We start from the raw sequence: 115,011 nt of genomic DNA, 5'->3' as shown, positions 1-115,011 counted from the left end.
GGAGGTATTCCCGGGTCTCCTCCTCCTGGGCCGGTCCCGAGACACCGAAGACGATCGCCTCGGGGTTGCGGCTGATGATCTCTTCGGGGTTGATCTCGGCCGCGAAGAACTCCGCGAACTCGGGTGCCTCCGGGTCGAAGACGTTGTCGCCGCCGGCCCGCTTGATGATGTCCGCTTCCACGCCGGCGCCGATCGCCGAGAGCGACTCGCCCTCGACATAGACCTGGGCGACGCTCGGGCGCTGCGAGCCCTCGATCGCATCGTCGACGGCCGACAGCCGGTCCTCGGCCTCTGCCGACAGCTCCTCGGCCTCCTCCGGGACGCGCATGATCGCGCCGAGGCCGGTGATGTCGGTCAGGACGTCGGTGACCTCCGCGGTGTTGCGGCGGTCGGCGCAGCCGCCGGTCGCCACATAGGCCTGGGCGCCGTTCTCCTTGAGCTGGTCGATGCTCGCGAAGCCCTGCTCCGCGGTGAACTCGTACTCCGTCGGCGAAACCACGAGGTCGGGGGCGGTGGCGAGGAGGTCTTCGCGCGCCGGCGGTGCGTCCGTGCTGAGGACGGGGACGTCCGCGGCCTTTTCAGCGATGTCCTCGGGCAGTGTTGAGACATCGGTCTGTGCCTGGCCGGCGAGGGAGTCCTGGAGACCGAGTCGGATGAGCATCTCGGTCTGGGACGGCATCATTCCCACGACGTTCTCCGGAGTGGTGTCGAAGGTGAGCTTCCGTCCGCAGTTCGTGACTTCCACGGTCTCCTCCGGCCCCTGGGGGTTCGAGGGATCGGAGGTGACACCGGTTCCACAAGCTGTCAAGGCGAGGGGGATCGCGCTCAGCGCGGCGAGAGTGGAGGGGAGCGTGCGGGTACGCGTCGTGGCGCGCGGACGCGTTCGGGCGGGACGGCGGTTCATGGGGTGGAGCTTCCTTCCTCGGTGGGGATCGGACGGTCCGTGTCTGGACCGGGTTCGGGGGTCCGGGCGTCGAAGATGAAGTGCCGCCGGCCGGAGCGCGGATGGGCCACGGAGGTGGACTCGACGCCGAACGCCGAGCGGATCAGGTCGGTGTCGAGGACGCGTTCGGGCGGCCCGAGGGAGCGCAGGCGCCCGCCGTCGAGCACTCCGACGGTGTCGCAGTAGCGTGCGGCCAGGTTGAGGTCGTGCAGGGCGACCAGAACCGTGCGGTCGGCACTCCTGACCAGGTCGACGAGCTCGACCTGGTGGGCGATGTCGAGGTGGTTGGTGGGCTCGTCGAGCACGAGGACGGGGGTGTCCTGGGTGAGCGCACGGGCGAACAGCACGCGCTGGCGCTCTCCGCCGGAGAGGGCGGAGAAGGAGCGGGTGGCCAGGTGCGCGGCCCCGACCCGGTCGAGGGCCTGCTCCGCGATGGCGATGTCGTGGTCGGAGTCGCGGCCGAAGCCCTTGCCGTGCGGGATGCGCCCGAGGAGGACGAGGTCGAGTACGGGGATCTCGAACTCCTCGCTGTGCTCCTGCGCCATGACCGCTACGCGCCGGGCGATCTCCCTGCGGCTCAGAAAGGAGATGTCGGCGCCGTCGAAACGCACCCGCCCCGATGACGGGGACGCGATTCCCGACACGGCCCGGAGCAGGGTCGATTTGCCGCTCCCGTTGGGCCCGAGCAGGCCCAGAACGGTGCCGGGCGGCACCGGGATGCTCACCCCGGACACGACGGGTCGGCCGCCCCGGTGCACGTCGAGGTCTTCGATGTCGACTCTCATCGGCCGACCCCCACGCTGTCGGAGCGGTCGCGCCGCAGCAGCCAAAGGAAGAACGGTGCCCCGACCAGTGCGGTCAGAACGCCGAGCGGGATCTCCGTCGGGGCCGCGAGAGTCCGCGCCAGAAGGTCGGACGCGGCGAGGAACACGGCGCCGCCGAGGACCGCTACCGGCAGCATTCTGCGGTGGTCCGCCCCGACGACGATCCGCGCGATGTGCGGGACGATCAGCCCGACGAAGCCGATGCCGCCGGAGACCGCCACGACGGATCCGGTCAGCAGGGCGGCGGTCACCAGGATGCTGCTGCGCAGCCGGTTGACGTTGATTCCGAGGGTCGCGGCCGCGTCGTCGCCGACGAGAAGCGCGTTGAGTGCCCGGGCGTTGAACGCCGTGAAGATTCCGGCCGCCAGCAGCGCGGCGGCGGGCAGGGCCAGATGCCCGGTTGTGGCGGCGGAGACGGATCCGAGCAGGAAGAACATGATGCTGAAGACGTTCTGCGCGTCCGTGGTGATGGTGAGGTAGCTGGTCACGGCGCTGAACAGCGCTCCGAGGGCGACACCGGCCAGGATGAGCCGCTGCGGAGCGATGTGCCCGTTCTTGCGGGCGAGGAGGTAGACGGCGGCCGTGGCCGTCAGCGCACCGAGGAACGCGGCGGCCCCGATGCCCAGGGAGCTCGCTCCGATGCCGAGCACGATGAAGGACACCGCGCCGACCCCCGCACCGGCCGAGACGCCGAGGATGTAGGGCTCCGCGAGGGAGTTGTGGACCACCGCTTGCATCAGCGCGCCCGCGAGGGCGAGGCCGGCGCCTGCCATCGCGGCGAGCAGGGCGCGCGGCAGCCGGAACTGCCAGACCGCGTTGTCCTGCACCGTGGTCAGGGAACCGTCCGACATCCACGGCATTCCCGGTAGGAGGTGGCCGAGAACGATCCGCAGAGCGTCGGCCATGGGCACCGGGATGGTTCCGGTGCTCGCGGAGAGCAGCAGGACGATCAGCAGCGCGGCCGCGAGTACCGGCACGAGCACGCGGGCCGCGAGCGCTCCTGCGCGCCGGCGCGGAGTCCTGGGGGCGTTCTCCGGCGCCGGAACCGGTCTCGGGGGTGTCCGGGTCGCCGTGGCCGGGCGCCCGTTCGGAGGGGCGGGGGTTTTCTCGTCGTGTGTCGTCATGCTCGCTTCGTCTCGTCCGGGCAGCGGGTTCCGGGGGGCGCTGCGGGCGTGGGGCGGGGGGCTGCTGATCCGGTGGCCTGTTCGGCGAAGCCGAGGACGGTCGCTCCTAATCGGTGCAGGCTGTCCAGGTGGTTGCCGCCGTGGCCGGTGCGGGGTGCCCGCCACAGGTCGGCGGTGCCGCCTATGCGGCGGAGCGCGGTGACCAGTCGGTCGGTGTCGTCGGCGGCGACCCGGGAGTCCTCGTCGAGGGCGATGCCGAGGAACGCGGGCGGTCCGATGCCGGGGGCGAGGTTCTCCGCTCGGCTCAGAGGCGAGACCGCTTCGAGCCGGGCACGCCCCTCGGCGGTGCCGGGATCGCCGAACTCGCCGATCCACCTGCGGCCCAAGGGATGCGCGTCGAGGTTGAGCAGGTCGAGCGGGGCCGCGGTACTGACGACGCCCGCGCACAGCCCGGGCTCGGCCAGGGCACAGGCGGTGACGATCACTCCCCCGTGTGAGGCGCCCGCGAGGACGAGCAGGTCGGCGCGGGTGAGACCGGCGTCGACGAGGCCGCGCGCGGCGGCGGCGAGGTCGGCGACGCCGCGCCGCTTGTTGGGTCCGCGGCCCGCCCGGCGCCAGGCGGTCCCGTGTTCTCCTCCCCCGCGGATCTGCGCGATCGCGTAGCGACCGCCGTGTTCGATCCAGGCGGGCACGGTCGGTTCGAACTCCGGCAGGCTCGGTACGCCGAAGCCGCCGTAGCAGGTGAGGATGAGCGGTGCCGGGCCCTCGGCGTCCTTCGGCGAGGTGAGGACGACGGTGACCTCCGCGCCGTCGTCGGCGGGGACGGTGAAGCGGGCCGTTCGCGCCGGGTCCGTGCGCCGTGGCGCGGCTGCGCGGCCGGTGAGGAGCTCCTCGGCGGCGACCAGCCGCGGAGGCAGGGTCGGTCCCTCCACCAGGGCGTGGAACGCTCCCGCCTCGTAGGCCACGCCGCTCGCGACCGCCGGTCCGCCGCCGCAGCGGACCGGTCGGTGCTCGACCACTCGGCCTTCGACCAGCCGGAGGAGGACGCTGCGGCCCTCGCGCACGCCGGCGACCAGCACGTCGTCGCCGTGCGCGGCGAGCGACGTGATGCGGATATCGGGGTCCGCCCAGCGCCAGCGCACGGTTGCGCTGTCCACGTGGAGGGTCTGCAGGCCTGTGCCGTCTTGGACGAGGACCGCATCGCCGCACGGCAGGACGCGCACGATGCCGGGGAAGGTCCCGAGTGTGCGCAGCGTGGCGCGGTCGATGAGTTCGGTGGGCCGACCGGGCCGGCTCTGTGCGGCGGTTCCTCGTCGTCCGCCGCGGAAGAGCCGCACGCGGGTCCCCGGGGGGAGGCCGGATTCCCGGCGTTCTCCGCTCACCGGATCGAGGTCGAGGAGCCGCCCCGAGCCGGAGGCGGCGACCTCCAGGCGCGAGGAGTCCGCCTGCCAGAGCACCTCGTCGTAGCGGCAGCGGATGTCGGGATAGCGGCGCAGCTCGCCGGTGGCGGTGTCGAGGAGCCCTAGGACGGCGTCCTCGTCGGCGGCCTCGGCGAGCTGAACGGCGATGCGAGCTCCGTCCGGGGAAGGGGCCATCCTCAGGATGTGCTCGTCGGGTTCGAGGACCGGGGTCTGGTCGGGGAAGCGGTAGATCCCGTACCGGGTGCGTCCGGCGAGCCGACTGAGGCTGTACCCGGCGTTGGGGAGCCCGGGCCGCGCATGCCGCTCCCACCGTGCGAGCGCAGCGTCCAGGGCCGGTGAGGTCTGATAGGGCGGGCCGCCGGTCATCAGCGCCCGATGGGATCGGTGCCGGCGCCGGGCGACGGGGGCCACCAGAGCAGGTGGCCGCCTTCGTCGAGCGGACTCGGGAGTGCGATGGTCTCGGTCGCGTCCTCCCGGACGATGTGGACCACGCCGTCCCCGCCTGCGGTTACGGCGACGTCCGTCCCCGCCGGGTCGACGGCCACGGCGCGCCGCTGGGCGGGTGCGTCGCCGACCGGTTCCCAGGGCAGCCGGCCCGGTGCGGGCGGATTCGACATCGCCGGGAGCGCGGTCCGCCACACCGTCCGCAGCTGCGGGCCGCCCCGGTCGAGGAGGCTCAGCCGGTCTCCGTCGGGGTGCACGGTCGCCACCGCGGCCCGCCCGCCCCCGGCCGCGAAGCGGAACGCGAGTCCGGGAGGCAGCTCCGCGTGGCGGGTCCGCCCGGAGGCCAGCTCGACCTCCACCAGGGCGTTGGTCCACGAGGTCCACGCCTCCGGCTCCCCCGGGCCGCCGCGGACGACACCGAGGGCGCATCCGGTGGCCGGGTCGAACCGCAGGTAGTACGCGCGCCCGTCGACCGGCCACGGAACGATGCCCACCGGGCGCGGCATGCCGTCCTCGACGACGAAGCGTTCGAGACCGCGCCGTGTCGCGGTCGCGACGACACCGGTGCGCTGGTCGACGACGTCGCCGTGCCCGTCCTCGGCGACGTCTCCGGTGAGGTCGCCGCGGAGTTCGGGAACGTGCGGGCCGACCGCCGCGGCGCGGGCGAGCGCGAGCGCCTCGATCGCCCCGGGTTCGCGGTGGCGGAGCACGAGGACGGGGTCGCCGCTGCGCTGGTCAGGGGTGATCATCACGCCGGGCTCGCCGGTCCGCACCCGGAACCGGCGGGGCGCCTGCGCCTCCAGGTCGACGAGTGTCACCACGTCGCTCCACGGCGCGGTGTTGGCCCCGGCGCCGGTCGTGACGGCGACGTAGCGGCCGGCGGAGTCGCAGGCGAGGTGTTCGGCCGGTATGGCGATCGGATGGCGGCGCTCGCCGTCCGGCCCCGCCACCACCAGGCAGCCCGCACGGTCGTCGGCGAACGCCCACCGCGCGTGGGAGCCGTCGCGATGCGGCAGCGTCAGGAACCCCGCGTGCTCGGCGAGGACGCCGCCGCCGAGTTCGCGCAGGGAGCCGTCGACGACCGCGTAGGTGCGTGCGGCGCGATAGTCGGCGATGACGAGCTGTTCATCAGGCACACGAAAAAAGTACTGGAAATGAAAACCGTTATCAAGTACGGTTTGCGGCGTTCGCTCCCCCGCGAACCCGCGTCTACGCGGTCATCTGAGGAGAAGGGAGTCCCCCGATGGACAACCAGGAGCTCGCCGTGAACGAGGAGATCGTCGCCGAGATCGAGGAGACCGAGCAGCTGGCGCACCTGTCGGCCTCGCACTCCAACGCTCTCGTCGAGAACCCCTTCGACTGACCGAGCCGCCTGTCGATTGACGACGGTTCACCAGGCCCGGTCGGGGGCTCGCACCCCCGACCGGGCCGTCCGCCCGACCCGTCTGGAAGGGGCCACCATGACAGGGACCTCCCGCCTCGCCCGCCTTCCCGGCACCGGCACGGACGTGCTCGTCGACGGCGACGGCACCGGGGCCGTCCGCACCCCGGCGGGGCGCTTCCTGCGCCTGCGGTTCCCGCCCCCCGGACTCCTCGACGCCCTCGCCGGGACCGCCGGCGGGGAGGAGGCGTCGTCCGCCTACGCCGACCGGCTCACCGAGGCGATGGCCGCTCGCGAACGCGACGATGCGGAACGCCGGTGGCCCGCCCGGCGGCGCGACGTCGTCCTCCTCGGCGGCGGTCCGGTCCTGGACGCGCTCGCCGAGGCCCTCGGCGAGCTCGGCGCCGACATCACGCGGCACCGGGGCGGGACGGCGGACGAGCCCGCGCCTTCGGCCGTGGCGCCCGACTCCGGGATCGCCCCCGAGGCGGGACCGGGATGCCGGCGGCTCGTGGTCGCGTTCGCCGAGACACCCGCCGAGCGGGCCGGCTGGGCGGCGTTCGACTCCCTCCCGGAGCAGGGGACCGCCTGGCTCGGCGGGTACCGCGAGGGCGACAACTGCTTCGTCGACCCGATCCGCCTTTCGGCCGACGATCCCACCGCCGACCAGGTGCAGAAGCGGCGCCTGGCGGCCAGTCCGGTGGCGCGCGAGCTCGCCGCCTGGCAGCGGTCGGCGAGCCACGCCCCGCCGGCGCTGCCCGCCGCCGCCCGGACCCTCCTCATCGGCCGGATGCTCACGGTCGCCCTCGCCTGGGCACAGGAGACCGATGAGCTGGCGAGGTTCCGGACCAGCTTGTGGAAGTACGTCTCCGCGTCGGCGACCGCCACCGAGCACACCGTCCTGGGATATCCCGAGCCCTTCGCCCCCGGTTGCGAGGCGGGCGCATGAGCGCGGCCGCCGACGGCCCGGTCGAGCACGCATGCCCGACGCGGGACGGCATGGTGCTGCGCGGGCTGCTGTGGCGCTGCGCCTCCCCCACCGGGCTCGTCCTCGTCCGGACCCCCTACGACGCGGGCCTGCATGCGCCGATCGCGCGTTCATGGACCGAACGCGGCTACCACTGCCTGGTGCAGGACGTCCGCGGGCGGTACCGCTCCGGCGGAGACTGGTCGCCCTACGCGCACGAGGGCACCGACGGCCGCGACATTCTCGACCGCCTCCTGCGGGAGTTCCCGAACCTGCCGCTGCTGCTGTTCGGAGCCTCCTACGCCGGCCACTGCGCGCTGGAGGCCGCGCGGGAGGCGGTCGGAGACGGGACGGACGCGGCGCCGCGCTCCCCCTCCGCGGACGCGATCGCCGGGATCGTCGTCCTGGTCCCGGCGCTCGGCCTCGCCGAGACCGCCTGGGACGCCGACGGACGCCCGCAGCTGCGGCACCGCATCGGCTGGTGGCACCAGCACGGGCGCGGCCGGTGCGCACAGCCCGCCCTCTCCGGCGCCGAGCTCGACCGGCGAACGGCCCGAGCGCGCGAGCGCGGACCGATCGCCGCGGCCGCCGACTGGGGATGGCCCCCTGAGGCGCTGACCGGCTGGCAGAGGCTGTGGTCCGCGCAGCGGATCGATCCGCGCGCCCGATACGGCCCGGTCGAGTACCCCCTGCTCGCGGTCGGCGGGGACGACGACTTCTTCCGGGAGGACACCGCACGCCTCGCGCGGGACTGGCCCGGGCCGAGCCACCTGGTCAGCGGGCCGTGGGGACACGGCCTCGTCAGCGGGATCCCCGACGACGACCTGCGCGCCCGCGTCCGAAGCGCCGGCGGAGTCGGCGGAATCATCGACGCCTGGCTCGGGATCCACACGGCCCGGGGCTCGCCTCCGCCCTGGACCGCGGCCCTCCCGCCGACCCCCGGATCACGTTCCCGCTCGGTCTTCGATCCCGCAGCGGCCACCTGGCACCATGAACGGAGCGCCCCCATGACGGCCCCCACCAGCGCCCCACGCCCACCCCATGCCGGCGACGCCGCCCCGGAGCAGGACGCCCCCGCCGATCCCCTCCCGGCCGAAGCGCTCGTCGACCCCGAGTGCGGGATCATCCGCTCCGTCCGCCCCGTACCGCGCCCCGAAGGGGCCCCGCCGTCCTACCTCGCGCTCACCGCCGCCGTCGCGGACGCGCGCCGGCTCGGCGAATGGCCCGCCGACCGCGTCTCGCTGGGCACGTCCTTCGCCGACGCCGACCAAGCGCGGATCGCCGCCATCGCCGAAGGCGTCGAACGGTACTGCGGGAACTGGCTCCCGGCGGAACTCCCCCCGGAGGAGTTCCGCGTGGCCACCGCCGGGGAGCTGCGCGAGGAAAGCGAGCCCGTGCTCGACACCGCCCGGCTGCCGCGCTTCGCACCGTGGCAGTACACCAGGCAGGGGTTCCCCTACACGCCCCTCACCGACGACACCCCGACGCTGTGGACCCGGTGCGCCGACCTCGACGGACACCCGGCCTGGCTTCCCGACGCGCTCGTCCACCTCAACTGGCGGCAGTCGCGCTTCCGGCACCTTGCCCGCACCCACCACCTGAACTACGCGGGCATCGCAACGGGGCAGGGGGCCGACGACGCCCGCGATCGCGGGGTCCTGGAAGTCGTCGAGCGCGACGCCCTCGAACTGTGGTGGCACCTCGACGGCCCCACGTTCGGCATCGACCCCGCGAGCGTCCCCGGCCTCGAAGACGACCTGCAGGGCGGTGCCCTGAGCGCCTTCCTGGTCGCCATGCCCTCGGAGCTCGCCCCGGCCGTCGCGGCACTCGTCCACGACCGGGAGCGCGGGCTCTACGCCGCGGGGTTCTCCGCCGCGCTCGACCCGGTCCGGGCGGCACGCAAGGCGGTACTTGAGGCGGTCCACACCTGGGTCTACACCCAGGGGTGCACCACCGCCGACGGTTGGGTCTTCCGTGCCGTCGAACAGGGCCTGATGGCCCGCGGCCTCTACCTCGATTTCCGGGAGGACGGGTCCTACCTCGACTCCGCCGGCGAGCACTGCCGGAACATCGTCGACCTCGGCGCCCACGTCCAACTGTGGCTCGATCCGCGGCTGCACGCGCAGGCCCGGCGGTTCACCGAACCCGCGCTCGGCCTCCGGCCGATCACCCGGATCCCCGCCGTCTCCATGGAGGAGGTCTACCGGCGGCTCGCCCGCCGCGGCCACCGCGTCCTGACCCGCGACCTCACGACAGCGGACGTCGGCCGCACGCCCCTGCGCGTGGTGCGCACCTTCATCACCGGCCTCGTGCCGAACGCCCCCGCCGCGTTCGCCTACCTCGGGATGGCGCGTTTCGAGGAGGCCGCCCGCGCACGCGGGTGGCGCGCGTCCTGGACGGGGAACCCGGAGGACTTCACCCTCGTCCCGCCACCCCACATGTGAGCCGGAGCCGACCATGCCCCGCACCGATCCGCCTCCCGGCATCGCGGACGAGCACCGCGGTTCCGCCCGCCCCCGCACGGACCCGTGGCGCGCCGCCTCCCACCACACCGTGTTCCACTCCTCCTGCGGGGGTCCCACGGATCTTCCCGCCGACCTGGCACAGGCCTTCACCCCCGACTCGCCGGGCGAACCGCGACCGCCCGGCCCGCGCGCCAATCCGTGGCGGGCGGCCGGTGCCGAACCGGTCGCCGTCCCCGCACGGGAACGCGCACTCCTCGACGCGCTCTGGCGCTCCGGCGGTCGCCACCGCCGGCCCGACGGAACCCCGAGCGGCATCCACAGGCGGCCCGTGCCCTCGGCCGGCGCCGCCTATCCGGTGCGGACCCACCTCGTCGTCGGCCCCGGCGCCGACGGCCTCGCGCCTGGCCGGTACGCCTACGACATGGAGCAGGACACGCTCGTGAAGCGCGACGACGCGGCCGACCGCGCGGCCGGCTGGCCCGGCGCGGCCGATCGCCCCGCCGACGGCACCCACCTGGTCCTGACGGTGCAGCCGGGACGAAGCTTCGGCCGGTACCGGCACCGGGCGTGGCCGCTGTGGATCGCCGACACCGCATACGCCCTCGCCGCCGTGGAGTTCCTCTACGCACCGGAGCGGCTCGCCGTGCGGCTCGGTCCCGGCGCCGCTCTGCGCGCCCTGCTGCGCGTGCCGCCCGCCGCCGAACCGCGGCGGTGGCTCGCCCGCCGACTCGCGCCGGAGATCCCGCTGGCGGCGGTCGCGCTCCCGCAGTCGCGCACGATCGGCCCCCGGCACCGCGACGCGCTCGCCGCGCGACGATCACCCGACATCACCCGGTTCCTCGAAACGGGGGCCAGGGGCGCCGCCGCCGACCGCACCGCCGCAGCCTCCGCACAAGCCTGGGTCCGCGGCGCGACCCGCCTGCACACATGGGCGATCCCCAGCGGCGCCGCCACGGCCGAGTTGGCCGCGGCGGTCTGGGACGCTCACCGCGCAGCAGCAGCCATCTGCTACGCGGATGCCGCCACCGGCGACTGGCGGAGCCGACCGGTCTCGGGGTTCGCCGCTGAGGACGGCCACTGGACCATCCACGCCCTGGCGGCACTGCCCGGCAGGCGACGCGTCGCGACGGAGACCGGCCCATGATGATCGTCGGCCCCTTGTGGCGCGAGGCAGCACGGTTCCCCGCCGCGCTGCTGTCGAGCGTCGCGCTGCTGCTGCTTGCGTTCTCCACCCACCTCGCCCAGGCCGCGGCGATCGCCTGGTCGATGTCGGCGGTGCTGGGCGGGCGGCCGCAGGACGTCCTCTTCGCGCTCCTGCTGATCTTCGGGATCGCGGTGCTGAGGCTGCTGGCGTCCCTGGCGCAGACGGCGGCCGCCAGCGGGCTGGGAGGCCGGGTCAGGGAGGCCGTGCGCCGCCGCGCGATGGAATCCGCGCTGGTCCCGGAGCGTCTGCACGACACCGCCGTCCGGGACGGCACGGTGCGGGCGAGCCTGGGCGACGGCGTCGACGGCACGGACGCCTACGTCTCGAAATACGTCCCCGCCGTCGTACAGGTGGCCGTGGCATGCCCGCTCGTGGTCGCCCTCCTCGCGCTCCTGGCGCCGTGGGCCGCGGCGGGCGTCGCCACGGCGGTCCTGCTGGCCGTGTTCGGACCGATGGCGTGGAAGCGCATGATCGCCCGGCGCGGGCTCGACCACTGGGACAGCTACGAGGCGCTCAGCGCCGACGTCCTCGAATCCCTGCGGGGAATGGCGACGCTGCGGACCCTCGGCGATGTGTCGGGGACCCGCGACCGCCTGCACGCCCGCTCGGAGGCGCTGCGCCGGGCGACCGAACGGGTCATGCGCTCGGGCTTGGCCGAGACCGCGGTCACGGATCTCGCCGTCCAGGGCGGCATCGTCGCAGCCGCCGGCGTGGCCGTCTGGGGCGCGGTATCGGGGCAGCCGCCCGCGGTGGAGGTCTATCTCGTCCTGCTGCTCGGCTCGGAGGCGTTCCGGCCGGTCCGGGAGCTCTCACGCCATTGGCATGCAGGCTTCCTGGGACTCACCGCGATCCCCGGGCTGCAGGAGATCGGCGCGTTCGGCCCGGTGCGCCGCGAGGAGGCGGCGGGCCCCGCTCCGGAGGCCGCGGACGGGCACGGCGCCGACGCGCCCGCCCCCTCCGCCGCGGTACTGCGGGCGTCGGATCTGAGTTTCCGGTACCCGGGCACGAGGTCCGACGTGATCAGCGGCCTGGACCTGACGGCCCGCCGCGGCGAATTGAGCGCGATCATCGGGCCGTCGGGGTCGGGGAAGTCGACCCTCTTCGACCTCCTGCTGGGGTTCCTCTCCCCGGCCACCGGCCGGATCGAGTTGGACGGCCGACCGCTGCGCACCGGGGACATCGCCGTCGTCTCGCAGCGTCCCGTGCTCTTCGCCGGGACGATCCGGGAGAACCTCGACGTCACCGGCACCGCAGCCGGAGAAGCGGACCTGGTCTGGGCGTGCCGCGCAGCCGGGGTGCTGGAGGAGATGCGCGCGCTCGCGCACGGCTTCGACACCCAGGTCGCCGAGGCCGGCTCCAGCCTGTCCGGCGGGCAGCGCCAGCGCCTCGCCCTGGCCAGGGCGCTGCTCGCGCACCGCCCTGTCCTTCTGGTCGACGAGCCGACCAGCGCGCTCGACACCGACCGCGCCGCGGACGTCGTCGAGACGCTGCACGGGGTGGCGCGCGACCGCATCGTCATCATGATCACCCACCGCCCCGAGGCCCTCGTCGACGTGCCGGCCGTGCTGCGGCTGGATTCGGGCCGTCTGGACAGGAGCGTTCCGTGAGTACCCGTGCAGCGCTGCGCGCCTTCGGCCGGCTCCTGCCCGCGCTGCGCCCCGAATGGCGCGGCATGCTCGCCGGCTATCTCGTCGCGACCGCGAGCGCCCTGGGCCTCGCCGGTCTGGCGGTGCTGACGGCCTGGGCGGTCGGCCACGCGATCGTCGAGCGGACACCGCCCGGACCGCTCTGGTGGGCTGCCGCCGTCGGGCTCGTACTACTGCGGACCCTGTTGACCTGGCGGGAGATGGACGTGTCCCACGCCCTGGCCTACCGTGTGCTGGCCCGCCTGCGGATGGCGCTCTTCGACGCCTATGCACGCAGCGTTCCCGCACGCCGCCGCGAGCATTCCGGGCGCGCGGCGGCCGTCGCGATGGGCGACATCGAGAAGCTCGAGTTCTTCTACGCCCACACCGTGGCCCAGGTGGGCGCCTCGCTGACCGTCTTCCTCGCCTCCTTCGCCGCCGCCCTGCTCCTGCTGCCCGAGGCTGCGCTGGTGATGTCGCTCGGCAGCGCTCTGGTGGCGGGGACCGCGCTGTGCTGGGCCGGGGCCGCCAGGCGGACCGGCGAGCGGGAGCAGCAGGACCGCGAGGAGCTCTCGGCACGGACCGTCGACGCGCTCGGCGCCCTGCGCGAGGTGCTCGGCTACGGCCTCGCGCCGCGGATCGTCTCCGAGACCGCCGCGGCCACCGCGCGGGCGGCCGCGGTCACCCGACGGCGGGAACTGCTCTCCCAGCTGACCGCCGGGGTGCGCGAGCTGATCGTCACCGCCGTGGTGATCGGGGTCATCGCCGTCAGCGCCGCCGCCGCGGGCGTCCTCTCCGGCCCCGCCGACGCGCGCCTGTCCCCGGCGGTCCTCCCCGCGCTCGTGGCCCTCGCCCTCGCGGGCGTCACGGCCGTCACCGAGGCCACCGCGGTGCTGACCCAGCTCCATCCCCTCACCGCGAGCGCGCGGCGCGTCGGTTCCGGTATCACCCGCCCGCCGGTCGTATCCGCGCCCGACCGGCCGCAAGAGGTCCCCAGCGGTCCTCTCGGCCTCCGGTTCCGTGGGGTCTCGTTCGCCTACGACGACCGGCGGCCGACGCTGGAGGGGTGGTCGGCCGACGTGGCACCCGGTGAGCACGTCGGCCTCGCCGGGCCCTCCGGGGCGGGCAAGAGCACGATCATCGCGCTCGCGGCCCGCCTGTGGGACCCGTCGGCGGGGACCGTCGAGATCGTCGCCGCCGACGGCACCACCGTCCCGGTCACCGGACTCGACGACGAGGCGTTCCGCGACGCCGTGGCCCTGGTCGAGCAGGACGCCCGGCTGTTCCACGGCACCGTCCGCGCCAACCTCCTGCGCGGGACCCGGCCGCGCCCCGACACGGAACTGTCCGCCGTGCTCGAACACGTCGGCGCCAAGGGCTGGGCCGATCTCGACGAGGAGTTGGGAGAAGGCGGCCTCCGCCTCTCCGGCGGGCAGCAGGCACGCCTGTGCCTGGCCCGTGCGCTCATCCGGCGACCGCGCGTGCTGCTGGTGGACGAAATCACCGCGAGCCTCGACCCGGAGACCGAGCGCATCGTCTCCGACGTCATCGCCGAGTTCGACGGCACCGTACTCGCCGCCTCGCATCGCACCGAGACGCTCGCCCGTTTCGAACGCGTCGTACACGTCCACGGCTCCCCCCGCAGCGCCCGGGCAGCGGCGGGGCCCGCCCCTCGGCCCGTGGAGAACCGAGTCTGACTCCTCTTCTCAGCGGAGGCGGTGTGGTCGATGCCACGCGGCTGCCCGCTCGACTGCGGCTACTGCGTTCGCCACTTCTGGGGCAACTTCGAGCAGAAGACCCCGCAGCTCCGGGTCACCACCCCAGAGGCCGTCGCGATGCTGACCGGCCACGCAGCGTTCCGCCCTCACACCACCCCGGTGCAACTGTTCAACAAGGCCACCGACCCGATGCTGCCCGGCGTCAAACCCCACACCTTCGCCGTCCTCGAGGAACTCGACCGCCGCGGCATGACCAATCTCGTCCTGATCATCACCCGCTTCCACGTCACCACTGAGGACATGGCCGCCCTCGAAGCGCTGCAGCACGTTCGGGTCAGCCTGCTGTTCACCTATTCCGGAATCGCCGACGCCCGCGTCGAGCCGATCGCCAAAAACCGCACCACCATACGGTCGATCGAGACAGCCACCGCCCGTAATGACCGCACCAAGGTGATCCTGTACTGGCGTCCCATCGTGCCGGGCTGGAACGACGACCCGGAGACCATGGCCGGGGTCCTGGAGGTCGCCGACTCCGCCGGCGTGGACGCACTGGTGTTCACCGGCTACTACCACCAGGAAGAAAACGCCGAGTTCCTGCGCGCCTCGGGCGTCGCGGTGCCCTACGCAGACAACTACCAGCGCCGCAAGATGCTGCCCGCCGAGCTCGACGCCAAGGTCGTCCGGGCGTGGCAAGTTTCGGGAATCTCCGTCCCGCTGTTCCGCAAGACCTCGTGCGGCGTCACCTACGCCCATGAGATTCCCGATTACAACGGCCACTGGGGCGTGCCCGAACTCTGCGACATCTGCCCCGCCGCGCAGCGCCGACGCTGCGCCGCCGACCGCCGCTCGCCCACCGAAGCCGAATTCCGCCAGGCCCCGGCCGACCTCGACTACGGCTCCGATACCCCATTCCTCATCGAAGACGGCCATGTCCTCACCCATGCGCTCGGGGAGCAGCGCCGCTACGCCCTCCAGCACCGGCTGCGCCACCAGATCCGGGAGGTCGATCATCCGCATCTGCACGCCGCGCATGGACGCGCTCTGGAAGGCTACGAACCGCGCGAAGCCCAACGGCGCCGACTCAGCGAGGCGCGCGAGCGGCTGTCCGTCCACGCCCGCTACGACGACGACTGATCACCACGCCGGGAGCCCACCATGACCGAGCAGCCCTGGACTCAGGCGCCCCTGGTCGCCCTGGACCTGGAAGGGACCGGAGCCCAGGACCGCGAGAACGAGGCCATCCTCGAAATCGCCGCGGTCCCTCTTGCGTGGAGCCGGAAGGCGACGCCGCATACATCGGCTGACGCAAGGTGGAAAAGGTTCCAGGTGAACCAGGGGTGGTCAGCGCTGGGACGGGCTGTCGGCGACCGGTAGGTGGGCGGGGCCCTCGGCCCTGGTGTAGCGCTCCACAGTCACGCGAAGCAGCCCTTGGGAAAGCGTCACCGCGATGTCCCCTTCGCGGACGCCTTCGGGCAGGGTGACGTTGCGGCGGAACCGGCCCCAGCTGAGCTCCTTGGTGTGGTAATCCCCCTGATGGGGGGCGCCGTCCCGGAGGCGGCGCTCACCGGCGATCGAGAGCGTGGGGGCGGTGTAGGTGACCTCCACATCCTCCGCGTCCACGCCCGCCAAGTCCGCGTGGATGATCAGCTGGTCACCGCTGGCGGCGATGTCCAGCAATGGTGTCCACGCGTTGACGTGGGAGCGGGCCTCGGTCTGGTCGTGCCCCCGACTGTGCATTTCGTCCGACATGCGGTTCAGGTCGCTTACGAAATCGACGAGCCCGGAGAACGGGTTGCTTGTGGATTTCCTCTGTGTGGCCATGGCTCTTCCTTATGGATCCGGGCGCTTCTCGCGAACTCCACTACGCAGCGGGCAGACTCAACGATCGGGTTCGCGTGGTTTGGGTCCGGACGCGCTGTCATGCGGTGATGGTGCGACCGTGAGGTGCTCGTTCCGGCTGGGGCAAGTGCCGAAGCACCGGTTCGATGTCCAGCCGTTCATGGCGGCGCACCCGAGCGTGCGCTGACCTGTTCACGGAGCGTCTTTCGCGCCGCGAAGCCCCCACAATGGGCACCCTGACTGCCAGCTAGGGTGTTGTGCTCCTAAGATCGGCGGCGGGCTCTCCGCGATACGGAGATCCTCGGAGGTTCGCTGGTGGACGAACAGCGGTGCCGGATGCGGTGACGCCCAACGACCGTGCTGCCCCGCCCCGCGGGAGTAGCACGGCCAGCGGGGTGGAGGCACGAGGACCGGCAGTCGCCGCAGCATCGGCCCGGCTGCAGCACCTTCTCGCCGAGCCGGTGGGCGAAGCGCTCCGGCTTCCCCGCGGACTCCTTCAGTCATCTCATGGGTCGTGCACCCTGCGCGGCACAGACACGCTGCGGCACGCGCTATGTCGCCGTACAATGGACGGGCGCTACTTGGATGACTCCTCCAAGCGGAGTGCGACGCCCAATGCGAAGAACGTCGGCGCCCATTCCCCGATGAACATCCCCCACCGGTCGGCACGGTCGGTGTCGGCGTTTTCCTTCGCTTTCGACGCCGACCAGGCCACGACACTCAGGCCGATGGAGAGAAACCCCGCGGCGTAAGCCATGTCAGAGGTGACGCCAGCATGGGACAGTTTCTCGATCATAGTGGTCACCATCTCTCGCTGTGCGTATGTTTCACCAGGGCAAGCTGCCCCACCAGGCGTCAATGCAACCCGAGTAGAAACCAAAAGCGGCTTGAACAACGGGACATGGCAAGTGTCCGAGTCCAGGCGCTCGGCCCTCAACGGGCCACCCTTCCGAGGCGCTTACCCGCGAACGTGGAGCGCTGTTCGGCGTCGCCATTGCCGTTGACGCCTCGCTTCCGTTGGGAAGCCGTCGCATGTGGGGCGGCCGTGCGATCGGACGCACGGTGGCCGAGTCGCTGTGGGCTCGCCGGCCCGGACGGATTCGTACGCCGGCGCGATTACCGAACGTATCCGAGGGAAGCGGGTCCCCACGGCTGCCAGTCCTGTGCGGCCCCACAGTCGAGAAGCGAGGGGATAACCATGACGTCCGCACGCTCCAACCGGATGTCCGCAGGGTTCACACGGCATCCGGTCCGTATGTTCTCCGCTGTCGTCGGGCTGGTGTTCCTCATCGTCGGTGTTCTGGGGTTCATTCCCGGAGTCACCACCGACTACGGACAGCTGGGGCTGATGGGCCACGAGTCCGAGGCCTACTTGCTCGGCGTTTTCCAGGTGTCGGTCCTGCACAACATCGTCCACCTGCTCTTCGGGATAGCCGGCCTCGCCATGGCGCGCGCAAGTCGGGCGGCGGTGGCCTTCCTCGTCGGCGGCGGAGCGGTATACCTCGTGCTCTGGCTGTACGGACTGTTCGTAGGTAGCGAGAGCGCCGCCAATTTCGTTCCGCTCAACAGCGCCGACAACTGGCTGCACCTCGGGCTCGGAATCGGAATGATCGCCCTCGGCGTCATCGGTCCCCGGCTGGCGAAGAGAGAGGCATAACCCGAATCACGGTTATCGGAGTCGTCCTGAGCGCGGGTGGACTGGCTGGAGTCCTCCCGCGGGCGCTGTTCAACCTTGCCGACCTGGAGGAAGGCGGGACCTTCGCCCGAACGGGGCACCCGGAGGGGCTTACGTCCCTGTCCTGTCCGGCGCTGTGCATGGGAGGACCCGCCTGCTCGCCGCCCCGGCTCGGGGCGGGCGTGAAGGTGGGACTGCCCCGCACCGGCAATCAGCAAATGGACCTTGGGGCCACCGGGGCCTGCCAACGCTGGTCGGGACGCTTCAGCGCACGCTCCACCGTCGGTAGCGCAACTTCGTCCGCCTCGAAGCCCTGTTGATCGACCGGTACCGACTTCGCAAATCCGGACCGCGAAGAGCGCCGCGCCCGCGCAGCAGGAAGTCGGCGACTCACCGCTCGCGAAATAGCCACCGCGCGGATGGCGTTGTGGCCTGCACTATGGACGAAGCAGCGGATCCCCCTGAGCATCCCGGAACGGACCACCGCGCGGCAGAGGAGCGGATTCGGCAGGCCAGAGCCGAAGCGGCGGGACTGGCTGACTCCCTGATGCGCCAGTGGGACGGCGTCGTCGAGGCGGCCGCATTGACGGCGAACGACGACGAGCACGATCCCGAGGGCCCCACTATCGCCTACGAACGCGAACGGCTCCAGGCCATGCGTGAACACGTGCGCGGCGAACTCACCGATCTCGACCGAGCCGCCCAGCGGCTACGCGACGGCGTGTACTGGACGTGCGAGGGCTGCGGAGGTCCGATCGCCGCGGCGCGCCTCAGCGCACGCCCCACGGCCCGAACGTGCATCGGCTGCGCGTCCCCGAGCACCGCGCAGACCCGCTATCGGAGGTGAGCGCAGCACTCCCCGCCGGCTGAGAGCTTCGTCCCAGGCCGGGCGCCGGAACCGGGCGCGGAAGTTGCCGCGGCGCAGCCGCCCGCCCCGGGCCCCGGTGAAGACCGCCCCGCCCGACTCCGCCTCCTCCACCGGCTTCAGCCGACCGGCGGCCTCCTGCAGCGGGGTGCGTGCCGGGGTCCGTGTAGCCGGTGTCGAGGCCGAGTTCCTCACGCAGCTCGCCGGTCAGACGGCGGAAGCCGCTTCGGTGAGCAGCGCCGCCCGGTTGGCCAGCACGAACTCTTTCAGCGGAGCCGGCTTGAGGTCGACCCCGGCTAGCGCATCGCCACGCAGCGCGACCCGGTCGAGTTCGTAGCCGCCGCGTGCCGGATCGCTGAATTCCGCCCCGGTGCGGGTGGATGCGTCCAAGGCCGACAACCGGGCAGCGAAGAAGTGGTGCACCACGTCCCCGTCTTCGCCGGCGTAGCTGAACAGGAACACCTGGGAGGAAACGACCGCTGTCGCGCCCAACTCCTCGGCGAGTTCGCGATGCAAGGCTGCCTCGACCGATTCGTCTGACTCCTCGACACCGCCGCCCGGGCTCGTCCAATACGGAGGCTCGTCGGGCTTCGTCCGCTTGAGCAGCAGCAGACATCCTTGATCATCGATCAGGATGGCCCGCGCCGCACGCCGCTGCACGCTCCCGCTCGTCTGCTCAGTCATAGCCGGAGAGGCTACTGCTGCCCTCGTCCCTGCCGCCGACCAGATGCCCGGTTGCAGCCCGTCGCGGGCAGCCCGCGAGAAGGCACGCCCCGGTCAGGACTCCGGCTCCGGCGGCCGGACGGCCCGATCGACCCGGCGGGCGATCAACGCGTAGATCCGGCGGGCCTTGGCCGCGTCGCTCATGTCGTAGGCGTGGTCGGCCGCGGCCACCTCGTGGTTCTCCACCAGCGCCCCGACTTCGCCGAGCCGCCGGGCGTACCGCTCGCCCTCGGCGCGGAGCCGGTCGTACTCGCACGTCAGGACCAAGGCCGGGGCGATGCCGGTGAGGTCGGCGGTATCGCCCTGATGGGCGGGCGAGACCAGGCGGTCGCAGCGCGCGGCCCGGTCGGGGACGTAGGCGCTGTCGAAGACCTCGCCCATCCACGGCCGCAGCATCGGCCGATCGATCGCCGCGGGCTTCTCCCGTGTCGGCGTCACCAGATCCAGCGGCGCATAGTGCAGGACCTGCAGGGCGATCCGCGGCCCGCCCTGCTCCAGCGCCTGGCGCGCCACCGCCGCCGCGAGTCCGCCGCCCGCGCTCTGGCCGCCCACCGTCAGCCGGGCGCCGTCCCAGCCCTGCCGGACGCCGTGGTCGGCGACCCACCGGACCGCCTCGAAGGCCTGGCGGGCGGGGTCGGGGAACCGGTGCTGCGGCGCTACGGCGTAGTCGACGTTGACGACAACCACGCCGGCCTCGGCGGCCACGTACCGGCACAGCGGGTCGTCCAGGCCGATCCCGCGCATCACGTAGCCGCCGCCGTGGAAGTTGACGTGCACCGGAGGAGCCGGGTCCCGGCCGCTGGGGCGGTAGACGATCGCGCGTGCCGGAGCGATCGACGTCGGGACCGTGATCTCCTGCGTGGTCCCCCCGAACTCGGGCGAGACCGGCCCCCTGCGCCGGGCGGCCGCGCCGAAGGCGGCCGCCGCCAGAACCTGCATCGTCCGCGCCGCGGCCGCCGCGACCCACGGGGTGGCCAGAACCGACATGACCGACCTCCTTCGACGCCGTCACCGCAGCCGGACCGCTCGGACACCCCGGGCCGGCACCGGGCCGCGTCCGCAGGTAGGCGAAGGAGTCGGTGCCGCACGCGTGCCGAAGCCCGGTCAGCCCGACCGGCCCGCTCTCCTCCGGGTGGTCCCATCCCCGCCTCACGGCCGGATCGGTGAACACCGCGACCATATCGTGGGCCGAGTCCCCCGATCCGCTGCGGGTTGAGGACGCCTCACCCGGGTCGGGGGCCTCGTTCTGCGTTCCCGGTCTCCTCCGGCGCGGACCTCGACCGGCAGTGCTCGGCGCCGTGCGGACTGCGCTGCCTGCCGGTGCTCAGCGGCTTGCCGGATCCCCTCCGGCCCCGTGCCCGCGGGGCACCTGGGGATTCAGCGGCCCGGGCGCGGTCAGCCTCGCCGAGGACGAGCCGGAGACGCTCCCCTGGCTGATCAGCTTCGAGGAGTTCCAGGAGGGGCGGGACTGCCAGGGCCGCACCGAGACCACGCTGCGCCCGGCCACCGCCACTCCCCGCACCGGCGCGGTCAGTCCGCGGGCAGCACGAGGGTGAAAGCGGTGCCGCGGCCGCGTTCGGAGGCGACGGTGAGCAGGCCGTCGCAAAGGCCGCGCTCATCGCGCACCTCGCCCACCCCACTCTCCACGCGCCGGCCTGGCCGCCGGCGACCACGGGGGACCGGGACTCCTGCCGGCCCATGGTTCCCGGCTGCACCGGATCGAGTGGGAGTCCGCCGCATTGCGCTACGCGCTCAAGCGCGAAAGCGCTCAACGGTGCCGATCACCGCAGCCGCGCGGAGCGCAACGCGGCGATCATGCCCGTGTGCGCGAGCGCAACTTCGGCGATCGTCTCCGTGGAGACGGTGTTCGGTGATCCGACCATGGTCGTCGACGTCAAGTCAGCTCCTTCGTCTCAGGTACGCTCCTTGGCGAGGTAGCGCCCGGTCAGGCTGTCCTGCTCGGTGGCCAACTCCTCCGGCCGGCCGGTGAAGACGACGCTCCCACCGTCGTGGCCCGCCCCTGGGCCGAGATCGATCACCCAATCGGCGAGCTGCACCACGTCGAGGTCGTGCTCGATCACGATCACCGTGTTGCCGGCCTCGATGATCCGGTTGAACAGGGCGACCAGATTCCGTACGTCGGCCATGTGCAGCCCGGAGGTCGGCTCGTCGAAAACGAAGATCTGCCCGTGGTCGGTGAGACGGCTCGCGAGCTTGACACGCTGTCGCTCGCCGCCGGAGAGTTCGGACAATGACCGACCGAGGGTGAGGTACCCCAACCCGACGTCCATGAAGGCGTTCAGCCGGGCTGCGACCGTTCCGTCGAACTGATCGACGGCCTCCTCGATGGTCGTCTCGAGCAGCTCGGTGATCGTGCGGCAGTACAACCGGTACTTCAGCACGTCGGGGTGATAGCGGCCTCCCGCACACGTCTCGCATGTGACCGTCACAGGATCGAGATAGGCCATGTCGCTGGTGATGGTCCCGCGCCCTTTGCAGGTCGGGCAGGCGCCTTCAGCGTTGAAGCTGAACAGTCCGGGCTTGACCTGGTGCGCCCGCGCGAACTCCTGGCGGATGTGGTCCCAGATCTTGGCGTAGGTGGCAGGAGTCGACCGGGGGTTGATGCCGACTGCGCTCTGGTCGATGACGACCACGCCGGGCTGCTGCTGGGGCAGCACCCGAGTGGTGAGCGAACTCTTTCCCGACCCGGCGACCCCGGTGACGACCGTGAGTACGCCGAGGGGGAAGTCGACGTCGATGTCGCGCAGGTTGTGCAGGCTGGCCGAGCGGACCGGAAGGTGGTCGTCGAAGCTGCGCGCATGGGGCTCCGGGAGCGGTTCGCGCAGTCCCTTGCCGGTGGCGGTGTCGCTGTTGGCGAGCGCGGTCGGCGTGCCCTCGAACGTGACCGATCCGCCGTGGGCGCCCGCGCCGGGACCGATGTCGATCACGTGGTCGGCGGCCTCGATCACTGTGCGGTTGTGCTCGACGACGAGGACGATGTTGCCCTTGTCCCGCAGCTGGTGCAGCAGCGCGATCAGCCGCTCGACGTCACGCGGATGCAGGCCGACACTCGGCTCGTCGAACACGTAGATCATGCCGGTCAGGCTCGACCCGAGGTGTCGTACGGTCTTCAGCCGCTGTCCTTCGCCACCGCTGAGGGTGAGCGAGGACCGGTCGAGCGAGAGGTAGCCGAGGCCGACCGTGTCCATGCGACGCAACGCCGCGATCGGGGGCGCCAGGACCGAGGCGTCGCCGATGGTGGCCTCCATCCCGGCGAGTGTGTCCAGCAGCTCGGTCACCTGCATCGCCGACATGTCCGCGATGTTGTATCCGTCGATGCGCGAGTCGAGAACCGCCTTGGCGAACCGCGTTCCGCCGCAGGCGTCGCATGCTTTCATGTCGGCCACCCGCTCGACGTGCTTGCGGTCCTGGGGTTTCAGCGAGTCGAGGCCGGGCTTGATGAACCGCCGCGTGAACCGATCCACCACTCCCTCGTAATCGTTCACCGCGACATTGCCGAGGTCGTCGAGCCGGTCGGTCTGGAAACCGCCGCCGTACAGCAGGAGCTCCAGCTTGTCCTCGGGGTAGTCCTCAAGAGGCAGGTCGGCGTCGAAGAGCGGCTCGCCGAGGCTGGTGCTGGGCTGCTCGACATGGAAATGGACCGTCGCGTAGCGCTTCCAGTAGTTCGTACCGACAGCGAAGCCGGGATGCTGGATCGCACCCTCGTTGAGCGACTTCGACCGGTCCAGCAACCGGTCGAGGTCCAGGCTCAGCACCTCGCCCAGCCCTTCGCACTCCGGGCACATGCCCTCCGGTGCGTTGAACGAGTACGCGGTCGACTCTCCCGCGCTCGGACTCCCGTGCCGGGAGAACAACACGCGCAGCATCGGCTGGATCTCGGTGAGGGTTCCGACTGTGGAGCGCGCGTTGCGGCCCAGACTGCGCTGGTCGACAACGATGGCCGGCGCGAGGTTTTCGATGTACTCGAAATCGGGGCGCTCGAACTTCGGCAGCCGGTTCCGAATGAACAGCGGGAAAACCTCGTTGAGCTGCCGCTGGGATTCCTTGGCGATCGTCTCGAAGACCAGCGAAGACTTTCCCGAACCGGATACTCCGGTCACCACGGTGAGCGTCGGCGATGGAATACTCACGGTGATACCGGTCAGGTTGTTCGTACTAGCTCCGTGGATGACTAGCGGTGGTCTCGTGCTGGTCACAGCAATTCCTTCCGGGTTCAGCAAGGTCGGTAGCACGGGAGGTCACGTGCCGTCGTCACGGCCGATGCGTCCCCCCGCGCGTCAAGAGCTCGGCCGCGAAGCGGCTCAGCGCGAGGTCGAGCGCTTCGGTGGGGAAGATCATGCCGAAGCCCGCAGCCTCTCGGTCCCGTTCCCACACGACGGGGTTTGCCACACCGCACTGCTTGAGCAGAAGAGCGGTGAGGAGGGGCCCGCCGGTCCCCGCCGATGACCGCGGTTCTCACTGCCGCTCCTCGGCTTTCCCACCCACTATGGGCGAGACCTGGTCGGCCACGGTTCCCACCGACGACATGCTCTCGATCTCGCGCTGGACCGCCACCGCGGCTTTGCGCTGGAGAACTTGAGCGGCGACCCCTACTCGATCCGCACCCACGGCGGCAGCGGCAGCGGGTCGGGATGCGGTTCAGGACCGCTCCACCGGAGCGGATGACCGCTTCGCACTCCGTTCCGTCCAACGCCTCGATGTACCGCATGCTCAGTCGGGAGCTGGAATTCCGTGCCCCACTCGACGACGCCTGCCCCAAGAATCGTTGATCTTGTACCTACCGTGAGGGATAGCGATTTCCCGTGACGGTAGGAACAAGATCAACCGGATGGGTGCCTGCGGCCGCACCGACCCGGACCTCTGCTGTCGCGCTCTGGGCACGCGGCCGGCGGGCGGGATATCCTCCGCTGCAATCGCCGTCCTGATGCGCACCGGCGGGCTGCCTACTCGACCGGCGATCGCGCGGCCCTCCGCCCGGCCCTTGTAGACACCGGACCCGCGGTCCAGACACCGACGACCCTAAGGACCCGAGCATGACCAGCGACGTCCCCGTCCCCCCGCCGCATCCCCCGCAGACACCCACGGTGGCACGGGTCTATGACGCGGTGCTCGGCGGCAAGGACAACTACGCCGTCGACCGCGACATCGCCGACACGATCATGGCCTCCGTCCCCCAAGCCCGGGCGGTCGCCCGCGACAACCGCGACTTCCTCATCCGCGCGGTGAGCCACATGGCCCGCTGCGGCATCACCCAGTTCCTGGACCTGGGGGCGGGGCTGCCCACCATGGACAACACCCACCAGGCCGCCCAGCGCATCACCCCCGGCGCCCGCGTCGTCTACGTGGACAACGACCCCGTCGTACTCGTCCACGGCCACGCACTGCTGGAGGACAACGACTCCACCCACGTGGTCGTGGCCGACCTGCGCGACGTCGAGGGGGTTTTCGCCGCCCCCGAGACCCGCCGCCTGCTGGACCTGTCCCAGCCGGTCGGACTGCTGATGATCAGCATCGTGCACCACCTCGACGACGCCGACGACCCGAACGCGCTGGTGCGCTCCTACCTGCAGCGCCTGGCCCCGGGGTCGATGCTGGCTCTGAGCCACTTCTACGACGGCAGCGACCTGACCGGCCCCGTCGGGGATCGGGTGCGGGCCAAGGCCCGATCCAGTGAGGAGATCGTGCTCACGAGCCTGGGCAGCGGCCGGTTCCGCAGCCGCGCCGAGATCACCTCCTTCTTCGACGGCCTGGAGATCGACGAGTTCGGCGTCTGCCACCTCCCCGAATGGCGCCCCGAGGGGCCCGTAGGCGTACGCGAGGACCAGCGCGTGTTCCTGTGCGGCGTCGGCCGCCTGCCCGAGACCACCGCGCCCGCCGATCGGTGAGTCCCGCGCCTCCGGCGTGGTGCCCTGGACTCGCCGGCCTCCCGGCGATCGGTTCGCGATGCGGCCGCATCGCCGGGAAGCGCGGAGCCGTGCCTGCACCGCCGGAATTCGCGGATCCCGCACGATCGCGGCCCGGTCGCCCCCATGCCCGAAGCGGTCGCGTCGGCCGCGCTGAACGGGTCGGCGCACGCTCTCCGCGCTCGCCCTCGCGCTTCCCTCACCAGGTCACGTGGACGGCCGTGGGGCCGACGTCAGCGTGGCCGCGTGCCCAGGCGATATCGTGGACCGAACCCTGGAGTCGCAGGTCAGGCAGGTGCTGGGCGAGCTCCCGGAGGACGGCCCCGACCTCCAAGCGCGCCAGCGCGGCACCGAGGCAGTGGTGGGGGCCGCGGCCGAACGCCAGATGCGGACCGGCGGATCTGCCGGGCAGGAACCGGTCGGGCTCGGCGAAGTGCTTCGGATCGCGGTTGGCCGCTCCAAGGCGGACGAGGACCAGGTCGCCCGCGCTGATCGGGACGCCGGCCAGCTCGACGTCCTCATGCGCCCAGCGTGGAAAGACGTCGCCGATCAGGCCGATCTCCAGGCGCACGATCTCCTCCACCGCGGCCTCCGTACGGTCGGGGTCGGCGGCGAGGGCGGGCAGGCGCCCTTCGGTGATGAGCAGGATCGCGCCGACGGAGACGGCGTTGCACGCGGTCAGGTAGCCCGAGGCGAGGATCGTGAGGGCCAGGGTGACGAGCTCGTAGTCGTCGAGCCGCCCGTCGTCGGTGTCATGCACAGTGATCAGGTCGCTGATCAGGTCGTCGCCGAGATCGCGGCGTTTGGCGGCGACCAGTTCGGCGACATGGCCGCCGAACTCGCCCCAAACCCTCTCCACCGTCTCCGGGGCCTCGTCCGGGGAGAGGAAATCCGCGGCGCTCGCGGCGTCGGCCAGTTCGCGGAAGCGTTCGCGCTCCTCGATCGCCACACCCAGCAGCTCGCTGATCACCGTGATCGACAGCGGGGCGGCGAGTCCTGTGACGAGGTCGGCGGGTGGGCCGCTGGAGGCGAGGTCCGCTACGCGGTCGGCAGCCATCCGCTCGACCCGCGGACGCAGCGCTTCGACGCGGCGGGGGGTGAACGCCTTCCCGATCAGGCGGCGCAGTCGAGCGTGGGCCTCGCCGTCCTGCAGCAGCGTGCCGTTGTCCGCCGACGCATCGGCGGGCCGGGTCACCCCGAACCGCGAATCGGACAGTACGTCCGCAACGGCGTCATAGGAGGTGACCAGCCAGGCCGGCCGCCCGTCAGAGGTGGTCACCGGGGCGACGGGCTCGGTCTCACGCAGTTCGGCGTAGCCGGGAGGCGGTTGCATGGGGTGCGGCTGCTCGAACGGGAGCCTCCGTGTCGTGATCGTCATGGCGGTCGCCTTCCTGGTGGTCGCGTTGCGGATACCGCACCTTTCACATTGCAGTTGAAATGTAAACGCGGCCGACCCTGGTGTCAATGCAGATGCAATGTGAAAAAATGGCCGGATGCCGAAGAGAGTCGATCCCCACGCACGGCGCACTCTGATCGCAGACGCGCTGATGCGGGTCGCGGCCGACCGCGGGCTCGAAGCGGTCAGCCTCCGACACGTCGCAGCGGAGGCCGGGGTGACATCCGGCATGGTGCAGCACTACTTCCGCACCAAGGAGGAGATGATGGCCTTCGCCCTAGAGGTGGTCAGCGAGAAGGTCCAGGCCCGGCTCGACGCCGAGGCCGCCGAGTCCGGTCCTCCATCGACGCCCAAGGCACGGGTCCGGGCGCTGCTGCTCCAGCTCCTCCCGCTCGACGAGCCGCGACGCGTCGAGGGCCGCGTGGCCATCGCCTTCCTCGCCTATACGGCGGTGAAGCCGAGCGTCGCCGCGGCACTGCGCGAGAACACCGCGCAGATGCGTGCCTACATTGCCGACCAGGTCCGGACCGCGCAGGCGGCCGGCGAGGCGCCCGCGGAGACCGACCCGGCCCACGCGGCGACCGCGCTCCTCGCCCTCGCCGACGGGCTCGGTATGCACGCCCTCGGCGAGCACTACTCCGCTGAGACCGCCCTGACCGTGTTGGACGCCCACCTGGACACCCTCTTCCGCCATTCCCGCAGGTAGCTGCACGCCCCAGCATCCCCGACCTTGCTCCAGAGCGGTTCCGCACCGCCCCACCGGGGGCGCCGTGGCCCGATGGCGGGCCGCGCCAACCGGTCCCCGCCGAACGGCTCGCCGTTCCATGCAGCCACGTCCGCGTGAACCTCCACGAAGGAGAACAGAACCTATGACCGGCCGCATCCTCGTGCTCGGCGCCACCGGCTACACCGGCGGCCTCGTCCTCGACGCTCTGCTGCGCCGCGGGGTGCGACCGACCCTTGCCGGACGCAACGCCGCCAAGCTGACCGCCCTCGCCGAACGGGCGGGCGGACTCGACCACGTGGTCGTCGATGCCACCGACCCGGACGGCCTGCGCGAGCGATTGCGGCACGGCGACGTCCTCATCACCACCGTCGGGCCCTTCGGTCGCTACGGGCACGCCGTCGCCCGGGCCGCCGCCGACATCGGCGCCCACTACATCGACTCCACCGGTGAAGTCGGCTTCGTCCGCACCGTGCACGAGCGATGCCACCGACGTGCCCGCGAAACCGGCTCGGTGATGCTCCCCGCCTTCGGTTACGACTACGTCCCCGGCATCCTCGCCGGAACCCTCGCCGCCCTCCACGCAGGCGACGCCGTCCGAGCGCTCGACATCGGCTACTTCGCCACCGGCCGGCGCCGGGGCGGGGTCAGCCAAGGCACGCGCGCCACCATGCGCGACGGCCTGGCTCTTCCATCGGAGCGGCGGCATCGGCACCGGCTGGTCGAGGAACGCACGGCCTCCCATGTCCGCCGATTCACCGTCGGCGGGCGCCGCAGGGCCGCCTTCTCGGTCTCCGGCACCGAAGTGCTGTTCCTGCCCGAAACCGTTCCCGCACTCGGCGACATCACCGTCTACAACGGCTGGTTCCCCGCCCTCAGCCGCCCGATCTCCCTGCTGTCAGCCGCCACCAACGCCATAACGCGGCTGCCCGGAGGCCCCCGGCTGACCGACGCCCTGACCCGCCCGCTCGCCACCGGCCCGCCCGGCGGCCCCGACGCGACCGCACGCGCGCGTACCCGCAGCCATGTCGTCGCCGTCGCCTCGACCGGCGCCCCGGGCAGCGCCCCGCTCGCCGAAGTCCATGTCGAGGGTCCCGACCCCTACAGCCTCACCGGCGAACTCATCGCCTGGGCGGCCCAGCGCCTCGCCACCCGCCCCGGCGCCACACCGGGAGTCGTCGGCCCCGTCGACGCGTTCGGCCTCGAAACCTTCCGCCACGCCTGCGCCGAGATCGGACTCGGCCCCGTCTGACCGGGCCGGCGCGACGCCTCTGTGCGGCCCCGTCGGTCAGTCGTCGCCTCCCGAGCCGTGCTGTGCCGTGGGGAGGAATACGCGCATCGCCGAGCTTCCCCGACGTGCCCACCGGTAGTACGGGACCAGGGGCACCTCGCGCCGCGCGGGCGCACCGGCCTCGCGCGGCGGTGTGGCCGACGACCGGTACGGGGGGTACCCGGAGCCGTCCGGTCCGGGAGGCGGCGGCCGCACCGAGGTCATCCGCGCCACCGCACCGTCGCCGTCGGCCCGCGGAGGACGTGCCGTGTCGAGTCGGACATCCTCCAGCGACCAGGATTCCGGCAGGTCGATGGATTCCGCGCACAGTACGAGCGGCCCGCGCTCGACGGCGACGCAGCCCCGTACCGCGTCGATGCGGGGGTCGGGCCAGCTCAACCGGGGCTCCACCGGGAGCCTGAGGTCGAGGACCGAACCGGGGGCGAACGTGCCGCGCGCCTGCGCCCAGCCGGGTGCGACGCCGCGCTCGCCCCCGCGGTCGGCCAGCGTGGCGCCGTGCGCCCAGTGCGGCACCCGCAGCCGCAGGTGCACCTCCCGGTCGGGCGCCTCGACGACCTCGATGCGCACGGCCCCGTCGTGCGGGTACTCGGTCGTGATGCGCAGGACCAGGGCACCGCCGCCGTCCAGGGCCAGGCGCAGCTCGCCGGCCGCGTACTGCAGCAGCGTCACGGTGTCGCCCTCGACCGAGGCGACGTAGCCCTGCCAGGCGGCGAGAGTGCGTGCCAGGTTCGTCGGGCAGCACGAGACGTCGAACCAGGGCGCACGCACGCCTCCCTCGGCGCGCGGGTTCACCCGGTCCGGCCGTATGTCGGCCGCGGCGGTGCGCTGGTGCAACGGGTTGGCGTAGAAGAAGGCGCGGCCGTCGGCATCCGGCGAGGCGGCGACCACGTTGTAGAGCGTGCGCTCCATCAGGTCGGCGTAGCGCACCTCGCCGGTGGCGAGATAGAGCCGCCACGAGACCATGACGGAGGCGATTCCCGCGCACGTCTCGCAGTAGGCGCGGTCGGGCGGCAACTCCCAGTCCTCGCCGAACCCCTCGTCCTGGTGCCGCGACCCCATGCCGCCGGTCAGGTACGTGCGCCGCTCCACAGTGCGCGCCCATTGCCGCTGGACGGCGTCGAGCAGCCCTACGTCGCCCGTGTCCGCGGCCACGTCGGCGGTTCCGGCCGCCAGGTACAGCGCCCGCACCGCGTGGCCGCGCCACACCGCGGCCTCGCGTATGGGCACGTCGTCTTGGAAGTAGGAGGCGTCCAGCAGCGCGATGGGTCTCAACGTGCCGTGCCCGCGACGCTCGATGAACACGCGCGCCTGCTCGGTGTAGCGCGGTTCCTCCAGCACGCGCCCCAGTTCGGCCAGGCCGAGCTCGATCTGCGGGTGGCCGCACAGGCCCGCTCGGCCGGTGGGGCCGAACTCGCGGCACACGTGATCGGCGGCCCGGCGGGCCACCTCGACGAGCTTGTCGTGACCGACGGTCCGCGCACGGGCGACGGCTGCCTGCAGCAGGTGACCCGTGCAGTACAGTTCGTGCCCGGATTCGAGGTCGGTGTAGCGGGGGTGCTGGCCGGCGTGGCCGAAGCAGGTGTTGAGGTAGCCGTCGCCGTCCTGTGCCGCGGCGATCCGGTCGACGAGCGATTCCAGCACCGCGTTCGCCCAGGCCTCGCCCGAGCGGCCGTATTCCCAGGCCAGGGCCTCCATCAGCTTGTAGATCTCCGAGTCGGAGAACGGCCATCCCGGCCGGGGGGCCTCGGTCGCGCCCTGCGATACCCGGTCGAAGTTCGCCGTCCAGCCCAGCCGGTCCATCCAGTCGAGGCAGTGGCGCAGGGTGTTGCGCGCATTCGACCGCTGCATCCGTTCCCAGAAACCGCCGCCCAGGTGGAACTCCTCCAGTCCGAGTCCCCGGCGCGGACCGGTGGAAGGGGCGACCGAAACGGCGCGGGTGCGGGTGTCGTTTTCCACGTGTCAGTCCTTCACGGCGCCGGCGGTCACTCCGGCGGCCACATAGCGTTGCGCGACGACCAGCAGGATCGCCGCAGGAAGGGACGCCACCACGGCGGTGGCCATGATCGCGTTCCACTGGGTGGTGTTGTTGCCGATGTACTGGTAGATGCCGAGGGTGATGGGGACGAGTTCGCCCGAGCGGTTGAGTGTGGAGGCGAAGATGAAGTCCGACCACGCCCACAGGAAGGCGAACAGCGACACTGTGACGGTGGAGTTCCTGCTCACCGGCAGGACGATCGCGGAGAAGATGCGCCAGACACCGGCACCGTCGATGCGTGCGGCCTGGACGAGCTCGCGCGGGATGCCCGCCATGAACGTGGAGTACAGCAGCACGCCGAACGGGACCGCGATCGTCGAATCGGCCACGATCAGTCCCCAGACCGTGTTGAGCAGGCCCAGGTGCACATAGACCGCGTAGAAGCCCATCGCCATGACCACCGCCGGGATCATCTGGGCGACCAGCAGTAGGAAGCTCAGCGTGCGTCCGCCGCGCAGGTGGAGGATCGCGAGCGCGTAGCCGGCCGGAGCGGCGATCGCGACGGTGAGGGCCACACACCCGAATCCGATGATCAGGCTCGTGCCCAGCGCCGGAAGCTGCTGCGACAAGGCTGCGGTGTAGCCGTCGAAGGTCGGGGCGCTCGGGAACCAGTGCGGATCGCCGCGACGCAGGTCCTGAGTCTGCGTCAGCGACACGTTCACCATCCAGTAGACGGGGAACAGCATGAACGCGGTGAGCACCGCGCCGAGCGCCGTCTTCCACCAGGGGCGGGCGGTCATGATCTCTCCCGGGAACGCTGCATCCGCAGATGGACGAATCCGAACACGAGCGCGATGACGATGAGCAGGTTGCCGATCGCGGCGGCCGGAGAGAACTCCGGCCGGCCTGTACCGAAGGCCTCCCGATACGACCACACAGCGAGAATGAGCGAGGCGTCGCCGGGCCCGCCGGTGGTCATGATCCACACGACGTCGACCACCTTGAGGGTGTAGATGGAGCCGAGCAGGAGGGTGATGGCGGTGACCGGGCGCAGCAGCGGGACGGTGATGTGCCGGAAACGCTGCCAGGTCGTGGCGCCGTCCAGGGATGCCGCCTCGTAGAGGTCGGCGGGGATCTGCTGCAGGCCCGAGTACAGGATCACCAGGTTGAAGGGGATGCCCAGCCAGACGTTGGCGATGATCACCGAGATCAGGGCGGTTTCCGGTGAGGTCAGCCAGTTGATCTGCTGCCCGCCGAACGCCGTGATGACCGAGTTCACGATCCCGTACTCGCTGTTGAGCATCCACGCCCACGTCGAGGACGAGACGATCAGCGGCAGCAGCCAGGGCACGAGGAACAGCGCGCGCAGCACGCTCGACAACCGGAAGTTCGCCTGGAAGAACACCGCCAGCACCAGACCGATCGTGTACTGGAAACCGATCGAGACGAGTGTGAACACGGCGGTGTTGATCAGTGCGGCGCCGAAGGTGCCGGAGGTGAACACCTCGGCGTAGTTCGCGAACCCGACGAATTCCGGATCGCCCTGCACGAAGGCCCGAACGGTGTAGTCGTGCAGGCTCAGCTCGACGTTGCGCCACAGCGGGTAGGCGTAGAACGCCAGCAGATAGACCAGCAGGGGCACCGCGAAGCCGATCGCGCTCCACTGCTGCGGGGTGCCCGGGAGCCGGCGGCGTCCGCGCCGAGCCGGTGCGGCGGGCACCCGGCCCGCCGCACCGCCGCCGGACACACCTCTCGTCGTCTCGACGGAGGTCGTGGCCATGTGCGGGACACTCCTCGTCATCGGCCGGTCGCGGCTTCGGCGTCGGCCTGTGCCTGCTTCAGTGCCTCGGCGGGTGTGGCCGATCCCGACAACGCGTTCTGCACCGCGGTCCACATCGGCTCGGAGATCTCGGGGTAATCGGTGCCGAGGTTGTCGCTGGTGCGGCCCTTGGCGTCGCGCACCGCTTGGACCCACGGTTCCAGTTCGGGCTGCTTCTCCAGCAGCGCCTCCTGGCCCTCGGCCGTCGGCGGGATGTAGTAGGCGAAGGTCGTCGCGGTCTCGACGAAGCCCTCGGGGGTGGTCATGCACTCCACGATCTGGCGGGTGACGTCGTAGCGGTCGGTCTCGGCCTGCAGGGGGGCGACGATGAACTCGCCGCCGGTCGGTGCGGGCGCCGTGCCCCCGCCCTGGGCCGGAATCTGGATGACTCCGGTGTCGAAGTCGGCCTCGGCGGCGCTGTTGACCTGCCAGGTGCCGTTGACGGCGAAGCCGAACTCGCCGGTCGAGAACTCCTCCCATGTGGTGTTCTGAGAATTGTTGATCACCGATTCGGGCGCGTATCCCTCCGCCAGCCAGCCGTCCCACAGCTCAAGCGCCTTGACCGCTTCGGGCGAGTCGAGGTCGTGCAGGTCGGCTCCGGCGCCCCAGAACCACGGCAGGAACTGGAAGGAGCCCTCCTCGGTGCCGGTGGCCGCGAAGGTGATGCCCTTGTCGCCGTTGTCGACGACTCGGGCGAGCGCGCCCGTCAGCGATTCCCAGTCGCCGATCGATTCCGGATCGACGCCGGCGCCGTCGAGGATCTCGGCGTTGTAGTAGATCGCCAGGGTGTTGGCGCCGATCGGGATGCCGTAGGTCTTCTCGTCCACGACGCCGGCGGCCAGGAGGTTCTCGTCCACGGCTCCCACTTCGAGACCGAGTTCGCCGACGGTGGCGAGCATGCCGGTGTCCGCCAGCGTGGGCACCGCGGGGTTGTCGAGCAGGATGACGTCGGGGCTGGTGCCCTCCTGCGCGGCCAGCAGCGCCCGGTTGGTCAGGTCGGTGGTGTCGGAGGCGGTCCGCTCGATCTCCACGCCGGCCCGCTCGCCGCAGTCGTCGACGCGCTCAGCCCAGGCGGAGCCCTCGCTGTGCTGCGGATAGGGGTCCCACCAGGTGTAGGTGTCGGCGTCTTGGCTGGTGCCGCCGCCGTCGCCGGACGAGGAGCACGCGGTGGCCAGGACGAGTGTTGCGGCGGCCAGGCCGGCCGGCACGGAGCGGGCCGCGGACGTGCGTGGGGGGTTGTGCATGGGGGGTTCCTTCCTGGACAGTCCCGGTCGCGGCGTCGCCGCGCGGGAGGCGCAGTCAGGCCGCCGGCGGCGGGGCGGCGGTGCTGCCCCGGTCCACCAGGTCCGGCGACACGAACCGCACCACGTAGGGGGCGTCGGCGGAGACCTCCTTCTCGATCCGGCGTACGAGCTGGCGCACGGCCATGCGCCCGAGCCGGTCGGGGGCGCTCTCGATCGAGGAGAACGGCAGGGAGAACGTCCGGGCGAACTCGTCGGAGTAGCGCCCGATGACGGACAGGTCCTCGGGTGCCGACAGGTTTCGTTCGTGCAGGACGGTGGGCAGGGCCGCGGCTGCGGCCTCGTTGTTGAGTAGCAGCCCGGTGACGTGGGGATAGGCGTCGAGGAGGGCGTGCAGCTCGCGGCCGATCTCGGGCTGGGCCGAGGAGCCGTAGACCGCGTGCACGGTGATGCCGCGGGCGGCGGCGGTCTCGAGCGCGGCGTTTTGCAGGCGCCAGACGTAGGCGCCGCCGCGCTCGATCACATGCTCGGGTTGCGAGACGAGGAGCAGTTCGCGGTGTCCGCGTGTGTGCAGGTGCGCGACCATGCTGCGGCCGGACTCCTCGAAGTCGAGGTCGAACACGTCCACGCCGGTGCAGTCGCCCGGCAGGCCCACCAGCGCGCCGTGCTGCGGCGCCGCCCGCAGCACGGGCAGGCGGTCGTCGTGCTCGGCGACGTTGAGCAGGACGACGCCGTCGACCATGCGCGAGTCGGTGATGCGCTTGAGCGCCGTGGGCCCGTCCGGGTCGGAGCTGAGCAGGATGTCGTATCCGGCGTCGCGAGCCGTGTTCGCCACGCCCTGGATGTACTGCAGCATGGCCGGCGCGAACTCGTCGGGCAGGAACTGCGCGAGCAGGCCGATCACCCTCGTTTGGGAGGTGGCCAGTGCGCGGGCGCCCGCGTTCGGCGCGTAGCCCAGCTCGCGCGCCGCCTGCCGGACCCGCTCGCGCACCTCGTCGGAGACGGCGCGCCTGCCGCTGAGGGCGTAGGAGGCGGTCGAACGCGCGACGCCTGCGGCGCGGGCGACGTCCCCGATTGTGGCCATGACCTACTCCCTTGCTTCGATGCGAACCGGTTCGGACCTTAGCCTCGCTTTTCGCGGACGTAAACCCCGATCGGCGACATTTCCCCAGATCAAAAGTTTATTGCGAGCGGGGCTTGTGGCGAACGACGTTCGAAATTAGCGTCTGCGGCCGACAGCACCGTCGAACCGGTTCGTTCCTCCACGCGTCCGTCTCCCCCGGACCGGACGAGCCGCGACCCACCCGATCCGCGCAACCGGCCGTTGTGCCGGACCGTGCAGAAAGGTCCCCCATGAAACGAACGGCACTGCGCTGGGCTGCCACGACCACGGTGTTCACCGTGGCCGCGGCGGGCCTCAGCGCCACTCCCGCCCTCTCCGCCGCGACACTCGTGGTCGACGCCTCCGAGGCACTCGGGCCGGTGACCCACGCCGCCAGCGGCGGGCTCTACGCGCTCGCCGAGAACGAGCGCCCCGACGACTCCATGCTCCACCCGATCCGGATGCGCAACGTCACCCAGCCGGCGCCCGGCAGCCTGCACGAGCCCAACGGGCAGCCGCCCGGCGGCGACGCCCTGCTCGTGGCTCCCCAGGCGGATCGGGCCGGCGCCGGCGTGATCATCCGGATGCCCGACATCTATCCCGACTTCCCCTACCAATGGGTGAGCTGGGACGACTGGCTGAACAAGGTCGACACCCAGGTGCAGGACCGCCTCGACGCCTCGACCATCAGCAATGTCGAGGGCTACGAGCTGTGGAACGAGCCCGGCTGGACCTGGGACACCGAGGCAGCGGGGCCCTTCAACCAGGGATGGGTGCGCACCTTCGAGCGGGTCCGCTCGCAGGACTCGGTGACGCCCATCATCGGCCCGAGCATCTCCAGCTACCGGGAGGACTTCATGCGGTCCTTCCTGACCCACGCCCGCGATACCGGAACGCTGCCCGACGTCGTGTGCTGGCACGAGCTCCAGGCCACCCCCGAGCGCGTCGAGCAGAACATCGCCGACTACCGCGCCCTGGAGCAGGAGCTGGGGATCAGCCCCCGCCCGATCGCGATCAACGAGTACGGCTCGTCCAACGACGCACGGGACAAGGTGGATCAGCCCGGTCCGGTCGCCGGCTACATCGCCAAGCTCGAACGCGGCGGCGTGGACTCGGCCAACCGCGCGTTCTGGTTCGAGTACGGCACCGTCAACGGGCTGGTGACCGACAACGACAAGCCCACCGGCACCTGGTGGCTGTACAAGTGGTACGGCGACATGACCGGGCGGATGGTGGACACCGAGCCGCCTGGACGGACCGGCCTGGACGGGTTCGCCGCCTACGACGAGGAGCGCCGCGCGTTCAGCGCCGTCTTCGGCGACCAGGCCGGCGACAACACCGTCCGCGTCACCGGACTGGAGGGCCTCGGCCAGCGGGTGCGCGTTCGCGTCGAGTCGACCCCGGCCTCCGGGCGCTTCACCCACGTGCCCCAGCCCGACACCGTGCTGGAGGAGACCCGGGCCGTCGAGGGCGGCGAGGTCGAGATCGAGATCGCCGGGATGGTCGAGACGAGCGCCTACCGGCTCGTGGTGGAGCCCGTCGGCGGGACCGACCATCCTCAGCGGTACGAGGCCGAGAACGCGTCGGTGTTCCGGGCCGAGCGCCTGGAGTCCGGCAGCATGTCCAACGGCGGCTACGTCGGGCGGATCGACAACAGCGGGGACTTCCGCACCGACAGCTACGTCGACTTCACCGTCGAGGTCCCCGAAGCGCGCGAATACACGATGACGATCGGCTACGCGAACGGGACCGGCGCGCCCGCCACCCACGGGCTGGCCTACAACGGCGGCCCGTGGAGCACCGTCGAGTACCCGGCCACCGGCGGCTGGGGCGAGTTCGGCGGCACCGTGTCGACCACTGTCGACCTGCACGCCGGATACAACGTCGTCCGCCTGGCCAAGGGCTCACCGCACTTCGAAGGCGCCACCGGCTACGCCGAACTGGACTACATCGAGCTCCACTGACCCCGGATCGGGCCCCGTCGTGCCGCGGTCCGCTCCGCGGTCGCGGCACGCGGCGGCTTCGGGTGCGCGATCCGCGCGGCGGCCGCCGCGCAGCCCGAGTGTGTCCACAACCGGACAGGTGCCCGGACCGCTGGGAGACGGGAACCGCTGCCACCCGCGGGCCCGGTCGGTGACCCGCCCCGAGTTCACCGCGGACTACGACCGCGTCGGCGCAGGGCTGCTCGATGACGGCGCCCTCTGCACCATGGGGATCGACAGGGCGAGCGCACGGCGAACCCGGTCGAGGACGAGAACGACGGTCAGCTCCAGGGCCGGCTCCAGCCGGCCGACGGCTGACGGGCGGCGGCGCAGGAACCGGCCGAAGTTGTTCCGGTCACGCTTCGTCGGGTCTAATACCCATGACTTTCCCGTGCGGTGCCACGCCGGACCCGCCCCGCGCCGAACACGCCCGGCACCCGCGGGGGTCCCCCGCCGTCCGTCCTCGCCCCTGTTGCCCCCCGGAAGAGCCCAGTGCACAGTCCTCCTGATCAGTTCGCCGCCGCCGGCCTCGCTCCTCGCACTGACAAGGACCCGACCCGGATCGGCGGCTACCGTGTCGTCGGGCGGTTGGGCTCGGGTGGGATGGGGGCCGTCTACGCGGCCGTCGACGACGACGGCGCCCCGCTGGCGCTGAAGGTGGTGCACCGCCAGTACGCCACCGACGCCGAGTTCCGCGCGCGCTTCGCCCGCGAGGTGGACCTGCTGCGCCGGGTGACCGGGACCTGTGTACCGGAGTTCCGTGACGCCGACACCACGGGCGATCGCCCGTGGCTGGGTATCGAGTACGTGCCGGGCCTGACGCTGAAGGGGCACCTCGACCAGAACGGCCCGCTGAGCGGCGACATGCTGCTGGGGCTGGCCGCCGGGATCACCGAGGCGCTGCAGGTGGTGCACGCTGCCGGAATCGTGCACCGCGACCTCAAGCCGGGCAACGTCATCCTCGCGCCGTCGGGGCCCAAGGTGTTGGACTTCGGGATCGCCCGGGCGGTCGAGGAGTCCGCGATCACCCGCACCGGCGGCCTCTTCGGCACCCCGGGGTGGCTCGCCCCGGAGCAGTACCGGGGTGCCGACCCCGCACCGCAGTCGGACATGTTCGCCTGGGGCGGGCTGGTGGCCTATGCGGCCGCGGGCCGGCGCCCGTTCGGCTCGGGAACCGCGGAGGAGCTCGCGTTCCGCACCCTGGAGCACGAACCCGACCTGGCGGGGGTTCCCGAGCAGCTGCGTCCGCTGGTCGCCGCGGCGATGGCCAAGGACCCGGCCCGGCGTCCCACCGCCACCCAGGCGCTGAACGCGGTCACCGCACTGTGGACGGGAAGCCCGCAGGTCACGAACGAGGAGGCGACCAGCGTCCTCCCCGACCTGCTGGTACAACGCTGGACCGGGGTCGGGGGCGCCGAGGACAGCACCACCACGTGGAACAGCCTCGCCCCGCCCAAGCGCTCCCGGTGGCGCAGCCCCAGGGTGCTGGTGCCGGTGGCCGCGGCGCTCGCACTGGTGCTGATCGGGGGCGCGGGAACCGTGGCCTGGCAGCGCACCACGGGCGCCCTGGAAGGCGGCAGCGGGGAGCAAGGGCAGGCCGGCGACGGCGGCGGCGCGCAGGGCGACGGCGGCGGGCCACAGGGCGGCTCAGGGGAGGCGCAGGGCGGCTCCGGCGGCGACGACCTTGCCGACATCGACCAGGGCGGCGCCAACCTGCGCGCCGTCGACTCCGAGGACGACTTCACCGTCGGCGCGGTGCAGGTGGAGAACATCTCCCCCGAGACCATCGAGGTCGCCACCCGGCAGGCGCACAGCGACGGCGGGGCCACTGTCGGGGATTGGGAGCCGCAGTTGCACATCAGCTTCTCCTCCGCCGAGCGCCGGGGCGAGGACGTCGTCTTCGCCGGCAGCGCCGAGTACTTCCGCGACACGGGCAGCTACACCCTGCACACCCAGGATTTCCAGGCCATGGAGTTCCGGCTGCAGGAGGAGGACGAGGAGAACCTCTACAACCGGGACTGGGACAGGTTCTACCGGTCCAGGGACTCCGAGGTGCTGACCACGCTGGACGCCGACCGGCCCACCGAGGAGTTCACCCTCACCGTCCACGACGTCCCGCCGGAGAACGAGAACCCGGCCGCCAGCCCCGTCACGGAGTACGAGATGCGCTACCTCCGCTACGAGCCTCCCGAGGAGCTGTGGGGACACACCCTCACAGCGCCGGAACGCAACGCCTTCGGGGTGTGCTACGAGGAGGGCCCCGGGTGGCACGACCAGCCGCCGATGGGGGGCGGCGAGGGCGGCGGACTGCCGTGCGGGTGACCCGGGCCCGGGCACCCCGAGGCGACCGGATGGACGCGGCTGAACCGGACGGCGACGCCGCGCGTCGAACCCGCACGAACGATCCCGCACCGCCGCACTGACACGGGAACAGGTCGATGACTGACGCACCCCCCGAGCGCTTCCGCCCGCTGCTGGACGACGACCCCGGACGCATCGGCCCCTACACGGTGGTGGGCCGCGTCGGTGCGGGCGGGATGGGGACCGTGTTCGCCGCCCAAGACCGCCGGCACGACCAGCGCGACCAGTACGTCGCGGTGAAGGTGATACTCGACGAACTCGCCACGGACCCCGAGTTCCGGACCCGGTTCGCCCGCGAGGTCGACCTGGTGCAGCGGGTGCACAGCCCTTGTGTGCCGGCGTTTCGCGGCGCCGACACCCGGAGCACCCCCGCCTGGCTGGCCACCGAGTACGTTCCCGGGCCCACGCTGCGCGAGTACCTCCGCATGAACGGCGCGCTGAGCGGCGGGAAGCTCCTGGCGCTGGCCGCCGGCCTCGCGGAGGCGCTGCACGCCATCCACGGCCAGGGCATCGTGCACCGGGACCTCAAGCCGGGCAACGTCATCCTGGGACCGTCGGGCCCCAAGGTGCTCGACTTCGGGATCGCCCGCGCGGTCGAGGAGACCGCGCTCACGCGCACCGGCGGGGTCGTCGGCACTGCCGGCTGGATGAGCCCGGAGCAGTACGGCAGCGGCCGGCTCACCGAGCGGTCCGACATCTTCTCCTGGGGAGCCCTGGTGGCCTTCGCCGCCACCGGCCGAGAGCCGTTCGGGTCCGGCGCGCCGAACGCGCTGGCCTATCGGGTGATGCGGTCCGAGCCCGATCTGGAGGGCGTATCCGACGAACTCCGGCCGCTGCTGGAGGCGGCGCTGGCGAAGGACCCGGCCGCCCGTCCCGCGGCGGGAACGACACTCCAAGCCGTCAAGCAGCTGTGGGGCACCACCCGCGCCCCGGATCCCGCCCTCGCCCCGGCTCCGGATACCGCGGTCACCACGCTGCTCAACGCGGAGTGGACCGGGATGGAAGCGGCGCCGCCGAAGCCGCCCCGCAAGCGGCTCCGCCGTCCCCTGCTGATCGCCGGGGCGGTCGTGGGCGCCCTGGCGCTCGTGGGCGGCGGGGCCTTCGTCGCCCCCGTAGCGATGGACCTGCTGTCCGAGCAGGGCGGCGCAGGCAACGGCGGAGACGGCGCGGACACCGGGAGCGACGTCGGCCAGGCGGGCGGGGACGGCCAGGCGGGCGACGACGGTAGCAGCGGGAGCGGTCAGGCGGGCGACGGAGGCGACAGCGGGAGCGGGGACGGCCAGGAAGGCGACGACGACGCCCTGCCCGCCGCCGCCGTCGACCAGGTCTCCAGCGCAAACGACGTCGAGAGCGCGACGGCCGAGGTCGGTGCCGCGCAGGGGAACGTCGGGCTGTTCACGGCGTCCTTGGGCGGCGGCATCGCCTCAACGCAGGTATTCGTCCACAGCCCGGAACCCGCCGGCGGCGGGATCCGGTTCACCGTCAACGGGCAGACCCAGGGAGTTCGGGCGCATGCGCCCGAGTTCGCCCAGGACGCGTTCCACGTGGTCGCCGACGGCGAGGAGCTGACTCCGGACGCGGAGTTCAGCTACACCCCCGACCTGGAGGAGCCGCAGGGGCAGGAGACCAACGAGTTCACCCTCTCGATCCCCGGCGCGCCGGAAAGCGGCCTGCTGGCCTTCCAGCACCCGACCGCCGAGGGGGAAGGGCTTCCCCCGGTCGGGATCTGCTACGACGCTGCCGACGGCATCTTCACCACCGAGTACGCGGAGTGCACCTGAGCGGCGGTGAGCGAGAGGGCGTGCTGCGCGCAGCGTCGGCTCCTGCGCCCCCGTGCGCCCGGCGCCCGGGCGCCGCCCCGGGCGTCCGACGTGCTGCAGGAACGACGTCGAGGTGCGGAGTTTCGGTCCGACCCGCCCGGTCCAGGCTGCCCACGTCGATGCCGGATTCCAGGGTGGATGCGCCCGGCGCCCCAGGAGGAGGCTCGGCTGAGCAGCCGCTTGGCGTGCGTCGCAGGATTCCTCCCATATCGACTCGCGGGATACCGGCGTGCTACATGAAATCGCTTGGAACCCGGCAACCCCTGGAGAACATATAAAGGTGCGACATCGATCGGCAACAGCCGCACGTGCTTCTCCGAATATGCGAAACCCGGAGCCGGCGGCCATGGTGACCCTTATTCACCCGAGGTTGATTGCACCTGCGGATCCGTGGATCGTCCTGCTCCCCGGATCCGGTCGGGACGCTGACCGGATCTCGCTCGGCACGCCGACCGATGCCGCGTCATCCGGGGCGCGAGGTGTTCTCCTATTCACTGAGCCTCTTGGAGGCGGAAAGGTCGTGGCTCGCCGACCGAGTCCAGGTGCCCGATGACCGAAAAGATCGACTTCAAGAAGACACTCGACGCCTACCGGGCGGCACGGGACCGGTTCCGGATCGTGGAGGTGCCTGATCTGCAGTACCTCATGATCGACGGGCATGGTGACCCCAACACCTCACCCGCGTTCACCGAAGCGGTCGAAGCGCTCTACCCGATGGCCTACAAGCTGAAGTTCGCCAGCAAGCAGGGCCTCGGACGCGACTACGTCGTCATGCCGTTGGAGGGCCTCTGGTGGGCCGAGGACATGGACGCGTTCACGGCTGCGCGAGACAAGTCGCGATGGGACTGGACGCTGATGATCATGGTCCCGGACTGGATCGGCCAGGACATGTTCGCCGCCGCCGTCGAACGGGTGGGGGAGAAGAACCGGCCGAAGCGTCTGGACGAGGTCCGGCTGGAGACGCTGTCCGAGGGACGGTGCGTGCAGACGCTGCACATCGGGTCCTACGACGACGAGGCGGACGTGCTCGCGCGGATGCACCGCGGGTTCATCCCGGACAACGGGCTGCGCATGAGCGGCAGGCACCACGAGATCTACCTCGGCGACGCCCGCAAGGTCGCACCCGAGAAGCTTCGAACCGTCCTGCGGCAACCGGTCGTTCCTGCGGCCGGCGCCGGAGACGGCGAGGCCGGCCCAACGGCCTGATCAGCCGGCCTCAGCGGTCCGCGCTCCGAGTGAGCCGCGACCCCGCGCCCGGTGAGAGCCGCGCGGGGAGCGCCGCTGGCACCGGCTTGCACGGAGGTACGGGCGTTCCCGTGGTCAGGCGGGCCGTCGTGTTCGTTCGGGTCCGAGGCGATGAGTTTCCGCTTTGCGATCGGTCACCACCGGCGAGCCCGTCAACCGATGCGGCTCGACCGGAGCACGCGCAGGGCGCGCCAGCGCCGCCGACGGAAAGGGAAGACCGATGCCGAGCCTGATGGTCGATTTCATCGTTTCACTCGACGGTTACGCGGCCGCGGAGGGCTGGCCCGGCTTCTGGGGCATGGAGGGGCCCGAGTATCTCGCCTGGATCGGGAAAGGCGCCGAACACGAGCACGTCGCCCTCATGGGCGCGACGACCTACCGGCTGATGTCCGGGTTCGCCGCCGAGGCGCCCGACGAGCCCGGCCTCGCGGAATTGACCGCGACGCCCAAGGTCGTGTTCTCCTCGACCTTGGAGCCCCCTCTGTCGTGGGACAACACCGAGCTGGTCGCCGGGGACGCGGTCGCGGCCGTACAGGACATGAAACGGCGCGACTCCCGCCCTCTGCGCACCATCGGCAGTCTCAGCCTGTGCCGGTCGCTGCTCCGAGCCGGCGTCGTCGACCGCTTCCGCGTGGTCGTCTTCCCCGTCATCACCGGCGCCACCGGCAGGGACCGCATCTACGACGGGTACCCCGACATCGCCCTCGACCTGGTCGACAGCCGCACGTTCGACGGTCGGCTCCAGTTGCTCGAGTACGTGCCCACCGTGCTCGACGGACCTCCCGGTGTGGGCGGCTGACCGGCGGCAGGAAGGTGTCCCGCGAGGAGGATCGGCTTCGGGGCCGGGCGACGGGCCGGCACGGCGGTCGTGGCGAACGGCGCCCACGGGTCCGTCGGTTGCCGCCGGAGAGGCCGCCTTTCTCCGCGTCGTTAGCACTGGGCTTACCGGGTAGCGGGATCGGTGAGGCGATCGCCCTCTTCGTCGTTCGTGGGGGCGTACACGCCACGGGTGATCCGCCGATCCCGCTCGGAGGTCCGCGAACGGGGCGGGTCCGGGGCAGATCTGGGAGACGTCATGCGTATCGCGGCCGTACGGACTGTGCTGCCGGAGCATTACTACAGCCAAGAAGAGATCACCGACGCCTTCGCGCGGTGGACGGAGGCCGATGAACGACTGCTGCGCCGGTTCCATGCCGCCACCCAGGTGACCGGTCGGCCCCTGGTGTGGCCGCTTGAGGAGTACCGGAAGCTGAACGACTTCACCACGGCCAACGACGCCTTCATCGACAACGCGCTCGACCTGGGAGAGCGTGCGATACAGGCGGCCCTCTCGCGGGCGCAGGTGGCCCCGAGCGAGGTGGACCAGGTGATCGTGTGCTCCTCCACCGGCATCGCCACCCCCTCGCTGGACGCTCGCCTGGCCCAGCGCGTCGGATTCCGGGCCGACGTCAAACGCGTGCCGGTGTTCGGGCTGGGGTGCTCGGCGGGCGCCGCCGGATTGGCGCGGCTGCACGACTACCTGCACGGCTGGCCGGACCAGGTGGCCCTGCTGGTGTGCGTCGAACTGTGCTCCTTGACCCTGCAGCGCGACGACACCTCCAAGGCGAACCTGGTGGCCAGCGGCCTGTTCGGAGATGGGGCCGCGGCGGTGGTGGCGCTGGGGGAACAGCGCGCCGAGCGGAGCGATGCGGCCGGGCACGGGCCCCGGGTCGTGGCGTCCCGCAGCAAGCTGTACCCCGACACCGACCGCCTCATGGGCTGGGACATCGGTGAGCACGGGTTCCGCACGATCCTTGCCGCCGACCTGGCGGACCACGTGGAGTCCGTCCTCGCCGAGGATGTCGCCTCGTTCCTCGACGACCACGGGCTCGCGCCGGAGGAGGTGGCGTCGTGGGTGTGCCACCCCGGCGGCCCCAAGGTGATCGACAAGCTCAGCAGCGTTCTTGCGCTCGGCCCCGGCGACCTCGACCTCACCTGGCGGTCCCTCCGGCGGCTGGGGAACCTGTCGTCGGTCTCGGTGCTCGACGTACTGGAGGAGACGATTGCCGAGCGCCGCCCGTCCGAGGGCGAACCGGGGCTGCTCATGGCCCTGGGCCCCGGGTTCTCCGCCGATCTGGTCCTGCTGCGCTGGTGAACCGGCAGCGAGACCGGCCATCGACCGCCCCGGCGGCGGAGCACACCGGGCTCCCCGGCACCAGCGGGGACGACGCCTCCGTCGAGCCGGTCACGCTCACGCCGCGGGGTGAGGGGCGGAGTCCCGTTCCCGCGGGCGGGTCGGCAGGCGCCCGGTGCGGTGCAGCCACCAGTCCGCGGCAAGGGTGCCGAGGGGAGGCACGGACGCGGCCAGGGCCGCCAGGGCCGCCCACAGGTTCCAGCGCAGGTGCAGGGCGGCGGCCAGGGTGATCGCCACGTAGACGAGGAAGGCGCCGCCGTGCACCGGTCCGAAGAGTTCCACGCCCGCCTCGCTGCCGCTTCCCAGGTACTTGACGTACATGCCGCCCAGGAGCCCGATCCAGGTCAGGGCCTCGGCGATCGCCACGACGCGGAAGGCGATCGCCGTGACACGTGGACTGATGCTCACACTGCTCCTCGAATCCGCTCGGGTCGGACCTACGCTGAATTCCCGGTATCTGCCGCGTTGGTCGCTTCACAGGCTAAGGCGCGCCCTCGAACGCCCGGAGCCGGGGCTACCGGCTCCGGGGAGAGAGCGGCCGTCGGTCGCCGACCGCTCCCCCGCGCTCCCCGGTCACCACGGCGGTCGCCGACCGGAGACGGCCGGTGCCGCTGAAGTCGGGCCCGTCCGAGGCTTTACGCGCGCCGGGTCCCGACGTCGCACCCTGTTTCGTGCCGCAGCCGCGCGCTCATCCGGCCGCGGCGCCGAACCACGTGGGCAGCCGCTCGACCAGCTCCCGCTGATCTTCACCGGCCCACGCCACGTGCCCGTCCGGCCGCAGCAGTACCGCGGGCACGTCCAGTTCCTCGCTGACGTCGACGACGTGGTCGACCCGGTCCGCCCAGCCCGCCGCCGAGAGCCGGCCGGTCTGGTCGAGCAGAAGCCCGCGGCCGCCGTGCATCAGCTCGTAGAGGCGCCCTCCCTTCAGCTCCACGTCGCGCATTCGCCGACCGAGCAGGTCGTGCCCCTCGCCGAAGTCGTAGCGGACCGCGATCGCGGTGATCTTCTCGATCAGGTACCGGTTCACCTCATCGAAGTCCATCAGTTCCGACACCAGCCGGCGCACCGCCCGGGGCCCCGGCTCGGTGGACATCAGCTGCATCTGCGCACGGGTGTTGTCCAGCACGTCGGCGGCCACCGGATGCCGCTCGGCGTGGTAGCTGTCCAGCAGCCCTTCCGGTGCCCAGCCGTCGACCTCGGCGGCCAGCTTCCAGCCGAGGTTGAACGCGTCCTGGATGCCGAGGTTGAGCCCCTGCCCGCCGGTCGGCGGGTGGATGTGCGCCGCGTCGCCGGCCAGCAGCACCCGGCCGGTGCGGTAGCGCTCGGCCAGCCGCGTGGCGTCGCCGAACCGGGACAGCCAGCGCGGCGAGTGCACGCCGAAGTCGGTGCCGGCCACCACCCGCAGCTGCTGCTTGAACTCGTCGAGGGTCGGCGGGGCCGAGCGATCCTCGGCCACCCCCTCGGCGGGCACGACGACGCGGTGCACCCCGTCCTCAAGGGGCCCGACGCCGAACCGCAGCTGGGTCTTGCGGACTTCGGCCACGACCGCGGCCACGGTCTCCGGCGGCGCGGTCACCTCCATCTCGCCCAGCAGCGTCTCGACCGTGGAGGGCTCGCCGGGGAAGCCGACGCCCAGCAGCTTGCGCACCGTGCTGCGGCCGCCGTCGCAGCCGACCAGGTAGCGCGAGCGCAGGCGCGTACCGTCGGCCAGGTCGGCGCTCACCCCGTGTTCGTCCTGGCTCAGCCCGACCAGTTCGCGGCCGCGCCGGATCTCGGCGCCGACCTCCGCGGCGCGTTCGGCCAGCAGGCGATCGGTGACCGTCTGCGGAATGCCGAGGACGTAAGGATGCGCGGTGTCCAGCCGCTCCGGCGGCGGCTTGGCGATGCCGGCGAAGAAACCGCCGACCGGGTACTGCTTTCCGTGCGCGAGGAACCGTTCCAGAAGACCGCGCTGGTCCATCACCTCGGTGCTGCGTACGTGCAGGCCGAGCGAGCGGACGAAGGCGGCGGGCTCCTCCTCCTTCTCCAACACCAGCGCATGCAGGCCGTGCAGCCGCAACTCGGCGGCCAGCATCATGCCGGTCGGTCCCCCGCCGGCGACGATCACATCGATCATGAAAACCCCGTTCGACAACATCGCATTTCGCCCGGCCGCTTCGCGCAGTCCGCGGGTGCGCTATCACGCACCTCCGCACCGGCCCCACACCCCCGCGCGGAACCCGGCGTCGGTTCGGCGCCGCGCGGGACCGGCACGTCGACAACAGCTCGCGTGCTTTGTGAATCCCGATTTCCGCGGGTCCGGGCTTCGGCCCGAGAATTCTGCAGCAGGCACCGGGTCTTGCCGCAAGGCCCCCGGTGCGCTATAGATTGAAAGTGGCAGGGAGTGGAAAACTCCGTGCCTTCCCTTTTCGTCGTCCGCTGTGGACGGCCGCGCTCCTTCCGAAGCGGCGATGCGCCGCCTACGGCGATGCCGCCGCCGACCGGCCGCGGCACGAGCACCCGGTCCACTGAGCGAAGTGCCGCCTGCTAGCGCAGCGGGTCGAAGTGCCGCATCAGGTCGGGGGTGCGGCCGGTGGTCATCGACTCGGCGAGCAGCCGACCCGTCAGCGGACCCAGCACGATGCCCCACATGCCGTGTCCTCCGGCGACGTGCACCCGCGGCGAGGAGGTCGCGCCGATGAGCGGCAGCCCGTCGGGTGTGCAGGGGCGCGAGCCGACCCACTCCTCGTGGCGGGCGTCGAAGTCCACGCCGGAGAGCATCGGGCGCACCGAGTCGACGATCGTGTGGATGCGCCGGGGGTTCAGCGGGGCGTCCTCGGGGCGGAACTCCATCATCCCGGTGATCCGGAAGCGGTCGCCCAGCGGATTGCAGGCCACTTTCCGGGCGGGGAAGTAGAGGGGATGGGTCGGCATCTCCCGCGGGTGGACGCTGAAACTGTAGCCGCGGCCGGCCTGGACGCGTGTGCGGACGCCGAAGGGGCGGGCCAGGGAACCCACTCGGACGCCGCCGGCGAGTACGGCCGCGTCCGCCCGCAACCGTCGTCCGTCGGTCGATACCAGGTCGACACCGGAAGCACCGAGATCGAGCACGCGGGTCACGTCGAACCCGTCGACGATGTCGCCGCCCCGGGCGCGGACGGCACCGGCCAGCGCGTGGGCGAACTCGGGCGGGTTGACGAAGCGCTGGCCGTGCACACGCAGGCCCGTCCGCACGCCTGCGCTCAGCGCCGGTTCGAGGGCGCGCAGCTCGTCGCCGGTGGCGAGGTCGTAGGAGACCTCGCCGCCGGTCGCGCGCACCGCCGCGAGCTCGTCGACGACGTGCTTGCGTTCGGTGTGGGATGCGCACGCGACGATGAACGGGTCGGCGTGTTTGACCGGTGCCGCGACACCGCCGTCGGTGAGCCGGTCATAGGCGTTCAAACTGAGGCGGTTCAGCTCGTTGAAGACGGCCATCGCGCGGCGCCATCGGGCCGGAGTGCAGTTCCTTGCGAACGCGGCGAGGAAGGGCCACAGCTGCCGGCCGCCCGTCAGGGGGACGGCCACCGGAGAGGACCGGTCGAGCAGGGAGGCGGCCCCGGAGCGCAGGACAGCCGGTTCGGGCAGCGGCAGGGTGAACGCGGGAGCCAGGAGCCCGGCGTTGCCCCAGGAGGCGCCGGCCGCCGTCCCGGAGCGGTCCACGACGGTGACCCGGACTCCGCGTTCCTGCAGGAACCACGCCGTCGACAGGCCGACCGTGCCCGCTCCGACGACGACGGCGTGCTCCGGTTTCGGCCCTGTGCTCACTCGGCCTCCACGTGCGCGATCGCGACACGAACGGTTCCACAGGACGGGTTCGGGAGGGTGGACTGCGTTTCCCTGTTGGCGATCGTGACCGCCGTCGCCGCCCGCCGCCGCACCGCGGCGACCGGGGCCGGCCCTCGGCTCTGCGGCGTGCTCGGGCCGCCCTCACCCGGCGCCCGCGCTCCGCTCGTCATCGCACCTCGATCGGTTCGGCCGGGCCGTGGGTCAGTACCCGGGTGCCGTGCTCCTCCACGAGGAACGTCTGGCTGAGCCCCACTCCCGAGCGGCCGAACGAGCGGAACGACGCCGGTACGTGGAAGACCATCCCGCTCTGCAGCAGCTCGTGGTTGTCCTGGGTGAGGTAGAAAGGCGCGCCGTCCATCCAGTGCGGCTTGTGCGCCAGCCCGACCGGATAACCGTAGAGCCGGTGGAACACCACGTCGTCGGGCAACCGGCCGACCGCCCGCGCGGCGTGGTCGGCGACGTGGGAACACGGGACTCCGGCCCTGGCGGTCTCCAGCACCGCGGCGAGCGCGGTCTGCGCCAGCTCCGCCAATCGCCGGTCCTCGGGCGAGAGCCGTCCCAGTGCCAGGGTGCGCATGACCGGCGCGTGGTAGCGCTGGTGGGCGCCGGCGAACTCCAGGAACGTCGGACCCGCGCCCAGGCTGCGGTGCACCCAGCTCGAGTGCGGAATGCCCGCCCGGTTCCCGGTGGCCACCACCGGCCCCCATGCCGACGGGGAGTCGGCGTGTTCGAAGAGCGCCGCAGCGATCGCGGCGGCGACCGAGGAGTCGGTGGCGTCGGGCTTGCGTGCCTCGGCGGCGGCCGCGCCGGTCCCCGCCCGGGTGGCCAGCGCGGCCCTTTCCACACAGCCGATCTCGGCGTCGGAAAGCACCAGCCTGACGCGTTCGACGAGGTGGTCGGGGTCGACGACGGTCACCCGGCGGGCGCGCAGGATCTCCACCGCATGCGGAGGGGTGGAGGTGTGGCCGGCCTCGACGCCCACCCGGGCGCCCTGCGGCAGCACCCCGGCGGCGTGGTCGAGGAACAGTCCGAGGCTGCGCAGCGCGTCGGCGTAGCCGACGTAGCGGATGTGCCCCGGCCGGGAGCTGGCCAGTGCCCGGCCGACCTCCAGGTCGGGAACGTAGAGGTAGGTGTCGTCTCCGGTGACCAGCAACGGCTGGGGAGCCGTCTCGGCGGTGTGGTAGCCGCACAGGTACTCGACGCTGGAGGGGCGGAACACCACCATCGCGTCCAGCCCGGCGTCGGCCATCCGGCGCCGGACGCTGTCCAGCCGGGCCCGGTACTCGCTGCCGGTGAAGGGGCTCGGTTCGGCCGCGGTCACCGTCGCGGCGGTATCGGCGGTGAGCCATTCCGGCTCCGTCGCCTCGCCGAGTCCGGCGACATCGGGCTGGGGCTCCGATCGCTGCTCGCGGCCCATGCGGTCCTCTTCTCTGTGGGGTGCACGTGCTCCCGGGAGGATCCTTGCCGCCGGGTTCGCCCCCATCGCCGACTGCTCCGGCAGTTTAGAGACCGGCTCCCCTTGAGGTCCATCGGATGTCCACGCGTGGAGGTGTCTGCCGTCGTGCGTCGGTCTGGCGCCGGCCGTGGAGCGCGCTTGCGCTGGAGGCGCGGCGCCCACGAGAGCGCCTCCGCCGACTGAACGCAGAGACCGCACGGCGCCCTTCCGCACCTTCGGGCACCGGACTGCGTCGGTATTTCAAGTATTGAAGCACTTGCTAGGCTGCAGGTATGTCGACCTGGCACAGTTCGCTTCAGCGGCGCGCCTGGCGGCCCTATATCGAGGCGAGCCTGCTGCTGGAGACCCGGCTCGACGAGGACCTGCGCACGGCCGCCGGAATGAGCCTGGTGGATTACCACGTGCTGCTTGTGCTCTCGGAGAGTCCCGCGCATCGGTTGCGGATGGGTGAGCTGGCGGCGCGCATGGTGTTCTCGCCGAGCAGGCTGACCTATCAGGTCAAGGTGCTGGAGCGGCGCGGCTGGGTGCTGCGGCACCCTTCGCCGGACGACAGGCGGGTCAGCCACGCGGTGCTGACCGCCACGGGACTCGAAGCGCTGCGCGAGGCGGACCGCCACCACATCGCGACGGTGCAGCGGCTGTTCACCGACGATCTCGACGAGGACGAACTGCACGTGCTCGCGCGCGTGTTCACCCGTGTGCGATGCCGCCTGCAGGACCGGCGGGCGGCCGACGAACCGGCCGGGCCACCGACCGGGGAGCAGGGCGGAGGCCGCTGAGGAGTGACGCCGCCAGGCTTCGTGCGCAGAAGGCGGGCTCGGCCCCCGCGACCGGCGCGGCCGGGCCGGGCGCAGCGGTCGCACCCCGCACGCGCCGCAGCATCCGGCCGGGGAGGGAATAGCACCCGCCCCGCCACCGTTCACGCGGTCGGTTAAAATCTGAACGACCGAGGAGGTCGCAATGCAGTTCGGGGTGTTCACGGTAGGGGACGTCACGCCCGACCCGACGACCGGGCGCACGCCGACGGAGGGCGAGCGCATCAAGGCGATGGTGGCCATCGCGCGCAAGGCCGAGGAGGTCGGGCTCGACGTGTTCGCCACCGGCGAGCACCACAACCCGCCGTTCGTGCCGTCCTCGCCGACCACGATGCTGGGCTATGTCGCGGCCCGGACCGAGCGACTGATCCTGTCCACGTCGACGACGCTGATCACCACCAACGACCCGGTCAAGATCGCCGAGGATTTCGCGATGCTGCAGCACCTGGCCGACGGGCGGGTGGATCTGATGATGGGCCGCGGCAACCAGGGCCCGGTCTATCCCTGGTTCGGCCAGGACATCCGCAAGGGGATCCCGCTGGCCGTGGAGAACTACCACCTGCTGCACCGGCTGTGGCGCGAAGACGTCGTCGACTGGCGAGGCGAGTTCCGCACCCCGCTGCAGGGCTTCACCTCCACGCCGCGGCCGCTGGACGGTGTGCCGCCGTTCGTGTGGCACGGTTCCATCCGCAGCCCCGAGATCGCCGAGCAGGCCGCCTACTACGGCGACGGCTTCTTCCACAACCACATCTTCTGGCCGCCCGAGCACACCAAGCGGATGGTCGATCTCTACCGCCGACGCTTCGAGCACTACGGCCACGGCGGGGCCGATCAGGCCATCGTCGGCCTGGGCGGGCAGGTGTTCATGCGCCGCAACTCCCAGGACGCGGTCGAGGAGTTCCGGCCCTACTTCAACGACGCCCCGGTCTACGGCGGAGGCCCGTCACTGGAGCAGTTCTCCGAGCAGACCCCGCTGACCGTGGGAAGTCCGGCCGAGGTCGTCGACAGGACACTGGGGTTCCGCGACTACGTCGGCGACTACCAGCGCCAGCTGTTCCTGATCGACCACGCCGGCCTGCCGCTGAAGACCGTGCTGGAACAGCTCGACCTGCTCGGCGAGGAGGTCGTCCCCGTGCTGCGCAAGGAGTTCGACGCGGCCCGCCCCGCCCACGTCCCCGACGCACCCACCCACGAGTCCCTGGTCCAGGCACAGCGACACGGCACCGAGGGGAGCCCGCAATGACCGACATCCTCGCGATCTCCGCGGGACTGTCACAGCCCTCCAGCACCCGCCTGCTGGCCGACCGGCTGGCCACGGCCACCCGCGGCGAGCTCGGCGGCGAGGCCGCGATCGAGGTGGTCGAGCTGCGCGACTACGCCCACGACATCACCGATCACCTGCTCACCGGTTTCGCCGACCGGCGCCTGCAGCAGGTGCTGGACCGGCTCGACGCCGCAGCCGGGCTCATCCTGGTGAGCCCGACGTTCAGCGCCTCCTACAGCGGCCTGTTCAAGTCCTTCATGGACGTCGTCGATCCCGAGTCGATGCGGGACAAGCCGGTGCTGCTCGGCGCGACCGGCGGCACCGAACGGCACTCGCTGGTGCTCGAGCACGCGCTGCGCCCGCTGCTGGCCTACCTGCGCGCACAGGCGGTACCCACCGCCGTCTTCGCCGCCAGCGCCGACTGGGGCGGCGACACCGACCTCAACCGGCGCATCGCCCGCGCGGCGGGCGAACTCGCGGCAGCCGTGCGAGGACGCCCGGCCCGGCCCCATACGGAGTCGGACTCGTTCACCGATCCGGTCCCCTTCGAGCAGCTCCTCCACGGAGGCGGGCCGCACTAGCGAAGCCGGATCCGGCGAAGCCGAGCGGTGCCGTGCACGGCTGCCGCACCGGAGCCGCACGCTCGGCGCCGGCGAGCGGAAACACCGAACAGGCTCCTGAGTGAGACAGCCCTTCCCCCAGGCAGTCGTGGCTCGCCCGAACCCATCCGATACCTTGCCGAAAGGCTCAGACGGGGTGATCCACGGACATGTCAGCCGGGAGTGATATATGCGTGTTGCCATTATCGGGCAGGCGGCCTTCGGAGAAGCGGTGCTCCGGCGGTTGCAGGACGATGGCGTGACCGTTGCCGGTATCGCGGCACCGGAGCCCACCGATGGCGGGCGGCAGGACCCGCTCTGGGCGGCGAGTGAAGCCGACGGCATCCCGCGGGTGTCGACCGCTGAGCTGAAAGAGCCCGGCGGCCTCGTCAAGTGGAAGGAGATCGAGCCCGACTTCTGCCTCATGGCGTTCGTGACCCAGTTCCTTCCGGACGAGGTGTTCGCGGTGCCCGAGTACGGCACGGCGCAGTACCACCCCAGTCTGCTTCCGCTGCATCGCGGCATGTCGGCGATCAACTGGGCGCTCATCAACGGGGACGACGAGATCGGGCTGAGCGTCTTCTGGCCGGACCGGGGAATCGACACCGGCCCGATCCTGCTGCAGAAGCGGTGCGCGATCGGCCCCGACGACACCGTGGGCAGCCTCTACTTCGACCGCCTCTTCCCCCTTGGTGTGGAGGCCATGTCCGAGGCGGTGTCACTGGTGGCGGCGGGAGACGCGCCGCGCACCGAGCAGGACCACGCTGAGGCGACGTTCGAGCCCGGATGCCGCGACGAGCACGTCGAGATCCACTGGCACCGTCCCGCGCGGGTGGTCTACGACCTGATCCGGGGCTGCGACCCCCGGCCGGGCGCGTGGACCCTCCTCAACGGGGAGAAACTGCGGTTCTTCGACTGCCGTCTCGCCCCCGAACAGCGCCCCGGCATGCCCGGGCAGGTTCTCGACGTCGACGACGAGGGCTTTTCGATCCGGCTCAACGGCGGTGTGCTCCGCGTCGGGCGGGTTCAGCACACCGGCGGAAACAAACTCCCCGCCGGAGAGTGGGCCGCCGAAGCCGGACTGACCACCGGATTCCGCTTCCGCTGACCCCAGGTTCGCCGCCCCCGCTCTCCCCCGGCATCCGGGAGGAGGCGGGGGCGCGGTGACGTCGGGACGGGCAGGGCGATCGCTGGAAGCGGCGCAGCCGGGCAGGCGGCCGACCAGGCCGCCCGCCCCCTGGCGCGCAACGGCTCCAGCTCCCGGGCGATGACTCGGGCGATAGCATCGCCCCTGTGGCGGCGATCTCCTTCTACGGCCCGCTCGGCGCCGGGCATGTCAACCCTACGCTCGGCATCGTCGCGGAGCTGGTGCGCCGAGGGCACACGGTGACGTACTACGCGCCGCGGCGGTTCGCCGACGGCGTCGCCGAGACGGGCGCGGACTTCGTGCCGGTGGTCTCCACATGGAGGCGATGGGCAGCGGCCCCGTGCCGCAGATGCACGGCAGGGAACTGATCCGGGGGATGGGGCTGCTCCTGGAGGAGACGAAGGCGCTCGTGCCCGCGCTCGCCGAGGCCCGGCCACCCGACCTGGTGGTGCACGACGGCACGCTCGCGTGGTGGGGCCGGATCCTCGCGCACCGGTGGCGGGTGCCGGCGGTGGAGACATGGCCGAACTTCGTGAGCAACCGGCACTGGTCCATGAACCGCTACGCGAAGATCAATCCGCTGAGCCCGTGCTTCCTGGCCACGATGCTGCGGGTGGCGCGGTATCTGCGCAGCGAGGGGATCACCGACGTCGGCGGGTTCTTCCAAGGCGCCTCCGCGGCTCGGAGGATCGTGACGATTCCGCGGTGCTTCCAGCCCGCCGGGGAGACCTTCACCGACGGCTACGCCTTCGTGGGGCCGGCGCTGACCGACCGCGCGTTCCAAGCTGAGTGGACTCCGCCCGGCGACGGGACGCCGGTGCTGCTGGTTTCCCTGGGCACCGCGTACAACGACCGGCCCGACTTCTACCGGATGCTCGTTGATTCCGCCGCCGACCGCCCCTGGCACGTCGTGATGGCGGTCGGCGACGTCGACCCCGACGAACTCGGCGCCGTCCCGCACAACGTCGAGGTGCACTCGCAGGTACCGCAGCTGGCGGTGCTGCGCCACGCGCACGCGTTCGTCACCCATGCCGGGATGGGCGGCACGATGGAAGGGCTGTACCACCGCGTGCCCATGGTCGCCCTGCCGCAGATGGCCGAGCAGCGCGCCAACGCCGACCGTCTCGTCGAGCTGGGGCTGGGCCTGCGCATCGATCCGGGCGGCACGACCCCCGAGGCGCTGTGGGACGCGGTGGACGAGGTCGTCGCGGACCCGCGGGTGCACGAGCGCATCGAGGGGATGCGCGAGCGCATGGACGCGGCGGGCGGAGCGCAGTCCGCGGCCGACGAGATCGAAGACGTCCTGGACCGGTGCTAGCGGTCGGTGCCGGGGGCGGTAACGGCGCCGCTCCCCCGGCCGCCGCGTCGCTGTCACGCTCCCCGTCCGGTCCCGCACGGGCGCTGCTGGAGCACACCGGCCGGGCCGACACGCGGTGGACACCGGCCGGGCGGTCACCACGATGCGGGTGGCTGCGGCGAACCGGTCCACGCCCACGGGCGGGCTGTCGCAGGACGAGGTCGTCGCACGCTACCCGACCTTCTCCGCGCCATCGCCGGCGCCGCCTACGACGGCAGGTGACGGCCGGCGGGTCCCGGCGCTGCGGGCACCGTGCCGTCCCGGCCGCCGCGGCGAACGCTCCGGCGGGGCCGGCAGGGCGGCCGAACGGCGAAACCCGGCCGCTGCGGGGCTGCACCCCTTCCCTCGGCCGCCGTCCTGTACGACGATCCCATGAGGCGTTCCTCGGCGCAGGGACGCCGCTGTCGGGCCTCCGCACCACTTCCGCCCCCGCCTCTCGGACGGCGCACCGACGAAGGAGCACAGCCATGACCTACCTGCTCGGCTCACACCACGTGACCCTGTCCGTGGGAGGCGCCCAGGCCGACGTCGACTTCCACACCAAGGCGCTGGGCATGCGCTTCATCAAAAAGACCGTCCTCTACGACGGCGCCATGCCGATCTACCACTTCTACTACTCCAACGCCGACGGCGATCCCTCCTCCGTCATCACGTGCTTCCCCTGGGCCCAGGCCGGGGTCTACGGCAAGCGCGGCACCAACCAGGCCCGCGAGGTGCTGCTGTCGGTACCCGCCACCTCCCTCGACTTCTGGTCCCGGCGCATGGCCCGGTACGGCGTCGATGCCGCCCACGCCGAGGCGTTCGGGCAGCGGCGCCTCGAACTGCGCCACCCTTCGGGCATCGAGTACGTCCTCGTCGGCACCGAGGGCGACCCCCGCGTGGGCCACCCCGGCCACGGGGTGCCGCCCGAGCACGCCGTCCACGGCATCCACGGGGTGGGCATGCACGTCTTCGACCAGGACCGGCTCGTGGAGTTCGCCAACGACGCCTTCTTCGCCGCCGAGAAGGTCGAGGAGGAGGGCGATCGGGCACGCCTGCAACTGGGCTCGGACGGCTTCGGCAACTACGTCGAGCTGACCGGCAACCGCTCCGACGATCAGGGGACCTGGTACTTCGGTGCGGGCACCTACCACCACTTCGCCTGGAACCTGGACACCCTGGACAACCAGGAAGCGGTCAAGTTCGACATCGAGGGTGCCGGATACACCGACATCTCCGAACTCAAGGACCGCACCTACTTCAAGTCGCACTACGTGCGCACGCCGGGAGGCGCCCTGTTCGAACTGGCCGTCACCCACCAGGACGGCGGCTGGGACTGCGACGAGTCCCCGGAGGAGCTGGGCAGGAACTTCATGCTGCCTCCGCAGTTCGAGTCCGAGCGCGACTCCATCCTCGCCCGGCTGGAAACCGTCACCACCGACGATTAGCCGCACCCGCCCCGCAACGACCACCGCGTTCCGCGGCCTGAGCGGGCCCCGGCCGCCGAGCCGCCGAGCCGCGGCGGCCGGGGCCCGACCGTCGCGCAGAAAGGCAGCCGATGAGCGACAACCCGCATCTGGCGGTTCCGCGGTCCCACCACGGCGCCCCCGTCGACGAGGCCGGTGTGATCGTCTACGCGGCCCACGGGCGCGGGCAGTCCGCGGAGTACATGCGCGACCTCGCCCGGCGCGTCGGCCTGGACGGCGCCGCGTGGGTGCTGCCCAACGCCGCGGACCACACCTGGTACCCCGGCGGGTTCATGCAGCCCGCCCGCGAGAACGAGCCGCGCCTGGGCCAAGCGCTGGAGACCGTCGAGGCGCACACGGCCGAACTGTCGGCCGCCCAGGCGCCCCTCGTGGCTCTGGGCTTCTCCCAGGGGGCCTGCCTGCTCGCCGAATACCTGCTCACGCGACGCCCCGCCCTGGCCGGAGCGATCCTGCACACCGGCGGCTACACGGGGCCGCACGAGCGCGAGTGGGACGGCGGCGGCGCCGGCCTGGTGGGACTTCCGGTACTCATGGCCTCGGCCGAGAAGGACCCGTGGGTCCCCCTGCACCGGGTGCACGCCACGGCCTCGGGCCTGTCCCGGCTGGGTGCCCACGTGGCCTGCGACGTCTACGACGACACCGAGCACCGCGTCAACGACGACGCCGTCGACCGCATCCGGACCTTCCTGCGCCGGATCGCCCGACCGCCGCGGTGACCCACCGCCAACCGTTGTGGCGTGCGGCGGGGCTGCCTAGGCTCGCAGGTGCCCGGTTGCGGGGGCACGCGCCTGCCTTGGGCGCACGGCCGGGGCTGTGCAGCCGTCGACGAAGGAGAGCGCCGTGCTTTTTCCCACCTCGCTGGTCGGAAGCTATCCGCAGCCGAACTGGCTGATCGACAGGGACAGGCTGAAAGGGCGCCTGCCTCCGCGGGTACGGGCGCGCGAGCTGTGGCGCGTCGCCGAGGAGCTGCGTGAGGAGGCCTTCCAGGACGCGACGGTGCTCGCGGTGCACGACCAGCACGAGGCGGGACTGGACATCGTCACCGACGGCGAGGTGCGGCGCGAAAGCTACTCCAACCACTTCGCGACGGTGCTGCAGGGCGTGGACATCGACAACCCCGGTACGGCTCTGGACCGCAGCGGCGAACCCAACCCGGTCCCCCGTGTCGCGGGGGCCATCCGGCGCAGCTCCGGCGTCACCGCCCAGGATGCGGCCGCGCTTCGCGGCCTGACCGACAGGAGGGTCAAGGTGACCGTCCCGGGCCCGTTCACGATGTCCCAGCAGGCGCAGAACGACCACTACCCCGATACCCGCGCCATGGCGATGGGCTACGCCGCCGCGGTCAACGAGGAGGTGCACGAGGCCTTCGCCGCGGGCGCCGACATCGTGCAGCTGGACGAGCCCTACCTGCAGGCGCGGGCGGAGGCGGCCAAGGAGTACGGGATCGAGGTGCTCACGCGGGCGCTGCACGGTGCACCGGGCACGACGGCGGTGCACATCTGCTTCGGTTACGCGGCGATCATCCACGAGCGTCCGGAGGCCTACTCCTTCCTGCCGGAGCTGGCCGACTGCCCGGTGGACCAGGTCTCGATCGAGACCGCGCAGGCGGCCCTGGACTGCGCCGTTCTGCAGCGGCTGCCGGGCAAGACCGTCGTCTTGGGCGTGCTCGACCTGTCCGATCCGGCTGTGGAGACCCCGCAGACGGTGGTCGAACGCGCCGAACGGGCTCTGGAGTACGTGGAGCCGGAGCGGATCGTGCTCGCACCGGACTGCGGCATGAAGTACCTGCCGCGCGCGTCGGCGCTGGGCAAGCTCCGCTCTCTGACCGCGGCCGCGGCCGAACTGCGCCGGCGCCACTGAACCGCGGGGCCGCGGGGCCCGGCGCCCGCACGGGTGCAGGCGCCCTCGCCGGCGGGCGCCGACGCCGGTGCGGTCGCCGTGCGTGCGGTCACTCCGGCGCGAACCGGCGGCTGCGGTAGGCGGCGCGGCGGAACTCGGCGGGGGTCTGGCCGGTGTGGCGCTTGAACACCTGGCCGAAGTGGGAGGCGTCGGCGAACCCCCAGCGGAGGGCGATGGCCGACGCCGGCACCTCGGCCTGGCGCGGGTCGGCGAGATCGCGGCCGCACCGCTCGACCCGCCGGGCGCGGATGCACCCGGCCACCGTGTGCTCGGATTCTTCGAAGAGCTGGTGCAGGTTGCGCGCGGAGATGTAGTGCGCCGCGGCGATCACCCGGGGGCTCAGCCGCGGATCGCTCAGGTGGGCGTCGATGTACTCGCTGATCCGTGCACGCAGCTCCGCGCGGTGGTCGACGGCAGGCGGCGGCCGCCCCAGTTCGTTGCCGAGCATGGTGGTCACCAGCTCCATCATGCCGCGCACGGCCAGCGGGCCGCTCGGGCCCAGGGACTCCAGTCCGCGGTTGAGGCCCAGCACCGTCGCCCACGCCGCCGAGGGCAGCCCCGCGCGGCATTCGAACGCCGTCGCCGTGATCTCCGACAGCGCGTCCTGACCGACGCCGATGCGCTCATAGGGGAACTTGATGCACGTCGACTTGTAGTCGTCGCTGGATACAACCCTGGTGGGCTGCGCCGAGTCGTAGAGCGCGAAGGAGCCCGGGGCGAGTACGGCCGTGCGGTCGTGCTGGGTGAGCTCTAAGCGTCCGGCGAGCTGAAGGGTGAGAATGTAGTAACCGGTGTCGCCGGCGGAAATCGATTCCGGCCCGCGGTAGGCGGCGTGCCGCCCGCATTCCATGTCGATGAATCCGACACCGGCCAGCGACCGGTCGCTGAGCGCGCCCGAGAACCTTCCCGGCCGGTCGCAATCGAATTCGAATTGCAGCACGCTGCGGGCGACCGCGTCCTTCCACGAACCGAACGCGACGGGCGGGGGCAGGTCGTCGGCGATGAGCCCGGAGGACTCGAGTCCGTCTATCAGCGCCACCGTCCTCGTCTCCCGTACCGTTCGGACCTGCCGCGGAGCCTGCCGGAGGTGTCGGCGCCTCCGGGTCGATGTGATGCGCATCATAACAACAACACGGCAGGAGGACCCCGCCGAGAGGCGCGAAACGCACGGGCGGAATCCAGGGCGGCGCTTCGGCCCCGTGCGCCCATTCCGCGACTTCGGCCACCCGAACACCATCGGCCCCGCATTGGACATCACGGTGCGAGTCAAATGGATTCTGCGCGCATCCGACATCGGGGTGCACGCATTTCCTATCGGCACCGGAGAAGGCGGCCTACGGTGGATCTCACCCCGCGGAAACGCGCATGGCGCACCGCGGCGCAGCCCCGTCGGCCCCGTTCACCGGACCACCAGGGGGAACCATGACCTCGCCGAGTGCACCCCACATAGCGGCCGCCCCCCGACCCGCGGTGCGCCGCGGGCAGTTCTGGATCCCCGGAGACCGCGTCCGCACCGCCCACGGAACCTGCCAGCGCGCGCCCATGTTCGTCTACTGGGAGGCTCCCGCCCACGGCGCCCGCCCCGACCCGCTCATCCTCGTCCACGGCGGCGGAGGCCAGGGGACCGACTGGACGGGCACCCCCGACGGCCGCCCCGGCTGGGCCGCCCGCTTCGTCGACGCCGGCTTCGCCGTCTACATCGTCGACCGGTGCGGCCACGGCCGCTCCCCCTACCACCCCGACGTCATCGGCCCCATGGCAGCCCAGTTCCCCTACGAGGCGGCCCAGGGCATCTTCTTCCCCGACACCGCCGCCGCACAACAGACGCAGTGGAGCTACGGCGGTGTCGACTCGGTGCTCGTCGACCAGCTGGTGGCGCCGATGGGGCCGCTCCCCGCCGACTTCGCCGAGTCCCAGCGCCTGGACGCCGAACGGCTCGGCCGCCTGCTCGACATCACCGGTCCTGCCGTCGTGGTGACCCACTCGGCCGGAGGCCCCGTGGGCTGGCTGGCCGCCGACGCGCGTCCCGGCCGCGTAGTGGCGATCGCGGCGGTGGAGCCGATCGGCCCCGCCTTCGCCGAGATCCCCGGCATGGGCACGCTCTCCTGGGGGCTGACCGCCGCACCGGTCACCTACGATCCGCCGATCCCCGAACCCGCGCAGGCGCGCGCCGCCGACCCGGCGAGGCTGCGCATCCCCGCACTGGCCGATGTGCCGGTCGCCGTGGTGACCGGCGGCGCCTCGGACTTCGCCGACTTCGCCCCCGAGGTCGTGTCGTTCCTCGCCGCCGCCGGAGCCCGCGCCGAACAGCTCCACCTGCCCGAGCACGGCATCACCGGCAACGGCCACGGCCTCACTCTCGAAGCCAACTCCGACCGCACGATCACTCCCGTCCTCGACTGGATCACCGCCCGCGAGCACGCGCCGACCAGGAGCTGATCCGCCATGACCACCGCCCTCGCCCCGAAGCGGGGTATCCACGTAAGCGACGAGTACGAGCCGCTGATGGGGCGCTTGGAGGAGATCCACCCCGTCCTCGACGGCACCGCCGACGAAGGCGAGCGGCTGGGCCGCCTCACCGACGAGGCCGTCGGGGCGCTGCTGTCCACCGGCGCACTCAAGGTGGGCATCCCCGCAGAGCTGGGCGGCTACGAGTTCTCGCCCCGCCAGGTCGTCGACACCATCGCGCGCATCGCCTACGCCGACGCCTCCGCCGGCTGGAGCTACATGGCGCTGCAGATGGTGGCCGGCACCACGGCCGCCTACCTCGGCCCCGAGGCCGTCGCCGAGCTGTACCCCGACGTCCCCGGCGGGCGCCACGCCATCATGGCGGGGCAGGGAACCAAGCCGGGCACCGCCGTGCGCACGGAGGGCGGGTACCGCGTGAGCGGCCGCTGGCAGTTCGCCTCCGGCGTCAACGTGGCCACCCACATCCACACCGCGGCGCTGTGCGAGGAGACGGGCCGGGTCCTGGTCTTCACCCTGCCCAAGGAGCAGGCGACTCTGATCGACAACTGGGACGTCATGGGGCTGTCGGGCACGCACAGCATCGACTACACCCTCGACGACGTGTTCGTGCCGGAAACCCGCGTCCACGAGGCGGCCACGACCACCACCCACCACGGCGGCGCGATCTACCGGATGGGACTGGCGAACATGTCGGGCGTCTGCCACACCGGCTGGGCTCTGGGTGTCGGGCGCCGGCTGCTCGACGAGCTCAAGGCCTACGCCGCCGCGAAGTCGGGATCTCCCGGCGCCGCTGTGGACACCGACCGGTTCCGCGCCGAGTACGCCGAAGCCGAAGCCCGGCTGCGCGCGGCGCGCGCCTGGGCCATGGAGATCTGGGCCGCCAACGAGGCGACGCTGGACCGCGGCGACCTGCTCACCACCGAGCAGGAGACCCTGACCCGGTTGATGCTGAACCACACCACATGGTCGGTGCACGCCGTCGGCCAGACCGTGCAGAGGTGGGCGGCGACGGCGCTCATCCGGCGCGGTCCGCTGCAGCGCTTCTTCCGCGACCTCAACACCGGGACCCAGCACATCACGTCGGGCCCTGTCGTGCTGCAGAGCTGCGGCAAATGGCTGGCCGGCATGGCCCCGGAAGGCCGATGGGTTTTCCTGACCCTGCAGGAACCGGGCGAATAGGCGGCCATGCCCTACTGCGACGCCGAAGCGGCAGATCAGGACATGCACTCCGACAACACCCGAGCAGGCGCCACGGCGGCGCCCGCCCCCTCCCCCGGCGGCCGCGTCCGCGACCCCGCGTGCCCGGAAGGATTCAAAGCCGCGTTCCGGCACCATCCCGCGGGCGTCGCGGTCGTCACCGCCGACGACGGCGAGGGCCCGGTGGGGTTGACCGCGACCTCGGTGATACCGGTGTCGGCGGAACCGCCGCTGCTGGCGTTCTCGCTCTCGGGCCGGTCCTCGACCACGCCCCGGATCACCGCCGCCGAGACCGTGGTCGTCCACCTGCTCGCCGCCGGGCAGGTGGAGGCGGCGCGGCGCTTCGCCACCAGCGGGATCGACAGGTTCGCCGACACCGCCGCATGGCGCCGCCTGCCCACCGGGGAGCCGCTGCTGTGCGACGCGGACGTGTGGCTGCGCGCCCGGATCGCCGAACGCGTCCCCGCGGGCGGCTCCACCCTGATCGTCGCCGCCGTCCTGCACGTCCGCACGGGAGACGAGTCACGGTTCCCCCTGGTGTACCAGGACCGCACCTGGTACACGCTGCCCGGCTCGGCGACGGTGGATTGACCCCGGCGCCGCCTCCCACCGCACCGACCGGCGGCGGGGTGGGACGCGGCGCCGCGATGAACACCCGCTCACGCCAGGCGGCCCGGCCACAGTCTCCGACGTGCGACGGATGCGGCGACGGCACCGAGACCGAGCAGCAGCGAAGCAGCGCCCGCGAGGCCGAGCGGCCCCGGCATGACGAGCAGAGCGCCGAGCGGGGCGACTCCCGCGGCCGCGAAGCCGAACGCGAGTGGAATCCGCAGGAGGCCCGCCCCACCGAGTGCGAGACCGAGCGCGCCGCCCAGCAGGATGACGACGACGACGAGCGGGAGCACCGCCGCCCCGGCCAGCCAGACACCCGCGGTGAGCACACCGCCGATGCCGAGGGTCAGCCACAGCAGCTCCGCGGAGAGTGCGATGGTCACAGCAGGTACGGCGGTGGCGGCAAGCAGCGCTCGCAACGGCCGCAGCGGCGCGACCCAGGCGTGGTTATGGCCGAGTTCCATCGCGATTCCGGTGAACGGGCTGGTCGCGATCGCGGCCGTGAGTACGAAGGCCAGCGGGATCCAGGCCAGGTGGTGGGCGAGCGCCAGCAGGGCGATCGTGGCGAGGAACTCCACGATGAACTCGAGGCCCACGGCGAACAGCATGCGGCGCTGCTGGGCGAGGCCGCGAAACAGCAGCGCCGCCTCACCGGTCCACCGGTCGGGGCCGGGCAAGGAGGCGAAGCCGCTGTGGAACCATTGCGTCCCCGATTCCATCCCCGTGGAGTCTCGGCGCATGGTCTCCCGAAGCTCGGCGTTCTGCCGCGCCCGATCGTCGGCGGCTTCGACGTAGCCGCGCGCCACGTACAGCGTGAGGCAACCCAGTGCCCCCGCGGTCAAGGCCGGGATGAGCACCCAGGACGCGGCCACGGCTTGCGGGTCGGTCGCCACCAGCGCCCAGCGCCGGATCAGCGGCTCGCCTCGCAGACCGGCGACGGGCTCTCCGCCGAACGCCGTGAGCAGCAGCACACCGGCCGCGGCGAAGGAGACCGCGCGGGCGACGCGGCGTGCCCGGAGCGCAAGCAGGTGGCACAGCAGGGCCGCCAGCCGCAGCATGATGGCGGCGGCCCCCAAGACGACGGCGAGTTTCCATGCCGGCGCGACTGCCTCGGAGGTCAGCATGCGCGATGCCGCCGCGCCTGCCCCACCGAGGACCGCCAGCAGCGACGGGAAGCCGAACAGGTACCGGGCGAGTAGAACCCGGCGACCCCCCGGCGCGGTGAGCAGCCACGACACGTCGGGGCTCGCCAGCCGAAGGGGCGAGCGGAAGGTGGCCGCGAAGCCCGCGACCGGCAGGAGGAAGGGCGCCAGCAACGCGACGGAGTCGACGACCGCCGGCGGGAGGGAAGTCCCGGCAGTGCCGCGCAGCAGGAAGTACTGCGCCGTGGCGCTGGATCCCAGAGCCAGCAGCAAAGCGAGCAGTGCCCAGGGGCGCCGCCGCAGGTGCAGGACGCGGCGCCGCCAACGGCGGGTTCCCAGATACGCCCGCGCGAAGGCGGGAGAGACCGGTGTCACCGCGGCCGCGCAGCCGCCGGATGCGGGTTCGGGACCCCGCTCGTCAACGCGAGATACGTGCTCTCCAGATCCGCTTCCCCGCCCACTCCGGCGCTCGCGCGTAACTCCGCGAGAGTGCCGTGGGCGATGACATCGCCGTCTTGCAACACGATCGTGCGTTTCGCGAGGCGATCGACGTCTCCCAGTACGTGGGTCGCCACGAGCACGCTCGCCCCGTCCTGCACGAGCTCACCGACCAGCAAGCGCAGTTCGGCCGCGCTGCGCGGGTCCAAGCCGTTGAACGGCTCGTCCAGCAGCAGCACGTCGGCACCTCGCACCAGCGCCATGACCAGCGCCAGCCTCCTGCGCATCCCCTGGGAGAGCTCGTGGGCCAGGGCATCCCGCCGACCCGCGAGGCCGAATCGCTCAAGCAGTTCGACCGCCCGCTCGCGCCATTGGGACAGCCTGTAGAGCAGCGCTATGAAGACGACGTGCTCCCAGACGGACACACCCGGGTAGAGGTCCGGCTGCTCGGGCATGAGCGAGAGTCGCCGCTGCGCTTCCCGCGTTCCCGCCGGATGGCCGCGTACCGTGATCTCGCCGGCGTCGAGGTCGACCGATCCGGCGGCCGCTCGAAACAGCGTGGATTTGCCGGCGCCGTTGGGTCCGATCAGGGCGGTGACGACACCGGCGGGGCACTCGAACGAGGCGCCAGCGAGTGCGGTCTGCCCCCCGAAGCTCTTGACGACGCCGCGAAAGCGGAGTCCGGCCCCGTCCCTGCCGACCTGCCCTGTTTTCGCCATACATATATACTGCGATGCCAGCGGGCACTTTGCAAGTCGTTCGTATTGTAAAAATAAGGAGGCGTGATGCCGAAGGTGGTCGATCATGACCTGCGGCGTCGGCAGGTCGCCCAGGCCATGTGGGAGGCCATCCGCAAATACGGCATCGAGGGCGCGAGCATCCGGAAGGTCGCGGCGGAGGCCGGAATCTCCGTCGGCCTGGTGCAGCACTACTTCTCGACCAGGGAACAGCTGGAGCATTTCGCCATGGAGCACATGATCTTCAGCGCACAGCAGCGGATGGCCGAACGCGTCGACACCGTGGGACCGCCGGCTACCAGTCGCTCGCTGCTTCGCCAGGTTCTGGGCGACCTGACCGTGCCCGCCGACGAACAGCGCCTCGCCGAGTACCAGGTGCTGCTCGCCTTCTCGTTGCGCTCGCTCCAGCGGCCCGACATCGCAGCTGGGCTGCGGACCAGCGATGCCGAGCTGCGGCGGTTCGTGACCGAGGAGATCCGGGGTGCCAAGGAGCGTGGTGAGGTGCGCCCGGCAGTCGACCCGGAGACCGAGACGACGCTGTTGCTGTGTTTCGCGGACGGCTGCGGGCAGCGCGTACTGCTCGGCCACCTCGCCCCCGACGACGCCTCGGCCGCCCTCGATCGTGTACTCGACCGCATCTTCACCGCACCTGACGACGGAGCCGGGACCGCGCCCGCGACGCCGTCGCCCGAGTAGACGAGCGGGCCTGGGACATGTCTCGGTCGGAGCACGCTCATCGCGGCGGCGCGGTCACTTCTCGACGTCCACCCGCGCCCCGTCGGCGAACAGGGCCTCGCCGTTGACGAGGACGTGTTCGGGTTCGAAGTCGGCGGGCAGGGCACAGGCGGTTTGCCGCTGACTTCGGTGTTCGGTGCAGGGACCGTACTTCCGGCGCCGACAGGCCCCGGCAGATAGAGCGGGCATCCGCGCGGCTCGCCCAGGCCGCCCGGGCGGTTCCTCCGCTGCGGGTGGGCTCGCGTAGCCTGACGCGGATCACGGCGAGCCGGAATTCGACGGATGGGTTGTGGGACGTGGTGAGCCCGGCGTGGCGTGCACTGACCGGGGCGGCTCTGTTGGATTTCGCGGTCAGCCCGTTGTTCCTCTGGGACGCCTTCAGCGGCGTGCTGTCCTCGGAACTGCAGGTTTCGTCTCCGTCCTCAAGCCTGGCCTACGCCGTCGGCCTGGCGGCCTTCACGGCCGGCGTCCTCGTCGGCGGGCGGCTCGCCGACGCCGTGGCGCCGCGGCGGCTCGCCCTTGTCGTGGGCGGCGGGGTCGTCCTGGGGCTCGCCGCCACCGCGTCGGCGGAATCGCTGCCGGTCCTCGTGCTCGGCTTCGGCGTCGTGCTGGGCGGCGCGACGGGCCTGGGCTATGCCACCGCGGTCCGGGTGGCCGGAACCGCGGCGACCAAGCGCGGCAGCGCGGTGGCGGTGGTGGTCAGCGCCTATGCGGCGGGGGCCGTGGTGCTGGCCCCGGTCGTCGACGTCCTGCTGGGCGTCGTGGGGCGGGCGGGGATGTTCGCCGTGCTGGCGGTCCTGCTCGGCGGCCTGGTCGTGTGCGCGAGTGCCCTGCTTCCGGACACGGTCGCCTCGGCACGCTCGTTGTCGGCGGAACCGGCACCGGCAGAGGCGTCGTCGACTGAACCGGCCGCGACGGGCCTGGCGGCGCTCCGCCCGTACAGCCGGCCGATTCTCGCCTCATGGACGATGTTCTGGCTGGGCAGCGCGCCTGCGCTGGTCGCCTTCGGCCATGCCGGGGACTTCGCTCGGACGCCGGAGTCGGCGATCGCGGCGGTGGTGCTGCTCAACGCGGGCAACTTCCTCGGCCGACTGGCAGCAGGGCCCGTCGCCGATCGGATCGGCCACGTACCGGCTCTGCACGCCACCGCCGCCGCCCTGGTCGGCGCGTGCCTGACGCTGGTCCTCGTCGCCCGGCCCGCCGGCGCTCTGGCGGCGCTGCTGGTTCTGGGCGCCCAGTACGGAGCCGTCTCCGTCCTCACGCCGATGGCGGTCGCCGACACCGTGCCCGCGGACCGGTTCGGAACCGCCTACGGGGCGGTCTTCAGCGGATGGGGCGTGGTGGGCCTCGCGGGGCCGGTCGGCGCCGCCTGGATGGCGACCGCCACCGGGTATCCGGCGGTCGCGGGGGTACTCGCCGGTGTCGCGGCGCTCTTCTGGGCCGCGGTCGTGTGGGTGTCCTCGACCCGGTCCGCCACCGGCCGTTAGCCGCGGCGCGGGCCGGCCGGCGGCCGCACGCGCGCGGTCGGGGCCGCCGCCGATCAGCCCCCACCGCACGGTGCGGGATGCGACGTCACCCCCGGGCGTCGTGCGGCGACGCGTGGGGCGCCGAATGGGGTCCTGCCATCCGGGCGGGGGTGGTGGTCACCCGGCTGCCGGAATCGGAGGTGCGCACGTAGACGCGCGCGCCGACGGGTTCGCCCTCCGACAGCAGCCCCAGGACCTCGTCGTCCCCCTCGGTCACCGCCGGGAACCGGCGCCCGTCGGCCTCCAGCCGGCCGACGACCACGCCGGTGCGCTCGCCGCCGCGGCCGTGCTTGACCGTGTAGGTCTCCACCCGCGCCCAGCCCTCGGGCTCGGCGGCCTCCTCGGGCGCCTCCCAGGAGTCGATCTCGCGCTGCAGTTCGGCGCTGCGGTCGGTCCGCCATCCCGTCGGCGCGGTGGAGTAGACCCCCGCGGAGTACTTGCTCAGGAACCCGCCGTTGGCGCCGACGAAACAGTAGCCGCCGGGGACGGCGCGGGCGCTGTGCACCGCCTCGGCTACGGCGTGCATGGCGTAGTTGTTGCCGGCGCCGCCGAAGAACGGCAGCCCGCCGGCGAGGGTGAGTCCGCGGGGGTCGTCGGCGGCGAGGCCGAGCGCGTCGGCGACGTTGGTGACCGCGATCGGGAAGCAGCTGTAGAGGTCGAGGGCCGACAGGTCCGCCGCGCCGATGCCGGCCACCTCCAGGGCGTGCTCGGCGGCCATCACCGCCGCCGGGCTTCGGGAGAGGTCCGCGCGCTGCATGAGGTCGCGTTCGCGCAGGTCGGCGTGGCCGTGAAGGAACACCCACCGTTCCTTGGGCACACCCAGTTCCCGCGCCGCCGCCACGGATGCGACCAGTACCGCCGCACCCTGGTTGACCTTGTCGCGGGCCACGACGTAGCGGGTGTAGGGGTCGGCGATGGGGCGGTTGCGCTCCGTCGGTGCGACCAACTCCGCGGCGCTGCGCTCGACGGGGGCGGCGGCGTGCGGGTTGGCCGCCGCGATGCGGGTGAAGGGGGCGAACAGCGCGCCCATGCCCGCCGCGTAGTCCTCGCGCGTCCGGCCGAGCCGGGCCCGGCGCGCGTTCTCGAACAAGGCGTACTGGCCGGGCGCATCGGTGATTCCGTGGGTCGCCTGGCGGTGCGATATCAGGCCGTCGAGTCCCAGCCCCCGGTCGTCGAGGCTTCCGCCGACCCTTTCGGAGAAGTCGGGCGGGTCCGGGGATTGCGCCATGGCCTGCACGGTGGAGACGGCCTCGGAACCGAACGCCAGGGCCGCCCGGCAGCCGCCCCGGGCGATGTCCGCGGCCAACTCGTTGACCAGGTGCTGGGGCCCCTGCCCGCCGACGACCTCCAGGATGGCGCGTTGCGGGTCGGCGCCGATTCGGGCGGCGACCGAGCGGGGGTAGTTGTCGGATCTGCCCAGCGGAGCCTCGGCGCCGGGAAAGGAGATCTCGAACTGGCGGATGCCGGCGGCCGTGTCCACGGCGGCTGCGGCGGCCGCGGGATCGGCGCCGGTGTCCTCCAGCGCCCGCCGGGCGGCCGCCGCGGCCAGTCCCACGGGGGAAAGCCCCTGGTAACCGGGATCGCCGATGCGCTCGGACGCCTGACCGACGCCGACGATCACGGGGGTGGCGGGGTCGAGGTCGTTCATCGGCACTGTCGTTCTCCCCGGGGACGGGTCCGCCTCGGCGCTTGCCGGACGTGATTACGGACGGAATCCGCCTGTAATCCCGGCAGCCTAATCCAGAGGGCACCCGTTCGGCACCGCCCCGCGACCGATCACGGTACGGGCGACGATGTAGGAGGATGTGCGGCATGGCTAGCGCACGGCCCTCAGGACGCCCCCGCGACCCCGACGTCGACCGCAAGCTGGCCGATGCGGCGGTGGACCTCTTCGGGGAGCAGGGCTGGTCCTCGTTCACCATCGAGGCCGTCTGCCGGCGCGCCGGTGTCGGCAAGGCGTCGGCCTACCTGCGGTGGAACGGCAAGGAGGAGCTGCTCGCGGAGGCGCTGACGTCGCGCCTGGGGGCGATCACCGACGTGGACACCGGATCGGTGCGCGGCGACCTGGCACGGCTCGTGCTGCAGATGACCGAGCTCTACGGCGGCGAGCACGGCCGGGCCGCGATGCGCCTGGCCATGGAGGCCGCGGCCATGCCCGAACTCGCCGAGCGGTACACCCGCATAGCCCAGGACCAGGTCATGGCGGCGCGCGCCATCGTCCGGCGGGGCATCCGCCGCGGTGAGCTGCCCGAGGACACGTCGGTCACCTACCTGCTGGACGCGTTGTGCGGCGGGGCGATGAACCACGTGCTGACGACGCGCCTGGCGCCGCGGGCGGTGCGCGACGCGGCGCCGCCGGCGGCCGAATACGCCGAGCGCTTCGTCGACTTCGTCCTGACCTCGGTACTCACCCGCGGCGGTGCCGTCTGAACAGGGCATCGGGCCCGCGGTCCGACCGGAGGAATCCCGGCGGACCAATTGCTAAACGGAATCCGTCTGGATTAGCGTGCTGCGGACCGGCGCTCCGACGGAAGCCGGGGGTCCCGCGGGGAAGGATTCGTCAGTGCGAACCGCCATCTGCGACATGCTCGGCATCGAGCTGCCGCTGCTCGCCTTCAGCCACTGCCGGGACGTCGTCGCCGCGGTCACCAACGCCGGCGGGTTCGGCGTCCTCGGCGCCTCCTCGCACACCCCCGAGCAGTTGGAGCGCGAACTCTCCTGGATCGACGAACAGGTCGGCGGCAGGCCCTACGGCGCCGACATCATCGTTCCGGAGAGGTACGAGGGTCGCGGCCAGGGCCTGAGCAGCGAAGACCTCGCCGCGCGGATACCCGGGGAGCACCGCGCGTTCGTGCGGCGCCTGCTCCACGAGCACGGCGTCGACCCCGCAGGCAGCGCCGACTGGCCGGGCCTGGAAATCGGGTTCGACCACGAGGTCGGCGAGCGCCTCCTCGACGTCGTCTTCCGCCACCCGGTGAAGCTCGTCGCCAACGCGCTGGGAGTGCCCCCGCAGTACATGATCGACCGGGCCCGCGCCGAAGGCGTGCCCGTGGCCGCCCTCGTCGGGGCCGCGGAGCACGCCCTCAAACAGGTCGAGGCGGGTGTGGACGTCCTCGTCGCCCAGGGCACCGAAGCGGGCGGCCACTGCGGCGAGGTCACGACCATGGTGCTGGTCCCCGAGGTGGTCGAGGCGATCAAGCCGGTGCGCGAGGTGCCCGTCCTGGCCGCGGGCGGCATCGTCACAGGGCGGCAGATGGCGGCGGCGATCGCGCTCGGCGCGGACGGCGCCTGGACCGGGTCGGTGTGGCTGACCACCGAGGAAGCGGAGACCGCGCCCTACACGGTGGAGAAGATGGTCGCGGCCTCCTCGCGCGACACGGTCCGCTCCCGGGGGCGCACCGGCAAGCCTTCCCGCCAGCTCGCGTCGGCCTGGACGCAGGCGTGGGACGGCCCCGACAGTCCTGAGGCCCTGCCCATGCCACTGCAGTCCATCGTCAGCGAGCCCGCGCTGCGCCACGTGGACAGCCTCGCCGAGAAGGGCGACACCGGGGCGCGGGAGCTCGCGACCTACTGGGTCGGCCAGGGTGTCGGCCTGATGAACCGCGTGCGCCCGGCGAAGGACGTCGTCTACGAGATGGCCGAGGACTTCGCCGAGGCGACCCAGCGCCTCACCGACGCCGCCGGGGAGTGAACCGCCGGCGGGCAGAGCCGCTTCGCCCGCGTTCTGTCCGCCGCCCCGCGAGTTCCCTGCGCCCGCCGGCAGACCGCGGCCCGACCAGGACGGAGTGCCATGCCGCTCACGCTGGAGTACGCCTTCACCATCACCGTCGACCTCGGGGAACCGCGCGAGGTGGGCACGACCTATGCGGGGTTCCGCCGCGTCGTCCCGATCGCCGGCGGCACCGTCGACGGACCCGCGCTCAGCGGCGAGGTCCTTCCCGGCGGCGCCGATTGGAACCTTGTGCGCGCGGACGGCGCCGTGCACGTCTGGGCGCGCTACGAGATCCGCTCCTCCGAGGGGGCCGTGGTCACCGTCATCAACGAGGGCCTCGCGGACCCCGCCGGACCGCCCGAAGGCGCCGCCGATCGAGCCTGCCCGACACACCCGGTCTTCGAGGCCCCCCAAGGGGGCCCGACCTGGCTCAACACGGCCTTCTTCGTGGGTCGGCTGTGCCTTCCGACGGCTCCGGGCGGCCCGGTCGCCGTGGAGGTGCACCAGGTCCTCGTCCACTGAGCGGGCCGATGGGCCACCCGCCGACGCGGACCGACACCGCGGTCCCGGCTCCAGGGCCGCAGCGGCCGCTCGCAGGCGGCCTCCACCGGTCGGCGCGGTCGGCCCCCGAGCTCGGCTTCGCCCCCGCGACCTGGTAGGAATCCTCGCAAGCGGGAGCCGTCGCGGCCACCGGCCCCTCCCCCGGCGGAGGTCGCGGCCCTCGCCCAGCTCAGGTTCCTGCGCGGCCGCCGTGCCGGGCAGGCGCCGCCCGCGTGCGCGGAGTGGGCCTTCGACGGCCGCGCACACCGCACCGCCCATCGGGAAGGAAGCCCGCATGACCGCCGACAGCACCGCACCGGCCATCACGCCCCGTCTCCGCGAACAGCTGCACGAGCTGTACAAGGACCTGCACCGCAATCCTGAGCTGTCCATGCAGGAGCACCGCACCGCCGAGCTGATCGCCCGACGCATGAGCGACCTGGGATTCACCACCTTCACCTGCGGCGGCACCGGCGTGGTCGCGGTCCTGGAGAACGGCGACGGACCGGTGGTCGGCTTCCGCGCGGACATCGACGGGCTTCCGGTGGCCGAGGAGACCGGGCTCGACTACGCCTCCGCCGCTCGCGGCACCCTGCGCGACGGCACCGAGGTGCCGACCATGCACGCCTGCGGCCACGACACCCACATCACCTGCGCGATCGGAGCGGCCACACTGCTGGCCGAATCCGCCGACTCCTGGGCGGGCACCGTGGTGTTCGTGTTCCAGCCGGGCGAGGAGATCGCGGAAGGGGCCCGCGCCATGGTCGACGACGGCCTGTGGGACCGCGCCCCGCGACCGGAGGTCGTCTACGGCCAGCACGTCTGGCCCGGCCGCGCCGGAACCGTGGAGATCAGCAGCGGGGCGGCCATGTCCATGGCCGACTCCTGGAAGGTGACGGTGCACGGGCGGGGCGGACACGGGTCCCGGCCCGAGGTCACCATCGACCCGGTCGTGCTGGCGGCGCACATGGTCGTGCGCATCCAAAGCGTCGTCTCCCGCGAAGTGCCCGCTCAGCAGGCGGCGGTGGTGACCGTGGGCAGCTTCCACGCCGGCGTCAAGGAGAACATCATCCCCGACAGGGCCGAGTTCACGATCAACGTGCGCAACCTGGACGCCGACGTGCGCGATCGGCTTCTGGCGGCGCTGCGCCGGGTCTTCGACGGCGAGGCCGCGGCCTCGGGGGCGCCGCGTCCCGAGATCACCGAGCTCTACACCTTTCCGCTGCTGGTCAACGCCCCTGAGGAGACCGCGGCGCTCACCGCCGTGCTGCGGGACGCCCTCGATGCCGACCGTGTCGTGGACCGGCCGGCGAAGATGGGCAGCGAGGATTTCGGGGTGCTTCCGGGCGCGATCGGCGTGCCCGGCGTCTACTGGTTCTTCGGCGGCATGCCCGACGAGGTCGTCGACTCGGGTGAACCGGTGCCCGCCAACCACTCGCCGCAGTTCGGCCCGGTCCTGGAACCGACCCTGACCACGGGGGTGACAGCGGCCTACGCCGCGATCATGTCGCGAGTGAGCCGGTCCGCCACCTAGCCGGAGGCGTGCTCGGCGGATGGGCACGTTCGCGCGTGCCCTCGGAGCCGGCCCGGCACCGAGGCCGGTCTCCGAGACAGGCCCACCACGGTCTGGACCGGCCTTCAGCCGCGCATCCGGCCGCCGCGCGGGCGGCGGCCGGTGGCGGGGGTGTCAGAGGTTGCGGTCGAGCAGGTCCAGCAGCGCCCTCCAGTGGCGCTCGGTGGCCTCGGGGTCGTGGCTGGCGGTGTCGGCCTGGGTGTAGCCGTGGCGCGCACCCGGGTAGACCTCGGCGGTGTAGCGCACGCCTGCCGTGTTCAGGGCCTGGTCGAGGCGCTCGATCTGCTCGGGAGGCAGGGCCGGGTCCTCGTCGGCGTGGCCGAAGTACACCTCGGCGCTGATGCGGTCGGCGAGCAGGTGCGGGCTGTCGGCGGCGTCGGGGGCCAGGTTGCCGCCGTGGAAGCCGGCCATGGCGGCGACGCGGTCGGGGTGGGTGCCGGCGGTGCGCAGCGCCAGGACCGCGCCCATGCAGTAGCCGGTGACGCCGACCGGCCCGTCGGCGGTCTGGTCGAGGCCGGTGAGGCGGCGCAGGTAGGCGTCCGCGTCGCGCATCGCCTGGTCGGGTGTCAGCGACTGCATGATCGGCCCGAGCTTCTCGAAGATCTCCGGACGCCGGCCGGGGTCGATGAACTCCGGAAGTTCCACCACCGGAGAACGGCCGTGGCGGTAGAAGACGTTGGGGACCAGCACGGTGTAGCCGGCTTCGGCCAGGCGGGAGGCCATCTTCTCCAGCTGGGGCCGCACGCCGAAGGCGTCCATGTACATCAGGACGCCGGGATGGGCATCGCCGTCGTCGGGATAGGCGAGGTAGGCGTCGGCGGTGCCGTCCTCGGTGGTGATGTCCACGGCGGTGCCGTACACGGTGGCCATGTGCGCTCCCTTGACAGACGCGGCGACGGTTTGCGGGCGGACCCGGTGCGCGTGGGCCGGCGCGCAGGGACGCTTGCGGCGCGGACGCCGCGGCGGCCCTCGCGCGGTCCCAACCGGCGGCGATGCCGCCGGTACCGGTCAGCAGGGTACTCCCGCGGACGCCGGGGATTCGCTCGGTGGGGCGGCGCGCGCCGCCGCCCCGGACCGCCGGGGCCGGTGCCGAGCCCGTGCGCGGCGGCCGCGATCCCCTCAGGGGAAGGGCTCCCGGCACCCCCGGAGGCGGCCTCGCGCGGCGGGGACCGCACCGATCACCGGTGCCGGGCGGCGGAGGCCCGGACGGCTCCCGTCGCCGCGAGGAGGACGGCGCTGACGAACCAGAGCGCCCCGGCCGCGCCCGCGCTGCCGGCGACGAGGGCCGCGGCGCCGGGGATCGCGACCTGGCCGAGGCGGTTGCCCCACAGCCGCAGGGACAGGGCGGTTCCGCGCGTGTCGGGCGGCACGGCCCGCACGACCATGGTCATGGTCAGCGGCTGGCCGAGCCCCAGCAGGAATCCGCCCAGGACCAGTGCGGTGGCCATGGCGGCCGTTCCCGACATCGGCAGGGCCACGGCGCTGAGCCCGGCGGCAGACCCCAGGGTGCTGCCCATGATGAGGACGTGGCGCTGCCAGCGCTGCACGAGGCGGTCGACGAGCAGGCGCGAGAGGATCGACGCCGCGGCCCGGGCGGCCAGCAGGGCGCCCACGACGGCGGGGCTGATGCCGCGCTGGTCGGCGATGAGCGGCAGGTAGGCGGTCAACAGGTCCACCGCCGCCAGCAGTGCGAGACTCGTGAACAGCCCCGTGGGCACTCCCGGTCGGCGCAGCAGGTCCGAGACCGGCAGGGCCGCAGCGCCCCCGCGCTCGGATCTGGGCTGGGTCGCCGACCATACGCCCAGGACGGCCGGCAGGCCCAGCGCCGCGGTCAGCCCCGCCACGAGCAGCGCCTGCTGCGTCTGCGCGCCCAGGCCCTGGCCGGAGGAGGCGTCGGCGAGCAGGAGGCTGGACAGCAGCGGCCCCACGAGCTGACCGAGTGCGGCCGAGGCGGTGAGCAGGCCGAAGTTGCGGTCCAGCGCCTTCTCGGCCGAGCGCTGGGCGACCATGCGCTGTGCGGCGACCATGAAGGTGAGGTGGCCCAGCCCCAGGACCGCGCTGCCCGCGGCGACGGTGGTCAGCCGTTGCGATGCGGCCAGCAGCAGCGGAGCCAGCGCCATCAGCACGATGCCCGCGGCCACGATCCAGGCCGTGCGCCGCAGCCGGTCGCTCAGCCGGCCCAACGGGACGGCCACGAGCAGCGGCAGCAGCGCGAAGGCCGCCGTGATCAGCCCGATGTGCAGGGCGTCGGCGCCCAGCGCGACGGAGTGGTAGGAGATGAGGGGCCGGGAGAGATTGAGCGTGGTCTGGGTGGCGACCACGGTGACCAGAAGCCACCACAGCCAGCCGTCCCGCGGGGCGGAGCCGGGCGCTGCGCTCACGTGCGGTTCCGGCGCGGTGGTATGGCGGCCATCGGTTCCTCCTGGGCGGCTACGGCACCGTAGATCCGGTCATCCTACGGACCGAGCGCACCGCTGCCCGCGAGCACCCTGGCGATGTGCATGCGCGCTGAGGCCCCTCGGGGGCGGGCGGGGGCGCATCCCGCTCCCTCACCCGGCGGCGTAGGCGTGCAGGAATGCGGCCCGATGGGCGCCGATGCGGGCGCGGAATGCGGATCCGTGCAGCTCTCGCTCTTCGCCCGCGCCCCGGCCCTCACTCGTCCGGCGTCGCGCGGGGAAGCGCCCCGGAGACGACCGCGTCCGCGGTCCTGTGTACGACCGCGGTGTCCGGCGGGGCGCCCTCCCTGTCGGCGAAGAGCAGGTGCGCGGCTCCGACCAGCGTCGCTGCCAGGGTGTCGGTGTCGGCGTCGGCCGCAAGCCGCCCCAGTTCCCGCTCGGCGGCCAGGTAGCCGGAAAGCATCGCCGCGGCCTCGGTCAGCAGCGGGACCCCGGTGGGCGTGGTGTGCCGGAGCCGGGCGCGCAGGCCGTCCCGGGAGGTGACCAGGCCGACGATCGCCACGGCGACGGGATCGAACAGGGCCGTGAGAGCGCCGGTGAGGTTGTCGGCGACGGTTCCGGTCCCGGCGGCGGCGCGCAGGGCCGCGGACCGGTCGCCGAGCCGGGTGATGCGGTCCCGCACGAGTTCGGCGAGGAAGGAGTCGAAGTCGACGAAGTGCCGGTGCACGACACCTTTGGCGCAGCCCGCCTCGTCGGTCACGGCACGGCTGGTCAGCGCGTTGGGCCCTTCCCGCAGCAGGATCCGCTCCGCGGCGCGGAACAGCTGCTCGCGCACGTGGCGGATCGCCGTCCCGGTCGGCATCGTCCGTCCCTCCCCTGTCGTCGTCCCGCCGTTGCCGAGTGGGCACATGCCCACCCTATCGCCGGAGGGTGCGCAGCCGCCCGAAAGCCGGCCCCAGCAGGTCCGCGAGATCGCGGAGTCGTTCGGCACCGACCCCGACGCTACGATCGCGCCCGACCTCGCTATCCCGAGGCCGTGGTCGAGGCTATCGCCGGCGCCGCCCCGGGCACCGAGGTCGTCGACGTCGACTGCGGCACCGGAATCGTCGCGCGCCGGTTCCAGGCGGCCGGGTGCCGGGTGCTCGGAGTCGAGGCCGACGAACGCATGGCCGCTTGGGCGCGCCGCCACGGCGTCCGGGTCGAGGTCGCGCGATTCGAGTCCTGGGCCCCCGGGGACCGGTCCTTCGACCGTGGTCTCCGGGCAGACCTGGCACTGGGTGGACCCCGTCGCGGGCGCGAGCAAGGCCGCCGAGGCCCTGCGGCCGGGCGGCAGGCCGGCGGTGTTCTGGAACGTCCACCGGCCGCCGACAGAGCGACGCGCCCTCGGCTGCGACGACATAGGCACCCCGATCAAAGATATCAATCGAGTGATATCATTGATTCGTGAGCGAGCGGGACGAGACACGGCGGCGGATCGTGGAAGCGGCGGCGGAGCTCCTGCAGTCGCAGGGGCGCGACGCGGTGACCACGCGTGCCGTCAGCGCCGCGGCCGGGGTGCAGCCGCCGACCATCTACCGGCTGTTCACCGACATGGGCGGGCTGCTGGACGCCGTGGCCGCCGACGGGTTCGACGCCTACCTGGTGCGCAAGCACGACCAGGCGCTCACCGACGATCCGGTGGAAGACCTGCGCACCGGTTGGGACCTGCACATCGAGTTCGCGCTCGAGTATCCGGCCCACTACCTCCTGATGTACGGGCAGCCGGTGCCCGGACGGCAGTCGGCCGCCGCGGAACGGGCGGCGCAGCGGCTGCGCATGCTCATCGGGCGCATCGCCGAGGCCGGCAGGCTCGCGGTCAGCGTCGAGACGGGCCTGGAGGTCGTCCACGCCGCGGGCGTCGGGGCCGCCCTCACCCTCATCGGCACTCCCGCCGAGAAGCGCAACCCCGACCTGTCCCGGCGGCTGCGCGAGGCGACCGTCGGCTCCATCACCGGCGCCGAGAGTTCCGGCGCACGCGACCGCGCCCAGCGCGCGGCCGGGCTGAAAGCGGTACTGGGCGGCACGGACGGCGTGTTCACCCCGGGCGAGCGGGCCCTCCTCGGCGAGTTCCTCGACCGCCTCGCCGACACACCGCCGAGCGGCTGAGGCCGCACGCGTCGACCTCCGCGCGCCCGCCTCGCCCCGTTCCGCCGAAGGAGCGAGTCCCGCCGGTTTTGCGCGGACATGTCCTGATCTAGGCATCGGCGGGCCGAGCGGGTAGTGTCTCAGGCCGGTCCCCGTGCACGGCACCGGCGCGATGAGGGCCCTGCTCAGCCTCCCCAGGCACCGAGGAAAGATGCCGCTCAGCTCCCCCGCCCGCAAGGCGGCCGCGTCGTCGTGGCCGCTTCTCGTGCTGCTGCTGGTGCTCTTTCCCGTCGTGGCCGTCCACGGGGTAGGCGGGGCGCTCACCCACGGGCACCCCGATCACGCGCTGAAGCACGCTGCGGCCGCCCACGCCGACGGCGGAGGCGGCTCCCACGGAGTCCACTCGCTCACCGTCGCGTCCGAGCACTCCGAGCACTCCGAGCACGAGGGACACCGCGCCCCCGCCGAGCACGCGTCCCACGGCCACGCCGACCACTCGGACGGCGAAGAGCAGGACTGCGCCGCGGTCCGGCTCGCCGATGCCGAGCCGCACTCCCACGCCGACTGCATGAGCGTGGTCCCGACGGCGGGCGTGCTCTGGCTGGTGTGCTGGCCCGCCTTCCTCTCCGCAGGCCCCCGCGCCCTTGCGCCGTCCCCGCCGCGAGCGATCGCGGTACACGGACGCCGACGGCGGCGCAGGCGCCTGCGATGCACCCGGCTGCGCCTGGCCGAACTCTCGGTACTGCGGGTCTAGATGCCCTGCGCCGCCCGCGCCCGTCCCCTGCGGACCGGCGCCACGGCGGCACGGCATCACCGTCGCGGCGGCCCGCCGCGACGGATCCACCCGTCCAATACCCCGAACACGACCGGGAGTTCATCATGACCCGAGCCCGCCGCGCCCGGAAACCGCTCGCCAGTCACACCGCCCGCTACATCGCCGCGGCGGCCTCGCTCGCCGCCGCCCAGATCCACGTCGTCATGGCCCCCGTCCACGCCGAGGAGTGGCCGGCCTCGGGCGTCTTCTTCGCGCTGCTGGGAGTGCTCCAAGCGTTGTGGGGCGTCGCCGTGCTGCGCTGGAGCGGACCGCTGCTGCTCGGCGCCGGAGCGGCGGCCAACGTCGCCACCCTCGCGCTGTGGGGCCTCAGCCGCGTGGTGGGCATGCCCTTCGGCCCCCACGCCGGTGTCCCCGAAGCGGTGGGCACCACGGGCCTCGTCGCCGCCGGCCTGGAGGTCGTACTCCTCGCGGCCGTGTCGGCCGCGCTGGTGTGGCGCACGACCGAGCCGGAGCCGGGCGCCGTGGCCATGGGAGTCGCGGCGGTGGCGGTGCTGGGCGCCACGTTCGCCACCGCGGTCGCGGTCGCTGAGGCCGACAACCACGGCCACGCCGAATCGGGCGGCCACGGCGACTCCGGACACTCCGACGAAGGCCACCATGGAAACGGCGACGGCGGGGCCGACTCGGCCGCCACGCCTTCGGGCGGGCAGCCTTCGGGGAGCCCGGACGCCGAGTCGCCCGAGGAGGAGGTGCCCGAGGGCCACGAGGGCCACGACCACGAGCACTGAGCCGGCCGAGCCGTGGACCCGCCGCGCACCGCCGCCTGCGGCGGCGCGGAGCCGCCGCAGGCGGCGGTGCGCGCGGGCCTCGGCGCCGGCGCACCGGTTCGGGCCTTCCGGCCCGCCCGCATGACTGCTCCGGCCCCGGCCGCACAGCGGACCGGGGCCGGCTCGGTCCGGCCGGTCGGCTGATCCGTCCGATCAGCCGACCGGCCCGCTCATCCGATCAGCCCGCCGGGTGGCGCAGAACCGCGACCCCGCGCGGGGGCAGGACGCGGGTGCCTCCGCCCGCTGCGCCGGCGGGGTCGAGCAGCTCACCGCCCAGCCCGGCGATGTCCACCGGTTCGGCGGTGCGGTTGACGACGAACCAGTACTCCGCGCCGCCGCCGACGCGCACCGCCAGCTCCACGCGGCCGCGCAGCCCCGGAGGCAGCTCTCCGGAGACGCCGGCCGACGCCAGCAGGCGGGACAGCACCCCCGCCAGCCCTTGGGCGCCGAGCCGCGTCGACACGTAGGCCGCAGACCCCATCCCCGCCTGCCGGCGCGTGATCGCCGCCTGCCCGGCGCGCGGCCCTTCGGCGTAGGAGGCCAGAACCTCGACCCGGGGGTCGGTGACGGTGATGTCGTCGCTCCACAGCGTCCCGACGCCGCCGTCGTCGAGCCGTACCTGCTCGTCGGCCTGCAGCGGCGCGAACTCCTCGATGCGGATGCCCATCAGCTCGCGCAGCGGTCCGGGGTAGCCCCCCAGCCACGCGTGGTCGTTCTCGTCGACCACCCCGGAGAAGTAGGTCGCGACCAGGTGCCCGCCGCCTTCGGCGTAGCGCACCAGCTCCTTGGCCCGCTCCTCGGTCACCATGTGCAGGACCGGCGCGATCGCCATCCTGTAGTCCTCCAGCGGGGTGCCCAGCGGCACCACGTCGGCGCGCACGCCGCGCGAAAGCAGCGCCGAATACCAGTCCAGCGCCTCCTGGCGGTAGCGCAGCAGCGAGGAGGGATGGGAATCCTGTTCGCAGGCCCACCAGGACTCCCAGTCGAAGACGATCGCCACCGGCGCGCGCTTGCGGTGCGATCCCGTCAGCGGCGCCAGCCGTTCCAGGCGCGCGCCCAGTTCGGCCACAGAGCGGAAGACCGCGCTGTCGGGGCCGGCGTGGGGCACCATCGCCGAGTGGTACTTCTCCGCGCCCGCGGCCGACTGGCGCCACTGGAAGAAGCAGACCGCGTCGGCGCCGTGGGCCACGTGCAGAAGCGAGTCGCGCGCCGTCTCGCCCGGCGCCTTGGCGCGGTTGACCGGCTGCCAGTTGACGGCGCTGGTGGAGTGCTCCATCAGGAACCACGGGCGCCCGCCGGCGATGTTGCCGGTGAGGTTGGCCGAGAACGACAGTTCGTCCAGCGCTTGGGCGCCGGGGCGCATGTAGTGGTCGTTGGAGACGAAGTCGACCTCGCCCGCCCAGTCGGCGTAGTTCATCCCCCGGCTCTCCCCCATCACCATGAAGTTGCTGGTGACGGGGATGCCGGGTGCTGCGGCCTCCAGCACCTCCCGTTCGGCGCGCAGGTAGCCCTTGAGCACGTCGGAGGAGAAGCGCTTGAAGTCGAGCTGCTGGGTGGGGTTGGGGTGGGAGGCGGCCAGCCGCGGCGGCAGCACCTGGTCGAAGGCGGTGTAGTGCTGGGACCAGAACGCGGTGCCCCAGGCCGCGTTGAGCTGCTCGACGGTGCCGTAGCGGTCGCGCAGCCACGTGCGGAAGGCCGCGGCGGCGTCGTCGGAGTAGTCGTAGATGTTGTGGCAGCCCAGCTCGTTGGAGACGTGCCAGGCCGCCAGCGCCGGGTGGTCGGCGTAGCGGCGGGCCATGGCGTCGGCCAGCCGCAGCGCGTAGGAGCGGAACACCGGCGAGGTGGGTCGCCAGTGCTGGCGGGCTCCGGGCCAGACGGTCTCGCCGGTGGCGGTGACCGGCAGGATCTCCGGGTGGAGCGTGGTCAGCCACGGCGGCGGCGAGGCCGTCGCCGTGGCCAGGTCCACGGCGATGCCGTTGGCGTGCAGCAGGTCCATGGCCTCGTCGAGCCACGCGAAGTCCCACTCGTCGGGTCCGGGCTGGAGGCGGGCCCAGGAGAAGATGCCCAGCGAGACGATGTTGACGCCCGCTTCGCGCATCAGCCGGACGTCTTCGTCCCAGACCTCGCGCGGCCACTGCTCGGGGTTGTAGTCGGCGCCGTAGGCCAGCCTGGGGCCGGAGCCGCGGGGTGCGGTGCTCTCGGGCCAGCGCAGCCAGCGGTGGGGTCGGGCAGCAGCCATCGTTCTCTGCGGTTTCCTTTCATGCGAAGCGGGCGGGCCGGGTCACTGGTTGACGGTGAAGCCCTGCTGGTTGCCGTACTGGACCGTCTCCTTCTGCCAAGCCGCCAGCCCTTCGGCCAGGGTGGTGTCGGAGACGTAGGCCTTGCCTGCGGTGTCGTTGAACACCGAGTTGGCGTAGACCTGGTAGGGCAGGTAGGACCAGCCCTCCACGACGTTGGAAGCGGAGTCGGCGAAGACCTTGTTGGCCTGCTGGCCGCCGAAGTAGTCGAACTCGCGGGAGAGGAACTCCTCGGACTCCAGGTGCCGGGTGGTGGCGGGGAAGGCGCCGTTGTCGAGGCGGGTGTCGACCCCGTCGCCGACGGCCGCGTACTCGGCGAAGGCGTAGGCGAGTTCCTTGTTCTCCCCGGCCTCGGGGACGGCCAGCGAGCTGCCGCCGTTCTCGGCGCTGGCGGCGGCTCCCTGCTCCCACTGGGGCAGCGGGGCGACGCGCCAGGAACCCGCGCCGTCGGCCACGCTGGACTCGAGGTTGGCGGGCATCCAGGCGCCGGCGATCACGGTGGCGATGCTGCCGTCGGACATGCCCTGGAACCACTCGTCGGTCCAGGAGTTGGTCGGAGCGAGCAGGTCGTCCTCAAGGAGCCGCTGCCAGGTCTCGGCGTAGCGAGTGGAGCCCTCGTCGGTGAAGTCGACGGTCACGTCGGTGCCGTCGACGCGGTAGGGCTCGCCGCCGGCCTGCCAGATGAGGCTGGTGGCCAGGCCGGCCTCGCCGGTGTCGGCGGTGATGTAGGCCTCGGAGTCGGCCTTCTGCAGCTTTTCGGCCGCCTCGACGTAGGCGTCCCAGGTTTCGGGCACCTCGATGCCGTGCTCGTCGAAGAGGTCGGCGTTGTAGAACAGCGCCATCGGGCCGGAGTCCATCGGCAGCCCGTAGACGCCGCCTTCGATGTTCACCGAGCCCCACGGGCCGGTCGAGAACGTGCCGTCGAGGTCGTCGGCACCCAGGGAGGAAAGGTCGGCCACCGACTCGGCCACGGCGAACTGGCTGAGCGCGAAGTATTCGAGCTGGGCGAGGTCGGGGATGCCCGAACCGGCCTTGATGGCGTTCTGCAGGGCCGAGTACTGGTCGGGGCCGGTTCCGGCGTTGACCAGATCGACCTCGACGTTGGGGTGCTTCTTCTCGAACTCCTCGACGACCGGTTCGAGCGTGGGCTCCCAGGCCCACACGGTGATCTTGCCGCCCTCCTCCAGGGCGGACTCGACGTCGCCGGACGAGGAGCCGCCGCCGGAGCCGCAGGCCGTGAGGGCGAGCAGCAGGGCCGCGGCCGTGCCGAGTCCGCGCAGCGGGGGGCGCACAGTTGAGGTCATGGTCTCTCACTTCTTTCGGGGGGTGGTGGGTACGGCGATGGGGAAGGCGGGGGCACCGGGCGCGGGGCGCCCGATCAGCCCTTGACGCTGCCGGCGGCCATGCCCGACTGCCAGAAGCGCTGCAGCAGCAGGAACGCGATGATCAGCGGGACGATGCTGAGCAGGGATCCGGTGATGACGAGGTCGAAGACGGCCTCGCCACCGGCGGTGGCCGCCTGTTCGTTCCACGCGTTGAGGCCCAGCGTCAGCGGATACCAGTCGGGGTTCTTCAGCATGATCAGCGGCAGGAAGTAGTTGTTCCAGGTCGCGACCATGGTGAACAGGGCTACGGTGACCGTTCCCGGTCCCAGCAGCGGCATGGCGATCCGCACGAACGTGCGCAGCTCGCCCGAGCCGTCGATGCGCGCGGCCTCCAGCAGGTCGTCGGGGATCGCCTGAGCGGCGAAGACCCACATCAGGTAGAGACCGAAGGGCGAGATCAGCGACGGGATGATCACCGCCCAGGGGGTGTTGGTCAGGCCCATCTCGCTGAACATCAGGAAGGTGGGTACGGCCAGCGCGGTGCCGGGCACGGCCACCGCGCCGATGACGATCGCGAAGATCGCGCGCCTGCCGGGGAAGTCGAACTTGGCCAGCGCGTAGCCGCCCAGCACGGCCAGCAGGGTGGCCCCGCCGGCGCCGAGCACGACGTAGAGCACCGTGTTGAGAAGCCAGCGGCCGAAGATGCCGCCGTCGTAGGTCAGGGTTTCGGCGATGTTGGCGAACAGGGCGAAGTCGCCGCTGAACCACAGCCCGAAGGAGTTGAACAGGTCCTGCTGGGTCTTCGTGGCGTTGATCGCCAGCCAGAGCAGCGGGACCAGCGAGTAGATCAGCACGAGACCGGTCAGCAGCGTGAGCAGGACGCTGCGGCGAGGGGTGATGCCGCTTTGCGCGCCGCGCTGCTGGGGGCGGCCCCGGGTGCGCAGCCGTACCGCCGCGGAGCGCGCGCCGGATGCGCCGGGGCGGGAGGAGGCGGGGGCGGAGGTGCTCATCGCTCACACGTCCTTTCGCATGCCGCGCAGCTGGACGGCGTAGGCGATGACCATCGTGATCAGGCCCATGATGATGGCGACGGTGGCGGCGTAGTTGTGCTGCTGGCCGGAGAACGCCAGGGAGTAGGTGTAGAGGTTGGGCGTGAAGTCGGTGGTGATCGCGTTGGGCGCCAGCTTCTGCAGGATGCTGGGCTCGTTGAACAGCTGGAAGCTGCCGATGATGGAGAAGATCGTCGCGATGACGAGGGCGCCGCGGATCGCGGGCAGTTTGATGGCGGTGATGATGCGGAACTGCCCGGCACCGTCGATCTGGGCCGCCTCGTAGAGCGAGTGCGGCACCACGCGCAGCGCCGAGTAGAAGATCAGCATGTTGTAGCCGACGAACTCCCAGGTGACGATGTTGCCGATGGAGGCGAGCACCAGGTCGGGCGAGAGCAGGTCGGGCACCGTGGGACCCAGCCCGTCGTTGATGTTGCCCACCAGGCCGAACCGGTTGCCGTAGATGAACCCCCACATCAGGGTGGCCACCACGGCGGGAACCGCATAAGGCAGGAAGATCGAGATGCGGAAGAAGTCGCGGCCGTAGAGGCGCCCGCTGTCGATGGCCAGCGCGACCAGCAGCGCGATGGACAGCATGATCGGCACCTGGATCGCCAGGAACAGCGAGACCCGCGACAGCGCCGACCAGAACTGGGTGTCGGTCAGTGCCTGGGCGTAGTTGTCCATCCCGACGAAGGTGTTGCCGCCGATCAGCCGGTCCTGGAACAGGCTGAGGTAGAGGGAGTAGGCGATGGGCGCCAGGAAGACCAGGGCGAACACGGCCATGAACGGGCCGATGAAGGCCCATCCCATCCAGGAGCGCCCCGATCTGAGCCGCCAGGGGGAGGCTGCGGCGGCCACCGTGGCGGGCGCGGCCGGCGTGGTCATATCGATCATCCTCGCTCGCGGTCAGCGACGGGGATGCCTACGCGAACACCCACGCTGCGGACAGGGGACGAAACGCGGTATGTTTACGTAAACATCGCATTGCGAGATGTTTACACTCCCTCATGGCAGCTGGTCAAGGGATCGAGGAACCGCAGATGGACGAAGGAGCGGCCGCAGAGCGGTCGCGGCGGCGCGCGAAGCGCGTCTCCATGGCCGATGTCGCGCGGCTTGCGGGGGTCTCCTCGCAGACCGTCTCGCGGGTCTCCAACGGCCACCCCGGGGTCGTGGCGGCCACTCGCCAGCAGGTGCTGGCCGCGATGCGCGAACTGGGCTACCGTCCCAACAGCGCGGCCCGCGCCCTCAAGCGCGGCGAGTTCCGCACGATCGGCGTCGTGCTGTTCACGCTGTCGACCACCGGCAACGTGCGCACCCTGGAGGCCATCGCCTCCTCGGCCGCCCACGAGGGCTACGCCACCACCCTGCTGCCGGTGGCCGCGCCCACCCACGACGAAGTGCGCGGCGCCTTCACGCGGCTGGGCGAGCTGGCGGTCGACGCCTTCATCGTGATCATGGAGGTGCACCTGCTCGACGCCGCGACGGTGGAGCTGCCGCCGGGGGTGCAGGTGGCGGTGGCCGACTCCAACGCCGGCGACCGCTACAGCGTCGTCGACACCGACCAGGCCGGCGGCTCGTACGCCGCCGTGAACCACCTGCTGGAGCTGGGCCACCGCACGGTCTGGCACCTGGCCGGACCCGAAGAGTCCTTCGCCGCCCAGCGCCGCGCCGACACCTGGCGGGCCGCGCTGGAGGACGCGGGGCGGCCGGTGCCGGAGATGCTGCGGGGCGACTGGTCGGCCGATTCGGGCTACCGTGCCGGGCTGCGGCTGGCCGAGGAGTCCGGCTGCACCGCGGTCTTCGCCGCCAACGACCAGATGGCGCTGGGCCTGCTGCGTGCCCTGCACGAGATGGGCCGGGCGGTACCGGAGGAGGTGAGCGTCGTCGGCTTCGACGACATCGCCGAGGCCGGCTCCTTCATGCCGCCGCTCACCACGGTCCACCAGGACTTCGCCGAGGTCGGCCGCATGCTGGTGCAGGGTGTGCTGCGCCAGCTGCGCAGCGAGTCCACCGAGCCCGGTACCACGCTGGTGCCCACGTGGCTGGTCGAACGCTCCAGCACCGCCCCGCCGCCCGGTGCCGACCGCACCGACTCCGCCGAAACCTGATCTGCCGCGGCCTGGCCCCGGCCGCGGTCTGCAGGACGCGCATCCGGTGCGCCGCGCCCGGAGCGGCCCGTCGAGCGCGCACCCCTCCCCCGCGGCCGGGGCCATCCGACCATCACACCATTTCCGTCAACGAAATTGTTGACAATGTTGTGGACTCTGGGCATGCTGTATCCGTCACACGGACGCGCGAGGAGGAGCCGATGCCGCAGGCGCACACGCCTTCCCCACCCGCTCGCGGCGAGGCGGGCCGATCGTGAGCACAGCCGCGGCCGCCGACGACGGAACCCGCTGCATGCTGATGCGCGGCGGCACCTCCAAGGGCGCCTACTTCCTCGCCGAAGACCTGCCGGAAGATCCCCGGCGGCGCGACGACCTGCTCCTGCGGATCATGGGCACGCCCGACCCCCGCCAGATCGACGGGATCGGCGGCGCCCAGTCGGTCACCAGCAAGGTCGCGATCGTCGCTCCGGCCGCGGCCGGAGCCGACCACGACATCGACTACCTGTTCCTGCAGCTCGGTGTGGACGAGCCGACCGTCTCCGACCGGCAAACCTGCGGGAACCTCCTCGCCGGGGTCGGCCAGTTCGCCGTCGAGCGCGGCCTGGTGCCGGCCGGACCCCAGCGCACCTCGGTACGCGTCCACATGGTCAACACCGGCGGCGCCGCCGTCTCGACCTTCGCCACCCCCGGCGGCCGCGTCGACTATTCCGGCACGACGGCCGTCTCCGGTGTGCCGGGCGCCGCGGCGCCGGTCTCCCTGGACTTCGCGGACACCGAGGGGTCGGTGTGCGGCAGTCTGCTGCCCACCGGACGGCTGCGCGACGAGATCGACGGAACCCCCGTCACCTGCATCGACAACGGAATGCCGGTCGTGGTCGTGCGAGCGGCCGATCTGGGAGTCACCGGCTACGAACCCGTCGCCGACCTGGCCGCCGACACCGCCCTGGCCGAACGCGTCGACGCGCTGCGCACGCGGGCCGGCGAACTGATGGGCCTGGGCGACGTCACGGACAGCTCGGTGCCCAAGACCACCCTGGTGGCGGCACCCCGCGAGGGCGGCGCGATCTGCACCCGCACGTTCATCCCGGTGCGCCCTCACCCCTCGATCGGGGTGCTGGGCGGCGTGACCGCGGTGACCGCGCTGATGCTCGACGGCGCGGTGGGCGCCGAACTGTTCGCCGCACCCGCTCCGGGCGCGCCGGTGGAGATCGAGCACCCCTCCGGCACGCTCGCCGTCGACGTGGAGGTCGACGGCTCCGGCCCGGCACCCGAGGTGGGCCGGTCGGCCGTCATCCGCACCGCCCGCAAACTGTTCGACGGGACCGTCTTCCCCCGCTGAGAAGCCCTCTTCACGAGACCGCCGGGTAATCCGTTGATCTTGTACCTACGGTGACGGGAAATCGCTTTCACTTACCGTAGGTACAAGATCAACGCGCTCCCGGGCGCGGTGCCGGTCGGGCTCGCGGTGCCGGTCGCGGTGCCCGTGTCCGGGGCTGAGGCGGACACGGGCACCGCTGCTGGGCCGGTTCTGGGCCGGTCCGGGGTGCGTCCCTAGCCGCGGCCGGGGTAGTGCGCCCGCGGGAGGGGCACCCGCGACCAGTCGGTGTCGGCCGCCAGGTAGAAGCCGGGGTAGGCCGGCTGGTTGTAGGCGGTCTGCTGGCCGGCGATGCCCACTCGGTACTGCGGGTCGTGCATGAGGGTGTAGAGCGTGCGGTCGCTCTGCTCGGTCGGGGTGTGGATGCGGATCGCCTCGGAGTCCTCGGTCCGCAGCAACAGCTCCTCGCGCCAGTCGCCGAAGACGTCGGCGACCAGCGAAGGGTTGCCCTTGGTGCCGTTGTTGGTGCGGGTGCCCTCGGCGGTGAGCAGGGTCCCGTCGCTGTAGTCGTCGACGGTGGGGTTCCGCGTGCCGTTGACGATCTGGGTGGTGCCGTCCGCTGCCCAGCGGATGCTCATATTGGTGCCGGGCACGCCGTCGCGGCCGAGGAACTCGCCCTCGGCGCTCCACAGTCCGGCGTCGACCTCCTGATCGGGAGGCATCGACGACCAGGCCTCCAGACCCGGCGTCCGGGGGTCGATGTCGCCGACCATGCCGCGGCCGGTGTCGGCTCCGGTGTACTCGCCGAAGAGGACCTCGCCGGTGGCGGCGTCGCGCATCGCGAAGCCGTAGGGAGCAGAGGTCGCGCCCTCGTGCACGCCCCAGATCTCCAGGCCGTCGCGCCCGGGGTCGAAGTCGCCGACGTGCAGGGCGTCGCCGTGGCCCAGCTTCACCCGCTCGCCCGGAACGGCGCTGTCGGGATGGCCGAGGGCGTAGGAGGAGTACAGCAGCGAACCGTCGTCGTCGATGGTGGCCGCGCCGTAGACGATCTCCTGCCTGCCGTCGCCGTCGACGTCGGCCGAGCTCATCTGGTGGTTGCCCTGAGTGGTCAGGGTGCCGAACTCGGGGTCGGTGCCCTCGACTCCGTGCGGGGAGTCGTCGAACGGGTTGGACATCGGCGCGTGGCCGCTGTCGACCAGCCACTGCTTGCGCAGTTCGTCGCCGTCGAAGCGGTAGGCCGCCAGGGTGGCGCGGGTGTAGTAGCCGCGGGCGAAGACCGCCGAGGGCGTGCTGCCGTCCAAGTAGGCCACCCCGGAGAGGAACCGGTCCACGCGGTTGCCCGGCTCGATGCGCGACATCGCGTAGTCGCCCCACATGAGGCCGTCGTCGCCCCTGGGAGGCTCATAGGCGACGGTGTCCAGCTCGGATCCGCTCTCGCCGTCGAAGACCGTCAGGTACTCCGGCCCGGTGAGCACGAAGCCCTCGAATTCGCGCAGCGAGTTGCGCTCGCTGCGGCCGGGTGCGTAGGTGTCCACGAAGTAGTCGGCCAGCTCCTCGGCGTCGGCGCGGGAGAGCGGGTAGTCGTAGGCGGGCTCGATCCCGAAGGCCTCCTCCAGGGTGGCCGGCCAGTTGCCCGCCTCGACCTCGGGGTGCTCGTGCCAGTCCTGGAACATCCCGACCAGGTGGTCGTAGTAGTCCTCGGCGCTCATCCGGTAGTCGTCGCTGTGGGAGCGCCCCGCCTCGACGTCCTCCTGCGGGATGGTGATGTACTGCTCGGAGACCGCCTCGCCGTCGGGGCCGTAGCTGACGGTCCTGGTGCCCGGGGCCGTCTTGAACATCAGCTCCGAACGGCCGTCGCCGTCGAGGTCGTAGACCAGGAACTGGGTGTAGTGGGCGCCGGAGCGGATATTGACGCCCAGGTCGATGCGGTGCAGGAGGGTGCCGTCGTGGGCGTAGGTGTCGATGTAGGTCTTGCCGGTGTAGCCGACCTGGGAGACGTCCTTGGAGTTGGACGGGTCCCACTGGACGACGTACTCGTAGCGGCCGTCGCCGGTGACGTCGCCGACGCTCATGTCGTTGGCGGTGTAGGTGTAGGCCTCGCCGGTCGGGGTGGTGCCGCCCTCGGGCTTGCGCAACGGCAGGTCGTAGTGCCCCTCGGGCCAGACCGCGGCCGAGGAGCCGCCTCCTCCCCCGCGGCCGGCGGCCACGCGGTACTCCGCGTCGGGCGAGCCCTCGGTGTCGAGGTAGCTCGTGCCGTCGGTGACGGTGGCGACGCGGCGACCGTCGCGGTAGACGCGGAAGGCCGGCGCCTTCAGGCCGTGGGGGGTGGCGGCCTTGGTCTCGTGGCCCAGCAGCCGCCAGCTCAGGAAGACGCCGTCGCCGGTGGAGACGGCGACCAGCCCGCGGTCCAGGTCCTCCAGCTGCACGCCGCCGGAGCCCTGGCCGCCGTGCCCGCCGTGACCGCCTGCCGAGGGGTCGGCGTGGACAGCGCCGGCGCCGGTGAAGGCGAGCGCCGCCGCGCACGCACCGGCCGCGGCGGCGCGCAGGGCCTGCCGCAGGGGGATGTGAATCGATTTAAAAGCCTGCACGGAGGCCTCCCGGTTCTCGAACGTCGGGATGGGGGGATGAGGGGTCGGGGGATCTCGTCGCGGCGGCCGGGGCTACCGACGCACCGCGACGGCTCGGGGTACGCGCCGAACCACGCGCTCGAACGCGACAGGCACAAATGTACGGGGAAAGCGGTTTCCGTCAAGGGGGGCAATCATTCTCCGCAGCGCACGAAGCCGTCGACCGAGGCCGCTTCAGCTCGGGAGCGGCACCACCGGGGCCCGAGCCCGGTCTCTCCCCCTTGTAGACCACGGCGGCGTGAACACCGAGCGGAGAAGGAACACGCCTCTCGCATTCGGGCCCTCCAGAAGGGCGGTCGTCGGGCCACCGTGGGATTCTCAGCGGTATCCCTTTCGACTCGCCGAAACCGACGAAACCGAGGACGGTTCGATGGAACTTGCGATTCTGCTGTCGCTGAGTGTGGCGGCGGTGGCGACCGGCATGGTCGCCGGACTCTTCTTCGTATTCTCCTGCGCGGTCATGCCGGCTCTGCGCCGCGTGTCCGATCCGGTGTTCATCGAGGTCATGCAGCGAATCAACGTCGCGATCCTGAACGGCTGGTTCCTGCTCGTATTCCTCGGCGCCCCCGTGGCCACGGCGCTGACCGCGGTGTTGGCCCTCGTCCGCGGTGAGCGCGGAATCCTGATTCCGGTCGTCGCGGCGCTGGTGCTCTATCTGGCGATGACCGCGATAACCCGCCTGTTCAACATTCGGATGAACGACGAATTGGACCGTTCCGGGCCCGGGGGCGGAACCGATCCGGCCGCGGTGCGCCGCCGTTTCGAAGAGCCCTGGACCGGCTGGAATACCGTGCGGACGCTGCTGTCGACGGCCTCGGCGGCCTGCCTGGCCTGGACGCTGGCCCTGCTGTGAACAACGAGGGGCGGCCGCCGTCGGACGCCTGCAGACGCTCGAAGGCGGGACCGCGGTTTCCGCCGCGGCCCGTCTTCCCGTACCCGGATCGACCGGCTCCATGGCGACGCGGCGGCAGAGGCCTGAGCCGGTTCCGGTCCGGTGAACCGCCGCTCTCCTGAAAGGCGTCCTCCACCCTGCGCCCGCGGCCGGCGCCTACAGCCCCAGCACGCGGCGCAGTTCGCGGGCCTGGCGGCGGGAGACCTCCACCCGGCTCTTGCGGGGGTCGTCCATCAGCAGCATCAGCGTGCCCCGGAAGTCGGGCGCCAGCTCGCGGACGTAGTCGAGATTGACCAGGTAGGAGCGGTGCGCGCGGAAGAACTGGGCGCCGCGCAGCCGGCGCTCCAGCTCGTTGAGCGAGAAGTTGACCAGCACCCGCTCGTCGGACAGCTGCAGGTAGGAGTAGCCGCGCGCCGCGCCCGCGTAGATGATCGAGGACTCGTTGAGCAGCACGGTGCGGTCGCCCTTGTGCACCGGTATGCGGTGCGGAGGCTCGGAGCCGTCCGAGCGCTTGGGCACGGGTTGGACCTCGGCCTCCTCGGCCCGCGTGGCAAGGGCGCGGTCCAGCGCCCGCGCGAGCCGGTCGGCGTCGAAGGGTTTGACCAGGTAGTCGGCCGCGTCCAGGTCGAAGGCCTCGACAGCGTAGTCGGGGAAGGCCGTGGTGAAGATGATCCGCGGCGGGTTGGCGGCCTCGCGCAGCTTGCGCGCGATGTCCAGGCCGGTGCCGCCGGGCATGCGGATGTCCATCAGCACCAGGTCGTAGTCCAGGGAGTCCAGCAGCAGCAGGGCTTCTTCGGAGTTGGACGCCTCGCCGACGACCTGGACGTGATCGAATCTCGACAGAAGGTAACGGAGGTCCGCCCGCGCCGGGGCCTCATCGTCGACGATGAGGCAACGCGCGCGCATAGGCTCATCCAAGGGGTATCTGCAGATCCACGACAGTGCCGCCGTTCTCGGTGGACTGAATGTCCAGACGATAGCGCTCACCGTACAGCGATGCCAAGCGCCCCGCGATATTGCTCAGCCCTTGGCCGTCGCCTTCGCCGCGTTCGCCGTCGGATATCCGTTTCAGCAGGTCGGCGGGGATTCCGGCGCCGTCGTCGGCGACGCGGATGGAGGTGGTGCGGGTCAGCGGGTCCACCCGGGCTTTCAGCGTCACGGTGCCGCCCTCGACCTTGCCGGCCAGCCCGTGCTTGATCGCGTTCTCCACCAGCGGCTGGATGATGAGCACCGGCACGTGCGCGGTGAGCACCTGGGGGTCGATGTCGTAGCGCACCCGCACCCGGTCGCCGTAGCGGGCCTGCTCCAGCGAGACGTAGGTGCGCACGAAGAAGTACTCCTGGCCGAACTCGGCGAAGTGGCCCTCTTGTCGCACCACGTAGCGGAAGAAGTCGGACAGGCGCACCAGCAGCTGCCGCGTCTCCTCGGTGTCGGTGTGCACCTTGGAGGCGATGGTGTTGAGGGTGTTGAACAGGAAGTGCGGGTTGATCTGGGCGCGCAGGGCGTCGAGCTTGGCGTCGACGGCCAGCCGCTGGCGGCGGTTGAGCTCGGCCAACTCCAGGTGCAGCGACAGGATGCCGGCCAGCCCTTCCACGACGCCCTGCGGCGACAGCGCACCGTCGCCGCGATAGACCTGCAGCGTGCCGACGGTGCGGTTGCCGTCGGTCAGCGGCACGATGACGGCCGTGCGCAGCGGGCAGTCGCCGTTCGGGCAGCGCAGCTCGCCGCGGCGCCGCACGAGCACGGTCTTGCCGCGGTTCAGCGCGCGAGCGGTCGGCGCGACCACGTCGTCGCCGGAGCGGTGGTGGTCGGCGCCGGGGCCGGCGAATGCCAGGACGTGCTCGCGGTCGGTGATCGCCACCGCCGCGCCGCTGAGCAGGGGCTGCAGCAGTTGTGCGGTGCGGTGGGCGCTCTCGGCGGTGAGCCCGGAGCGCAGCGGCATCGACCGGCCCACCGCGGCGATCGTGGTGCCGTGGCGCCCCTGCTGGACACGTGCGGAGGCCGGCTGCACGGAGCGCTTGCTGCGCGGCCCGCGCAGTGCCGAGGGGTAGCCGACGATCAGCGCGGTGGTCAGACCGGCTCCGATGAGCACCGTGGTGCCGGTGCCCAGCGGAGGTGCGGTGATCAGCTGGGTGACCAGGTACACCGCCCCCCATGCGAGCAGGACGACGCCGGCCAGCGGGAGGCTGCCGTTGCTCATCGGCCCTCCCTGCTGCGCCTGCCGATACCGGCCACGGTCAGGCGGGCGATCCTGACGGCGCGGCGATCGGCCGCGGTGCCGTGCATGCGCACCCAGATCCGGTCCATGTCCTGCGGCGGCCGGCTCGCCAGCGACACCGCCACCGTCGCCACGGCCGCGCACGGCGCGGAGACGACGGTGGGGGTCATCAGCACCGCCGCGTAGGGCGTATCGCCCATGAGGACTCCTGCGGCACACATGGTCACCGCTGTCACGGCACCGGTGACCATACCGGCCACGGCGCCCGCTCCGGTGGTGCGCCGCCACCAGATGGCGAGGATGAACACGGGGGTCAGGGCCGATCCCGCGAGAGCGAACGCCCAGGTCACCATGGTCGCAACGATAGAGGGAAACTGTCCGGTGAGGCTCTCGGGGCGCACGGCCAGTGCCAGCCCTGCCGAGAGAGCGGCGACGACGGCCACCGCGGCGCGGCCGGCCCACAGCGCCTGGTTCTGGGTGGCGTGGAGATTGATGTAGCGCTCGTAGATGTCGTGGCCCCACGATGCGGCCGAGGCCAGCAGCAGGCCGGCGATGGTCGAGAGCACCGCCACCAGCGCGCCGACCGCGATCAGCCCCAACCCTGCACGGCCGCCGAAGACCTGGCCCAGTACCAGCAGCGCGTACTCGGGTACCCGCAGTACTCCTTCGGTGGTCAGCTCGGCCAGCCAGGGCAGTTCGGCTGAGACGTCGCGGATGACGGAGCGGGCGGCGGTGCCCAGCAGCACCGCCAGGGTGTAGAACAGCCCGGCCAGGCCCACCACCCACACGGTGGTCATGCGCGCGGCCGTGCCCGTGGGGCTGGTGAAGTAGCGGTTCATGATGTGCGGCAGCCCGGCGGTGCCCAGCGCCAGCGAGAGGATCAACGCGAACTGCCCGAGCTGGCTGTACTGTCCGCCGGGCTCGCCGAAGTAGGCCGGGGACTCGGGGTGCAGCCGGTTGGTGACCTCCTCCAGCCGCCAGGTGCCGCCGGACTCCACGGGGTTGGCCAGCGGGCGCGAGGACAGTTCCCTCAGCGCGTCGGGGTAGTTGAAGCCGGAGGCGACCACGATGATCGCCAGCCACACGAAGATGGCCAGCAGCATCAGGAACTGCACGGCCTGGGTCCAGGTGGTGCCGCGCATGCCGCCCAGCGCGACCATGAGCATGATCGCGGCGGTGGAGACGAGCACGCCGGTGGCGTAGGCCGAGAGGCCGCCCACGCCCTGACCGATGAACAGTTCCCAGATGATGCCGCTGGCCACCGCCTGGGGCACGAGGTAGGCCAGGATGATCAGCTGCACGATCGCCACCGATGTCAACCGCACGCTGTTGGACTCCAGCCGCCGGCCCAGGAAGTCGGGGATGGAGAATTCACCGAAGCGGCGCAGCGGTGCGGCGATGAACAGCAGCACCGGGACGAAGCCGGCTGCGAAACCGGTGGCGTACCACATGCCGTCGAGGCCGGAGGCGTAGACGGCCGCCGCCACGCCGAGGAAGGAGGCGGCGGAGAAGTAGTCGCCGCAGATGGCGCAGGCGTTGGTGACCACGCCGACCCGACGCCCCGCGAGGTAGAACTCGAAGGTGGAGGCACGCTGCGGGCGGATCAGGATCGCAACCGACCCGACGGCCGCGAGCAGGACGACGAGAAGCAGGATGCTCGTCATCACGGCGGGAGCGTCCCCTCCTCGTCGTGGTGGGCCTCACGGGCCGGTCCGCCCAGCATCCGCTCTTCGACCGCGTTGGACAGGGTGGCGGCCGCCAGGCAGATGACGAAGAAGAAGGCGTAGAGCCCGAAGGCCGTCATGGCGAACATGGGGCTCATGCCGCCGGAGAGCCGTCCCTGGGACCACCAGCCCAGTGCCGCGGTCAGCAGGGGAACCGCGATGATGACGCAGGTGAACACCGCGACGTGGCCGATGGCGACCCGCCGCAGCGTGCGGAACGCGGCGTCGACTTCGGCGGGGGTGTCGTGTTCGTCGGCCGAGCCCAGCGAAGGCTCGCGCCCGTCGTCGGCGCGCACCGGGTCGCGCACGGCTCAGCTCGCGTTGTACATGCGGCGGGCCGCAGTGAGGAGCAGCGCCACCCCGCCGCCGACGATCACCATGCCGGCGCCCGGCAGCATCTTGCCCCAGGTCGCGGTCTCCGCGCTGTAGTACGCGATCGTCCCGAGCTGCCAGAGCACGATCGCCCCGCAGGCCGCGGCCGGGACCAACGCGTGGGCGATGGCGACGCGCCGGTGGGGCAGCAGGGCGCCGGCGACGGCGATGACGCCGGCGCACAGCAGCCAGAGCCCGGGACCTGCGATGGCCGACAGGTTGCCCAGCGGAGTGGACACCCAGGGCGTAAAGGCGCCGATGATCAGCAGCAGGCCGCCGCCGATCATGCGGAGGCTGCCCGCGTGGAGGATTCCGCGCCGCGCGGCGGGCGCGGCGGGGACGGCGGAGCCGTTGGAAGCTGACATGGCCGCATCCTATCCGCGGATGACCTGCGTGTTGAGGGGGCCGAGGGCAGGAGGACGGGCATGTATCGCCAGCGGTCGGCCGGTGCTCGCGAACGGTCCCGAGTGTGATCTGGGCCATTCGTGGTGCCCAGGCGACCGCTCGAAAGACGGATCGGCCGTTCGGCGCCATCGGACTTGTGCGCCATGCCACACGTGCGTTGGTGTCTAGTCCAGCGGTACGGGGCCCGCCCATCGATAGTCCCTACCCGGTTACTAGGAGAAGCGATCGTGGCTGAAACGGAAGACAATAGTCCGCCTCCCCCGGGCGGCAACGGCTGGAGGCGCGAGTACTGGAAGAAGAACCTCCGGCTGATGGTGGTCCTGCTGATCATCTGGTTCGCCGTGTCGTTCGGCGCGGGCATCCTCTTCGTCGAGCAGTTGAACCAGATCGTCATCGCCGGATTCCCTCTGGGGTTCTGGTTCGCACAGCAGGGATCGATCTACGTGTTCCTGCTGCTGATTCTCGCCTACTGCCTGTACATGGACCGCCTTGACAAGGAGTTCGGCGTCTACGAGTACGACGACGAGCCCACCGGCGGCACTGCCGAGAAGGGGGGCGAGTCATGAGTGACATCCAGATCTGGACGACGATCTTCATCGTCCTGACCTTCGGCATCTACATGACGATCGCCTGGCGCAGCCGCGTCAAGGAGACCGAAGGCTTCTACGTGGCCGGCCACGGCATCCCGACCATCGCCAACGGCGCCGCGATCGGTGCCGACTGGATGTCGGCGGCGTCGTTCATCTCGATGGCGGGCCTGATCGCCTTCCTGGGATACGACGGCAGCATCTACCTCATGGGCTGGACCGGCGGCTATGTGCTGCTCGCCCTGCTGCTGGCGCCCTACCTGCGCAAGTGGGGCAAGTACACGGTTCCCGAGTTCGTCGGCGACCGGTACTCCGAACTGGTGCGAACGATCGCCGCGGTCGCGGCCGTGATCGTGTCCTTCACCTACGTGGTGGGGCAGATGAACGGCGGCGGCATCGTGTTCAGCCGGTTCCTCAACATCGACATCACCTACGGCGTGATGATCGCCGCGGTGGTCATCTTCGTCTACGCCGTGCTGGGCGGCATGAAGAGCATCACGTGGACCCAGGTGGCCCAGTACACGGTGCTGATCATCGCCTACCTGATCCCGGCCGTCGCCGTGGCCCAGACGATGACGGGCATCCCCATCCCCCAGGTGTCCTTCGGCCAGATCCTCAACGAGTTGAACGCGCTGTCGACCGAACTCGGCATGGAGGTCTTCACCGACCCGTTCACCTCGCGGCCGATGGTCGACATCTTCCTGGTGACCATGGCGCTGATGATCGGCACGGCGGGTCTGCCGCACGTGATCATCCGCTTCTACACCACAAAGACGGTGCGCGGCTCGCGCTACTCGGCGTTCTGGGCGCTGTTCTTCATCGCCCTGCTTTACACCACCGCTCCGGCCGTGGGCGCCTTCACCAAGCTCAATCTCCTCCAAGGGGTGAACGGGACCGCCACCGACAACCTGCCCGCCTGGGTGGACAACTGGGCGGCCACGGGTCTGGTGACGGTGAACGAGAACGCCGACGTGGTGAACTCGGTCAGCAACGACCCGACCGCCGGCGCGGACCTCACGGTCAACAACGACATCCTGGTGCTGGCCTCGCCGGAGATCGCCGGACTGCCCGCACCGATCGTCGGTCTGGTCGCCGCGGGCGGCATGGCCGCGGCGATGTCCACGGCGGCCGGCCTGCTGCTGGTCATCTCCTCCTCGGTGTCGCACGACATCTGGTTCCGCTACGTCCGCCGGACCGCGGGCGACCAGGAGCGGCTGCTGGTCGGCCGGATCGCGATGGCGGCGGCCATCCTCGTGGCGGTGATCGCGGGTATCAACCCGCCGGCCTTCGTGGCGCAGGTGGTGGCGTTCGCCTTCGGTATGGCCGCCTCCAGTTTCTTCCCGGCCATCGTGCTGGGCATCTTCTGGAAGCGGTGTAACGGGATCGGCGCCGCGGTCGGCATGATCGTCGGCTTGGGCTTCACCATCACCTACATGCTCTACACACTCGAAGTGTTCGGGCTGTCGGCGCACGACCACATCCTGGGGGTCAGCCCCGAGGGCATCGGCGCCGTCGGCGCCCTGGTCAACGCCGTGGTCACGGTCGTGGTGTCGCTGCTGACCCCGCCTCCCGCCCGGCACATCTCCGAGATGGTGGAGAGCATCCGCTACCCCGCTCCGCGTCGCGTCCCGACCGGAGAGTAGCCACTCCCGGGGGCGGCGGCCACACAGTGGACCTTCCCCCATCCCGGCCCCTCCCGTCACCTCCCAGCGGGAGGGGCCGCCCCGTGTCCGCTGGGCGGGCCCCGGTCGAGCCCGGCGGCGCAGGCGAGTTCACGCCCGCGCCGCCGGGCTCGCTGTCATCGAACCGCCGGGCTCGGAGCGCACGCGTACACCGAACCCGCGGCTGAGGCGGTCCAGCGTCTCCTGAAGCCACCGCGCGTCCTCGGCCCCGGCGCGCTCCAGCCGCATCCGCCGCGCCCGCAGGGGGACCATCCGCAGGCCCGCGAGCGCGCCCGTGCCGGGCTCGACCGAGGCGAAGTACAGCAGCCGCAGGTCGCCGCGGTAGTCCTCCGGGTGGCGGTGACTGAGGGACGGGATGCCCTCGTAGTCGTTGACCAGGTCGCCGCAGCCGTAGAGCACGAGGCGTCCGCGGTGGATCTCGATCGGTCGCGGGTGGTGGGAGGAGTGCCCGTGCACGATGTCGGCTCCGGCGTCGATCAGCGCGCGGGCGAGGGCGCTCTGCTCGGGCTCGACCCGATAGCCCCAGTTGCTCCCCCAATGGACCGAGGCGGCGACGACGTCGCCGGGGCGCTTGGCGGCGCCGATGCGCTCGGCGAGCGCGGCGGTGTCGGCCGCGGTGCCGGCGGCGAGGTCGATGCCGGGGCTGCCGCTTGCCGCCGCCCACTCCCGCGGGATGCCGCTGGAGGCCATGCCGAACGAGAAGACCAGTAGGCGCCGACCGCCGGGCAGGGGCACGGCCGCGGGGCGGCGCGCCTCCTGCAGGTCGCGGCCCGCCCCCGCCGCGCGCAGCCCGGCGGCATCCAGCACGTCGAGGGTCTCGGCGAGACCCGCGCGGCCGAAGTCGAGGACGTGGTTGTTGGCCAGGGCGCAGGCGTCGGGACGGGCGGCGCCCAGGCAGGCGACGTTGCCGGGATGCATGCGGTAGTGCACGGACTTGCCGGGCGCGAAGTCGCCGCTGCGAGTGATCGCGGTCTCGACGTTGACCACCCGTGCGTCTGGGGCGGCCGCCTCCAGCTCCTCCAGCGCCTCGCCCCACGGATAGCCGGGGTGCACCGGCGCGGGGACGGAGCCGTTGCGCTCCTCGGCCAACCGGACGTATTCGCGCGCGTCGCGGATGTAGGGCTCGCGCAACTCGGGATCGCCGGGGTGCGCCAGGATCCGGTCGACGCCGCGGCCGAGCATCACGTCCCCGCACAGGAACACGGTCACCGGGGCGGCCATGATCTCAGCCTAGCCGCCGAGGCCGGCAGCGCACGGGGGTCTGCGGCCGCCGCCGGGTGCCCGTGCCCCGGCTCGGGCGTCAGCTACATCGCGACGAGCATGGCGGCCATGGCCGCCGCCATCACGGCCAGAGTCAGCGCCACCGACATCCGGGAACGGCTCCGGCCGCCGGAGTCCCCGTCCGGCGGCGCCGACAGCAGCGCGGGTCCGGCCTGCCCGGCCCCGACCGCCACCGGTCGGGCGAACACGGGCAGCCGGTCGAACGCGCGGGCGGCCCAGCCCAGGACCGCGCAGGAGAAGTAGGCGGCGAGGGCGTACCCGAGCCACGCCGGGCGCACCGCAGGGCCGGCGAGCATGTAGACCATGGCCAGGTAGTCCAGTGCCGACATCGTCCAGATCGGGTTCAGCGCCCCCTCGCGCGAGCGCAGTCCCACCGCCGCGACGACCGTGCCCGCGGCCAGCAGCGCGAACAGCACGAGCCCGCCGTGGTGGAGGCCCTCGTAGCGCATGCGCGGAAGCAGGTACATCGCCGCCATCCCGGCGGCCATGACCGCGTGCCCCAGGTGCCACCACCGCCGCTGGCCCGCCATCTGCGCTCCGTGCTGCGCGTGGACGACGGCGACCACGGCCAGGACCAGGGCGACGCCGACGCGCAGCCACGCGGGCAGCCCGGACATGTGCACGGCGTGGTCCACGTGCGCGCCCGCCAGCACCGTCGCCACCCCGGCTCCCTCCGCTCGACCGCCCGCGGCGAGGTGTACCCCCGCCGCGGGCACGCGACGTACGGCGGCGGTGACCGGATGCGGCCGCAGCGGCGCCGGGAGCCGCGGGGCCGCAGAGGTCGCTCACCGGTGATCGGCTCCGCTGAGTGCAGGGTGGGCAGTCGGGGGAACCCTGGCGGCTGCCGCGGCGGCCGCGGCAGCGGACCGCGAGGAGCGGCCCCGGCCTGGAGGAACGGACGGTGCGTGCGCACCTCCGCTCCGGTCCGGGGCCGCCCGCCCGGGGCCTACGCGCAGCCTCAGTGCACGTAGGGCCAGTCGGCGCTGGCCCAGCCGAGCAGGTTGAGTCCCAGCAGGGCCGTGCCGTCGTCGGCGTAGTAGTGGTAGGCGAGGACGTCGCTGTCGGAGTCGGCGAAGACGTCCTGGTGGCCGGGGCCGTGGATGCCGCCGTGGCCGGCCAGGACCTCGGTGCCGCCGCCGGAGGTCATCGGGGTGCCGTTGCGGTCGTAGTAGGGGCCGGCGATGTCGGAGGAGCGCCCGACCATGACCCGGTAGGTGCTGTCGGCACCTTGGCAGCACGCGCCGAAGGAGACGAACAGGTAGTACCGGCCGCCGTGGCGGAAGATGGTCGGGGCCTCGATGGAGTCCCCGCCGCGTCCGGCGAGGGAGTGCCACGCGTCGCCGAGCCGCTTGCCCGTCGCCGGGTCGATGCGGATCATCTTGATGCCCGACCAGTAGGACCCGAACGCCAGCCACCAGCGGCCCTGGGCGTCCACGGACAGGTGGGGGTCGATGGCGTTGAAGTCCTGCGAGGTCCACGACTCGACGACCACACCCTCGTTGGTCCAGCTGCCGGAGTCGCCGCTGGTGCTGGTCGCGAGGAAGATCGCCGACCGGTTCGAGCCGAAGGTGGACGCCGAGTAGTACAGGTGGTACCGCCCGTTGAGGTACGACAGGTGCGGCGCCCACAGGTTGCGCTCGCCGCCGGTGTACTCGGTGGTCCACGGCGCGCCGCCGGGGAAGACCGTCCCGGCGTCGCTGAAGGCGGTGCGGTCGCCGGAGGTCTTCAGGCCGATGTCGGGGGCGGTGTGGGCGACGAGATAGCCGCCGCCGGGGCGCTTGACGAAACTAGGGTCGTGCACCCGGACGTCCCCGGTCACCTGGCCGGGAAGCGGGTAATCGGCGGCGCGCAGGTCCGCTGCGGCACCCTCAGGGCGGAGGGTGCCGACGGCGGCGGCCGCGGCGGCCACGCCGCCGGTCGCCAGCGCGGCGCCCAGCAGCCTCCGCCGTGAGAGTCCTGCCGAGGGGGTTCGGGAGTGTGCGGTCATGGGGGGTGCTCCTCGGGCTCGTGGTTGGGGGACCGGCCCTGCTCACGCTCCGGGCGCGGGGAGCCGCGGCGGCTCCGTCTCCGGCTGCGGAGCGAAGGAATGTTAGCGCTAACAATTTGCGGTGCAGCGGATCGTCGGCAATCGGTCTCGATGGGAACGGCACAGCAGCGGGCCAGGGCGCCGCCCACGGGGAGCGCAGCGCGGATCACGCACCGCGACTCGGCCTCGCGCGGCGGCCTGCCGCCACTCAGGCGACTCCGCCGACGGGGCGCCTCGAACGAGGACGCCGGTGATCGGCTACCCATTACGAACACACTTCGTAATGTTCCAGTGAGCGTAAGGTAGCGTTGCGCGACCGTCAACCCCCGTTGCGTAGCGGAGCGCGCGCCGGGCCGGGCCCTCCGCAGACGCCGAGCGTGCCCGCGCGCCCGCCGCCCAGCGGCCCTCTCTCCGGCCTTCGGCGGCGCCCCCTTCGCCCGCACGCCGCCGCGATCCGCGCCGTGCGCGCTTCGCCCTGCGGAGACCGCTCCCCCACCACCGCCCTGTCCCGGTCCCGCCGGACGCCGTGGACGGACGGCGCCCGGCGGACCGACGCGGACCGGCTCACGCCTCGCCCGCGGGCTCCTGGCTGCGACGCGTGGAGGAGTCGCGGAACTCCGTGTAGGTATAAGGGTTGTCCAGAATCTTCGTGGGCGGAATGTCGGGGTTCATCCCCTCGTTCCAGGCGTCGCCCATCTCGTCGCGCAGGTAGTCCACGGTGGACTCGGCGGCGCGGCGGGCCGCCTGCAGGTCGGCCTCGACCAGGCGGTGCTCGTGCTTGACGACCCGGCCGTCGGCCACGACGGTGTGCACGTCGCCGCGCTGAGCCTGGAACGCGACGTGGCCGTAGGGGTTGAGGATCGGGAACATCGCGGGCGAGGCGTCGTTCTTGATCAGCACGACGTCGGCCTTCTTGCCCGGCTCCAGGCTTCCCACCGACCGGGACAGCCCGAGGGCGCGCGCGCCGCCGCGAGTGGCCCAGTCGACGACGTGCTCGGCGCGCAGATGGCTGTGGGTGACGGTCTCGCTGCGCGAGTGGGCCTCCAGGTGCTCGCGCGAGCGGTCGGCGCCCAGGGTGGCCCGCATGGCGCTGAACAGGTCCGCACTCCACCACACGCCGGTGTCCATCGACAGCGAGACGGGGATGCCGTGGCGCCGCAGCCGCCAGGTGGGCGGGTACCCCTGCCCGGCGCTCTGCTCGCTCTCGGTGGAGACCGAGACGGAGCCCCCGCTGGCGGCGATGCGCTGGTAGGAGTCCTCCGACAGCGAGGCGGCGTGCACGTAGACGGTCCCGGGGGTCATGAACCCGTGCTCGTGCATGAGCCGGATGCCGTTGTCCCCGGTGGCGCCCCACACGCCGGCGTGCGTGGTGACCTCGACCCCCAGCTCCCGGGCGGTCTCGAAGGCGGGGCGCTCGGGGAAGGAGGCGTCGCCGGTGACGTCGAAGGCGATCTGGAAGCCGAGCCGGTCGCCGCGCTTGCCGTGGATGCGCCGGTCGTAGAACGCGCGGAACTCCGGAGAGGCCGCCCATTCCCAGGGACCCGCGTGGATGTTGCCGTAGCCGAACACCCAGCGCCCCGGCACCGACTCCAGCGCGTCGAGGGCGGCGTCGGCGTGCTCGGGTGTGACGAGCCCGTGCGACCAGTCGGCGGTGGTGGTCACTCCGGCGTCCAGGGCCTCCCAGGCGCCGAGCAGGTTTCCGGCGTGGATGTCCTGGGGCCGGAACCGGGAGCCCCAGTCCAGGTAGTACCAGACGAAGTACTGGGAGAGGGTCCAGTCGGCGCCGTAGCCGCGCATGACGGTCTGCCACATGTGGCGGTGGGTGTCGATCATGCCGGGCATGACGATGCCGCCCGAGGCGTCGATCTCCTGTGCGGACTCGGGGGCGTCGAGGCCGGGGCCGACCGCCTCGATGCAGTCGCCGACCACCAGCACGTCGGAATCGGGCAGGACCCTGCCGGTTCCGTCCATCACCAGGACGGTGCCGTTTCTGAAGACGAGGGGGCGCCCGGGTTCGGGCGCGGGGTTGCGGGGGGTGGGGTCGGACATGTGGCGCTCCCGTACAGCGGAACGGACAATCGTCCGTCAGGCGATCACGATATCCACCCAAGAGTGATCCGAGGGAGGTCGGTTGTCAATGGCCGACCCCTCCCCCTCGCGTCCGCGCGCCACGGCGCGTCGGACACTGCGCCGACAGAACGGCTCCAGCACGACTCTCCGGGTATTGACACGCCGCCCCTCCCGGTCGACCCTGGTTTTCCGGACGCAAGTCCGAACAGTGGACACAGGTCACGAGGAAGGTCTCTTGATGAACGACCCCACGGGGGGCGGCCCGCTCTCGGGCCTGCTGGTCGCGGACTTCTCGCGGATCCTTGCCGGCCCCTACGCGACGATGCTGCTGGCCGACCTCGGCGCCGAGGTGGTCAAGGTCGAGGGCCCCGGTGGCGACGACTCGCGGACCTGGTCGCCGCCGACGCGCGGGGACCAGGCGACCTACTTCCTGTCGGTGAACAGGAACAAGCGTTCGCTGAGCCTGGACCTGTCCGATCCCGAGGACCTGGAGGCGGCGCGAGAGCTGACCCGGCGGGCCGACGTGGTGATCGAGAACTTCAAGCCCGGCGGCCTCAAGCGCTTCGGCCTGGACTACGAGACGGTCCGGGAGGCCAACGCAGGCGTCGTCTACGCCTCCATCTCCGGTTTCGGCTCGGGCGAGGGCGCCTCCATCCCCGGCTACGACCTCATGGTCCAGGCGATCTCGGGGCTGATGAGTCTGACCGGCGACCCCGACGGCCCGCCCTTCCGCGCCGGAATCTCGGTGTTCGACGTGATCACCGGACTGCACGCGTCGATCGGCGTCCTGGCCGCCCTCCAGGAGCGCAACGAATCCGGCGAAGGCCAGCACGTCGAGGTCAACCTGCTCTCATCAGCGCTGTCGGGGCTGGTCAACCAGTCGGGTGCCTACGCGGCCGGCGACACCGTGCCCCACCGGATGGGCAACGCCCACCCGAGCCTGTTCCCCTACGAGCCGCTTCCGGCGGCCGACGGCGACCTCATCGTCATCGCCGGAAACGACGGCCAGTTCGCCCGCCTGTGCGAGGCGCTGGGGCGCCCCGACCTGGTCGAGGACCCCCGCTTCGCCCACAACCAGGACCGCACCGCCAACCGCGACGCGCTGCGCCCCCACCTGGTCGAGGCGCTCGCCGCGCGCACCAAGGCCCAGTGGTTCGACCTCCTCCTCGCCCGCGGCGTGGCCTGCGCACCGATCAACACCGTCGACGAGGGCGTGGCCTTCGCCGACTCCCTGGGTCTGGATCCGGTCGTGCAGGCGGGCAGCGGCGCCGACGCCGTTCCGGGCATCCGCAACCCCATCACCTTCTCGCGCAGCCGGACGCGCTACGACCACGCGCCGCCCCGGCTCGACGAGCACTCCGCGCAGATCCGCGCGTGGCTGAACGACGACCGCGACGACCAGGAGGGCGACGATGGCTGAAAACGGCGACCGCAGCGGCACCGCCGGCGGAGAGGGGGGCGGTGGGCCGAGTTTCCCCACTTCGCTGGGCACCTCGACGGAATCCACCATCTCGCTGCTGGGCCGCGACCTGGCCGATGACCTGATGGGACAGGTCGGCTTCGGCGAGCTCGTGCTGTGGATGGTGACGCAGAAGCGGCCCTCCCCCGGCCGTGTGCGCCTGTTCGAGGCGTGCCTGGTGGCGCTGGCCGACCACGGTTTCACCCCTACCGCCATCGCGGCCCGGCTCACCTATCTCAGCGCGCCCGACTCCCTGCAGGGCGCCCTGGCCGCGGGCCTGCTCGGGGGCGGTTCGCGGTTCCTCGGCGTCACCGAGGACACCGGCCGCTTCCTGGCCGACGTCCTGGCCCAGCGCGAGGACGAGCCCGCCACCGAGGCCGAGTGGGACGCGCTGGCCGAGGAGGTCGTCACCCGCGAACGCACCGCCAAGCGGATCATCCCCGGCCTGGGCCACCCCGTGCACAAGCAGGGCGACCCGCGCACCCCCGCCCTGCTGCGCATCGCCGAGGAGGAAGGGCTCACCGGCCCGCACCTGCGCCTGTTCGAGGCGATCGGCCGCACGCACGAGCGCGTGCTGGGGCGCCGGCTGGTCCTCAACGGCGCGGGCGTGTGCGGTGCGGCGCTGGCCGACCTGGACCTGCCCCCCGACCTGCTGCGCGGCTTCGCCCTGCTGGCGCGGGCGGGAGGGCTGCTGGGACAGCTCGCCGAGGAGCGGCGGCGCCCGATGGCCATGGACACCTACCTACTCGTCGACCGCAACGCCACCTACACCGCACCCGAGGACGGAGACGACGATGCCTTACGCGACTGAGGACAACATCACCGACCTGGCGGTCCAGCGCTGGGCGACCGCGGAGTCGCCCAGGCTGGCCGAGCTGATGACCGCGCTGGTGCGCCACCTGCACGCCTTCGCCCGCGAGGTGCACCTCACCGAGGACGAGTGGATGGCGGCGATGCGCTGGCTCACCGAGACCGGGCGGATCAGCGACGACAAGCGCGAGGAGTTCATCCTGGCCTCCGACGTGCTCGGGCTGAGCATGCTGGTAGTCCAGATGAACAACCGGTTCGGCCCCGACGCCACCCCCGCCACCGTGCTGGGCCCCTTCTACATCGACGGCTCCCCCACCGCCCCCTACGGCCACGACATGTCCGAGGGCGCCGAGGGCGCGCCGCTGTTCGTGCACGGCACCGTCCGCGACGACGGCGGCGACCCGGTCGGCGGCGCCGTGCTGGACGTGTGGCAGGCCGACTCCGACGGGGTCTACGAGGCCCAGCTGCCCGAGGTCGACGAGGCGCGGCTGCGGGCCAAGTACCGCACGCGCCAGGACGGCACGTACTGCCTGCGCAGCGTCGTGCCCAAGGGCTACACCATCCCGATGGACGGGCCCGTGGGCGAGCTGATCGAGCGCACCGAGATCAGCCACTTCCGGCCCGCCCATATCCACTTCCTGATCGACGAGCCCGGCTACGAGAAGCTGATCACCCACATCTTCGAGGAGGGTGCGCAGTACCTCGACTCCGACGTCGTCTTCGGCACCAAGCAGGAGCTGATCGTCCCCTTCCGACGCCACGAGTCGGGCACCGCCCCCGACGGCACCGCCTTCGACACCCCCTTCGTCACCGCCGAGTTCGACTTCGTACTGCAGCCGAGGACGTGATCCGCCGTGGACATCGGACTACTACTGCTGCGCCTGGCGCTGGCGGCGCTGCTGATGGGGCATGCCGCGCAGAAGAGCCTGGGCTGGTTCCGGGGCGCGAGCCTTGAGGGGACCGCGTCGATGTTCCACAGCCTGGGCTTCCGCCCCGCACGCCCGATGGTGGTGCTGGCCTCGGTCTCGGAGGCGGTGGCGGCCGTCCTGATCCTGCTGGGCCTGCTGACGCCGCTGGGCACGGCGATCGCCGTCGGCACGATGACCGTGGCGGCCTCCGCCAACGCCGAAAAAGGGCTGTGGGCCCACCACGGCGGCTACGAGGTCGCGCTGGTCTACGCCCTGATCGCTGCGGCGCTGGGCTTCACCGGCCCCGGCGCCTACTCCCTCGACGCCCTGCTGGGGCAGTCCGCTCCCCCGCTCTGGGCCGGGGCGGGCGCCGTCGTGCTGGGCCTGGCGGCGGCGGTGCCGGTGCTGCTGCGGCGGCGCGGCGCACTGCGCGGCACCGAGGCCGCCGACTGAACGGCGAGGGGCGGCCCCCGGCGGCTCCGGGGCCGCCCCTCGTCCCGGCGCACGGCGCACCTCGCCCACCGGCTCCTGCGCCGCCGGGCGCTACGCTGAACCGGTGGCCGCCGCAACCGGGCGAGAGGATCGAAACGAAAGGTCGCGCATGCGTCGAGACAGCACCCCCGAGTTCATCGAGGCGCTCGCGCGCGGACTCGACGTCCTGCGCTGCTTCGAGCCCGGGCGGCCGGCGATGACGCTCTCGGAGCTGGCAGCGGCCACGGGACTGGCACGGCCCACGGTACGGCGCATCCTGATCACCTTGGAGCAGCTGGGCTACGTCCGCAGCAGCGACGGCGAGTTCTCGCTGACCCCGCGCGTGCTCGACCTGGGCATGGCCTACATCCGCTCGCAGAGCATGTGGGACCTCGCGGTTCCGCACCTGCGCGAGCTGGTCAAGCAGACCGGGGAGTCCTGCTCGATCGCCCAGCTGGACGGCTCCGACATCGTCTACGTGGCGCGGGTGGCGGTGCCCAAACTCGTCACCCTCTCGGTGACCATCGGCACCCGGTTCCCGGCGCCGGCGACCTCGCTGGGCAAGGTGCTGCTTGCGGCGCTGTCGGCCGAGGAGCTCGACCGGCGGCTGACGGAGCACTCCCGCTCGGGCATCGAGCCGGCGCACCGCCACGAGCGCGACGAACTGGGCACGGTGCTCAGCAAGGTGCGGGCGCGCGGATGGGCGCTGACCGACGAGGAGCTGGCGCCGGGCATCCGCTCCGTGGCGGCTCCGATCCGCGACGGCCAGGGCGCGGTGGTGGCCGCGGTCAACGTCAACGCCCATGCCGCGGAGACGCCCGTGGCGACGCTGACGGATCGGCACCTGCCGCTGCTGCTGGGCACGGCCAGCGCGATCAGCGCCGACTGGGAGGCGTGGAAGGCCCATCCCATGGAGGTCGTCGCCCCCGGCGCAGGCGGCTGAGCCGCTCCGGCCCGCGCTCGGGCGGCCGGCGGACCCTTATGTCCGATGCGGCCCCGGACGCCGCGCCCCCTTCCCTTCCCGGTTCTGTGCGACAAGACTCGTTTGCGGCGGTCCTGTGCGGTCAGCCTCGACCGGAAAGAGGGAAGGAGCGAGATGGGACGCGGAGTCGCACACAAGCTGATCGAGTCGCACCTGGTCGAAGGCGAGATGGTGCCCGGGCAGCCGATCGCGCTGAGCGTCGACCAGACGCTCACCCAGGACGCCACCGGCACCCTGGTGATGCAGGAGCTGGAGGCTCTGGGGCTGGACCGGACGCGGGCCGAGGTCAGCGTGCAGTACGTCGACCACAACCTGCTTCAGGCAGACGAGAAGAACGCCGAGGACCACGAGTTCCTGCAGTCCGCGGCCCAGCGCTACGGGCTGTGGTACTCCAAGCCGGGCAACGGCGTCTCCCACCCCACCCACATGCAGCGTTTCGGTGTGCCCGGCAAGACGATGGTCGGTTCCGACTCCCACACCTGCGCCGCGGGATCGCTGGGCATGCTGGCCGTGGGCGTGGGCGGGCTGGAGGTCGCCATGGCCATCGCCGGCCGCCCGCTGCGCGTGCGCGCGCCGCAGATCTGGGGCGTGCGGCTCACCGGCGAACTGCCGGAGTGGACCTCGGCCAAGGACGTCATCCTGGAGATGCTGCGGCGGCACAGCACCAAGGGCGGGCTGAACCGCATCATCGAGTACCACGGGCCGGGTGTCGACACGCTGAGCGCGATGGACCGCCACGTCATCGCCAACATGGGCGCCGAGCTGGGCGCCACCACGACCGTCTTCCCCGCGGACGAGGCGGTTCGCGACTTCCTTCGCGCCGAGGACCGCGAGGACGACTTCGTCGAAGTGCTCGCCGACCCCGACGCCGAGTACGACGTCACCGACGAGATCGACCTGTCGTCGATCGAGCCGCTGATCGCCATGCCTTCGGCGCCCGACAAGGTGGTGCCGGTGCGCGAGGCCGCCGGCGCGGAGGTCAACCAGGTCGTCGTCGGCTCGTCGGCCAACCCGGGGCTGCGCGACTTCGCCATCGTGGCGGCGATGGTCAAGGGGCGCCAGACCAACAGCGCGGTCAGCTTCGACGTCAACCCCTCCTCGCGCCAGATCTTCGCCGACCTGACGAAGATGGGCGCGACCTTCGACCTGATCGGCGCCGGAGCCCGCATCCACCAGGCGGGCTGCATGGGCTGCATCGGCATGGGCCAGGCGCCGGCGGTGGGCAGCAACTCGCTGCGCACGTTCCCGCGCAACTTCCCCGGCCGCTCGGGCACCAAGGAGGACTCGGTGTGGCTGTGCTCGCCGGAGACGGCGGCGGCCTCCGCGCTCACCGGGGTCATCACCGATCCGCGCGACCTGGCCGAGAAGCTGGACATGCCGTATCCGAGGGTGGAGCTGCCGGAGCGCTCCAGCGTCAACACCCGGATGCTCGTGGCTCCTCCGCCGGCGGAGGAGGCCAAGCACGTCGAGCTCGTCAAGGGCCCCAACATCTCGGCGCTGCCGGACTTCCCTCCGCTGCCCGACCGCATCGAGGCGCCGGTCCTGCTCAAGGTCGGCGACGACGTCTCCACCGACGAGATCTCCCCTGCGGGCGCCGCGGCGCTGCCGTTCCGCTCCAACGTGCCCAAGCTGGCCGAGTTCACCTTCACCCGGATCGACGAGGACTACCCGCGGCGGGCGCGGGAACTCGCCGACGGCCCGGGGCACTTCGTCGTCGGAGCGGAGAACTACGGCCAGGGTTCGTCGCGCGAGCACGCCGCCATCACGCCGCGCTACCTCGGTCTGCGCGCGGTGATCACCAAGTCGATCGCCCGTATCCACTGGCAGAACCTCGCCAACTTCGGCGTGCTGGCGCTGGAGTTCGCCGACCCCGCCGACTACGACAGCATCGAGGCGGGCGACGTGCTCGTCCTCGAAGACCTCACCCGGACCCTGCCCGCGCACAGCGAGGTGACCGTGCGCAACGAGACCAAGGGCGAGGAGTACCGGCTGCGGCACCGGCTCTCGACGGCGCAGGTGGAAGCCGTCCTCGCCGGCGGCCAGATCCCCCTGCTGGCCCGCGAAATGGAGTGAGGAATGCGAGACGACCGCGGGCCTACGCCTAGGTCCTCTTTGTGAACGGTGAGGTCGCGCAGCCGGCCCCGGCTCTACGCATCAGCGTTGATCTTGTACCTACGGTCATTGTGAGCGATCACATGTGACCGTAGGTACAAGATCAACGGGGAAAGCCCGCACCGTCGGCTCGCGACCGAGGCGGCCGAACAGGACACCGGCCGCCTCACCCGCTCGCCCGCAGGGACAGGGCGTCGCGGGCGGCCTCCTTCAGGCTGTCGGCATCCCCCTCGACCAGGGCGGCACGGGTACGGCGCTCCAAGAGGTCGGCTTCGTCCAGGGCGCCCTCGTGGCGGACGGCCCAGCGCAGCTCCGCGGCGGTGACCCCCGCGGCGAGGGGCTCCAGCAGCTCGGGGCGGTCCCGGGCCTCGGCGAGCACGGCGAGGGCCTCGGTGCCGTATCGGGACACCAGGCGCGCGGGCGCATCGAGGCGGCGCAGGCGTTCCGGGGCGTCCGCTCCCACGAGCGGCAGCCAGCCCGTGCGGCACGGCCCCGCGCGCAGGCCCGCACCCGCGAGGGCCACGTCCACGGCGTCCTCGGCCATGCGCCGGTAGGTGGTCAGCTTCCCGCCGACCACCGTCACCACACCCTCCGGCGACGTCAGGACCGCGTGGCGGCGGGAGACGTCGGCGCTGCGCCCTTCTCCGGCGTCCAGCAGCGGCCGCAGCCCGGCGTAGGCGCCGGCCACGTCGCCCCGGTCCGGCGGCTCGGCCAGCACGCCGCCGAGGACGTCCAGCAGGAAGTCGACATCGTGGTCGGGCACCGTCGGCACGTCGGGGGTGGGGCCGTCGAGCGGTTCGTCGGTAAGGCCGACGTAGACACGGCCGTCCTGCTGGGGCAGCACGAGCGTGAAGCGGCTCGGGTCGCCGGGCACCGGGACGGTCAGCGCCGAGCGCAGCCCGCCGAAGGCGCTCTGGTCGAGCACCAGGTGCGTACCCCGGCTGGGGAGCAGCTTCACCTGCGGGACCAGTTCCTGGGCCCACACGCCCGTGGCGTTGACGGTCACGCGCGGGCGCAGCTGCAGTGCGGAGCCGGTGATCCGATCGCGCAGCAGGGCGCGGTCGCCGTGCAGCTCTTCGGCGGCGCAGCGGGTCAGCACGCAGGCGCCGTGGGCGGCGGCCGTGCGCGCCAGGCCGACGACGAAGCGGGCGTCGTCGACCAACTGCCCGTCGAAGGACAGCTGCCCGCCGCGCAGGCCCTCGGGGCGCAGGCCCGGCGCGAGGGCGAGGGTGTCGCGGCGTGAGACGCCGCGGGAGGCGGGCAGCAGCGAACCGGGGGTGCCCGCCGACATCCGCAGCGCGTCGCCCGCCAGCAGCCCGGCGCGGGTCACGGCGGCCTGGGCGCGGCCGATCCCGCTGTGCAGGGGCAGCAGCATGGCCAGCTTGCGCGCCAGGTGCGGGGCGGTGCGGGAGAGCAGGACGTGGCGCTCGCGGGCGCTCTCGCGGGCGATGCCGACCTGGCCGGTGGCGAGGTAGCGCAGGCCGCCGTGTACGAGCTTGGAGCTCCACCGGCTGGTGCCGAAGGCCAGGTCGTGCTTTTCGGCCAGCACCACCGACAGCCCGCGCGAGGCCGCGTCCAGGGCGATACCGGCTCCCGTGACTCCGCCGCCCACGACCAGCAGGTCGACGTCGGGATCGCGGTCGAGGCGGTCGAGGTCGCGACTGCGGCGCGCGGCGTTGAGGGAGGCGCCCGCGGCGCTCGCGCGGGTCACGCCCGCCCGCCTTCGCGGAGGGGCGCCGGATCCGGCGCGGGCTTCTTCGTGCGGATCGGCGGTGCCGTCGGAACCATCAGGACTCGCCCTCCCCCGGTTGCAGGTAACCGTCGAGCATGCGGCTCACCTCTCGGGTGAGGCCCTCCAGCGGGAGGACGTCCTCGGTCAGGCGCCACGACTGGGCCGCGCTCTGCACCACCAGCAGCACCATCCGCGCGAGCTGGGCGGGATCGCCGGGGCGGACGGAGCCGTCGGCCTGGCCGGCGCGGATCTGCTCCTCGATCGTGGCCAGGGCGTTGCGCTGGCTGGAGCCCAGTCGGCGGAAGGTGTAGGTGACCAGCGCTTCGGGTTCGGTGTCGAGGATGCGGGCCATCAGCGGGTGCGCGCGCAGGTCGGCCAGGACGCAGGCGGCGCCGCCCACCAGGCGGCTGCGCCCGTCGCCCCCTTCCGCGGCGGCGCGGGGCGCGGCCGATGCCACCACCGCGCGCATCTCGCGTGTCAGCAGGTCGCCGAGGAGGGTGTCCATGTCTCGCCAGCGCCGGTACACGGTCGGGCGGCTCACGCCGGCGCGCCGGGCGACGTCGGTGAGAGTCAGCCGGCGCAGCCCGAACACCGCGATGGACTCGCGGGCCGCGTCGAGCAGGCTCTGCGCCAGCGGATCCGAGGGAGGCTCCTCCCCCTCCTCCTCATTACTGATTGACACCATATGGAAAACTGTAACGTATGACCGAGCCCACACACCGCGTCGGGGAGGCGTCCTGGGACGCCTGGGGCGACCCCGCGCACGCCGCCTCCCTGACCGGTTCCCAGCGCGAGCTGATCGGGCAGGTGCTGGGCATCGCACCCGACGCCGGACTGCCGCGCACCCCCGAGGCGGAGCTGCGCCTGCCGCCCGGCGGCCTGCCTCGGGCCGCCCGCGCCGCGCTGGCCACGGCGGTCGGCGACGACCACGTGGACACCCGAGCGGCCGCCCGCGTCCGCCACGCCGGCGGCAAGAGCACGCCCGACCTGCTGCGCCGCCGCACCGGCGACGTGGCCGATGCACCCGACGCCGTGGTGCTGCCCGCCGACCACGACGAGGTGGCAGCGGTGCTGGCCGTGTGCGCCGAGCACCGGGTGGCCGTGGTCCCCTTCGGCGGGGGTACCAGCGTCGTGGGCGGGGTGGAGCCGCTGCGGGGCGGATGCGACGCGGCCGTCGCGCTGGACCTGCGGCGCCTGGACCGGCTCGTGGCCGTGGACGCCACGTCCCGCACCGCGACCTTGCAGGCGGGCCTGCGCACTCCGGAAGCCGAGGAGCTGCTGGGCGCCCACGGGCTCACGCTCGGGCACCAGCCCCAGAGCTACGAGTACGCCACCATCGGCGGCTACGCGGCCACCCGCTCCAGCGGCCAGTCCTCGGCGGGCTACGGGCGCTTCGACGACATGGTGGTGTCGCTGCGGGCGGCGACCCCGCGCGGCACGCTGGACCTGGGCCGCGCACCGTCCTCGGCCGCCGGGCCGGAGCTGCGCCGGCTGCTGCTCGGTTCGGAGGGCGTCTTCGGCGTGATCACCGAGGTCACGCTGCGGGTGCACCCCGTTGCCGAGGAGCGGCACGACGAGGCCTGGACCTTCCCCGACTTCGCCACGGGTGTCGCCGCCCTGCGCGCCCTGGCCCAGGACGGCGTGCGGCCGACGCTCGTCCGGCTCTCCGACGAGCAGGAGACGTCGGTCAACGCGGTCCTGGCCGGCGAGGAGGCCGCTCCCGGCTGCCTTGCGGTGGTCACCCACGAGGGCCGCGCCGAGCGTGTGGCCGCCGTGCGCGAACTGTGCGCCGCCGCGCTGCGCCGGGCCGGCGGCAGCGACCTCGGCCCCGACCCGGTCGCCCACTGGCGCAGCGGGCGCTACCTCGCCCCCTATCTGCGCGACGCCCTGCTCGACGCCGGGGTGCTCGCCGAGACCCTGGAGACCGCAACGACGTGGTCGGGACTGCACGGCCTGCGCGATGCGGTCACCCAGGCTCTCACCGGCGCCCTGACGACCCGCGACGGCGCCGCGCCGCTGGTGCTCTGCCACGTCTCACACGTCTACCCCGAGGGCGCGTCGCTGTACTTCACCGTCGCGGCGGCCACCGGCGAGGACCCCCTGGGACGCTGGCGCACGGCCAAGCGCGCGGCGAGTGACGCGATCGCCGCATGCGGGGCCACGATCTCCCACCACCACGCCGTGGGCACCGAGCACCGGCCGTGGATGCAGGACGAAGTGGGTCCCCTGGGCGTGGAGGTGCTCCGCGCGGTCAAGGACACCCTGGATCCGGCGGGCGTGCTCAACCCCGGCAAACTGCTCCCGGAGCGCTCGTGACCTCCCGCGGGGAAGGCACGTCCCCGGCCGCCATCACGCTGCTGGCCAATCCCGCGGCGGGCGGCCGGCGGAGCGCCGAGATCGCGGGCCGGACGGCGCGGCGCCTGCTGGCCCACGGCGTCGAGGTCGACGTGGTGGCCGGACGCGACGCCGCCGAGACCCGTCAGCGGGTCCGCGAGTGCGTGGCCGCGGGCGCCGGTGTGCTGGCCGTGGCCGGCGGCGACGGCATGGTCCACCTCGCGCTGCAAGAGGTGGCGGGCACGTCCACCGCCCTGGCCGTTCTGCCGACCGGAAGCGGCAACGACTTCGCCCGCGTCCTGGGCATACCGGCCAAGAACCCCGACGCAGCCGCCGACATCCTGCTGGGCGGCGTGCGGCGCCGGATCGACCTGGGCCGCTGCGCGACGCCGCAGGGCGCCGACCGCCCTCTGTGGTTCGGCACTGTTCTCACCAGCGGGTTCGACTCGCTGGTCGTCGAGCGCACGGAACGCATGCGCCGGCCGCGCGGTCGGATGCGCTACGCCGCGGCGGTCATGGTGGAACTGGGACGGCTGCGGCCGCTGCCGTTCACCGTCGAGGCCGACGGGCACACCGAGGAGTTCGAGGCGGCGCTGGTCGCCGTCGGCAACACCTCCTGCTACGGCGGCGGCATGCGGGTCTGCCCGCACGCCGACCCCGCCGACGGCAGGCTCGCGGTCACCGTGGTGAGCCCGGGCACGGCGGGCCGACTGCTGCGGGCGTTCCCGAGCATCTACCGGGGCACCCACACCACGCATCCCCTGGTGCGCACCTTCCACGCCGAGTCCGTACGGGTGCACACACCCGACATGCGCGCCTACGCCGACGGCGAGCCGGCGGGCCCGCTCCCGCTGCGCGCCGAGGCCGTCCCGAGTGCCGTCGAGGTCCTGGTGCCGGAGGGGGCGGCGACCGCGCGCGGTTAGTCCTCCCGGCGAGGGCGCTCCCGCCGGGCCCGGCCCTGCGAACGTGGGGAGAGCCCCGCCTCAAGCCGGACCGCCACCCCGCGGGGGGCCAGGCACCCGTCGGGAGCCCCGTGGGGCCGGGCGCCCCAGCAGGCTGCGGCAATGGGGCGCAGCTCGCCCAGCGAGCGAGCCAGCTTGCCGCCGAGCGCACGACGCGCGCTCCAGCGAGAGCCGCGCCCTGCCCTCCCGCTGCGGTCACCGGCTCCCAGGGCGGCCGGTGACCCGCCCGACGAGGGCGGCGAGGACAGCGGATGGCCGGGGTCTGCGGTCGACGGTTCCCTTTTACCTATGGTCGGGCGCCCGTCGACGGGGTTGAATGCGCTTACCGGGCCGGGGCTTCATCCACCGACCCCGGTGCTTCGTCGAGCGTGCGCTTTTT

At 72.2% G+C, this 115,011-nt stretch carries 100 protein-coding genes (1 of these 100 only partly in view); 54 read left to right on the top strand and 46 right to left on the bottom strand.

The genetic code is table 11. The annotated features are described in order from the left end of the window. From LP52_RS06680 to LP52_RS06660, 5 genes are all read right to left on the bottom strand, one after another. Positions 1-745, bottom strand: the 5' portion of a protein-coding gene (locus LP52_RS06680; RefSeq protein WP_238580763.1) for an ABC transporter substrate-binding protein. 140 nt of this gene lie to the left of the window's left edge; 745 of the gene's 885 nt are visible here — the first part of the coding sequence; it begins with the start codon at positions 743-745; its stop codon lies beyond the left edge, outside the window. Between the two features lie 155 nt (positions 746-900). Then, a complete protein-coding gene (locus tag LP52_RS06675; protein ID WP_040271660.1) occupies positions 901-1,728 on the bottom strand; it encodes an ABC transporter ATP-binding protein in 828 nt (275 codons plus the stop codon). Continuing rightward, entirely contained in the window at positions 1,725-2,750 is a 1,026-nt protein-coding gene (locus LP52_RS06670; protein WP_040271659.1) for a FecCD family ABC transporter permease, read from the bottom strand. Before LP52_RS06670 ends, LP52_RS06675 begins: the two co-directional genes overlap by 4 nt. A gap of 137 nt (positions 2,751-2,887) precedes the next feature. Further along, positions 2,888-4,678: a prolyl oligopeptidase family serine peptidase gene (locus LP52_RS06665; protein WP_052809546.1), complete on the bottom strand. Its 1,791-nt coding sequence runs from the start codon at positions 4,676-4,678 to the stop codon at positions 2,888-2,890. Continuing rightward, complete coding sequence (locus LP52_RS06660; protein WP_040271658.1) at positions 4,678-5,892, bottom strand: hypothetical protein; 1,215 nt, start codon at positions 5,890-5,892, stop codon at positions 4,678-4,680. The genes LP52_RS06665 and LP52_RS06660 overlap by 1 nt, the downstream gene beginning before the upstream one ends. Before the next feature lie 107 nt (positions 5,893-5,999). On the opposite strand from LP52_RS06660, the gene amiA reads away from it, so the two are divergent. The 7 genes from amiA (at position 6,000) to LP52_RS06630 (ending at position 15,250) form a co-directional block, all read left to right on the top strand. Continuing rightward, positions 6,000-6,119: a streptamidine family RiPP gene (amiA, locus tag LP52_RS28710; RefSeq protein ID WP_274518789.1), complete on the top strand. Its 120-nt coding sequence runs from the start codon at positions 6,000-6,002 to the stop codon at positions 6,117-6,119. Positions 6,120-6,216: 97 nt separating this feature from the next. After that, positions 6,217-7,086, top strand: coding sequence for a hypothetical protein (locus LP52_RS06655; RefSeq protein WP_040271654.1), 870 nt, complete (start codon positions 6,217-6,219; stop codon positions 7,084-7,086). After that, positions 7,083-9,548 carry a YcaO-like family protein gene (locus LP52_RS28255; RefSeq protein WP_238580762.1) on the top strand — a complete coding sequence of 822 codons (2,466 nt, stop codon included), beginning with the start codon at positions 7,083-7,085 and terminating at the stop codon, positions 9,546-9,548. Before LP52_RS06655 ends, LP52_RS28255 begins: the two co-directional genes overlap by 4 nt. A 13-nt stretch (positions 9,549-9,561) precedes the next feature. Continuing rightward, entirely contained in the window at positions 9,562-10,713 is a 1,152-nt protein-coding gene (locus tag LP52_RS25670) for a nitroreductase family protein (RefSeq protein ID WP_052809526.1), read from the top strand. After that, the gene (locus LP52_RS06640; RefSeq protein WP_052809525.1) at positions 10,710-12,380 is read left to right on the top strand and encodes an ATP-binding cassette domain-containing protein; all 1,671 of its coding nucleotides are present in this window, start codon (positions 10,710-10,712) and stop codon (positions 12,378-12,380) included. The genes LP52_RS25670 and LP52_RS06640 overlap by 4 nt, the downstream gene beginning before the upstream one ends. Further along, complete coding sequence (locus LP52_RS06635; RefSeq protein ID WP_040271777.1) at positions 12,377-14,095, top strand: ABC transporter ATP-binding protein; 1,719 nt, start codon at positions 12,377-12,379, stop codon at positions 14,093-14,095. The genes LP52_RS06640 and LP52_RS06635 overlap by 4 nt, the downstream gene beginning before the upstream one ends. 30 nt (positions 14,096-14,125) lie before the next feature. Then, on the top strand, positions 14,126-15,250 hold the full coding sequence (locus tag LP52_RS06630) for a radical SAM protein (protein ID WP_238580761.1): 1,125 nt from the start codon (positions 14,126-14,128) through the stop codon (positions 15,248-15,250). 207 nt (positions 15,251-15,457) lie between these two features. Here LP52_RS06630 and LP52_RS06620 read toward each other — a convergent pair whose 3' ends face one another. Continuing rightward, the gene (locus tag LP52_RS06620; RefSeq protein WP_040271651.1) at positions 15,458-15,937 is read right to left on the bottom strand and encodes an Hsp20/alpha crystallin family protein; all 480 of its coding nucleotides are present in this window, start codon (positions 15,935-15,937) and stop codon (positions 15,458-15,460) included. 595 nt (positions 15,938-16,532) lie between these two features. Further along, positions 16,533-16,751 (bottom strand): hypothetical protein, encoded by a 219-nt coding sequence (locus LP52_RS06615; protein ID WP_040271775.1) that lies wholly within the window; start codon positions 16,749-16,751, stop codon positions 16,533-16,535. 402 nt (positions 16,752-17,153) lie between these two features. Here LP52_RS06615 and LP52_RS06610 point away from each other — a divergent pair, with 402 nt between their 5' ends. Continuing rightward, positions 17,154-17,612 carry a DUF4383 domain-containing protein gene (locus LP52_RS06610; protein WP_084722965.1) on the top strand — a complete coding sequence of 153 codons (459 nt, stop codon included), beginning with the start codon at positions 17,154-17,156 and terminating at the stop codon, positions 17,610-17,612. Between the two features lie 457 nt (positions 17,613-18,069). Further along, entirely contained in the window at positions 18,070-18,477 is a 408-nt protein-coding gene (locus LP52_RS06605) for a TraR/DksA family transcriptional regulator (RefSeq protein WP_052809524.1), read from the top strand. A 225-nt stretch (positions 18,478-18,702) separates the two neighbouring features. Here the strand turns inward: LP52_RS06605 and LP52_RS06600 are convergent, their stop codons facing one another. After that, positions 18,703-19,179 carry an NUDIX hydrolase gene (locus LP52_RS06600; protein WP_040271649.1) on the bottom strand — a complete coding sequence of 159 codons (477 nt, stop codon included), beginning with the start codon at positions 19,177-19,179 and terminating at the stop codon, positions 18,703-18,705. A gap of 93 nt (positions 19,180-19,272) precedes the next feature. Beyond that, on the bottom strand, positions 19,273-20,205 hold the full coding sequence (locus LP52_RS06595) for an alpha/beta hydrolase fold domain-containing protein (protein ID WP_040271648.1): 933 nt from the start codon (positions 20,203-20,205) through the stop codon (positions 19,273-19,275). A 311-nt stretch (positions 20,206-20,516) separates the two neighbouring features. Between LP52_RS06595 and LP52_RS06590 the strand changes: the two genes are divergently transcribed. Next, the gene (locus LP52_RS06590) at positions 20,517-20,774 is read left to right on the top strand and encodes a hypothetical protein (protein ID WP_157036235.1); all 258 of its coding nucleotides are present in this window, start codon (positions 20,517-20,519) and stop codon (positions 20,772-20,774) included. Positions 20,775-21,131: 357 nt separating this feature from the next. Here LP52_RS06590 and LP52_RS06585 read toward each other — a convergent pair whose 3' ends face one another. The 3 genes from LP52_RS06585 to LP52_RS27120 all read right to left on the bottom strand — a co-directional run bounded on the left by LP52_RS06585 (position 21,132) and on the right by LP52_RS27120 (position 23,847). Further along, complete coding sequence (locus tag LP52_RS06585; RefSeq protein ID WP_338011618.1) at positions 21,132-23,369, bottom strand: excinuclease ABC subunit UvrA; 2,238 nt, start codon at positions 23,367-23,369, stop codon at positions 21,132-21,134. A 121-nt stretch (positions 23,370-23,490) separates the two neighbouring features. Continuing rightward, a complete protein-coding gene (locus tag LP52_RS27125; protein ID WP_157036234.1) occupies positions 23,491-23,628 on the bottom strand; it encodes a hypothetical protein in 138 nt (45 codons plus the stop codon). Positions 23,629-23,694: 66 nt separating this feature from the next. Continuing rightward, positions 23,695-23,847 carry a hypothetical protein gene (locus LP52_RS27120; protein WP_157036233.1) on the bottom strand — a complete coding sequence of 51 codons (153 nt, stop codon included), beginning with the start codon at positions 23,845-23,847 and terminating at the stop codon, positions 23,695-23,697. A gap of 425 nt (positions 23,848-24,272) precedes the next feature. Between LP52_RS27120 and LP52_RS06580 the strand changes: the two genes are divergently transcribed. Then, on the top strand, positions 24,273-25,124 hold the full coding sequence (locus LP52_RS06580; protein ID WP_052809523.1) for an SAM-dependent methyltransferase: 852 nt from the start codon (positions 24,273-24,275) through the stop codon (positions 25,122-25,124). Positions 25,125-25,341: 217 nt separating this feature from the next. Here LP52_RS06580 and LP52_RS06575 read toward each other — a convergent pair whose 3' ends face one another. After that, positions 25,342-26,520 (bottom strand): cytochrome P450, encoded by a 1,179-nt coding sequence (locus tag LP52_RS06575; protein WP_040271645.1) that lies wholly within the window; start codon positions 26,518-26,520, stop codon positions 25,342-25,344. Between the two features lie 115 nt (positions 26,521-26,635). Here LP52_RS06575 and LP52_RS06570 point away from each other — a divergent pair, with 115 nt between their 5' ends. Both LP52_RS06570 and LP52_RS06565 read left to right on the top strand, forming a co-directional pair. Beyond that, complete coding sequence (locus tag LP52_RS06570) at positions 26,636-27,244, top strand: TetR/AcrR family transcriptional regulator (protein WP_040271643.1); 609 nt, start codon at positions 26,636-26,638, stop codon at positions 27,242-27,244. 163 nt (positions 27,245-27,407) lie between these two features. Continuing rightward, positions 27,408-28,514, top strand: coding sequence for a saccharopine dehydrogenase family protein (locus LP52_RS06565; RefSeq protein WP_040271642.1), 1,107 nt, complete (start codon positions 27,408-27,410; stop codon positions 28,512-28,514). Positions 28,515-28,550: 36 nt separating this feature from the next. Here LP52_RS06565 and LP52_RS06560 read toward each other — a convergent pair whose 3' ends face one another. From LP52_RS06560 to LP52_RS06540, 5 genes are read right to left on the bottom strand one after another with little or no spacing between them, the layout of a single operon-like run. After that, positions 28,551-30,509, bottom strand: a complete 1,959-nt coding sequence (locus LP52_RS06560; protein ID WP_040271640.1) for a glycoside hydrolase family 127 protein — start codon at positions 30,507-30,509, stop codon at positions 28,551-28,553. 3 nt (positions 30,510-30,512) lie between these two features. Then, positions 30,513-31,328, bottom strand: coding sequence for a carbohydrate ABC transporter permease (locus tag LP52_RS06555; RefSeq protein ID WP_040271638.1), 816 nt, complete (start codon positions 31,326-31,328; stop codon positions 30,513-30,515). Further along, positions 31,325-32,308 carry a carbohydrate ABC transporter permease gene (locus LP52_RS06550; RefSeq protein WP_052809522.1) on the bottom strand — a complete coding sequence of 328 codons (984 nt, stop codon included), beginning with the start codon at positions 32,306-32,308 and terminating at the stop codon, positions 31,325-31,327. The genes LP52_RS06555 and LP52_RS06550 overlap by 4 nt, the downstream gene beginning before the upstream one ends. A 17-nt stretch (positions 32,309-32,325) precedes the next feature. Further along, complete coding sequence (locus LP52_RS06545) at positions 32,326-33,591, bottom strand: sugar ABC transporter substrate-binding protein (protein ID WP_040271636.1); 1,266 nt, start codon at positions 33,589-33,591, stop codon at positions 32,326-32,328. A 55-nt stretch (positions 33,592-33,646) separates the two neighbouring features. Next, entirely contained in the window at positions 33,647-34,672 is a 1,026-nt protein-coding gene (locus tag LP52_RS06540; RefSeq protein ID WP_040271633.1) for a LacI family DNA-binding transcriptional regulator, read from the bottom strand. Positions 34,673-34,941: 269 nt separating this feature from the next. Here LP52_RS06540 and LP52_RS06535 point away from each other — a divergent pair, with 269 nt between their 5' ends. The 6 genes from LP52_RS06535 (at position 34,942) to LP52_RS06510 (ending at position 44,232) form a co-directional block, all read left to right on the top strand. After that, positions 34,942-36,654 carry a carbohydrate-binding protein gene (locus LP52_RS06535; RefSeq protein ID WP_084722963.1) on the top strand — a complete coding sequence of 571 codons (1,713 nt, stop codon included), beginning with the start codon at positions 34,942-34,944 and terminating at the stop codon, positions 36,652-36,654. Between the two features lie 510 nt (positions 36,655-37,164). After that, positions 37,165-38,994: a serine/threonine-protein kinase gene (locus tag LP52_RS06530; protein ID WP_052809521.1), complete on the top strand. Its 1,830-nt coding sequence runs from the start codon at positions 37,165-37,167 to the stop codon at positions 38,992-38,994. 116 nt (positions 38,995-39,110) lie between these two features. Beyond that, positions 39,111-40,814 (top strand): serine/threonine-protein kinase, encoded by a 1,704-nt coding sequence (locus LP52_RS27910; protein WP_040271631.1) that lies wholly within the window; start codon positions 39,111-39,113, stop codon positions 40,812-40,814. Between the two features lie 588 nt (positions 40,815-41,402). Then, positions 41,403-42,059, top strand: coding sequence for a GyrI-like domain-containing protein (locus LP52_RS06520; protein WP_040271630.1), 657 nt, complete (start codon positions 41,403-41,405; stop codon positions 42,057-42,059). 259 nt (positions 42,060-42,318) lie between these two features. After that, a complete protein-coding gene (locus LP52_RS06515; protein WP_040271628.1) occupies positions 42,319-42,897 on the top strand; it encodes a dihydrofolate reductase family protein in 579 nt (192 codons plus the stop codon). 276 nt (positions 42,898-43,173) lie between these two features. Then, the gene (locus LP52_RS06510; protein ID WP_040271627.1) at positions 43,174-44,232 is read left to right on the top strand and encodes a type III polyketide synthase; all 1,059 of its coding nucleotides are present in this window, start codon (positions 43,174-43,176) and stop codon (positions 44,230-44,232) included. Positions 44,233-44,328: 96 nt separating this feature from the next. Here LP52_RS06510 and LP52_RS06505 read toward each other — a convergent pair whose 3' ends face one another. From LP52_RS06505 to LP52_RS06490, 4 genes are all read right to left on the bottom strand, one after another. Further along, positions 44,329-44,679 (bottom strand): DUF3817 domain-containing protein, encoded by a 351-nt coding sequence (locus tag LP52_RS06505; RefSeq protein ID WP_040271626.1) that lies wholly within the window; start codon positions 44,677-44,679, stop codon positions 44,329-44,331. A gap of 280 nt (positions 44,680-44,959) precedes the next feature. After that, a complete protein-coding gene (gene rox / locus LP52_RS06500; protein ID WP_040271624.1) occupies positions 44,960-46,387 on the bottom strand; it encodes a rifampin monooxygenase in 1,428 nt (475 codons plus the stop codon). Positions 46,388-46,797: 410 nt separating this feature from the next. Next, positions 46,798-48,054 carry an NAD(P)/FAD-dependent oxidoreductase gene (locus LP52_RS06495; protein WP_040271623.1) on the bottom strand — a complete coding sequence of 419 codons (1,257 nt, stop codon included), beginning with the start codon at positions 48,052-48,054 and terminating at the stop codon, positions 46,798-46,800. A 187-nt stretch (positions 48,055-48,241) separates the two neighbouring features. Beyond that, positions 48,242-49,492: a M24 family metallopeptidase gene (locus LP52_RS06490; RefSeq protein ID WP_040271621.1), complete on the bottom strand. Its 1,251-nt coding sequence runs from the start codon at positions 49,490-49,492 to the stop codon at positions 48,242-48,244. Positions 49,493-49,803: 311 nt separating this feature from the next. Between LP52_RS06490 and LP52_RS06485 the strand changes: the two genes are divergently transcribed. The 9 genes from LP52_RS06485 to LP52_RS06450 all read left to right on the top strand — a co-directional run bounded on the left by LP52_RS06485 (position 49,804) and on the right by LP52_RS06450 (position 58,039). Beyond that, positions 49,804-50,310, top strand: coding sequence for a MarR family winged helix-turn-helix transcriptional regulator (locus tag LP52_RS06485; protein WP_052809520.1), 507 nt, complete (start codon positions 49,804-49,806; stop codon positions 50,308-50,310). Between the two features lie 181 nt (positions 50,311-50,491). Then, the gene (locus tag LP52_RS06480; protein WP_040271619.1) at positions 50,492-51,589 is read left to right on the top strand and encodes an LLM class flavin-dependent oxidoreductase; all 1,098 of its coding nucleotides are present in this window, start codon (positions 50,492-50,494) and stop codon (positions 51,587-51,589) included. Continuing rightward, positions 51,586-52,191: an FMN reductase gene (locus LP52_RS06475; RefSeq protein WP_040271617.1), complete on the top strand. Its 606-nt coding sequence runs from the start codon at positions 51,586-51,588 to the stop codon at positions 52,189-52,191. The genes LP52_RS06480 and LP52_RS06475 overlap by 4 nt, the downstream gene beginning before the upstream one ends. 208 nt (positions 52,192-52,399) lie before the next feature. Continuing rightward, complete coding sequence (locus LP52_RS06470; protein ID WP_040271616.1) at positions 52,400-53,317, top strand: methionyl-tRNA formyltransferase; 918 nt, start codon at positions 52,400-52,402, stop codon at positions 53,315-53,317. 185 nt (positions 53,318-53,502) lie between these two features. Further along, positions 53,503-53,724, top strand: coding sequence for a hypothetical protein (locus LP52_RS27990; protein WP_202966061.1), 222 nt, complete (start codon positions 53,503-53,505; stop codon positions 53,722-53,724). After that, the gene (locus LP52_RS06465; protein WP_052809518.1) at positions 53,682-54,674 is read left to right on the top strand and encodes a macrolide family glycosyltransferase; all 993 of its coding nucleotides are present in this window, start codon (positions 53,682-53,684) and stop codon (positions 54,672-54,674) included. The genes LP52_RS27990 and LP52_RS06465 overlap by 43 nt, the downstream gene beginning before the upstream one ends. Before the next feature lie 506 nt (positions 54,675-55,180). Continuing rightward, the gene (locus LP52_RS06460; RefSeq protein WP_040271614.1) at positions 55,181-56,140 is read left to right on the top strand and encodes a VOC family protein; all 960 of its coding nucleotides are present in this window, start codon (positions 55,181-55,183) and stop codon (positions 56,138-56,140) included. Between the two features lie 110 nt (positions 56,141-56,250). Continuing rightward, positions 56,251-56,895 carry an alpha/beta hydrolase gene (locus LP52_RS06455; protein WP_040271613.1) on the top strand — a complete coding sequence of 215 codons (645 nt, stop codon included), beginning with the start codon at positions 56,251-56,253 and terminating at the stop codon, positions 56,893-56,895. Between the two features lie 124 nt (positions 56,896-57,019). Then, positions 57,020-58,039, top strand: coding sequence for a uroporphyrinogen decarboxylase family protein (locus LP52_RS06450; protein ID WP_040271611.1), 1,020 nt, complete (start codon positions 57,020-57,022; stop codon positions 58,037-58,039). Positions 58,040-58,127: 88 nt separating this feature from the next. Here LP52_RS06450 and LP52_RS06445 read toward each other — a convergent pair whose 3' ends face one another. Continuing rightward, a complete protein-coding gene (locus LP52_RS06445) occupies positions 58,128-59,117 on the bottom strand; it encodes an AraC-like ligand-binding domain-containing protein (RefSeq protein WP_202966059.1) in 990 nt (329 codons plus the stop codon). A 383-nt stretch (positions 59,118-59,500) separates the two neighbouring features. On the opposite strand from LP52_RS06445, the gene LP52_RS06440 reads away from it, so the two are divergent. The 3 genes from LP52_RS06440 to LP52_RS06430 are packed head-to-tail and all read left to right on the top strand — an operon-like array spanning position 59,501 to position 62,335. Beyond that, positions 59,501-60,517: an alpha/beta fold hydrolase gene (locus LP52_RS06440; protein ID WP_052809517.1), complete on the top strand. Its 1,017-nt coding sequence runs from the start codon at positions 59,501-59,503 to the stop codon at positions 60,515-60,517. A 6-nt stretch (positions 60,518-60,523) separates the two neighbouring features. After that, the gene (locus tag LP52_RS06435) at positions 60,524-61,726 is read left to right on the top strand and encodes an acyl-CoA dehydrogenase family protein (protein WP_040271609.1); all 1,203 of its coding nucleotides are present in this window, start codon (positions 60,524-60,526) and stop codon (positions 61,724-61,726) included. 6 nt (positions 61,727-61,732) lie between these two features. Further along, entirely contained in the window at positions 61,733-62,335 is a 603-nt protein-coding gene (locus tag LP52_RS06430) for a flavin reductase family protein (RefSeq protein WP_202966058.1), read from the top strand. A 68-nt stretch (positions 62,336-62,403) separates the two neighbouring features. On the opposite strand, the gene LP52_RS06425 is transcribed toward LP52_RS06430, so the two are convergent. Next, a complete protein-coding gene (locus LP52_RS06425) occupies positions 62,404-63,873 on the bottom strand; it encodes a hypothetical protein (protein WP_040271607.1) in 1,470 nt (489 codons plus the stop codon). Next, positions 63,870-64,655, bottom strand: coding sequence for an ABC transporter ATP-binding protein (locus LP52_RS06420; RefSeq protein WP_052809516.1), 786 nt, complete (start codon positions 64,653-64,655; stop codon positions 63,870-63,872). Before LP52_RS06420 ends, LP52_RS06425 begins: the two co-directional genes overlap by 4 nt. Before the next feature lie 66 nt (positions 64,656-64,721). On the opposite strand from LP52_RS06420, the gene LP52_RS06415 reads away from it, so the two are divergent. Next, a complete protein-coding gene (locus LP52_RS06415) occupies positions 64,722-65,369 on the top strand; it encodes a TetR/AcrR family transcriptional regulator (protein WP_052809515.1) in 648 nt (215 codons plus the stop codon). Between the two features lie 54 nt (positions 65,370-65,423). On the opposite strand, the gene LP52_RS27115 is transcribed toward LP52_RS06415, so the two are convergent. Next, complete coding sequence (locus tag LP52_RS27115; protein WP_157036231.1) at positions 65,424-65,597, bottom strand: hypothetical protein; 174 nt, start codon at positions 65,595-65,597, stop codon at positions 65,424-65,426. 149 nt (positions 65,598-65,746) lie between these two features. On the opposite strand from LP52_RS27115, the gene LP52_RS06410 reads away from it, so the two are divergent. Beyond that, positions 65,747-66,895, top strand: a complete 1,149-nt coding sequence (locus tag LP52_RS06410; RefSeq protein WP_157036230.1) for an MFS transporter — start codon at positions 65,747-65,749, stop codon at positions 66,893-66,895. Between the two features lie 85 nt (positions 66,896-66,980). Here the strand turns inward: LP52_RS06410 and LP52_RS06405 are convergent, their stop codons facing one another. After that, positions 66,981-68,582: an acetyl-CoA acetyltransferase gene (locus LP52_RS06405; RefSeq protein WP_084722960.1), complete on the bottom strand. Its 1,602-nt coding sequence runs from the start codon at positions 68,580-68,582 to the stop codon at positions 66,981-66,983. 164 nt (positions 68,583-68,746) lie between these two features. Between LP52_RS06405 and LP52_RS06400 the strand changes: the two genes are divergently transcribed. The 4 genes from LP52_RS06400 (at position 68,747) to LP52_RS06385 (ending at position 72,720) form a co-directional block, all read left to right on the top strand. Next, positions 68,747-69,364: a TetR/AcrR family transcriptional regulator gene (locus tag LP52_RS06400; RefSeq protein WP_040271603.1), complete on the top strand. Its 618-nt coding sequence runs from the start codon at positions 68,747-68,749 to the stop codon at positions 69,362-69,364. A 133-nt stretch (positions 69,365-69,497) separates the two neighbouring features. Beyond that, entirely contained in the window at positions 69,498-70,625 is a 1,128-nt protein-coding gene (locus tag LP52_RS06395) for an NAD(P)H-dependent flavin oxidoreductase (RefSeq protein ID WP_040271602.1), read from the top strand. Positions 70,626-70,724: 99 nt separating this feature from the next. Further along, a complete protein-coding gene (locus LP52_RS25665; protein WP_052809514.1) occupies positions 70,725-71,168 on the top strand; it encodes a DUF3237 family protein in 444 nt (147 codons plus the stop codon). A gap of 313 nt (positions 71,169-71,481) precedes the next feature. After that, positions 71,482-72,720, top strand: a complete 1,239-nt coding sequence (locus tag LP52_RS06385) for an amidohydrolase (RefSeq protein ID WP_040271601.1) — start codon at positions 71,482-71,484, stop codon at positions 72,718-72,720. Between the two features lie 153 nt (positions 72,721-72,873). Here LP52_RS06385 and LP52_RS06380 read toward each other — a convergent pair whose 3' ends face one another. From LP52_RS06380 to LP52_RS06370, 3 genes are all read right to left on the bottom strand, one after another. Next, positions 72,874-73,629, bottom strand: coding sequence for a dienelactone hydrolase family protein (locus tag LP52_RS06380; protein WP_040271599.1), 756 nt, complete (start codon positions 73,627-73,629; stop codon positions 72,874-72,876). 308 nt (positions 73,630-73,937) lie between these two features. Next, positions 73,938-75,140 carry an MFS transporter gene (locus tag LP52_RS06375; protein WP_084722959.1) on the bottom strand — a complete coding sequence of 401 codons (1,203 nt, stop codon included), beginning with the start codon at positions 75,138-75,140 and terminating at the stop codon, positions 73,938-73,940. Between the two features lie 271 nt (positions 75,141-75,411). Next, positions 75,412-76,017 (bottom strand): TetR/AcrR family transcriptional regulator, encoded by a 606-nt coding sequence (locus LP52_RS06370; protein ID WP_040271598.1) that lies wholly within the window; start codon positions 76,015-76,017, stop codon positions 75,412-75,414. Here LP52_RS06370 and LP52_RS26245 point away from each other — a divergent pair. The 4 genes from LP52_RS26245 (at position 75,991) to LP52_RS06355 (ending at position 78,842) form a co-directional block, all read left to right on the top strand. Further along, on the top strand, positions 75,991-76,602 hold the full coding sequence (locus LP52_RS26245; RefSeq protein ID WP_338011617.1) for a class I SAM-dependent methyltransferase: 612 nt from the start codon (positions 75,991-75,993) through the stop codon (positions 76,600-76,602). The two genes, LP52_RS06370 and LP52_RS26245, sit on opposite strands and share 27 nt — an antisense overlap. Further along, entirely contained in the window at positions 76,599-77,300 is a 702-nt protein-coding gene (locus LP52_RS06365) for a TetR/AcrR family transcriptional regulator (RefSeq protein WP_040271596.1), read from the top strand. Before LP52_RS26245 ends, LP52_RS06365 begins: the two co-directional genes overlap by 4 nt. A gap of 190 nt (positions 77,301-77,490) precedes the next feature. Beyond that, entirely contained in the window at positions 77,491-78,033 is a 543-nt protein-coding gene (locus LP52_RS25660) for a hypothetical protein (RefSeq protein WP_052809513.1), read from the top strand. 125 nt (positions 78,034-78,158) lie between these two features. Next, positions 78,159-78,842, top strand: a complete 684-nt coding sequence (locus tag LP52_RS06355) for a hypothetical protein (RefSeq protein ID WP_040271595.1) — start codon at positions 78,159-78,161, stop codon at positions 78,840-78,842. A 217-nt stretch (positions 78,843-79,059) separates the two neighbouring features. Here the strand turns inward: LP52_RS06355 and LP52_RS06350 are convergent, their stop codons facing one another. The 4 genes from LP52_RS06350 to LP52_RS06335 form a co-directional block, all read right to left on the bottom strand. Further along, on the bottom strand, positions 79,060-81,120 hold the full coding sequence (locus tag LP52_RS06350; protein ID WP_040271593.1) for a beta-galactosidase: 2,061 nt from the start codon (positions 81,118-81,120) through the stop codon (positions 79,060-79,062). A 42-nt stretch (positions 81,121-81,162) separates the two neighbouring features. After that, positions 81,163-82,482 (bottom strand): ABC transporter substrate-binding protein, encoded by a 1,320-nt coding sequence (locus tag LP52_RS06345; RefSeq protein WP_040271592.1) that lies wholly within the window; start codon positions 82,480-82,482, stop codon positions 81,163-81,165. Positions 82,483-82,556: 74 nt separating this feature from the next. Then, complete coding sequence (locus LP52_RS06340) at positions 82,557-83,513, bottom strand: carbohydrate ABC transporter permease (RefSeq protein ID WP_040271591.1); 957 nt, start codon at positions 83,511-83,513, stop codon at positions 82,557-82,559. Between the two features lie 3 nt (positions 83,514-83,516). After that, entirely contained in the window at positions 83,517-84,440 is a 924-nt protein-coding gene (locus tag LP52_RS06335) for a carbohydrate ABC transporter permease (protein ID WP_040271589.1), read from the bottom strand. 122 nt (positions 84,441-84,562) lie between these two features. Here LP52_RS06335 and LP52_RS06330 point away from each other — a divergent pair, with 122 nt between their 5' ends. Further along, the gene (locus LP52_RS06330) at positions 84,563-85,663 is read left to right on the top strand and encodes a LacI family DNA-binding transcriptional regulator (protein ID WP_040271588.1); all 1,101 of its coding nucleotides are present in this window, start codon (positions 84,563-84,565) and stop codon (positions 85,661-85,663) included. 253 nt (positions 85,664-85,916) lie between these two features. Further along, positions 85,917-87,002, top strand: a complete 1,086-nt coding sequence (locus LP52_RS06325) for a 4-oxalomesaconate tautomerase (RefSeq protein ID WP_238580760.1) — start codon at positions 85,917-85,919, stop codon at positions 87,000-87,002. 212 nt (positions 87,003-87,214) lie between these two features. Here the strand turns inward: LP52_RS06325 and LP52_RS06320 are convergent, their stop codons facing one another. After that, positions 87,215-89,548, bottom strand: coding sequence for a rhamnogalacturonan lyase (locus LP52_RS06320; protein ID WP_084722978.1), 2,334 nt, complete (start codon positions 89,546-89,548; stop codon positions 87,215-87,217). A gap of 295 nt (positions 89,549-89,843) precedes the next feature. Here LP52_RS06320 and LP52_RS06315 point away from each other — a divergent pair, with 295 nt between their 5' ends. After that, entirely contained in the window at positions 89,844-90,458 is a 615-nt protein-coding gene (locus LP52_RS06315) for an anthrone oxygenase family protein (protein WP_238580759.1), read from the top strand. Positions 90,459-90,653: 195 nt separating this feature from the next. On the opposite strand, the gene LP52_RS06310 is transcribed toward LP52_RS06315, so the two are convergent. From LP52_RS06310 to LP52_RS06290, 5 genes are read right to left on the bottom strand one after another with little or no spacing between them, the layout of a single operon-like run. Next, complete coding sequence (locus tag LP52_RS06310; RefSeq protein WP_040271586.1) at positions 90,654-91,403, bottom strand: LytR/AlgR family response regulator transcription factor; 750 nt, start codon at positions 91,401-91,403, stop codon at positions 90,654-90,656. Positions 91,404-91,407: 4 nt separating this feature from the next. After that, a complete protein-coding gene (locus tag LP52_RS06305) occupies positions 91,408-92,697 on the bottom strand; it encodes a GAF domain-containing sensor histidine kinase (RefSeq protein WP_040271585.1) in 1,290 nt (429 codons plus the stop codon). Beyond that, positions 92,694-94,379: a solute symporter family protein gene (locus tag LP52_RS06300; protein ID WP_040271584.1), complete on the bottom strand. Its 1,686-nt coding sequence runs from the start codon at positions 94,377-94,379 to the stop codon at positions 92,694-92,696. The genes LP52_RS06305 and LP52_RS06300 overlap by 4 nt, the downstream gene beginning before the upstream one ends. Continuing rightward, positions 94,379-94,747, bottom strand: a complete 369-nt coding sequence (locus LP52_RS06295) for a hypothetical protein (protein ID WP_238580758.1) — start codon at positions 94,745-94,747, stop codon at positions 94,379-94,381. Before LP52_RS06295 ends, LP52_RS06300 begins: the two co-directional genes overlap by 1 nt. Before the next feature lie 3 nt (positions 94,748-94,750). After that, on the bottom strand, positions 94,751-95,176 hold the full coding sequence (locus LP52_RS06290; RefSeq protein ID WP_040271583.1) for a hypothetical protein: 426 nt from the start codon (positions 95,174-95,176) through the stop codon (positions 94,751-94,753). A gap of 267 nt (positions 95,177-95,443) precedes the next feature. Here LP52_RS06290 and LP52_RS26240 point away from each other — a divergent pair, with 267 nt between their 5' ends. Both LP52_RS26240 and LP52_RS06280 read left to right on the top strand, forming a co-directional pair. Then, positions 95,444-95,782, top strand: a complete 339-nt coding sequence (locus LP52_RS26240) for a DUF4212 domain-containing protein (RefSeq protein WP_238580757.1) — start codon at positions 95,444-95,446, stop codon at positions 95,780-95,782. Further along, positions 95,779-97,446, top strand: a complete 1,668-nt coding sequence (locus LP52_RS06280; protein WP_040271582.1) for a sodium:solute symporter family protein — start codon at positions 95,779-95,781, stop codon at positions 97,444-97,446. The genes LP52_RS26240 and LP52_RS06280 overlap by 4 nt, the downstream gene beginning before the upstream one ends. 129 nt (positions 97,447-97,575) lie before the next feature. Here LP52_RS06280 and LP52_RS06275 read toward each other — a convergent pair whose 3' ends face one another. From LP52_RS06275 to LP52_RS06260, 4 genes are all read right to left on the bottom strand, one after another. Continuing rightward, complete coding sequence (locus LP52_RS06275; RefSeq protein ID WP_040271580.1) at positions 97,576-98,706, bottom strand: CapA family protein; 1,131 nt, start codon at positions 98,704-98,706, stop codon at positions 97,576-97,578. Positions 98,707-98,789: 83 nt separating this feature from the next. Then, complete coding sequence (locus tag LP52_RS06270; RefSeq protein WP_052809511.1) at positions 98,790-99,428, bottom strand: DUF5134 domain-containing protein; 639 nt, start codon at positions 99,426-99,428, stop codon at positions 98,790-98,792. 296 nt (positions 99,429-99,724) lie between these two features. Then, complete coding sequence (locus LP52_RS06265; RefSeq protein WP_040271579.1) at positions 99,725-100,753, bottom strand: arabinan endo-1,5-alpha-L-arabinosidase; 1,029 nt, start codon at positions 100,751-100,753, stop codon at positions 99,725-99,727. A gap of 603 nt (positions 100,754-101,356) precedes the next feature. Then, positions 101,357-102,841, bottom strand: coding sequence for an amidohydrolase family protein (locus LP52_RS06260; RefSeq protein ID WP_040271577.1), 1,485 nt, complete (start codon positions 102,839-102,841; stop codon positions 101,357-101,359). Positions 102,842-103,100: 259 nt separating this feature from the next. Between LP52_RS06260 and LP52_RS06255 the strand changes: the two genes are divergently transcribed. From LP52_RS06255 to LP52_RS06230, 6 genes are all read left to right on the top strand, one after another. Then, complete coding sequence (locus LP52_RS06255; RefSeq protein ID WP_040271576.1) at positions 103,101-104,282, top strand: CaiB/BaiF CoA transferase family protein; 1,182 nt, start codon at positions 103,101-103,103, stop codon at positions 104,280-104,282. Continuing rightward, positions 104,275-105,132: a citryl-CoA lyase gene (locus LP52_RS06250; RefSeq protein WP_052809510.1), complete on the top strand. Its 858-nt coding sequence runs from the start codon at positions 104,275-104,277 to the stop codon at positions 105,130-105,132. Before LP52_RS06255 ends, LP52_RS06250 begins: the two co-directional genes overlap by 8 nt. Continuing rightward, complete coding sequence (locus LP52_RS06245) at positions 105,116-105,979, top strand: dioxygenase family protein (protein ID WP_040271575.1); 864 nt, start codon at positions 105,116-105,118, stop codon at positions 105,977-105,979. Before LP52_RS06250 ends, LP52_RS06245 begins: the two co-directional genes overlap by 17 nt. Positions 105,980-105,985: 6 nt before the next feature. Next, on the top strand, positions 105,986-106,492 hold the full coding sequence (locus tag LP52_RS06240) for a DoxX family protein (protein ID WP_040271574.1): 507 nt from the start codon (positions 105,986-105,988) through the stop codon (positions 106,490-106,492). Between the two features lie 148 nt (positions 106,493-106,640). Further along, a complete protein-coding gene (locus tag LP52_RS06235; protein ID WP_040271573.1) occupies positions 106,641-107,453 on the top strand; it encodes an IclR family transcriptional regulator domain-containing protein in 813 nt (270 codons plus the stop codon). A gap of 153 nt (positions 107,454-107,606) precedes the next feature. Continuing rightward, entirely contained in the window at positions 107,607-109,565 is a 1,959-nt protein-coding gene (locus tag LP52_RS06230) for an aconitate hydratase (protein WP_040271571.1), read from the top strand. A 205-nt stretch (positions 109,566-109,770) separates the two neighbouring features. Here the strand turns inward: LP52_RS06230 and LP52_RS06225 are convergent, their stop codons facing one another. Together LP52_RS06225 and LP52_RS06220 are read right to left on the bottom strand one after the other, a co-directional pair. Further along, positions 109,771-111,315 (bottom strand): glycerol-3-phosphate dehydrogenase/oxidase, encoded by a 1,545-nt coding sequence (locus tag LP52_RS06225; protein WP_040271569.1) that lies wholly within the window; start codon positions 111,313-111,315, stop codon positions 109,771-109,773. A gap of 76 nt (positions 111,316-111,391) precedes the next feature. Continuing rightward, positions 111,392-112,021: a TetR/AcrR family transcriptional regulator gene (locus LP52_RS06220; protein ID WP_084722957.1), complete on the bottom strand. Its 630-nt coding sequence runs from the start codon at positions 112,019-112,021 to the stop codon at positions 111,392-111,394. Between the two features lie 17 nt (positions 112,022-112,038). On the opposite strand from LP52_RS06220, the gene LP52_RS06215 reads away from it, so the two are divergent. Together LP52_RS06215 and LP52_RS06210 are read left to right on the top strand one after the other, a co-directional pair. Further along, positions 112,039-113,652 (top strand): FAD-binding oxidoreductase, encoded by a 1,614-nt coding sequence (locus LP52_RS06215; RefSeq protein WP_040271568.1) that lies wholly within the window; start codon positions 112,039-112,041, stop codon positions 113,650-113,652. Beyond that, entirely contained in the window at positions 113,649-114,593 is a 945-nt protein-coding gene (locus LP52_RS06210; protein WP_084722956.1) for a diacylglycerol kinase, read from the top strand. Before LP52_RS06215 ends, LP52_RS06210 begins: the two co-directional genes overlap by 4 nt. The last annotated feature ends 418 nt before the right edge of the window (positions 114,594-115,011 follow it).

It is taken from the genome of Streptomonospora alba (assembly GCF_000826685.1).
Taxonomy (GTDB): Bacteria; Actinomycetota; Actinomycetes; order Streptosporangiales; family Streptosporangiaceae; genus Streptomonospora; species Streptomonospora alba.
This window is presented reverse-complemented; position numbering and strand designations above follow the sequence as displayed.

Excerpts from the sequence above, each read along its gene's own strand:
- LP52_RS06675 (WP_040271660.1), bottom strand. The coding sequence starts at position 1,728 with ATGAGAGTCGACATCGAAGACCTCGACGTGCACCGGGGCGGCCGACCC.
- LP52_RS06665 (WP_052809546.1), bottom strand. The coding sequence starts at position 4,678 with ATGACCGGCGGCCCGCCCTATCAGACCTCACCGGCCCTGGACGCTGCG.
- amiA (WP_274518789.1), top strand. The coding sequence starts at position 6,000 with ATGGACAACCAGGAGCTCGCCGTGAACGAGGAGATCGTCGCCGAGATC.
- LP52_RS06655 (WP_040271654.1), top strand. The coding sequence starts at position 6,217 with ATGACAGGGACCTCCCGCCTCGCCCGCCTTCCCGGCACCGGCACGGAC.
- LP52_RS28255 (WP_238580762.1), top strand. The coding sequence starts at position 7,083 with ATGAGCGCGGCCGCCGACGGCCCGGTCGAGCACGCATGCCCGACGCGG.
- LP52_RS25670 (WP_052809526.1), top strand. The coding sequence starts at position 9,562 with ATGCCCCGCACCGATCCGCCTCCCGGCATCGCGGACGAGCACCGCGGT.
- LP52_RS06640 (WP_052809525.1), top strand. The coding sequence starts at position 10,710 with ATGATGATCGTCGGCCCCTTGTGGCGCGAGGCAGCACGGTTCCCCGCC.
- LP52_RS06630 (WP_238580761.1), top strand. The coding sequence starts at position 14,126 with ATGCCACGCGGCTGCCCGCTCGACTGCGGCTACTGCGTTCGCCACTTC.
- LP52_RS06620 (WP_040271651.1), bottom strand. The coding sequence starts at position 15,937 with ATGGCCACACAGAGGAAATCCACAAGCAACCCGTTCTCCGGGCTCGTC.
- LP52_RS06615 (WP_040271775.1), bottom strand. The coding sequence starts at position 16,751 with ATGATCGAGAAACTGTCCCATGCTGGCGTCACCTCTGACATGGCTTAC.
- LP52_RS06610 (WP_084722965.1), top strand. The coding sequence starts at position 17,154 with ATGACGTCCGCACGCTCCAACCGGATGTCCGCAGGGTTCACACGGCAT.
- LP52_RS06605 (WP_052809524.1), top strand. The coding sequence starts at position 18,070 with ATGGACGAAGCAGCGGATCCCCCTGAGCATCCCGGAACGGACCACCGC.
- LP52_RS06600 (WP_040271649.1), bottom strand. The coding sequence starts at position 19,179 with ATGACTGAGCAGACGAGCGGGAGCGTGCAGCGGCGTGCGGCGCGGGCC.
- LP52_RS06595 (WP_040271648.1), bottom strand. The coding sequence starts at position 20,205 with ATGTCGGTTCTGGCCACCCCGTGGGTCGCGGCGGCCGCGGCGCGGACG.
- LP52_RS06580 (WP_052809523.1), top strand. The coding sequence starts at position 24,273 with ATGACCAGCGACGTCCCCGTCCCCCCGCCGCATCCCCCGCAGACACCC.
- LP52_RS06575 (WP_040271645.1), bottom strand. The coding sequence starts at position 26,520 with ATGACGATCACGACACGGAGGCTCCCGTTCGAGCAGCCGCACCCCATG.
- LP52_RS06570 (WP_040271643.1), top strand. The coding sequence starts at position 26,636 with ATGCCGAAGAGAGTCGATCCCCACGCACGGCGCACTCTGATCGCAGAC.
- LP52_RS06565 (WP_040271642.1), top strand. The coding sequence starts at position 27,408 with ATGACCGGCCGCATCCTCGTGCTCGGCGCCACCGGCTACACCGGCGGC.
- LP52_RS06555 (WP_040271638.1), bottom strand. The coding sequence starts at position 31,328 with ATGACCGCCCGCCCCTGGTGGAAGACGGCGCTCGGCGCGGTGCTCACC.
- LP52_RS06550 (WP_052809522.1), bottom strand. The coding sequence starts at position 32,308 with ATGGCCACGACCTCCGTCGAGACGACGAGAGGTGTGTCCGGCGGCGGT.
- LP52_RS06545 (WP_040271636.1), bottom strand. The coding sequence starts at position 33,591 with ATGCACAACCCCCCACGCACGTCCGCGGCCCGCTCCGTGCCGGCCGGC.
- LP52_RS06540 (WP_040271633.1), bottom strand. The coding sequence starts at position 34,672 with ATGGCCACAATCGGGGACGTCGCCCGCGCCGCAGGCGTCGCGCGTTCG.
- LP52_RS06535 (WP_084722963.1), top strand. The coding sequence starts at position 34,942 with ATGAAACGAACGGCACTGCGCTGGGCTGCCACGACCACGGTGTTCACC.
- LP52_RS27910 (WP_040271631.1), top strand. The coding sequence starts at position 39,111 with ATGACTGACGCACCCCCCGAGCGCTTCCGCCCGCTGCTGGACGACGAC.
- LP52_RS06520 (WP_040271630.1), top strand. The coding sequence starts at position 41,403 with ATGACCGAAAAGATCGACTTCAAGAAGACACTCGACGCCTACCGGGCG.
- LP52_RS06515 (WP_040271628.1), top strand. The coding sequence starts at position 42,319 with ATGCCGAGCCTGATGGTCGATTTCATCGTTTCACTCGACGGTTACGCG.
- LP52_RS06510 (WP_040271627.1), top strand. The coding sequence starts at position 43,174 with ATGCGTATCGCGGCCGTACGGACTGTGCTGCCGGAGCATTACTACAGC.
- rox (WP_040271624.1), bottom strand. The coding sequence starts at position 46,387 with ATGATCGATGTGATCGTCGCCGGCGGGGGACCGACCGGCATGATGCTG.
- LP52_RS06490 (WP_040271621.1), bottom strand. The coding sequence starts at position 49,492 with ATGGGCCGCGAGCAGCGATCGGAGCCCCAGCCCGATGTCGCCGGACTC.
- LP52_RS06485 (WP_052809520.1), top strand. The coding sequence starts at position 49,804 with ATGTCGACCTGGCACAGTTCGCTTCAGCGGCGCGCCTGGCGGCCCTAT.
- LP52_RS06480 (WP_040271619.1), top strand. The coding sequence starts at position 50,492 with ATGCAGTTCGGGGTGTTCACGGTAGGGGACGTCACGCCCGACCCGACG.
- LP52_RS06475 (WP_040271617.1), top strand. The coding sequence starts at position 51,586 with ATGACCGACATCCTCGCGATCTCCGCGGGACTGTCACAGCCCTCCAGC.
- LP52_RS06470 (WP_040271616.1), top strand. The coding sequence starts at position 52,400 with ATGCGTGTTGCCATTATCGGGCAGGCGGCCTTCGGAGAAGCGGTGCTC.
- LP52_RS06465 (WP_052809518.1), top strand. The coding sequence starts at position 53,682 with ATGGGCAGCGGCCCCGTGCCGCAGATGCACGGCAGGGAACTGATCCGG.
- LP52_RS06460 (WP_040271614.1), top strand. The coding sequence starts at position 55,181 with ATGACCTACCTGCTCGGCTCACACCACGTGACCCTGTCCGTGGGAGGC.
- LP52_RS06455 (WP_040271613.1), top strand. The coding sequence starts at position 56,251 with ATGAGCGACAACCCGCATCTGGCGGTTCCGCGGTCCCACCACGGCGCC.
- LP52_RS06440 (WP_052809517.1), top strand. The coding sequence starts at position 59,501 with ATGACCTCGCCGAGTGCACCCCACATAGCGGCCGCCCCCCGACCCGCG.
- LP52_RS06435 (WP_040271609.1), top strand. The coding sequence starts at position 60,524 with ATGACCACCGCCCTCGCCCCGAAGCGGGGTATCCACGTAAGCGACGAG.
- LP52_RS06430 (WP_202966058.1), top strand. The coding sequence starts at position 61,733 with ATGCCCTACTGCGACGCCGAAGCGGCAGATCAGGACATGCACTCCGAC.
- LP52_RS06420 (WP_052809516.1), bottom strand. The coding sequence starts at position 64,655 with ATGGCGAAAACAGGGCAGGTCGGCAGGGACGGGGCCGGACTCCGCTTT.
- LP52_RS06415 (WP_052809515.1), top strand. The coding sequence starts at position 64,722 with ATGCCGAAGGTGGTCGATCATGACCTGCGGCGTCGGCAGGTCGCCCAG.
- LP52_RS27115 (WP_157036231.1), bottom strand. The coding sequence starts at position 65,597 with ATGCCCGCTCTATCTGCCGGGGCCTGTCGGCGCCGGAAGTACGGTCCC.
- LP52_RS06405 (WP_084722960.1), bottom strand. The coding sequence starts at position 68,582 with ATGAACGACCTCGACCCCGCCACCCCCGTGATCGTCGGCGTCGGTCAG.
- LP52_RS06400 (WP_040271603.1), top strand. The coding sequence starts at position 68,747 with ATGGCTAGCGCACGGCCCTCAGGACGCCCCCGCGACCCCGACGTCGAC.
- LP52_RS25665 (WP_052809514.1), top strand. The coding sequence starts at position 70,725 with ATGCCGCTCACGCTGGAGTACGCCTTCACCATCACCGTCGACCTCGGG.
- LP52_RS06385 (WP_040271601.1), top strand. The coding sequence starts at position 71,482 with ATGACCGCCGACAGCACCGCACCGGCCATCACGCCCCGTCTCCGCGAA.
- LP52_RS06380 (WP_040271599.1), bottom strand. The coding sequence starts at position 73,629 with ATGGCCACCGTGTACGGCACCGCCGTGGACATCACCACCGAGGACGGC.
- LP52_RS06370 (WP_040271598.1), bottom strand. The coding sequence starts at position 76,017 with ATGCCGACCGGGACGGCGATCCGCCACGTGCGCGAGCAGCTGTTCCGC.
- LP52_RS25660 (WP_052809513.1), top strand. The coding sequence starts at position 77,491 with ATGCCGCTCAGCTCCCCCGCCCGCAAGGCGGCCGCGTCGTCGTGGCCG.
- LP52_RS06355 (WP_040271595.1), top strand. The coding sequence starts at position 78,159 with ATGACCCGAGCCCGCCGCGCCCGGAAACCGCTCGCCAGTCACACCGCC.
- LP52_RS06350 (WP_040271593.1), bottom strand. The coding sequence starts at position 81,120 with ATGGCTGCTGCCCGACCCCACCGCTGGCTGCGCTGGCCCGAGAGCACC.
- LP52_RS06345 (WP_040271592.1), bottom strand. The coding sequence starts at position 82,482 with ATGACCTCAACTGTGCGCCCCCCGCTGCGCGGACTCGGCACGGCCGCG.
- LP52_RS06340 (WP_040271591.1), bottom strand. The coding sequence starts at position 83,513 with ATGAGCACCTCCGCCCCCGCCTCCTCCCGCCCCGGCGCATCCGGCGCG.
- LP52_RS06335 (WP_040271589.1), bottom strand. The coding sequence starts at position 84,440 with ATGACCACGCCGGCCGCGCCCGCCACGGTGGCCGCCGCAGCCTCCCCC.
- LP52_RS06330 (WP_040271588.1), top strand. The coding sequence starts at position 84,563 with ATGGCAGCTGGTCAAGGGATCGAGGAACCGCAGATGGACGAAGGAGCG.
- LP52_RS06310 (WP_040271586.1), bottom strand. The coding sequence starts at position 91,403 with ATGCGCGCGCGTTGCCTCATCGTCGACGATGAGGCCCCGGCGCGGGCG.
- LP52_RS06305 (WP_040271585.1), bottom strand. The coding sequence starts at position 92,697 with ATGAGCAACGGCAGCCTCCCGCTGGCCGGCGTCGTCCTGCTCGCATGG.
- LP52_RS06300 (WP_040271584.1), bottom strand. The coding sequence starts at position 94,379 with ATGACGAGCATCCTGCTTCTCGTCGTCCTGCTCGCGGCCGTCGGGTCG.
- LP52_RS06290 (WP_040271583.1), bottom strand. The coding sequence starts at position 95,176 with ATGTCAGCTTCCAACGGCTCCGCCGTCCCCGCCGCGCCCGCCGCGCGG.
- LP52_RS06280 (WP_040271582.1), top strand. The coding sequence starts at position 95,779 with ATGAGTGACATCCAGATCTGGACGACGATCTTCATCGTCCTGACCTTC.
- LP52_RS06275 (WP_040271580.1), bottom strand. The coding sequence starts at position 98,706 with ATGGCCGCCCCGGTGACCGTGTTCCTGTGCGGGGACGTGATGCTCGGC.
- LP52_RS06265 (WP_040271579.1), bottom strand. The coding sequence starts at position 100,753 with ATGACCGCACACTCCCGAACCCCCTCGGCAGGACTCTCACGGCGGAGG.
- LP52_RS06260 (WP_040271577.1), bottom strand. The coding sequence starts at position 102,841 with ATGTCCGACCCCACCCCCCGCAACCCCGCGCCCGAACCCGGGCGCCCC.
- LP52_RS06255 (WP_040271576.1), top strand. The coding sequence starts at position 103,101 with ATGAACGACCCCACGGGGGGCGGCCCGCTCTCGGGCCTGCTGGTCGCG.
- LP52_RS06250 (WP_052809510.1), top strand. The coding sequence starts at position 104,275 with ATGGCTGAAAACGGCGACCGCAGCGGCACCGCCGGCGGAGAGGGGGGC.
- LP52_RS06245 (WP_040271575.1), top strand. The coding sequence starts at position 105,116 with ATGCCTTACGCGACTGAGGACAACATCACCGACCTGGCGGTCCAGCGC.
- LP52_RS06235 (WP_040271573.1), top strand. The coding sequence starts at position 106,641 with ATGCGTCGAGACAGCACCCCCGAGTTCATCGAGGCGCTCGCGCGCGGA.
- LP52_RS06230 (WP_040271571.1), top strand. The coding sequence starts at position 107,607 with ATGGGACGCGGAGTCGCACACAAGCTGATCGAGTCGCACCTGGTCGAA.
- LP52_RS06220 (WP_084722957.1), bottom strand. The coding sequence starts at position 112,021 with ATGGTGTCAATCAGTAATGAGGAGGAGGGGGAGGAGCCTCCCTCGGAT.
- LP52_RS06215 (WP_040271568.1), top strand. The coding sequence starts at position 112,039 with ATGACCGAGCCCACACACCGCGTCGGGGAGGCGTCCTGGGACGCCTGG.